This window comes from Glaciimonas sp. Gout2 (genome assembly GCF_035018905.1).
Lineage (GTDB): Bacteria > Pseudomonadota > Gammaproteobacteria > Burkholderiales > Burkholderiaceae_D > Glaciimonas.
Genome location: NZ_JASJXA010000020.1, coordinates 1 through 83208 on the forward strand (window position 1 = coordinate 1; position 83208 = coordinate 83208).

Consider the following 83208-nt stretch of genomic DNA (forward strand, 5'->3'; position numbering starts at 1 on the left):
AAACGACTTTGCGCCGATGATAGTGCTGCAACCAGTGTGAAAGTAGGTCATCGTCAGGCTCTTATTAGAAAACCCTCCCCGAGTAATCGGGGAGGGTTTTTGCTTTGCAGAAACGATTTATGCAATGACAACACCCAACACCCAACACCCAACACCCAACACCCAACACCCAACACCCTCTCAACGTTTAATCTTGAAATTTCCGGACGCCGTGCCCGACCAAGAGACGCCGCTAGTCGATTACCTCCTCTTTGTTGTCTTAACGCTCTTTTTTTTGACGTTGATCAGCGTATTTCCGCTACTTCTCTTCCGTTGCTACCGACGCAGGATAATCGGCAGCAATGGGTACAGTTCGAATAGTCATGTAAATCCGAAAAAATATGATATTTACAATAAAAATGTGGGATTACTAACCGTACTTCAGGTAAGTGATGATAATAAGAGACCTTGAAATCACCCATAATTTTATATTGATCGCGGGTGTCCCACTGATTAAGCTTGTCTGCGCCACTTTTTTATCGGGCTACCTTCGCATCACCGGTCCCTTAAAAGATTATTTAATGTTATCGGAACATGTGTTTTTTTGTAAAATTAGCTGTGCAACGAATGAATTAAGATAGGCTGTATGGGTCCTATTACAGTTAATAACTCAAGGAAATTACACATGAAAAAAATCGCACTTATTCTCGGGTTAACAATGGTTTGTATTGGCGCGCAAGCTGCTGATTGGCAAGTTGTTGGTCAAAGTGATGTATCCAGCCTCCAGTTAGATAAGGATTCTATTAAAGAAACAAACGGCATACGACAAGTATGGTCGATGTGGAACTTTCGAGAGGCGCGTAAGAATGAGGGAGATCCTACGTTTCCGACTTTTAAGTCGTACCAGGATTTGACAGAATATAATTGCGCTGCGAAGACCACGCGATTAGCGCGAGAAATTTTGTTTGTGGAAAATGATGCCAAGGGCGACAAACGCGATCATTCAGAAGCGTTGAAAAATAGTAAGTTTGCCGCACCGGTTAAGGGCTCTTTGGCTGATGGAATTATGACAAATTTCGTTTGTAATCAAACGCTTGGGGCTGAATAATCCCTATCTGAAATAGGAATCGGCGATATGCATATGTCAGAACACCACTTGAATCGCTTTTATTTTAGTCCTGACATGCGTAACTTAATTATCTTCTGATTCCTTTTTTACCCTCTGAGGAAAGCGCTTATAGTGCTGGACCCGATGAATAATAGGATGATGCAAAACCGCTTGCGGTAATTTACTACAATCTGTGGCTCCAGTGTAACTACCGCATGGAAGACAGAATAATTTTCTTCATGCGTTTTTTTATTATTCGCCTTTCTTTCTAATTACTAAAAAATTGGCGCAGTCTGTTATCTGATGTGACATGGATCGTCTTAGATAGGCAATTCATACAAAGAAGACGGTATAATTCTGCCGCGAGTGTCGCCTTCGCATAACGGATAATGCAATCCCCTCCTAAGGGATAGATACAGGTTCGATTCCTGTAGGCGATACCATACTGCGAGATTACGGTCGCATATTTCAGGTTAATAGCGCTATTTTGAATTGAATTTGGTATCCACAATACCGTGTTTCAGTTTGCTATTGATGAGGTACTACAAGGTAATTCCGATACGCACATTGCTTAAATTGCAAATTTTTTAAAAGGGGCGTGTGGCAAAGTCATGTTGAGCGAGCATATTCGAATAAACACGGTGCTGCTGCCAATGGGCCGCTCATTAAATTCCAATTTTTTGGATGCGTGTGACAGGTCATCGAATTCAAGCCGATGCCCTTAGTGAGCTGTATGGTTTTTTGGCTATAAATTACACAACGATCCAACCCGAGCCAACTTAGTGCGGCGATTACTCATAAAATGCAACAACAAGCTATAAAGCGCGTAACTTATAGCGAGATATCGCCACCTATCGGTACAATGCGCAATTCATTCATTTAATTGGCTGCGTGGTGATTTTCGCAGACTCTCTTTTTCTGGTTTTCTACTATGGCAGTCATTTCTATTACCAACGCACAACTTGCGTTCGGTCACGTTGCGCTATTGGATCGCGCTGAATTTTCCCTGGATTCGGGAGAGCGAGTCGGTTTGATCGGTCGTAACGGGACTGGAAAATCCTCTTTGTTAAAAACTATTGCTGGCGTTTCCAAACTGGATGATGGTTTGATGGTGATGCAGCAAGGGATAAAGATCGCTTATGTTGATCAAGAGCCGCATTTTGTTCCTGAAATGTCAGTGTTTGATGCTGTAGCATCCGGCATGGGCGAGATGCAGGCGTTATTGAATGAGTATGACGCATTGACAGGGCAATTTGGAGGGGACGATGACGACGCCATCATGGAGCGCATGCACGTAATCCAGAGCAAGCTTGATGCAGCAGACGCATGGAGTCTGACAAATAAGGTCGAAACCACGCTTGATCGCCTTAACCTGAACAAAGACTCCTTGATGGGTACGTTGTCAGGTGGGATGCAGAAGCGTGTCGCTCTCGCTTGCGCGTTGGTCAGTGCCCCCGACGTTTTGCTTCTCGATGAGCCAACCAACCATCTTGATTTTAGCTCGATCATGTGGCTGGAAGGATTATTGCGCGACTATAAAGGTAGCGTCCTGTTCATTACCCATGATCGTAGTTTCCTGGACAATGTAGCGACACGTATCGTTGAACTTGATCGCGGTCGTATTTTGTCGTTCCCCGGTAACTTTACTGCGTATCAGGTGCGTAAAGCTGAGCAACTCGAAATTGAAGAAGTTGAAAATGCCAAGTTCGACAAATTTCTGGCACAAGAAGAAATTTGGATTCGCAAAGGTGTACAGGCACGCCGTACCCGTGACGAAGGCCGTGTGCGACGTTTAGAATCGTTGCGTCTGGATCGCACAGCGCGGCGCGACCAGCAAGGGCAGGTCAAGCTCGATGTGTCAGCAGGCGAGCGTTCAGGCAAGATTGTCGCTGAGTTGACGGATGTTAATCGCGCCTTTGGTGACAAGGTCATCGTTCGCGATTTCACTGCAACTATTTTACGTGGCGACAAAGTCGGTTTGATCGGGCATAACGGCGCGGGAAAAACCACGTTGCTGAAGTTGATTTTGGGCGAAGATCAACCAGATAGCGGCACTGTCAAACAGGGAACCAAGTTACAGGTTGCCTATTTTGATCAAATGCGGGCGCAATTGGATGACGAAGCAAGCTTGGCAGACACGATAGCACCGGGTAGCGACTGGGTCGAGATTAACGGTCAGCGTAAGCATGTAATGACATATCTGAACGATTTTTTGTTTGCGCCAGAACGCGCTCGGTCTCCCGTTAAATCATTGTCCGGTGGTGAGCGTAACCGACTATTGCTAGCGCGCCTTTTTGCAAAACCAGCCAATGTGTTGGTATTGGATGAGCCGACCAACGATCTGGATATTGATACGCTCGAGTTGTTGGAAGAGTTGCTGGAAGATTATAAGGGCACTGTGTTTCTGGTCAGTCATGACCGTACCTTCCTCGACAATGTCGTGACGCAGGTTATCGCGGCAGAAGGCGACGGTTTGTGGCGTGAATATGTCGGTGGCTATAGCGATTGGGAGCGCGTGCGTCCAAGTCCTGCAGCATTGGCGGCTAAAGTCAAAGCCGAAACTAAGGCAGAAGTTATACAAGCTCCAGCGGCAAAGCAAAAAAAGCTCAGCTATAAAGAGCAACGTGAACTGGATGAGTTGCCGGTACTTATTGCGAAATTGGAAGCAGAGCAAAAGGCGATTACCGCGCAATTGGCTGATCCTGAGTTGTATGTTAAAAAGCCGGATGAAGTGAAGCGCTTGAACCTGCGCTTTACCGAACTAGATAGTTTGTTGCTCGAAGCGTTGGAAAAATGGGAATTGATTGAAGCCCGCAACAAAGGTTAACTGCCAAGGCCGTTAATTGTTACGACGAAAAGACATGAAAAATAGGTCGACAGCCAGTATATTTGAACGACGACAATTCAGGTATAACGCTGTCGATTGTATGTTTGCTTTCGTTATTAATTCAGTTTTTTGCACGCTTTTCGCAGTTCACGTGCTTGCGCGCGCAATGCATCAGCATCTTGTGCATGTGGTCGTTGGGTCAGATAATTTTCAATATCGTCTAAAGCTGCTTGCGGACAATCCAAGTGTGCGTAAGCCGCGCCGCGATCACGCAACTCAATGGGATCATTGGGCTGTAGTATCAGCAAGCGTTGCTGCAGTTTCAGTAAGGGCTCCCAATGTTGTCCTTGTGTGAATATTATTTTAAGGTTGCGTAACAGACGACCTAAAATTTCGTGAGGATGGGCGTTTTGCAAATAAGGTTGTAGCGATATTTTCTTTTCTTTGCCCTGAGACGGCGAAGTCCGTAAATAGGGCTCCAGTCTTTCTTCGAGTTCTACATGCGATAGACTTGACCCATTTAAGGGGTCTATCACAATATCACCCGAGGACACAGTCAGTTTCATCAAGAAATGGCCGGGGAATGAAATTCCGTGTATTGGTAATCCCACCTGTTGCGCCAATTCCATATAAATGATCGCCAGCGAAATAGGAATACCGCGCCGCGAATTAATGACGCATTGCAGATAGCTATTATCAGGGTCGTAATAATTATTAACATTACCTGCGAACCCTAACTCTCGAAAAAAGAAATTATTTAATAACTGTAACTTTTTAATCTGTGAAGCATCTGCGTGAATGCGTTGCTTCAATGTATTGGCGAATTTATCCACAGCAATCTGTGGAGCATTTAGATCCAATGCTGGATAGGGGTCTTGCGCAATGGCAAGTGCCGCTTCAAATAGCGGCACGCTATTGGCCTCTTGCACCAGGGTCGTAAAGTAATTTAGAGAAGAGATCATGTTAAGTATGCTACCAAATAATATCTAATGTAGCTCAGCTTATCGATTAGTGCGAGGAACGTTTGAAATCTTGAAATCGAAACCCCATTGCAAGAAGTGCCCCAAAGTAGGTGATCCCACAAGCCACAAGAACGGCCATCAGCGCACCGACGCGAGCGATCGAACTGGTATGTAGTCCAATCCAGTCAAAGCGCTCTGCGGTCCATAGTGCGACTGCAGCCATCAGGCAAAGAGCGCCCACCAAGCGGATAAAATATAGCATCCAGCCTTTTTCCGGTTTGTAGATACCACGCCGTAACAGACTCCACAGCAAAAGTCCTGCGTTCATGCAGGCACCAAAACTGATTGATAACGCCAATCCTGCTACTGCAAAAATCGGGACAAATAAAGAATTAAGTAGCTGCGTGGTGATTAGCACCGCGAAGGCAATTTTGACCGGTGTTTTGATATCTTGTTTGGCATAAAATCCTGGCGCCAAAATCTTTACGACAATTAAACCTATCAGACCGACGCCATACGCAATGAGTATCCGACTCGTCATCGCGACCGAAATGGCGTCGAATTTTCCGTGATGGAATAGAGTTGCTGTGAGGGGAACCGACAGCGTCGCAAGCCCAACCGCGGAAGGAAGCGCCAGTAAAAAGGTCAGTCGTAATCCCCAATCTAATAGTGAGGAGTATTCGCGATGGTCTGCGTTGGCATTCGCTTTGGAAAGGCTTGGCAGCAGAATAGTGCCGAGGGCGACGCCCAGTAACGCAGTTGGAAACTCCATCAAGCGATCACCGTATGATAACCAGGAGACACTTCCGTGCTCCAGGCGCGACGCGATATTTGTATTGATCATCAGGCTGATCTGCGCTGCGGAGACTGCAAATACCGCAGGTCCCATTTTTTTGAGTACGCGCCTTACACCGCTATCGCGCAGTCCGATAAAGGGGTTTCCCATCATACGCGGCATCATCCCTATTTTGCGCAGCGCAGGGATCTGAATCGCGACTTGCAAAATGCCTCCGACCAATACCGCAAAAGCCATCGCGTAGATCGGCTGAGCCATATGAGGTGCGACAAAAAGTGAAGCGACGATAAATGCGAGATTCAATAGCACCGAAGTAAGCGCCGGAATCTTGAATTCATGCCACGTGTTCAAAATTCCGCCGGCTAACGCTACAAACGACATAAAACCGATGTAAGGAAACATGATGCGCGTCATTACAACCGATGCATTAAACGCAACCGCATCATTTTTGAGCCCAGTTGCCATAAAATAAATCAGCAATGGTGATGCAAGGATACCGACGATGCAGGTAAGAATCATGACCCATGTCATCACCACTGATACATGGTCGACTAAATGCTTGGTTGCTTCTTGACCTTTCTTATTCTTGTATTCTCCAAGAATCGGAACGAAAGCTTGTGAAAATGCGCCTTCCGCGAACAGACGGCGCAATAAATTGGGTATACGAAAGGCGATGTTGAAGGCGTCGGTGAAAGCTGAAGCGCCAAACGTAGACGCAAATAAGATTTCACGAATCAGTCCCGCTATACGCGACAACATCGTCATGCCAGAGACGGTGGCAAGCGTTTTATGCAAGTTCATGGAGCGGCATTATAGCCGCTCATGTTGCCTGTTCACAGCTTTGTAACAAGCTCTTTCAGTCGAGTAGGTTCTCATATTGAAACTTTATGCTTCACATCAGACTGAAAAATGCCTTAGACGCCATTAAAATGATGAAGTCACTAATTCGTCTTGGTCCCAGATAAAAATCTTACTGAAGGAATGAATATTAAGGCAGGAGTGATATTGGTTTGCTTATTGGTGAGAAAGTAGTTATAATCCGTGGCTTTACAGAATTCTGCGTCGCGGTCTGGTTAGTTTTGCCGCGTAAGCATTCCCGACCTCGTTTTAGGATATATAAATGGCAAATACCGCACAAGCACGTAAGCGTGCTCGTCAAGCAGTCGCTCAAAACCTGCACAATTCTAGTCAGCGTTCGACTCTACGCACAGCAATCAAAGCTGCTCGCAAAGCAATCGCCGGTGGCGATAAAGAAGCTGCAACTCTGGTTCTGCAAAAATCTGTGTCAACTATCGACCGAATTGCAGACAAGAAAATCATTCATAAGAACAAAGCTGCACGTCATAAGAGCCGTCTAAACGCAGCTCTGAAAGCACTGTCAGCGTAATATGTATTTTGCCGACTAGGTCGGTCGAAGTTCTTATTTGAGTACTGATTTAAAAAATCCTTGCATAGCCTTTGGTTACGCAAGGTTTTTTTTGTTTTTTATTTTGTCCGTTATAGTCATTTTTTATTTTGCCAAAACAGGCCGCTCCTTAACTTCAGCCTGAGTGTTGACCTTTTTCCGTTGGATATCGGGTGCGTCTCAGCGTAACGTCATGCTAGTCATTCCATTTTTGGGGGGACTCATCAGCAGACCAATCAACATTACCTCCCTTGGGAGGTAAAATCATCGCCAAAGATATTGAATTTTAGAAGATGCGGAAGCTTATTGTGCGCGCGGTAAACCGCTAATGGCGGTGCCTGGTTTTAGATTCTTCTGCTTAAACCAACCTGGATTCATCTCCAATGCATATAGCGCAGCTTTCTCAGCACAATGGGAATCGAGGGTCTGGGCTTTCATTTCTTCGATATTGATGATGACACCGTTTTGGTCCAAAAAGGCCACTGATAACGGAATTAGCGTGTTCTTCATCCACATACAAACGCCCGCAGGCGCATCAAATAAAAAGACCATACCCGCGTTGGAAGCTAACTGTTTGCGAAACATCAGGCCCTGCTCACGCTGGGCTTCTGTCGTAGCCACCTCAGCCTTGATCACATGGATTCCGGCATTCAGTGAGACGACTGGAAATTGTTGCGTTCCTTGCGCTGTTGCTGCAGAGATGACGCCGATGGTGCTGCCTAAGAGTGCAAGCGCCATAACAGCAGTCGATGGGCGATATCTTCTCATGTTGGTAAAGTCCTTTTATGTTTTACCGGATTATACAGAGGGTTATCGCGGGTCGGCAACGCGCTATGTGGTCACGCTCTGATGCAAAGGCAGAAGCTCTACCTCAGATTGAAAACTGATCGGACATAAAAAAAGACAGGCAATGCCTGTCTTTTTTTGAAACTGACGCCTGGATTACTTAGCAGGAGCATCAGCGGCAGGAGCCGCATCAGCTTTAGCTTTCTTAGCTACTTTTTTGTGTGCTTTTTTAGTTGCTTTTTTCGCAGCCGGAGCTGAAGTAGCCGGAGCAGCGGCGGCTGGAGTAGCAGCAGGAGCGGCAGCATCAGCAGCGAAAACAGAAGTTGCGAAAAGGCCAGCTACCAAAACAGCGATCAGTTTAGACATTTTAGAATCCTTTTGATTATTAATCATGTAAGTGCATAGATGATTCATTTGAATCACTGCAATTAACGGTGTGCTGAACTTATGGTTGACGCTTTTTTTAAAAAAAATAAAATAATATTTTAAGTAGCGGCAGATGTCGTGTTAGTTGATCTTTAGAAATGTAAGCAATCCCTTCAGATTGCTTGCCGACTTGTTAGCTCAGATGGATCGATTGCACGGAACTCTCCAGGCCAAAGCGGGTGGCTCTCTAATGTAATTTTTCCAATGGCGACTCTGATCAAACGAAGAGTAGGCAAGTCGACCGCAGCGGTCATGCGCCGCACCTGTCGATTTTTTCCTTCGGTGATGGTGAGTGCTAGCCAACTAGTCGGTTTATCCAAGCGTTCGCGGATAGCGGGAACGCGGGGCCAAAGCCATTCTGGCGGGATGATTTGACGAACTTCACAGGGTTGGGTCATAAAGTCACCAAGATCAAGTCCATTGCGCAGGCGAGCCAGCTTTCCGTTATCGGGCAAGCCTTCAACTTGAGCCAAATAGGTTTTTGGCTGTTTAAACGCGGGATGGCTGATGTGATGTTGCAGCTTTCCATCGTTGGTTAATAGTAGTAACCCCTCACTATCAGCATCAAGCCTTCCGGCAGGGTAGATGTTTGGGATAGTAAGATAGTCGGCGAGAGTTTCACGCGTTGGGTGCGATGAAAACTGGCACATCACCTGAAAGGGTTTATTGAATAGAATAAGAGGCATACCGTAGTGTCTCAAAAACATAGCGTCTAGTAAAATACTAGTGCATAATATAAATCGCTGTCTTATGTCTTATATAAGACTCGATGTAATGCCGAATACAATACCAAATATAGAATGGGCCGAAATAGAAGGGTAAAACCTTGGCTCCACCCTCTCGCTTCATCTTTGGAGATATTGCATGTCCCAACATATTAAAGTGCCAGCTGAAGGCAAAAAAATCAGCGTCAACGCTGACTATTCGCTGAATGTCCCGGATAACCCAATCATTCCTTTTATCGAAGGTGATGGAACCGGCGTCGATATTAGTCCGGTCATGATTAAAGTGGTGGATGCAGCAGTTGCCAAAGCCTACGCTGGTAGGCGCAAGATCAGTTGGATGGAGGTCTATGCTGGTGAGAAATCGACGAACGTTTATGGTCCTGACGTTTGGTTGCCAGCCGAAACGCTAGCGGCTATCAAAGATTATGTCGTCTCTATTAAAGGTCCTTTGACGACGCCGGTTGGCGGCGGTATTCGTTCGCTGAACGTCGCTTTGCGTCAAGAACTGGATTTGTATGTCTGCCTTCGTCCCGTGCGTTATTTCCAGGGTGTTCCATCGCCAGTTCGTGAGCCAGAAAAAACAGATATGGTGATTTTCCGTGAGAATTCGGAGGACATTTACGCAGGTATTGAGTGGCAAGAGGGCAGCGAAGATGCCAAAAAATTGATCAATTTTCTCATCAATGAGATGGGCGTTAAGAAGATTCGCTTCCCGAATACATCGGGCATTGGCATTAAGCCGGTATCGCGCGAAGGTACTGAGCGTCTGGTACGTAAGGCGATTCAATACGCGATCGATAATGACAAGCCTTCTGTGACCATTGTTCACAAAGGTAATATCATGAAGTTCACTGAAGGCGGTTTTCGTGACTGGGCGTATGCATTAGCGCAAAAAGAATTCGGTGCGGAGTTGATCGATGGTGGTCCATGGGCAAAATTCAAAAATCCTAAGACTGGTCGCGACATCATTGTTAAAGACTCGATAGCTGATGCATTTTTGCAACAGATTCTGTTACGTCCGAATGAGTACAGTGTTATTGCCACGCTTAATTTGAATGGCGATTACATTTCCGATGCACTAGCAGCGCAAGTTGGTGGTATCGGCATTGCGCCCGGCGCCAATTTGTCTGATTCCGTCGCGATGTTTGAGGCTACTCACGGCACTGCACCAAAATATGCTGGCAAAGATTATGTGAACCCAGGTTCACTCATTTTGTCGGCTGAAATGATGCTGCGTCATATGGGCTGGCTCGAAGCTGCCGATTTAATCATCGCCTCTATGCAAAAATCGATTTCATCGAAAAAGGTGACTTATGATTTTGCCCGCTTGATGGAAGGTGCAACGCAAGTTTCATGCTCAGGCTTTGGTGATGTGTTGATTGAAAACATGTAATTGTATTAAATTTGGCACGATATTAAAAAAACCAGAACTTAGTTCTGGTTTTTTTTGGTGGTCGTTTTTGGCTCTTTTTTGACCTTGTATAAAAAACGCGCGAGCGCGGGTTTTTTACAACAAGCAATTTACTGATAAATTAAGGTGCCTGAATATTAGAAGCTTGCTTGCCTTTTGGGCCTTGAGTGACTTCGAACTGTACTTTTTGGCCTTCTTTGAGGGTTTTAAAACCGTTCATTTGGATTGCGGAAAAGTGTGCGAACAAATCTTCACCACCATCATCGGGAGTGATAAAACCGAAGCCTTTAGAGTCGTTGAACCACTTGACTGTACCTGTTGACATAAAGTAGCGTCTTTCAAATAATGACCAATCAAACGAGCCGTAAAAGCAAGATGCCTTTCTAGGCCTCCTCTAAAACTTGCTCCCTTCTATTAACAAGAAAACATACTTATTAACTGTGTGCTATTTTTCTTTCAGAAAAAAATAAGTCAAGTTATTTTTTGTGAAGCGGCATGTGATGATATCCGGCATGTTTTTCTTCGATAACGTGCTCTTGAATTCCTTCGTTGTAACGTCATCTGCACTACAAGAAGAAAGCGCGTACTATTAAATTAATGTAGATTTAATTCCGCGTTTATTTCAAACTATAAAGCATTATCTTTGCAGCGGTTTTGCTGCGTATTTGTATGAACGTTTTAGAATAGACGCATGGCAACCAAGCACGAAGACGGAACGGTAGCGACGCGACAGGAGCAAAAGCTCAAGCCGCCCCCTATGTACCAGGTATTTTTGTTGAATGATGATTTCACGCCAATGGAATTTGTAGTGGCCGTGATTCAGGAGTATTTCAATAAAGATCGAGAGACCGCGACGCAGATTATGCTTAAGGTGCATCGCGAGGGAAAAGGTATGTGTGGGGTATTTTCGAAAGATATCGCGTCGACAAAAGTCGAATTAGTATTAACGCACGCGCGAAAAGCAGGACATCCCCTGCAATGCGTGATGGAGGAAGCATGATTGCGCAGGAATTAGAAGTAAGTTTGCATATGGCGTTTGTTGAGGCTCGACAAGCACGACACGAGTTCATCACTGTTGAGCATCTCCTTTTGGCACTGCTGGATAATCCATCGGCTGCCGAAGTATTGCGCGCTTGTGCTGGCAATATTGAGGATCTGCGCAAGACGTTGACGATTTTTATCGGCGACAACACACCAACGGTGCCTGGTTCCGGGGAGGTAGATACACAGCCAACCCTCGGCTTTCAACGCGTCATTCAGCGTGCGATTATGCACGTTCAGTCGGCATCTAACGGCAAGAAAGAAGTCACTGGCGCGAACGTGCTGGTGGCAATCTTTGGCGAGAAAGACTCGCATGCTGTGTACTATTTACACCAACAAGGTGTGACGCGTCTGGATGTGGTGAATTTTATTTCACACGGTGTTCGCAAAGACCAGGTCGGTGAAGGTCAAAAATCTCCTGAGAGTGTGGAAGAAGTGCAGGCTGAAGGGCAGCAAAAAGAAAGCCCCTTGGATCAGTTCACGCAAAATCTGAATAAACTGGCGCTGGAAGGCAAAATCGATCCATTGATCGGGCGTGAGTTTGAGGTCGAGCGGGTGATTCAAACGTTATGTCGTCGCCGTAAAAATAATCCATTACTGGTCGGTGAAGCCGGCGTGGGTAAGACGGCGATCGCAGAAGGTTTGGCCTGGAGGATCACACAAGGTGATGTTCCTGAAATTTTGAGCAACGCAATCGTCTACTCACTGGATATGGGCGCTTTGTTGGCTGGCACTAAATATCGTGGTGATTTCGAGCAACGTTTGAAGGCAGTCCTGAAACAGTTGAAGGACAGCGAACACGGCATTTTGTTCATTGATGAGATTCATACCATCATCGGTGCGGGCTCAGCTTCCGGTGGCACACTAGATGCGTCCAACTTATTGAAACCAGCGCTTTCCAGTGGCCAACTAAAATGCATCGGTGCGACGACGTATACTGAATTCCGGGGCGTGTTCGAAAAAGATCATGCGTTATCACGTCGCTTCCAGAAAATCGATGTCAATGAACCGACAGTCGAAGAAACCGTACAAATTTTACGTGGCTTGAAGTCTCGCTTTGAAGAGCATCATGGCGTGAAATACTCCGCGATTGCGTTGACGACGGCGGCTGAATTGGCAGCGCGATTTATCAATGATCGTCATTTGCCAGATAAAGCGATTGATGTCATTGATGAGGCCGGGGCTGCGCAACGCGTGTTGCCAAAGTCGAAGCAAAAGAAAACAATTGGTAAAACCGAGATTGAAGACATCATCTCCAAGATTGCCCGCATCCCACCGCAAACTGTTAATCAGGATGATCGTAGCAAGCTAAAGACGATTGATCGTGATTTGCGGAACGTGGTGTTTGGTCAGGACCCGGCAATTGATGCTCTGGCTTCGGCAATCAAAATGGCACGTGCTGGCCTAGGCAAAACTGACCGGCCGATCGGGTCTTTCTTGTTCTCGGGTCCGACCGGTGTTGGCAAGACTGAAGTGGCAAAGCAGCTCGCGTTTATCATGGGTATCGAATTGATTCGTTTCGATATGTCTGAATACATGGAACGCCATGCGGTGAGTCGTTTGATCGGTGCACCACCAGGTTATGTCGGGTTCGATCAGGGTGGTTTGCTGACTGAGGCTGTTACTAAAAAGCCGCATGCAGTATTGTTACTTGATGAAATTGAAAAAGCACATCCTGATATTTTCAATATTCTGTTGCAGGTAATGGATCATGGCACGCTGACTGATAACAATGGACGCAAGGCAGATTTCCGTAACGTGATCATTATTATGACCACTAATGCGGGTGCTGAGAGTTTGCAAAAGCGGACTATTGGTTTCACAGAGAAGAAAGAAGCCGGTGATGAGATGGTGGATATTAAGCGGATGTTTACGCCTGAGTTCCGCAACCGTATCGATTCAATCATCAGTTTCCGTGCCCTGGACGAAGAAGTCATCCTGCGTGTAGTAGATAAATTCTTGATGCAATTGGAAGAACAACTGCACGAGAAGAAAGTGGAAGCAGTCTTTTCCGAGAACTTACGCAAGTTCCTGGCACGCAAAGGTTTTGACCCATTGATGGGTGCGAGACCAATGTCCCGGTTGATTCAGGACATGATTCGAAAGGCACTTGCTGACGAGCTATTGTTCGGTAAGTTGGTGTCCGGTGGTCGGGTAACGGTTGATCTGGACGATAAAGAACAGATTAAGCTTGATTTTCCTGCGAAGAATCAAGCAAAGCCGGCGACCCCGCAAGAGACGGTTGAAGTGGAATAAGTTTTGGCATTCAGTATGAACTTGTGAGCGGGAATATATTCAGTCCCTCTTTGTGTTTTTGATTGTGGGTCCAAAAGAGCTGCATGAATAAAATAGTGCAGTCATCACCTCAGTAAAGTACGATAAAAAGCCCGAATTCACGTCTGTGATTCGGGCTTTTTTTGGATCAAACGAAGCATTGTTTGAGTCTAATGAAAGACTGTTTGTAGTAGCGGCAGGGCACAGAAAAACGCATACGCTGCCGCGCAGACCATTAAGGCGTCAAAGCAGCGCCAATCGCTTGCTTGGCTTCAATCTCTGTAATAGTTTTTCGGATCATATCTAGCCGTGCTGAAGTGGCTGGATGTATCGCCGTATGACCGTTTGGAGCACTCGCTGGGTATTGGTTTGCCAGACGTTGCCAAAATACCCCTGCATTATCAATCTTATATCCAGCGCGTGCCACCATGTAGAGTGCAAGTTTGTCGGCGGCGACGTCCAATTGCTGCGTATAAGGTTTGACGCCCGCACTACCAGATAATGAACTGGTATCAGGACGGAGGCGTATCAAGTTGTCGATAATGCCGCTCATAGTGGCTGTCATTCTTTGTCTCACGACGTGCATGAGCGAATTATGGGCCATCTCGCGGGCGATGACATAGGCCAGCTCATCGTCGGTTTGGGCAAATTTGACCATTCCCGATGTAATCAGCAGACGGCGTCCATCCGCATAGCTGTTAACGTTCTCTGTATTTCCCAGTTCGACACCAAATGCGCAGGCCCGGGTTAATGGCACGTTGAGGTTAACGTTATGCCCATTCCGAATCATGCCCAAATTGATGGTTGCGCTTCGGCTGACCAGCGGTCCTAACATGAGCGCGGCCAGTCTCTCAGCATTTGGTCCTGGCGGGACTGGTTTGCCTTCGATAGTCGAGAGTAAGTCGCCGGGCTTGACACCAGCTTGTGCAGCACCGCTGCCAGCCAATACGCCGGTAACTTGTAGTTGATCGGACAAGCCTAAAGAAACTTGGGCCGCCTCGATAAACTCACTCGAATAAGAGAATTTTGTTTTTGCGGTAAAGCCGAGTAGGTTGCGGGCATTGTTCCGGCAAAGATCGGCATTATTAACCAACAATGGCGCTGCAACAGCATACAAACGATCCTGCTGAGTGACGATTACGCGCAATTCTGCTTGCTGAGGATTAGCCGGTGGCTTGATTGGCTGCAGTGTTGGTTGAGTTTTATGAGCGGTTGGTGTTGTGACTGCAGTGGGCTGATTCGGCTCTTGCGTCGCACAGGCGGCTAGCAAGACAAGCGGTAACATTATTGCAGTTCGTCTTAAAGCTAACCATTGCGGAGGTGTTGCCTTCATAGATTTTTCCATCAGTGTTTTCCTGTGCTACCGAAGCCGCCGGTCCCACGCTCACTGCTGTCGAAATCAGCAACAATATTAAAATCGACTCGGAGGACCGGTACGATGACGAGTTGTGCCAAACGTTCCATCGGATTAAGAACGAAATCAGTGTCGCCGCGATTCCAGGTTGATATCATCAGTTGCCCTTGATAATCGGAATCGATCAAGCCGACCAGGTTGCCCAATACGATGCCGTGTTTATGGCCCAGTCCACTGCGCGGTAAGATCATCGCTGCGTACGCTGGATCGCCGATGTGTATGGCCAGACCAGTTGGTACTAAATGTGTTTCACCCGGCTTAATCGTGATTGGCGCATCAAGGCAAGCACGTAAATCAAGACCGGCACTTCCTTCGGTGGCATATTTGGGTAGCTGATCCTGCATACGTGGATCAAGAATTTTTACGTCGATTGTTTTCATATAATAAATTATTTAGCTAATTTTTTGAAAAAGGTGAGTCAAGTAATCGGCCAATGCGGCAACTAAGCGTAATAAAGCGGTTATCGAGCGTCTGCAATGTGGCGATTGTGTCACCGCCATGGCCGCTTAACTTCCCTTTCGGTCCACGTCTTACGATGGCATTTGACGATAGATCAAACGATGCCGACGTTGATACGTACGGCAATTTCGGCAATGAGCTGACGCGCAAGTTGCAGTTTATTCGCACGCGGAAAACTGCTATGACCTTTGACGTCGAATAGGACAAGTTGGTTCTCGTCTTTTCCAAATGTATCGTGACCGATATTGCCAACCAGTAGCGGCACATTTTTCCGTTGACGTTTTGCTTCGGCATATTCGAGCAGGTTTTCGGATTCTGCCGCAAAGCCGACACAGTAAGGTCGTTGCGGCAAGGGCAGAGCGGCAACCGCCGCCAGTATGTCGGGATTTTGGGCAAATACCAATTCGGGCGTGCTACCCTCCGCATTCTTCTTCAGTTTTTGATCACTCGCATTGGCGACGTACCAATCCGCGACCGCTGCGACAGCCACAAAAATATTCTGGCCTGTCACATGCGATAACACAGCATCATGCATTTGCTGGGCGCTAAGAACATTAAGGCAGCGCACGCCATATGGAATCGGCAGAGCAGTTGGTCCTGATATGAGGGTGACTTCAGCACCAGCTTCACGTGCGGCGCGGGCAATCGCGTAGCCCATTTTTCCGGACGAAAGATTGGTTATGCCGCGCACCGGATCAATTGCTTCAAAGGTGGGGCCAGCAGTCAGCAGCAAGCGTTTACCTTTGAGTATTTTGGGCTGAAAGGATGAAATGACTTCTGCCAAAAGCTGGTCAACCTCCAGCATGCGACCCAGGCCGACTTCACCGCAAGCCTGATCTCCCGCGGCAGGGCCAAGCAATTGAATGCCGTCTGCTAACAATTGTTTTGCGTTGCGTTGCGTAGCGGGGTTTTGCCACATTTCCACGTTCATGGCGGGCGCAATCAATAGCGGTAGTCGTGCTTGTCGCGCCACACACAACGTCGATAATAGGTCATCGCAGACGCCGTGGGCTAGTTTAGCCATGAAATCAGTCGAGCAAGGTGCAATCACGATCGCATCGGCGTCCCGCGTCAGATCAATATGCGGCATGTTATTGCCGATACGTGCGTCCCATTGATCAGTAAACACTGGCTGTCCCGATAAGCCTTGCATCGTAATCGGGGTGATAAATTGGAGCGCACCCTGTGTCATGACGACCTGTACCGATGCACCTGCTTTGATCAATGCACGCGTGAATTCCGCCGCTTTGTAGCAGGCAATGCCTCCGGTAAGGCCGAGAACAATTTTTTTACCAGCGAGATCCATCATTACTCCCGGGATAAAACTTCAAAAAAGTAGTGCAAGTTGCTTATTTATTGACACGACGCAGCTCATCTATGACGAACAATACCGCGCCTATGCAAATCGCGCTATCGGCGATATTGAATGCAGGCCAATGCCAGCGCCCAATGTATATATCCAAAAAGTCGATCACGTGCCCATAAGCGATACGGTCCGTTACATTGCCCAGCGCACCGCCGAGTATTAACGCCAGCGCAGTACAAAACATGCGTTGTCCAGCGTGACGTTTAAGCAGAAAAACAATGAAAATCGCGGCGGCTATACCAACGCCCGTAAAAAAATAGCGCTGCCATCCTGACGCAGATCCCAGAAAACTGAATGCGGCGCCAGGGTTGTACACCAACACAAGGTTGAAGAACGCCGTTACCGGATGGGATTCGCCATAACTGAACATCCGCGTGATGGTGACTTTGGTCAATTGATCAATAAGAATTACGAGCCCTGCGATTCCCATCCAGGGAAGCAATCCTGCACTTAATTTAGAGGATGAGTGCGAGTTCGACGATACAGAGCGTTTTTTAGTGGCCATAAATATAGGGTTCAGCAAGCAAGAATCAGTGGTGCCGGATATAAAGCAAATACAAACAAAAACCATCAAGATGATTTACGACCCGAAAATAATACAGATTGATTTCGGGCCGTTCAGTTAAAGCTGGTCTTTGTACTCTATGCAATCAGCAGCTTAGGCAAAATGGCGGTCTTCACCGCTGCCAAACAGGTTAGAAACACAACGTCCGCATAAACCAACATGCTCGGCGTGGCTGCCGACATCAGCGCGATAGTGCCAACAGCGCTCACATTTTTGTTGGGATGATGGCGTTACCAAGATAGTTTCTTCGGCTGCCGATGCGACTTCTGTCACGGTGGCTGCGGAAGTAATCAGGATAAATTTAAGATCATCGCCAAGGCTGTTCAACAGTGCGTATTTACTAGCCGTGACCTTCAACTCAACCTCAGCTTGCAGCGACGAACCAATACCGCCAGCAGCACGCACTTCTTCCAGACGTTTGGTGACATCGGCACGCAACGTGCGTAAGGCATTGAATTTTTCGATCAATGTCGCAGCGCCATCAATGACAGGAAGCGTGTAATAGGTTTGCGTAAAGATCGTCTCGTCACTGTCGGCATAAGCATCTTTGCTGGCAAAGAACGACCAGGCTTCTTCTGCTGTAAATGACAACGTTGGTGCGATCAGGCGCAGCAAGGCTTGGGTAATGTGCCATATCGCGGTTTGGCCCGAACGTCGCGCGTGCGATGTAACACCACCGGTGTATAGCCGATCTTTCAAAATGTCGAGGTAGAAACCACCCAGGTCTTCCGAGCAATACATCTGCAATTTCGAGATAACCGGGTGAAACTCATAACCTTCGTAATGTTGCAAAACATCAACTTGTAGTTGCGTCATGCTAGCAATGGCATAACGGTCGATTTCTAGCAACTCACCAATTGGTACCGCGTCAGTCAATGGGTTGAAGTCGGAAGTGTTCGCCAATAGAAAGCGCAGCGTATTACGGATGCGACGATACGATTCGGTGACGCGTTTCAAAATCTCGTCAGAGATCGTGATTTCGCCAGAATAATCGCTGGAGGCAACCCACAAACGCAAAATTTCGGCACCGAGTGTGTCCGATACTTTCTGTGGTTCGATGCCGTTTTTCAACGACTTCGACATTTTTTTGCCTTCACCATCGACCACAAAACCGTGTGTCAACAGCGCTTTATAGGGCGCACGGCCATTCAGCATTGAGGAAGTCAATAATGACGAGTGGAACCAACCGCGATGTTGGTCCGAGCCTTCCAGGTACAGATCAGCCGGGAACTGCGATTGCAGATGATGCGATCCGCGCAGCACTGTCTGATGTGTCAGGCCCGAGTCAAACCAGACATCCAGCGTGTCTTTATTTTTTGTATAAAGATCAGCTTCGTCGCCGAGCAGGTCCTTTGGGTCCAATGCTTGCCACGCTTCGATGCCGCTTTTTTCGATTAATAGTGCGATTTGCTCTAGCAATTCTGGCGTACGCGGATGCAGGTCGCCGGTTTCTTTATGGACGAAGAAGGCCATCGGCACGCCCCATTGGCGTTGGCGCGAGAGCGTCCAGTCGGGACGATTGACAATCATGCCATGCAACCGGGCTTTACCCCATGCAGGGAAAAAAGACGTGTCTTCAATAGCGCGGATGGCAGTTTTGCGTAAGCTATCACCGCCATCTGTTGGCAAGTTATCCATGCTGGCAAACCATTGCGATGTGGCGCGGTAGATGATGGGTGTTTTATGACGCCAGCAATGCATATAACTGTGATCAAACATCTCTAGCTTAAATAAGCTACCAACTTCTTCCAGTGTCGCGCAGATGGGTTTCGACGCTTCCCAGATTGTCAGGCCATTAAATAACGGCAATGACGATGCATAACGTCCATCGCCCATGACCGGACTGATAATGTCATCGTCTTTGAGGCCATGCGCTTTGCAGGAAATAAAGTCTTCGATACCATAAGCGGGTGCCGAATGAACGATACCGGTGCCGCTTTCAGTGGTGACGTAGTCGCCTAAATAGACTGGTGACAAACGATCATAACCAGCATGCGCAGTGGCTAGCGGATGTTTGAAATTGATTAGCGACAGTGCCGAGCCTTTACAGGTCGCGATGACGCTACCTTCGAGACCGAAACGGACCAGCGATGCCGCAACCAGATCTTGTGCCAAAATCAGCAAAATCGGTTCGCCATTGCGGACCGTCTCCACTAAGGCATAGTCGACTTCAGGATGGACGTTGAGCGCCTGATTAGAAGGGATGGTCCACGGCGTGGTGGTCCAGATAACGACGTAGCCTTTATCGATCGGCAACGCTGACAGGCCGAATGCGGTGGCAAGTTTTTCTGGTTCTGCAAACGGGAAGCCGACATCAATCGATGGGTCACGCTTATCCTGATATTCGACTTCCGCTTCAGCTAGTGCCGAGCCGCAATCGAAACACCAGTTGACCGGCTTCAGACCCCGATACACATACCCTTTTTCGAGTATCGTGCCGAGCGCGCGTAACTCATCTGCTTCGTTGCTGAAGTTCATGGTCTTGTAGGGATTATCCCATTCGCCCAATACGCCTAGCCGGATGAAGTCTTTGCGCTGCAAATCAATCTGGGCGTTGGCATAAGCGCGTGCTTTTGCCTGTACTTCCGCCACGGGCAGATTTTTGCCATATTTCTTTTCGATCTGGATTTCGATCGGCATGCCGTGACAATCCCAACCGGGCACGTATTGCGCGTCAAAGCCAGCCATATTGCGCGCTTTAACGATCATGTCTTTCAGAATTTTGTTCACCGCATGACCTAAATGGATCTCGCCATTTGCATACGGTGGGCCGTCATGCAGGATAAATTTAGGGCGGGCTTTAGAGGCTTTGCGAATGCGCTCATACACCTTTTTTTCTTGCCACTCTTTTACCCATTGCGGCTCTCGCTTGGCAAGATCGCCACGCATAGGGAAAGCTGTTTCGGTCATATTGACCGGATATTTGCTTTGTGGCTTAGTTACTTTTGCGGCCTTGTTATTTTCTGGCTTAGGTACTTGAGTTGGCTGGTCGGACATAATTTTCTTCAATTGAATTCAGTGGATGTCTGTGGCAAAGTGGCGATTGCGGTAAGCTTTGCACCCCTTGGGATGGCACCAATATGTCACAGACTCAGTGCGACAACCTTATCTGCTGCAACCGGCGCTTCATGTTGCAACACGCCTCAAATTCGGTCGGTCGCTGAAATGGCGGCGCTATCGTGCTGGCGAAAGTAATCCCGTGTATTTTCAACATCGCGCTGGATTGCCGCAGTTAATGTTGGCAGATCAACGTACTTTTCTTCGTCGCGCAATTTTTTTAAAAATTCGACCTTTACCACTTTGCCGTAACAATCGCCAGAGTAGTCAAGGATAAAGGCTTCTAGCAGCACATGCCCGCTTTTGTCGACGGTAGGGCGTGTGCCAATACTGGCTACGGCGGGTAGAGGCTGCTCTGTTAGTCCGTGGACCCGCACTGCAAAAATGCCCGACAACGCAGGTCGTTTATGGTGAACGCGCAGATTCAATGTAGGAAACCCCAACGTCCGCCCTAATTTTTTTCCATGAACAACGTGTCCTGAGATGGAATAAGGATGGCCTAATAAGGTTCTTGCAGCGGCAAAGTCACCATTCGCCAATGCGAGACGTACTGCCGATGAGGACACGCGTGTTCCGTCGTTCATCACATTTGGTAAGGTTTTTACCTGAAAACCGTATTTTTTCCCGGCTTCAATCAGCGTTGCGATATTGCCAGCGCGGCGCGCGCCAAAGCAAAAATCTTCGCCTACCATCAACCATTTGATATGCAGGCCTTGTACTAATACTTTTTCGATAAAGTCTTGCGGCGACAGAGCGGAAAAATGCGCATTGAAATGTTCGACGATCACGCGGTCAATACCGGCTTGCGCCAACGATTGCAACTTGTCACGCAAATTGGCTACGCGGGTTGGCAATATGACCGGATGTTGGAAATGCTGAGCAAAAAATTCACGCGGATGTGGCTCAAATGTCATCACGGCAGCATCGAGACCTAATTCGGTCGCGGCTTTGCGCACGTGCGCGAGCAAAATCTGATGGCCGCGATGTACGCCGTCAAAGTTGCCGATCGTCAGAGCGCAGGGCGCACGCGATTCTGCGTTGGGAAGTCCGCGAAATACCTTCATAGAAGTGGCCGGGAAAGATGTTGCAAAACCATAGATTATAAATGCTTTCGCGTCGCAACTCCCACCTACCGTTGGAATGGTTGGTCGTTCTTTGTTTTATTTGTGTTTGAAAAGGAAGAAACGATGAAAAAATCGCCTCAAAAGGGCGATTTTCCAAGCTTCGCGGTATTATTCTCCGCAATTAATGACCGGTATTACTTAAGGAAAAGTCACCGATTTAAGCGGATTTGTTACCGCCGAGTAGGCCGCCAAGCATACCCGCAAGCCCGCTCAAACCACCACCGGATTCAGAAGCCTCTCCATTAGGGGTTAATTTATCAATCAATCCAGGTAGTATTTCTGATAAATGGCTGGCAGTTTCGCCTTCAGAAAGTCCGGTAGCTTGTGCCAAGTGTTCTAGTTGACCACCGCCTAACGCCTGTTGGACCTGATCTGGGGATATCGCTTGATTTTGGCCGTTGCTGACCCATGAACTCACCACGTCACCCAGTCCGGCAGCCTGAAATTTGCTCAGTAGACCGCCTAAACCACCCTCTGCGCCACCTACACCAGCACCAGAATGATTGGTTAGCATGCTAAGCGCGGCTTGTATCAGCATCGCTTTGGGATCGTTCGTTTGCCCTGACTCTCCTTGATTGCCGCTGACCGCGCCAAGCAAGCCATCTAATAATCCCATGATTTTCTCCTCAGTAAAAACGGATACCAATATGAAGCGAATTAAAAAAGAACGGGTAACCGACGGCGATACCCACCTAACTATAGGGCTAAATGTGGACGACTGCGACCCTCAATGCGAGTTTTTACTAATAATATTGCCTAAAAGCACTGTATTATTTGCAATATGGAAACAAATTTTGTTGCGGACGACTGATCAGAATGGATGTTTATGATTTAAATTTATCAAAATAGCATGTTAATTTTGGCGTGATAGATTTTATTGCATCTTGTGCAAATGACCGACACTAATTACATTTCTCCCCAGATACCATTTATCGCTGCCAGCGCTGCGAGCCCCGCTGTTTCAGTACGTAATATTCTTGCGCCCATAGACAGCATCAATGCGCCTTGAGCGCACGCGGCTCGCTCTTCTAACTCGGTAAAACCACCTTCCGGACCTATCAATAGCGCCACCGATTGCGGCGGTTGATGGCGGGCCCAGTTTGACAAAGACTCTTCTCCGCGCGGGGACAAGATAATCCGCTTATGTAAGTCTTGTTGACCTAACCATTCATTGAGGGAGGTGAGCGGGGCTAAATGGGGCAATCGATTGCGTCCGCTTTGCTCCGCCGCGGCGACAATGACAGCTTGCCAATGTGCTTGTTTTTTTTCGACCCGATCGCTGGAAAATCGCACGACACAGCGCTGTGCTGACAGAGGTTGAATGCCGGCAGCGCCCAACTCAACGGCTTTTTCAATGATCCAGTCCAGCTTTGACGATTCGGGCAGCGCCTGCGCCAGAGTGATGGCGTAAGGCAATTCAGCTTCACGTGGCGAGAAAGTTTTGATTTCTACACTGACGCGCTTTTTTTCGATGCTAATGATAGTGGCAGTGAACTCACCGCCGCCTCCATTGAATAATGTAATCGGGGTCCCAAGTGCAAGACGGAGCACTTGGATATGATGCGCCACCGATTCCGGTAGTGCTAAATGGGAACCAATTTCAAGTGAATTAGGGATGTAAAAACGCGGCATAGGATCGAAAGAATGTGAGTGGCAACTGTAATAGGTTGAGCAAATAGAATAGAGACCTATTAGCTTGCCGTAAGATGGCTTAGTATGACGGAAGTTGACCGGAATCGCTATTTTGATCACGGCTATTCGCCTTAGTAGAGGTTTATTTGGAAGAGTTAACCCAACTAATTCGTTTTGATCGCGTTGGTGATCACGAAGTAAAAATGAATTCTTTATCCATCAGCTTGTTTGTCGCCTTGTTCATCTGTTTGTTTCTCATTTGAAATGAGAGCAGCTGAATCTGTATTTCGATCCTTAAAACTATTTATTTTTGCCTCTAAAAATGCTAGTCGACGTGTTTTTGCAACGTAGGACTCGGCATTTTGGTAAAATATCGCGCTTTAGTGCTATCTCTTTGGACGCAAGCCTAAAACGTCATTTTTTCGCCGCTTGCTGCGCCCTGCACGAACAACCATTGCCTAACTGTAAAAACCATGACCACCACACTCCCGACCTCGAAGATGGCCAATGCGATCCGCGCTTTGGCAATGGATGCAGTACAAAAAGCCAATTCCGGCCATCCAGGTATGCCAATGGGCATGGCCGATATCGCTGTGGCGCTGTGGGCGAAGCACTATCGGCATAATCCCACCAATCCAAAATGGATCAATCGGGATCGATTTGTGTTGTCGAACGGACATGGTTCAATGTTGCAATACGCGTTATTGCATTTGACCGGCTACGACCTGCCGATGGACGAGTTACGTAATTTTCGTCAAATGCACTCCAAAACACCGGGTCATCCGGAACTGGACGTCACGCCTGGAATTGAAACCACGACGGGTCCGCTGGGGCAGGGTTTAACCAATGCAGTCGGCATGGCATTGGCTGAAAAATTGTTGGCCGCAGAATTCAACCAGCCAGCCTTTCCAGTTGTCGATCATTACACTTACACTTTTGTGGGTGACGGTTGTTTGATGGAAGGTATCTCGCACGAAGCGTGTTCGCTAGCGGGTACATTGCGTCTCTCCAAATTGATTGTGCTATATGACGATAACGGTATTTCGATTGACGGTCATGTCGAAGGTTGGTTTAAGGATGACACCCCAAAACGTTTTGAAGCCTACGGTTGGCACGTGATCCGCAGTGTAGACGGGCACGATGTTGAGGCAGTGAATGCTGCCATCCATCAAGCCAAATTAGCCGACAAACCAACCCTGATTTGCTGCAAAACAGTGATCGGTAAAGGCTCACCTAATCTGGCTGGTACCGATAAAGTTCACGGCGCAGCATTGGGCGACAAAGAAATCGCCGCAGTGCGCGAAGCATTGGGCTGGACTTCAGCACCGTTTGAAATTCCTGAGGATGTTTATGCCGCATGGGATGCCAAGGTGCAAGGTCAACGTTTTGAAGATCAATGGAATACTTTATTTGCTGCTTACAGCGCTGAATTTCCAACCCAGGCCGCTGAACTGACGCGTCGTATGAAGGGCGAGTTACCTGGCAATTTTGATCAGACGCTGAGCGCTTACGTTGCCACATGTGTTGAAAAGCAAGAAACTATCGCGACGCGTAAAGCGAGTCAAAATGCAATTCAGGCTTTGGCTCCGGTATTGCCTGAATTCCTCGGCGGTTCCGCTGATTTGACTGGTTCCAATCTGACTAACTGGAAAGAGTGCGTCGCCGTTCGTGCCGACCAACCGGGTAACCATATCAATTATGGCGTGCGCGAATTCGGGATGAGCGCGATGATGAACGGGATCACCTTGCATGGTGGTTACATTCCATTTGGCGCGACCTTTTTGACCTTTTCTGATTACAGCCGCAATGCGTTGCGTATGGCCGCATTGATGAAAATTCGTTCGATATTTGTCTTTACGCACGACTCGATCGGTCTTGGCGAAGATGGTCCAACCCACCAATCTGTTGAGCATGTATCAAGCCTGCGCCTGATTCCGAATCTGGATAACTGGCGTCCATGCGATACGGTGGAATCAGCGGTTGCGTGGGGTTATGCAGTCAAGCGCCATGATGGTCCGAGTACATTGATTTTCTCACGCCAGAATCTGCCATTTCAACAACGTAATCCGACGCAAATTGCGGACATCGCACGCGGCGGCTACGTTCTCAAAGATGCTAAAGACGCGAAAGGCATCATCATTGCGACTGGCTCTGAAATTGAATTAGCAGTCAAGGCGGCCGACGCGTTGGCCGCTGAAGGCATCGCAGTACGCGTCGTCTCAATGCCAAGCACTGATGTGTTTGATCGTCAGGAAGCGTCCTATAAGGCGAGTGTTCTCACCCGTGGCTTGCCACGTGTGGCGATTGAGGCTGGCGTCACTTCAACATGGTATAAATATGTTGGTCTTGAGGGCGCAGTTGTTGGAATGGATACTTTCGGTGAGTCGGCTCCGGCTGGCGTCTTGTTTAAGCACTTTGGTTTCACAGTGGAAAATGTGGTGGACAAAGTCAAACTGACCCTGGCATGAGCGTGGGTATAAAGAAAATTAAAAGTGTTCCTGAGGTGGCCGACGTCACCGATTTCGCCAATATAGTTGGTGACTTTTCGGTGCGTCGCGGTACTGTGGCCGATGCCGGGGTGATCGCTGGGGTGCGCATTGATAGCTGGCGTGCAACTTATCGTGGAATTCTTCCTGTCGCTTATCTCGATAGCATGAAAGTTGACGAAAGTACGGCATTGTGGACGCGCATACTGCATGCAGCATCCGATGCGGCTTGTGTTTTTGTCGCTGAAATTGATGGTGAAATTGTCGGGTTTGCTGCAGGTATGACGCTCAGTGAGCCGAAGTTGGGTTTCGATAGTGAGCTGACTGCGATTTATTTAATTCCATCGGTGCAGCGTGCTGGTATTGGTCGTCGGTTAGTCGCGCACGTAGCATCGACGCTTGCCAGCGCGGGTGCAAACAATATGCTGGCCTGGGTATTGTCACAAAATGACATTGCCCGACAGTTTTATACCAAGTTAGGTGGAGAATTGCTGACCGAGCAAACATTTATCTGGGATGATCTGGAGATGCAGGAAGTTGGTTACGGCTGGCGTACGATACGTGTTAATTGAATGCAGGGTAATGCTAAAGCAATGCTAATACGAGCCGCATAAGAATAAAACTCAGGCTCTAAGCAGGCTTAACGCACTCAGGCAACGACGATTGTACACAATCGTCTGAAGTAAATTTTTGTTCATACCTTAGGAGAAAAGCATGACTATTCGCGTTGCAATTAATGGCTACGGCCGCATCGGCCGCAACATCCTCCGCGCGCATTACGAAGGCGGCAAGAAGCATGACATCGAAATCGTCGCGATTAACGATTTGGGTGATCCAAAAACGAATGCGCATTTGACCCAATACGATACAGCACACGGTAAATTTCCCGGTACTGTGACAGTGGATGGCGACGCGATTGTTGTTAACGGAGACCGTATTAAGGTATTTGCACAACGCAATCCAGCTGAACTTCCATGGGGTGAGCTGAAGGTTGACGTTGTTTTGGAATGCACGGGCTTCTTTACCACCAAAGAAAAAGCTAGCGCGCATATTCATGGTGGCGCCAAGAAAGTAATCATTTCGGCACCGGGCGGCAAAGATGTTGATGCGACGATTGTTTTTGGCGTTAATCACAATGTCTTGAAGTCGACTGACACTGTCATTTCGAATGCATCTTGCACCACCAACTGTCTAGCCCCATTGGTTAAGCCATTGAATGACAAAATTGGCGTGGTAAATGGTTTGATGACAACGATTCATTCTTATACTAATGATCAAGTGTTGACAGATGTCTATCACGAAGATTTGCGTCGGGCCCGTTCAGCAACCATGAGCATGATTCCCACCAAAACCGGCGCAGCTGCCGCGGTTGGTTTGGTCTTGCCAGAATTGAACGGTAAGTTGGACGGTTTCGCCATTCGCGTGCCAACCATCAACGTGTCGTTGGTCGACCTGTCGTTTGTTTCTGCACGCGAAACAACGGTCGATGAAGTCAATGCCATCCTGAAAGAAGCCTCGGAAGGTTCACTGAAAGGTGTACTGACTTATAACGTTGAGCCATTGGTTTCAGTCGATTTCAACCACAATCCTGCATCGTCCAATTTTGATGCAACATTGACCAAAGTTTCTGGCAATTTGGTTAAAGTGTCGAGCTGGTATGATAACGAATGGGGTTTCTCGAACCGCATGCTGGATACCACTGTGGCATTGATGGAAGCCAAGTAATCTTAACGGTTACCTGAATTTTCCGAAGCCCCGCTAGTCGGGGCTTTTTAACGACCTTAACTTGCAGAGAGTAAACGTTATTACGTTATGATTCTGCGTTTTTAAGGATCAAATCACATGATGAGTTTGATGGTTTGAGCGATTAAGTTGATGGGAAATTAGACCGCTTTCCCATCAACTGCATCATAAGTTTAATGCGTAGTGGCCGTAAATACTGATGCCATCAGCTTCTTGACTATGGGTGTTTCAGCGGCAACCCAACCCGGCGATACCCGCGCTCGCTCGTCACCCTGAAGGCGGCGCTGATGTTGCAACTTGCGATAATGGCGATAAGCATTTGCAGCTTCGCTCGCGAGTTCCGCATCAATCAAGCCTAACTCGCCACATAATTTTAATAATGCGATATTGCCAATGTCGGCGGTGAGTTCAGGGTGTAGCGCGGAATGTCGCAAGATTAAAAACTGTACCAAAAACTCGATGTCGATCATCCCACCTTCATCGTGTTTGAGATCAAATAGATCGCTACGATTGCGATTGGCGTCTCGCATTTTTTGGCGCATAGCGCGCACTTCCTGTTCCAGTTTGAGCGGATCGCGGACCTGACGCAAAACATCAACACGAAGGGCTTCGAAGCGTTCACCAATATCGCTGTCGCCTGAGCAAAACCGCGCGCGGGTTAACGCTTGATGTTCCCATAACCACGCTGACTGTCGTTGATATTTTTCGAATGTGGCAAACGTTGATACCAGTAAACCACTGGCGCCATCCGGACGTAAAGCGATATCGATATCGAATAGTATTCCAGCGGAAGTGTGACTCGTCATCCAGGTAATAAACCGCTGTGCCAGTTTGGCGTATAGCGCAGGTGCATCCTGATCGGCATCGTCGTAGAGGAAGACCACGTCAAGATCGGACGCGTAGCTTAACTCCTTCCCTCCCAACTTTCCATAAGCAATAACGGCGAATTTGGGCACTTCGCGATGACGATTTGGGAAGGTTTTCCAGACCGACTGAATGGTGGTGTCGACTAAAATATCTGCAAGCAAGGATAAGTAATCAGATAAGACCTCGACGCTTAGCTTGCCTTCCAGATCTTGCGCCAACAATCGAAACAATTGGGCGTGATGGAGTTCCCGCAATAAATCAAGCTGACGCTCAGTATCACCTGCGACGGCGTCCATCTGACGTCGGCAATCTTGGGCAAATTGTGGCCAGTCAGGATCGTCATGGAGACTACGGTCGTCCAGCAATTCATCAAGTAGGATAGGATGAAGCGTCAGGAACTTAGCTGCCCAGTCACTTGCGCCGATCATACGGATCACGCGAAGCAAGGTTCCGGGATACTCTGTTAATAATGCCAGATAGGCAGCGCGACGAGCGATAGTATCGAGAAAATCAAGCAGTCGGCCAAGCGTAATGTGTTGTGAGGTCGATTCAGTGCTATTTTTGGATTCTGACAGTTTGCCAATGATAGGCAGCGCAACGTTGATTAACGCCGTATAGCGATTGCGACTAATTTCGGGTAAGTTCTGTATGCGTCCAGATTGCCAGGACGAGGCAAGGCGGCGCGCATTATCGGTGACATCGCCGAAGCCTAGTGAAGTCAATACGCTTTCGATGACGTCCACACTGTCGCGGTCGCTCAGGGCGCAGAGGATATTTTGTGCCTCATTATTGGCGGCATTGTGTTGTCCATTTTGTTTATTTTGCTTATCTTGTTTGTCGCTAAAAATAGCATCAAACTGAGCCGCAACCAGCACGCGACGTTTTTCAAGTTCGTTGAGTAAAGTCTCGGTATCGCCAAATCCCATCGATTGAGCGATGATCAGACGTTCGGCATCGCTAACCGGCAGGGTATGGGTTTGCGCATCATCGAGGTATTGCAAACGATGTTCGAGATTACGCAAAAAATCATACGCTTCCAACAGTTGGTCGACGACCTCGGCAGTCAGCAAATTCTTGTCAACTAACGTGCGCAAGGTTTTACGGGTCGAGCGGTCACGCAGATCATGCTCACGTCCGCCCCGTATCAATTGGAATACCTGCGCCAGAAATTCGATTTCCCGGATTCCACCACGTCCCAGTTTGACGTTATTGTTGCGATCAGGATGTAAAGCTTCCTGGCGGGTGACTTCCGCCCGGATTTGTCTGTGCATCAGCCGCATGGCATCGATCGTGCCGTAATCCAGATAGCGTCGGAATACGAAAGGGCGAGAGATGCTCTCAAGCGCGACAATGTCTTCAGGTCGACCGGTCATTGCGCGCGCTTTGCACCATGCGTAGCGCTCCCATTCCCGACCTTGCGTGACCAGATAGTTCTCGACCATATTTAAACTGGCGACGAGCGGACCCGATGCGCCGTTTGGACGCAATGCCATATCAACCCGAAAAGTAAAGCCGTCCTGAGTGATTTCGGATATGGCGGTGATCAGTTTTTTGCCCAAACGTATAAAAAACTCATGATTTGATAAAGGACGCTGTTCAGTGCTATCGGTGACGGTATCACCGTCTTCCGCGTACACAAAAATCAAATCGATGTCGGACGATACATTGAGTTCGCCACCACCCAGTTTACCCATGCCAAGGATGATCAGTTCTTGCGGTAAGCCAGACTCTTTACCAATCGGCATGCCGTGCAGCCCGACCATCTCGCTCATGACGCTGGCGAGATGCGTTTTGACCGCAAAATCGGCGAATACGGTCATCGTAGTGACGACTTCTTCCAAATCTGCCACACCAGTTATATCACGCGCAATTAACGTGCAGACAATCAAATTCCGCAAACGGCGCATCGCACGCGGTAACGGCATGCCGGAATCTATTTCATTTTGTAACAGCAGTGCAAAAGGCGTCTGGCTTAGGGATAATTGCGCTAATCCCGCAACTTTTTCTGCGCGGCCCGCTTCCGCGCTAATCCAGCGAGTATAAAAATGAGAGGCGGCATCGGTGCTAATGAGGGATTGCGTCACGGCGTTTGACATTCAAGTAATGAATACGGTTTGACTAATTGAATCACTACGCGTGTGACTCTAGACATTAAGCATCGCACAGTGAGTAAGTACGCATGATGCCGCGGATGGAATGGATTTGGAATACTTTTGTCGGGTTTTAAGGGTTTTGATATTTATCGATAACGATACGTGCGAACATAGAGGGGTATTTTGAGTCTGATTGCGTCACTAAGCGGAAAGTAGGTTTATTTTTATTTTCTCTGCATCGTTGATGTATGTTTGTTTTCTGTTTGTCTTGCGTTATTGCGCCATTTCGTTTTTAAATCACCAATTTTCCCCATTGATTGATGTCTAAAAAGCAACAAAATAATCCTGTCGCCGTGCCTCGAATCACACTATTGTGGCGTGCGATTACGAGCGCATACCAACGTATTAACCTGCTAACACATCATTTGGTCGGGTTTGTGCTGAAGACCTTGGTCGTGGCGTATTTTATATTTTGTGGGGTGTTTCTGACGCTGCGTTATGTGGTTCTGCCAAATATTAGCCACTACAAAAGTAACGTTGAACAAATCGTCAGCAGTGCGCTTGGATCTCCGATATCAATTGGAACGATTGCGGCATCATGGGACGGTTTGCAACCGACGCTGACGTTGACCGATGTCATTGTTGCGGATCAAAAAAAATCACCTGCTTTAAGTTTGCCGCAAGTTGCTGCCACACTATCCTGGCGTTCGTTATTGTTAGGTACGCTGCGCCTTGATTCATTAGAAGTTGATCGCCCGAATCTACAAATAGAACGCGATACGGCAGGTAACTTGTTTATCGCCGGGATTCCAATTAATCCCAAATCCGAGAATGGCGGCGGCGGTGCAGAATGGGTTTTGGCACAAAATCAAATTGTGATTCGTCAAGGACGTGTCAGCTGGAACGATAAGTTGCGGGGCGCACCAGAACTAGCGCTCACGAATGTTGATGTGGTAATAAACAACCGTTGGCGTCACCATCGGCTATCAGTGCGGGCAACGCCACCTGCGACATTTTCTACGCCGATTGATCTGCGCGCTGAATTCACGCATCCAGTGTTTGCTCGGAAGAAAGCCGATATTTCTCGTTGGAAGGGAACGCTTTACGCGGACATTCGGAATACAGATTTAACACTCTGGAAAGCTTACGTCGATTATCCGATTGAACTAAATCAAGGAAAGGGCGCGGTAAGAGCCTGGCTTGATCTTGATCATGCCAAGGTGGTCGATTTTGCTGCCGATGTGGAATTAGCCGATTTGTCGGTACGTTTGCGCAAAGATTTAGCGCTCCTGACTTTGCGTCAGGTACATGGTCGGATTTCCGCGCAGGAAGAAATCGGACCGTCATCAGCAGATGGCGTACCGACCTTCGGTAGCAACGGGCATCATATTTCGTTGACGGATTTTTCGTTCGAAACCATGGACGGTTTGGTCCTTCCGCGCACCACCATTAATGAGTCTTATTTGCCAGCCAAAGGTAGTCGGCCAGAAAAATACTCTTTAAGCGCCGACAGGCTTGTACTGCAAACCTTAGCTGATTTTGCTCAGCGCTTGCCGTTGACCAAGTCACAAGTCCAGATGCTGAACGACTATGCACCGCGTGGCGAGTTACACAATTTCTCAGCCCAGTGGCAGGGCACTTATCCAGCAGTTACCGCTTATCATGCTAAGGGACAGTTTAAAGGACTGAGCCTAGCTGCGCAGTCGTCTCGAGTTGCTCAACCAAAAACGGCATCCCAGCCAGCGCAACCGGCCATGTCAGCTATTCCTGGCGTTGATAATATTACTGGCAGTATCGACGTTAGTCAGTCAGGCGGTTCGCTCAACGTTGCGTCGGACAAAATGTCAGTGACCTTGCCCGGCTATTTTGTGCAACCGGTGATGCCGTTCCAGCACCTGGACTTAAAGGCGCATTGGCAGGTTCAGGATGGCATGTTAGAAAAATTAGCTCAGAAAGCGTTACCCTCACCATCAATCCCAAGGCAGGGCAAAAATCTGCTGATACAAATTGATAGCCTGAATTTTGTGCAGGATGGAGCCGCCGGATCACTATCGGGCACCCATTTGTTGCCGTTAGGGCGTCATGACGGTGGTCTCGGAATGATCGATATAACCGGCCAGATAAGCATGTTTCAAATAAATACTATCGGGTCTTATTTGCCGTTACACACCCCTGAGCATTTGCGACACTGGTTGGTTGGCGCATTGAAAGACGGGACCGCACGTGACGTAACGATTAAACTTAAAGGTGATCTTGCACATTTTCCATTTAATACGCCAGCGAACGATCCTACCGCAAAAGCCAAGGGTGAGTTTAGCGTTTTCGGTAAGATTGATAACGGAACAATGGAATATGATCCTGGTATTTTTGGTCAGGACGGCAAGCAACCCTTGTGGCCGCTTCTGGAAAAAATTAACGGAACGATTGCCGTGGACAGGACACGGTTGCAAATTAAGGCTGATAGCGCTAAAACGACTAACGTGGCGTTGAGCAATGTGGTCGCAACGGTTCCGGATTTATTGTCGCATGATGGAATGCTCAATATTGAGGGGAAAGGTGCCGGTGCGCTCGGCGATTTTCTGTCCTTTGTTAATAACAGTCCAGTTGAGCACTGGATTGGTGGTTTTACGAATGAGTCTGAAGGCAAGGGCAACGCGCAACTCAATCTCGATCTTCACATTCCCTTGGCGCATGCATTCGATTCTAAAGTCAATGGTACGGTCCAATTTTTTAACAATGACGTTGTGTTGCAAAAGATCATTCCGCCATTACAAGGCGTCAATGGCAAACTTGAATTCAATCAAAAAGGGTTCAATCTAAATGGACTCAAGGGTTCTTTTCTTGGCGGTCCGGTTCAGGCCAGTGGTGGCACGCAGCCAGATGGTCAGAGCAAAATCAAGATTGACGGTGTGGCAACGCTGGATGGGTTAAAAATAGTGTATCCAAGTGCCAACGCGCAAAGTATTTTCAGTCATGCCAGTGGTGCCAGTCGCTACAGCGCAACCGTATCTATCCATGATCATCATACCGAATTGCTGGTTGATTCCAGTTTACAAGGGCTGACATTGAATTTCCCCGCACCATTGCAAAAGGCTGCTAATGACAGCTTGCCACTTAAATTTGAATGGGTCGGCGTAACGTCTAATGATCCATTATTTTTACGTGACGAAATTCGTATATCTTTGGGCGCGGCGATGGCTGCACGCTATCAACGGCAGAAATCCATCGACAAAGAAGCCGAATGGAAAGTATTGCGTGGCGGTATCGGGGTCAATGCACCTATACCGGAACCCGATAGCGGAGTGGTCATTAATCTGAATGCGAAATCGTTAAACCTTGATCAGTGGAGTGATCTGGCAGGCGCTGCTAACGATGGCTCGGCTAATAAAGCTATCACAGATCCAGCGCAACTTGCTGGTATCGCCCAATATGTCAAACCGGAGGTAGTGGCGGTCCGGGCTGGTGAATTGATTCTCATGGGAAAAAAGCTGAACAATGTGGTGGTGGGCGCATCGCATCAAAAAAATATATGGCAGGCAAATATCGACTCTACTCAGGCATCTGGTTACGTGACCTGGAATACGGTCAGTTCTGGGCACGGCCTTGGTAAGGTCACAGCACGCTTGTCATCGCTGATCATTCCAGAGAACGCGACGTCGGATGTGAAAGAAATATTAGAGAGCAAAGATGCTGCGACCGAGATACCGGGTCTTGATATCGTTGCTGAAGATTTTCAGTTAATGGATAAAAAATTAGGTCGGCTGGAACTGGTTGCTGACAACGTGCATGCCGATGTCGGTAGCGAATGGCGTATACGGCGATTGTCCATTCGCAATCCCGATGCCGAACTCAAGGCAGCGGGCAAATGGACCACGGTCAATGACAATAACTTGACCAATTTAACTTATGCGCTAGACGTCAATGATGCAGGAAAATTGCTCGAACGTTTTGGTTTCGCCCATATCCTTAAGAGCACCAAAGGGCGGATGGATGGCGATGTTACATGGAAGGGATTGCCGTTTTCAATTGATATACCATCACTAACAGGACAGATTAATCTGGATATGCAACAGGGTCAATTTCTCAAAGTCGATCCCGGTGCAGCCAAGTTGCTGGGCGTACTCAGCCTGCAGTCATTGCCGCGTCGCCTGACACTAGATTTCAGGGATGTATTTTCGGAAGGGTTTGCGTTCGACAGCGTCACCGCCACGGCGACGATTGCGCAAGGCAAGGCAACCACTGATAACTTCAAGATGCGTAGTGTGGCGGCGACGGTTTTGTTGAGTGGTAGCGCTGACATTGCTCAGGAAACGCAGAATTTGCATGTCGCTGTTCTTCCGGAAATTAATGCGGGTGCGGCCTCGCTGGCAGTATTGGCAATCAATCCTGTGGTTGGCATCGGTACTTTTTTAGCCCAGTTATTTCTACGTGATCCGTTGATGCGGGCTTTCACTTTTGAGTATGATATTACTGGTCCATGGAAAGATCCGATAGTGAAGAAAATCGGGCATAAAGACGATCAGTCTGAAGGCAAAAGTAATGCTACAACTGTCATCGAAAATCATTAGAGTTAACATTAAAAGCAAAGATTAAAAGTAAAAATTAAAAGCAAAGCAATCACCATCAATTATTTAGTAGCTGTATCGCTTTAAAAAAATAGCGCAAATCACATTAACCTGAGAGTCGGAGTCGAAATATGATGAATCAAGCTACAAGCCCATTCAAAATTGCCGCCATACAAATGGTGTCGACGCCGCAGGTTGAAGAAAATTTTTCTACCGCGCGAAAATTGGTCGCTGAAGCGGCACAGCAAGGTGCGCAATTAGTTTTACTGCCTGAATATTGGCCGATCATGGGATGGCAAGATAGCGACAAAGTGACCATTGCCGAATCTCTTGGCGCTGGCCCTATTCAACGTTTTATGGCAGGGCTGGCAAAAGAACATAATATTCATTTGATCGGCGGCACGTTGCCGCTTATCTCGCAAGAGTCAGGCAAAGTGCTTAACGCCACGTTGGTGTATGGCCCTGGCGGCGAGCAGTTGAGTCATTACGATAAAATTCACTTATTTAGTTTTAATAAAGGCGAAGAATCGTACGACGAGGCGCGCACCATTTCTTATGGCAAAGACGTCACCACTTTCAATGCACCGTGTGGCAAAGTTGGCCTTTCAGTATGCTATGACTTGCGCTTTCCTGAGTTGTACCGCGCCATGGGCGATTGCAGTTTAATTGTGATGCCGGCCGCCTTCACTTACACGACCGGTAAAGCGCACTGGGAAATTTTATTGCGTGCCCGCGCCATCGAAAATCAATGCTATGTTTTAGCTGCCGCGCAAGGCGGTAAACATCCGAATGGCCGCCGCACATGGGGCCACAGTATGTTGATTGATCCTTGGGGCGAAATCAAAATGGTACTGCCTGAAGGCGAAGGTGTCGTCAGCGGCGAGATCGACGCCGATTACATGCGACAAGTGCGTGAAAATCTGCCAGCTTTGCGACATCGGAAGTTGTAATTTCTTTTGCTTTAATGAATGTCTCGGAGTAGACCCGCAGATATCCGAAAGAGGCTAGGAAAGGCTGATCAATTGGGCCTTTCTGCAGAGTTGTTATGGCGCATTAAACTTTAGCGCGGGGTTATCGAACATCGAGATGACGCGTGCGCGCATGGTGCCGGATGGACACAATTCATCTTGGGTATATTGGGTCAGACGAATAGAGTTCGGTACGTTGGCTTTGCACGTCACGCCGACAAACTCAGGTTCCAGACCAGCACCCTTAAAGGTGAAATTTTCCTTGTATTCATCGGTCGGCTTGAATAGCTTTATCAGATCACCTGGATTTTTGAGGCCGTTGTAATCAAAGCCCATGCCTTGGGTTACCAGCGCTGAAATCTGCGCTGGATTGATCCCCGCTTTATCTACCCGATAATTGCCGCCGAAACCCGATGCACCACCAATCAACTGGGATAAATTTCCATACTGACCATTGTTAAGCACCATGCCCACGTGATTGGTTGGTGCGAGCGGATTGAGCTCTCCATAAATCCGTTTAATCGCGACCGCTCCGGGCGCCGACCAGGAGTTAGTCACCATAGTCAGGCTGCCCAACGCCAGATTGGTCGTCACGCCGTCGCTACTTGCGCCAGCGGGCGGCGTGATCCCAAAACGTTGTTGCATGAATGCTGTAATAAATTCCCCTAATCCGATGGCACCGTTGACTTGAACTCGTTCGTAAGGTTTATCATCAAGCTTGAGGCTGGTGAGCGTATTGTGAGTAGGATCGAATCCCATCGGACCGCCGGGTGCCGTATTGGCGTTAGTCGTGACTGTTAATGCGCTGCTGGTGACGGCACCAAAGGTAGCGCTTGCAAACGTGTTGGTAAAAAAGCGAGCGGCTGTCGTCATCCAATCTGGATGATCTTGCATCATCGCGTCGCCTCCCGGGGCTTGCGATTGTCGTGCGCCACGTGGCGTTAGATAAACGTTTCGAAACACTTTGGGCGCTAGATCTGCATCGCTACTGTAAAGCGACTGCACGTCCGCTGTCCCGTTGTCTTTATAGGCAGTTCTTTCCCACATAGCGAAGCGTGGGGCTTCAGCATTTAACTGCGCCAGTTCTCCAAAGCGCCACACCCACTGCATCGCAAACAAAAATACCATAAACAGGCTGAGCGCCACCACTGACTCGAATAACGCCTGCCCAAACTGACGGCGGGAAGGTAATAGATAAAGCCTGCGGGTTTGCGATATAAGCATAGGACTCAGTCAATCAGGAAGAACAACGATTTCTCAGGATAATTCAGTCCTTCCAGTCGTGCGTTCCAGTACGGCAGCATCAGATTGGCGTGCGAGACAATTTGCGAGCGAGTGGTCCAACGCTCAACCGGTGCGCGATAATAGACGCGCGCCTTGCCAATAGCCTTCAGATAATTTTGTTTTATTTCCGCGTCATAATCATGTAACGGCGCTCGGCCGAGATTGAATTTGCTTTCTGATTTTAGCGGTAATTTGTCGGTCGTTTCTTGCAATGCCACCACGAACGAAGGGCCAAGATCCTTTAAGGCTGAATTCTGTATTTCTTTGCTGGCGACAAATATATTACTGGCGGCACGGTCACCTATTTGATAGTTGCCCATATTTGCGTCGCGCATTTCCCACAAGCCAAATCTTTCCGCAGGCAATCCCATGTCGGCTGCAACCGCACCGCCCAATCCCGGTTTTTGAAATAACGTTTCGGTTCCGCGCGAGGAGCGCATGCCGAGCACATCAATCAGATCGCCGAGACCCAACGCCTTGAGAAAGAACTGGGTGAACTTGTTTGGCGCGTTGACGGGATCATCGAATACCGTATTCGCCATCGTAAAACCGCTACCGAGCATGTTTGAAATGGACGTGGCGACATTGCCGCCCAGATTGGACAGGTTCTGAAAATTTGCTGCTTGTTGTGCCAGCGCAGTGGCCATTTCAACTTCGGCATCGCCACCACCCGGACTTGGTGCGTTGAGTGCAGCGCCCGACGCTGGCATCCCGGCAGGCGCACCGCCTACGACGCCAGTCAGGTTGCTTGCATTAGCGTCAGGTAGATTCACTGCTGACGAAGCAGAGCTACTTCCATTGATGCCGCCACCGGCAGCATCCAAAATTGGTGCCAACGTGGCCATAGCGGCGTTGTTCAACGTTTCGGTGGCGGTCGCTATTTGCGGCTGGCCTTTCATTGCGCGGTTGGCTGAGGCCTTGGCGATATTCATGACACCGCGTTCGTAATATTTTTTTGCAGCACCAGCGGCCAACGATGCGCATGCGCCGCCGATGCGGGGTGCATACACCTCGCCGGTTGGTAACGTGAAATACATACAGTCATCAATCCCTGTTGCCTCGCCCCAAAATGCTTTCTTCCAGGCGGGCGTAGCGTTCACCACATCTATAAACTTGTCTAAGTCATCGGGAATCGTTTGGTTTTTATTCAAACCTTGACGACCCACCTTGGACATTGTTACCGCACCTGCCATCGGGATGTGGATATTGAACAGATGGGGATTAATTTCCATGATATCGATGTTGCTCCATGCATATGTCCCGTCCTGCATTTGAATCATGCGTGTACCGCCAGTACGCTCATAAAGACACATTATCGGACTCACGATAAGACCTACCGTATTCATGAATCCTTCGATAACGGGACCAATCACGTCGGCCGCAACATTACCTGCCAACGCGGGGACGATCTGTTCCAGACCGTTGACCGATAGGCCTGTTAGCAACCCATTCGTCGCGCTCAAATTACAGCCATCCACTGTCCATAAACCAACGGCATTGGGAAACAGGCGACGACCGCCCATACCACTCGTCAACTTGAACATATCTGCCATCATCAAGCGATGTACCAAATTGAATTCAGCAGTGCCTTTATCGCCAGGAACTTTGGTTTTCATTTCAGTGCTGCCCATAAACTTACGCGGCGGCTGATGCAGCTTAATCATGCTGCCGAAATCAACTAGACTTTTACCGATCTGATACATCACCGTTTGCGGAATGTATTCTGCTTGCGGTGCATTCGCTGTCAGCAAATCTTTTTGCATTGAGATCAAGGCAGAAGCGGTAGTTGCCAGATGGACCTGTTGCGAAGCAAAAATGGCGTAGTTAGTCAGCGATGTAGTCGCCGTGCCAGCATTGGCTAATACCTGACTGGTGACGCGCACGCCATTGACGATCTTTTCCCAATAGTCGCTAAAGGTTGAGACGGTTTTGAGGATGCTCGATAAACCGGTACCGATATAGGGGATGAATTTGGTTAAGGCAGCCGTTGCCTTCAGCACCTTGGCGTTATTACGCCAGTACTGGTCCGACATGGTGACGTTAGACCACATCGCCGTCATTTGTCCAACAGCCTGATAGTTCGCAATCATGGCGCGGTTGGTGTAGGCGGTGTAATTGAGTCCTTCAGCGGCGACGTTAGCTGAACTGTAAGCAATGGCATCGGCTGCATTGGTCAGGCGGCGCTTTTCAGCAGTTAATTGCGCCATGTTATAAATGGCAAATAATCCGATACAGAGCACTGCAAGAAAAAAGATGGTAATGGGTAAAACCGCACCACGTTGTGTGCGGAGCATATCGCCATGAGCTTTTGAAAAAGTATTTTTGCGCGCGTATTGTAGAGAAAAATCGGGTTCCGTTTTTAACAAAATAGCCTCAACGCTCAGGTCGTTCATGTGACATTGTTGAGATCATAGAAATTTATGGTCGGGATCTGGAAGCTAGCCGCGATATTAATATCTTGATACGACATTCAATCGGCGTGAATGACAAGCGGTGTCATGAATCTTGAATTTAATGACGCGGGGAAGATGATGGTTGATAGTAGAAAGGTTTTGTTACGGGGTGATGACGACCGCCAGTTTGCATCCGAATTACATTTTTTATTGTGAATTAACTTGGCATAAGAGCGAAACGTATTGCTACGTTCTACAGAAAAATAACGCAAAAAAGCACGCGCGTGACGATGTTCACGCTGTCTCTTTTATAAAATAGTGATGGAAGTTTTATCAGAAGACGATCGCATTGCGCGATCGTTTTTAGTACGGCGTAACGTTAGAAATGTGGCGTTGAAACTGGTAAAAGAACGACTATCTGGATGACCTTGCCAGTAACCGGTTGAGCAAGTTCTGCCAGACAATCATCCACTTTCAAACCAAGCCGAGCGGCGTTTCCGGCGCTCAACTCAAGGCAGGAATGCGCTTTAGCCGCAGCAAATTTCCATGGTCGGATATGTTCCACAATACGCATGATATTTCCATCTAGATCAATAAATACTGCATCAATTGGCAATCGCATGAAGCATGTATGGATGCTATTGCATGGAGAAATCAGCATTCCTTGCTGGTCATTTAGAGGAAGTGAACCCAACAAACCGACAGCGCGTTTCCAAAAATTATTGGCGATCCGGACGTCAATTTTCATAGGGTAGTTTGTTATTTGAACGCGTGGTCAGTGCGATGGCGAGTGTGGAGTGGGTCATCGTCTTTAACAATCTGATGATGCGTGAAGAAAAAATAATGAGGCTATAAGTTACACAAATAAACCACACAAATAAACGCCACAAATAATGGACTGATCGTCTTGCGGTATCAGCGTGGTACGTCTATAAATATGAAGTGGTCATTACAAATCGAAAGGTCTGACCTCCAAAAAACTTGCCATCTCCAGATTGGCTCGTGGACTAAACAGGAGTCGTACGGTTTGTTCCACTCCGTTTGTCAGCGCAAAGAATTCCATTTCCGCATTTCCATGTTCGTGCAGCGGTGGTAGGCATTTTTCACCATTACGCGCAGTTGATTTTTCCCATTGTTGTCCAAACAATTTTTCCATGTTCCGATAACTGACTCGTTCATCTTCGTTGCGCAACCACAAGTTGAGACGTCCCTCTACGTCGCCGCCGAATTGTTCCTCCTTCCGGCAGAGGATCGTTAGTCCCCCTTCGTCACGACGTCCGTCCCAAGAGGTTTTAACCATAGCGCCAAAGCGGGTAATTTCAACACGTTTGACGTTCTCTCTGTTTTCTCCGACACGACTAATCTGAGCGCCGCCTGTGAAACGCTTGAGGTTATCATCGGTGTAAAAGTCATCTGTCAGCAACAAGTTTTTACTCAATGCTTTCTTGATATTTTCCAGAAGCGTAAGCGTAGTCGCTGGTACTTTTATCATCCTACATTCCTCTCTCCCAAATCCAAAGCGAACTGGTGGGGCGCTGTTGGTGATGACGTTCTTAGCCTTATCAGCGATAAAAATTTCCATGAAACTTGTCCCAATCTCATTCAAAAGCGATCCCAAATTTTCATCGAAAAATACTACTTAATCTGGTTTGAAACTTCTCAAAAGCGCGCTATCCATCATCTTGTGTTGAAATTGGCAATAAATTACTTTCTCAACTGATGGCAATCGTCGATTTGGGCGAGTACACATTGCAGTTTTGAAAGGGATTCATGGGGTGATAAATTGAATATCCAGCAGGGAAATCCTCATAAACGGAATGCTTTTTCAGCGATGATATTGCCAATAAAACCATTAATACAGAGTCAGATTTTCAGACGCGACCCATGCTTATCCATTTTTTTTTAGACAACTTGCTTTAGCCACATTTAGTCGTTTTTCCATGCTGGCCTCTAGCAATGGCGATTTGCCGGTTTTGATTAGCGAGTCGTACTCTGCCTGCGGTACGCTGTTCCAATAAGTATTAGAAACACAATCGCAGAACGTAGGCAACTTCGTCTTATTTTTTGGAGTGCCTTGTGCGCTTGCACCCATTTGTATGCATACCTGCGTATTTGCTTGCTTAAGCTGCGGCAGGACTGTAGCGCCCCAGACCGTGCCAGAACAAACAAGAGATAGTGTTAGGGCCGAGCTGAATATTTTTGTTTTCATTAGTGTTTGTTCGAGTTGTCAGATTGGGAATGGTTCAGTGAGAATTATAAAAAGTATAGCTTTTGATGAATGCTGCTATGACGCGCGCACTCTTTATCTGAAATTTGTCATGATAGTGAGCACAATCGGAAAGGCGATGATGATAAAAGTGATTGGGAAAATGAACATGATGAGTGGGGCGATCATTTTCATTGGCGCCTCCATTGCCAATTTCTCTGCTCTCTGAAAGCGCTCGGTGCGCTTTTGTTCCGAAAATTTGCGCAAAGTCGGTCCGAGTGGAACGCCCAGTTTGTCACATTGCAGCACAATACCAACAAAGCGCTTGATGTCCAGATTGCCGGTACGACGGGCGAACTTTTCGAGAGCTTCGGCGCGTCCGGCTCCCGTTTTCATATCGCGCACTACCCGCTCTATTTCCTGCCGCAAGATACAGGCCGGGCCACGCTCACAAAAATTAATGATGGCTGTATTTAAGGTTAGGCCACATTCACAACAGAGCGTCACGATATCGACAAAGGATGGGAAGTAGCGGGATATTTCCAGGTTACGGCGCTTCTTTTGGTCCTTGATCCACATTAGCGGATAAAACCAGCCAATTGACCCAAGCACAGCGACAATATAAAGCACCTTATAATCAATACCAAATGCCCCAAAACTGACCAAAATTCCGAAGAAGAGAGAAACAGCCAGAGAGAAAAATTGAACAGCGAACGTCTCGTTCGGCGTCATGAAATATTCCAGACCGGCCGAATTGAGCATTTGCTTACGCTTGAGTAAGGTGGCTTCGGATAAATAAGCACCGAAATAAAAATCAAAAAACATGACGCCATTCCATACTTTTTTCAGGAGTGGTGGCAATGGATCCATATTGGGCCGAAATTTGCTAACTTTGGCGTTCGCCAATAACTTAAAGATGTAAAAAAGAAATACGCTAAGACTGCCGAAGGCCAGAATGATCGCGCTATATAGATAAATTGAACTGTTCATACCATTCGTCCCTTAGTGATGTTCGTGTTGGGTTTATGCGTATTGCCAATTGCGTGAGTTTTAGAAAACGTTAGTATCTCTGAGGATGGCTTTCTGTATCAGACATCGATGGCGAGAATTTTTTGTATTACTTTGTGACCGATGTAGGCCATGGTCAAACAGATAAACAAGACGATTTTTCCGTAGAAGGTGGTGACTAGTTGACTCATCTCTTCCGGTTGGATGAAATACAAAGCAACGCCCACCAGTCCTGGCAGGCAGATCATGACCCACCCTTGCATTTTTCCCTGCGCGGTCAATGACCTGATTTTTCCTTCAATAGTCAGCTTTTGCTGTATCGTATTAGACAGACTCATCAGGGTTTCAGATAGGTTGCCACCGACCGATTTTGAAATACGGAAGGTCATGACCAATAACTGAAAATCGACCAAATTAATACGCTTGCCAACTTCTTCGATGGCGGTCTCAAAGTCGACACCGACTTTTTGTAAACGAATCACGTGCGCAAATTCATTTGCCAGCGGCGAGCTGATTTCCTTGGAATAAGATTGCAGTGCGATGCTCAGCGATACACCGGCAGTCAGGCTCGATGCAATCACGGTGAGGGCAGTCGGCAGTTCATATTCAATACTACTGAGGCGACGTTTACGTTTGTGATCACTGATCCACAATGGCGCTTTGAAAATAAAATAACCAATCAGCATGATCAATAAAATATTACGCACGACAAAATAGATCACCACCGTCAGCAATATCGTGGCCGCAATTTGCGCAAATAGAACCAGATAGACCCGGCCATCTGTAAGGCCGGTCCACTCCTTGATGCGCTCTAGATAGCGCACGTGCATATCAAAAAGTACTTTAAGAAAGTAGTTTTTTGAGTTTAGCAGTGACCAGGCAATAAACACGACCAGTACAAACACAATCAAGGAAAACATGAAGATCATACTATTCATTGTTCATCCTTTCGATGAACGCCGGCATCATCCCTGAATAACGGAATTCTCCACATGTCTTGCCATTTTTGTCCAATCCTTCGCGATGGAATTTAAAAACGTCTTGAAGTTGAACGGTTTCTGATTCGATCCCGACTACCTCAGTGATGGCGGTCACTTTACGCGCCCCGCATGAATAGCGGGTGAGCTGAATAATCAGATGTACCGCCGACGAGATCTGTTCGCGGATTGCGCGCACCGGCAAGTTCATGCCGGCCATCAGTACCAGCACTTCCATCCGTGCTAATGCATCGCGCGGGGAGTTTGCATGTAAGGTGGTCATTGATCCATCATGGCCGGTATTCATTGCCTGCAACATATCGAGCGCTTCGCCACCGCGACACTCACCGACGATGATGCGATCCGGTCGCATCCGCAAAGAGTTACGCACCAAATCGCGAATTGCGACATGGCCCTTGCCCTCCACATTGGGAGGGCGACTTTCCAGAGATACCAGATTGGGCTGAGAGAGTTGCAATTCAGCAGCATCTTCGATCGTCACAATCCGTTCATCGTTTGGTACGAAGGCCGACATCATGTTAAGGAAGGTGGTTTTCCCGGAGCCAGTACCTCCCGAAACGACAATGTTCAGACGCTGCTCGACAGCACTACGCAGAATATGCAGCATTTCATCGGTCATGGACCCGTACTTTATCAAGTCTTCAGCGATCATTTTGCGACGTGAAAACTTTCGAATCGTCAGTGTTGGTCCCCGTAGCGATAGCGGCGGTACGATGGCGTTGACGCGTGAGCCATCTTTTAGCCGCGCGTCAACCATTGGCGAACTCTCATCAATCCGACGCCCAAGAGGCGTGACAATCCGTTCGATAGCGCCCATGACAGCCAGGTCGCTGGTAAAAGTAGCGGCCGATAGTTCGAGTCGACCGCCGCGCTCAACCCAGATTTCGTCAAACCGGTTGACCATAATTTCAGTGACGCTCTCGTCGGCGATCAAGGGCTCTAAAGGGCCCAGGCCAACTGCCTCATCCAGTACTTCTCGGGTTAGCTGCTCGGTATCAATATTGTCCGGTACGTTGAACGTGGAGGCCAAAAGCTCCTTGATCAACGTTTTGACGTTGGCCTTAAGATCTTCCTCCGACATCTTATTGGCATCGATCCGGCGTAAATCGATTTCATACAGAACGGCCTCGTGCAGCGTTTTGCGCCAGCGCGAAAACTCATGATCAATGACGCGCGCTTGAACCGCAGGCGCTTGTGTGCCGGCACTAGTTGGACGCGATGACGCTGGCTGCTCTGCACGTTCAGTGCGTTCCGGCTTAGTCGCTGGTCTCAGGATGGGAGGAGGATTTGAAGATGTCGCGCTTTCGTGCCTCGCTGTTACGGTTGGTGTGAACGCGGCCGTTGATGGAGCCTTTACCGGTTGCGGTGCGCGTTCCTGCGCACGCGGTACCCGCTCAGCAGAAGCATCAAGCAGATCATCTGCTAACAATACGTCATCATCGAAACTGATTTCATCGACCGTTGCGCTGGGCCTAGTGGAATGGTTCGGTGGATTATTGTGCATATTTGCAGACAATGCCCGACGTGCGTTTGCATTGTTTGCTTCATTTGGGTCGTCAAGCTCACGTCGACTGGCGGAGGTGTCTCCTTGCCGATTAACGTGCAAGGTCAGCGTGTAGCCACCGATTCGAATTTCCGTTCCTGCGTTGAGTGGACCAAGGCGATTAATCCGTTCGCCTTCAATCCATGTGCCGAAAATGCTACCGCTATCCTCAAGGAAAATACTGCCCTCGTTGATCAGAAATGTCGCATGTAATTTACTGACACTCCAACCTTTTAAGCGCAGATCGGATCCGTCGGCTTTTCCGACGATAAATTTATCCTTAGTGATGGCGACTTCATCAAGTGTGTCATAACCATCTGACACCACCGTCAATAAGAAACTTCCAGAAATATCTGCCATGGACTATATCTCTCCATTAAAAATAAATGTATTCAGATGTATGCAATCTACTCCAGCGCCGTCGTTATTTATTGGCGGTTCTCGCTACTGTCGTCATCGGCACGATGGCAAGCGCGGTGCTAGAGCAATTTTGTATAACGCCTATTGATACGCTTTACCCAAGTTCGACCTGAGTTCGGCGCACATTCGAACTGTTTAAGGTGTGCGGTCTTCAGGAAATGACACTCCGCCTGGCACAGGACCCGGAACTGGCGTAGCTGGCATTGGACCGGGCTCCTCCATTGGTGGGTCCATTAAACTACGCATCGTCGGCAATTCGCGTTGTTGCGGCATACCTGCTTCTTTACGCGATTGATTGATCCGGTTATTCAGGTTACGCAGCGCATTTGATGTTTCTGCCTGTTCGCCTTCGTGAATGTGTGGGATCGCCACCAGAAATACTTCGGTTTGATTGCGTATCGTCCCAGTTGATTTAAACAGATTACCCAGCACCGGCACGTCTCCCAATCCCGGCACCTTCTGTACGTCGGTACTGCCATCCTGACTATACAAGCCCGATAAGATAATGGCGTCACCGGTCTTCACCGAAAAATCGGTTTCAGTCCGACGGGTGGTAAAGCCCGGAATGCCTCCAACACTGACACTTGGATCAATCTTGCTAACCTCAGCCTTGAGAAGTCCTGTGACATTACCGAAAGGGTCTAGCTTGGGTGCGATTTCGATCAGGATGCCGTAAGGTTTAAACGTGACGTTAGTGCCATTCTGGCTAACCGTTGGGATCGGTACTTCTCCACCAGCCACGAACTTGGCCTGACCGCCGTTGCGGGTTGCGATACTGGGCGAAGCTAAGACGAACGCGTTCCCACTATCGACAGCTAACTGAATGATGGACGGAATCGCAATTGATGCATTCACGGCAGCACTTACTCCACGCTGCTTCTGGTCTGGCACAGTGAAGGTGGCACCTGTGCTGTCGGCACTTTGTGGTAACGGCCGCAGATTGGTGCTGCCACGCGTTGCTTCACCAAATATACCGATATTGAAGCCGTTAAAGCTCTTGGCCCAATTGACACCAAGATTCTCCAGATAGCCTTTCTTGAACTCTACAAAGTACAAGTCAAACACTAGCATTTGCGATTCCTGTTTATAGGCCGGTACGGTGTCGATATCTAATGTGGTGGAGTTGATCAGATTGGCATATTGGCCGGTCAGCGCAGTAATTTTAGAGAGATCTTCTCGCGTAGAGATATGTCCTTCGATATATAGTCGCTCACCTCGGCGGACTACTTCAACACTTGGTAAATCGGCGAGTGCAGCTTTGACATCGCGTTGTTGTTTTAGCACATTGAGTGCGGTGACGCGCAGCCGAATTTCACGTGATAAATTCGGCTTTTTCCATAGCAGGATATTGGTCAGTCCGACTTCCTGTGCAATGATCAGAAGTTTTGTTTTTTCGATCACAGCGGTTGACGCAATCTTGCCGTTACCGACTGCAATGCGATTGACTGGCCCGACTTCCATTACGCGGGCCTCACCTGCATACATCAGAATTTCGTCATCAGGCGGAGGCAGAGGTTTGGCAGGGCCTTTCAAGACGCGATTCGCTGCGCTATTTTTTGCGGCGTTTGAGGTTGATGCGCCCGGCTCATTTTCTCCCTGCGCAATTTGACCATCTTGACCAATTACCTGGACGCTACCATTGCGATCAAGTGATTTTCCATCTAGATACTGCACTTCGGCGCCGTCTCTAGATGCAATTTTTTGGGTAGATGCAGTTTTCCAGCCAGAGTCTTGTGCAGCTGGAGCGGCAAAACTAGGTGTCACTATCAAGGCTGACAATAGTACAAGTATACGTGCGGTGCGGTGATTGATCATGTCGTAGCGTGGTTTTTTTATAGTAATCATTGTGGATTCCCTACCGTGCCGAGAAAGCGCTTAAGTGCTTCGATTTTTTTCGCCTGGTCGTCGCCACCGTCTATGTACTCGCCGGTCTTGAAGCGGCCACCGATGATGTAATCAACCTGTGGGCCTTGCGGCAGCTTGAAGCGTTCTTTAGCACCTGGATCAAGTACATCAGACAAAAACAATTTCTTTTGGACGCCATCTACATCGTCTGGGCGGCGCAGGACCGCCACGATACGGGCGCCGGTCTGTACCAAAATCACTTTCTGGGCATCGGCAGCAGGAACCGAAATAGTGACCGTACTGTATGTCGTCCGTCCTGGTTGACTCTGACGGTCACCGAAGCCGCTTTCTTTGGCCCGATCAGCCGCTAGCACTTCGCGTTCGGTGGTCTGGCCTGTCGCACGGATTTCAACATTTTCCAGTAGCGGTGCCAGCATTGTGTCTTCTTGCGCTGGTCCCGGCGTCGGCATTTGCGGACCATCCGGTGGACGCTTCATCATGTAAAATAAATCAATATGATCGCCTGCGCGCAGTAAGCCGGAGAACGAATTAATTTCATCCACTGGAATAGTGATGGCACGATCACCCGCGTCAATTGACTTGGAAAAAGGTACGGATTCGTACAAGAGAAAATAGGACTCTAGTAACGGCGTTCCCTTGCGCACCGGTCGGATGATTTTCTTACCGATATAAGCGTCAATCTGTTCTGGAGTGATTGCATCAAAGTTCATATACTCTTTTGGTACCGTGCGCGAAGCTAGCTGGTCCATCGTCAGGATATCGCCGGGACTCAAATCCATACGTGGTACCGTGACTGTTGTACGTACTTTGCTGGCCTCATCGCTGAGGCTTTTTTCTATTTCACTGGAACGGCTTTTTAAATAACTATTAGCCAGAAAAACCGCTAGCGCTGCAATCAACAGAATAACTATTAGCGGAAGCGCTTTCTTAATCTTGTCGGGATTGATGTAACGTTTTAGATTCATAGTGATGGTCTGGAGGTGAGGTTTTAATAAATTCGAAAGACTCGTTTTCTGCTTGAAAAAAGAAGCGCAAAGGACGGTAAGTAAAGGCGGTGCGTGCGGTGCGGATTGTTTGGGTAGTCCTTAAACGGGGAATCCTATTTGTGTGAGCGGTCGTAACTCTCACCCCACCAATGTGTTTTCACGTCGTTAGGATCGCCCTCGGCCCAGGCACCCATATCCATGGCACCAAGGCAGAATCCGATCTGTGGTTCTGCGGGATCAAACTTACCTTCCATTCTGCTGACGATACTGTTCCAGATTATGACGATAACGTCGAAGGCTTCATAGCCGCCGCTGCCGCCTGGCGGTGGTGCCATACTTCCTAATGGATAGAACGGATGCCATGCCAGTGCATTTTGTGCACGGTAGCTGGCTGATGAAGAAAATGGATAGCGGCCGCGAGATAACGCCTTGGCCTGAAATGCGGCGGTCAGGTTGGAGCTCGGGCTAAGTGCGCCCATCATGTTGGTGATACCGATGATGATGCTATTGGCGATCGGGACTTTAAGCGGATAACTCCATAAGATTTCAATCGATAGAATCGTGTTGTCCTGAATGTTTTTGTTAGTCAGGTTACCTTTAAGACTGTCGCTGCTAAGATCGTCGCCGCCAGCGGCAGCGGTAACGCCAAGTGGCGTACGAAAACGCATATAGTCGGATGGTAATTTGAGAATGCCGTAATCCAATCCCTGCAATTCAATGGTGCCAGATTCGAGAAAAGCAGCTTGAGTAGGGTTGTGATACAGAATGCAAGAATTGAACATCGCATCCTTATAGGCCGCTACCTGTGCCTCGACCACGGCGAGTTTACCAGTGCCGCTTCCCATGTACATCGGCGTAATACCGTTTATGAAACCTTGCAATACCGAGCTGTCGCCGTAGCGCATCAGGCCTTGGATGAACGCCCAGACTGCGGGCGTTACTTTGGTTTTAGCCGCTCCCAGAAAGGAAGAGACACCACCGGGCTTGTTGGCCGCCTCGGACCCATCGCCGCCCGATGTGCCGACGTCGCTATTGGCGGAGGGACCGTCCATCACGCCGCCGGCCTGACCGGCCCCGGCCAGTTCATTGCCGGGTGTTGTGACCACGCTAATGACGTCTTTTCCAGAGGCGTCTTTGCTGTGCACTATTTTGCCAACAGCAGCATAGCCGAGGTTGCCAAGTTGCGCGGTGAGTGGATCGGTCACAAAGCGTGGGACGACTCTGCCGTTGCTCATCGCACCGATGCGTGCTGCTTCCTGAACTGCAAAATTATGTGCCAGTTTGGCGCGATACATCAGCATCAGTTGCAGGCAAAGCAGGGCGAATATCAGAACGACGGGAATGGCGACGACGAATTCTACGAGGCTGGCGCCTCGGTGGTGTTTGGACTTGCGTCTATTTTTTCTCAGCATGGGCGTCAGTCGTTGAAGATTTCAGGATGTTGGTTTTAAATAGGCGTTGAGACGACACCAAGTCCTTGGATATAACTAAAATTCAAATGTCGAATCGCGTCTAACAACACACTCAAGACTGACTTTCCATCGACGGAAACAAATAGAACCATGGCCACGAAGACCAGTAAAATGGAATACTCCACCGCAATCTGACCTCGTTCGATGCGCACGAATCTGATATTACGCATGACAATCCTCGCAATAGAAAATCTTCCATTTGGTGCAGACGGGTGAGCCAGTTGTGCTTAATCTTTGGTTCATCGGGTAATCCAGTTGACAACAATAAAAGTCTGTCCTGCTCGTCGGGTGAAGGTATAGGTTGCTTCGTGGTTTTCGCCGGAGACGAACTTGATTACGGTTCCTTTGTTACCTTCAGCGACGCGCCGGTAAGCGACTTTCCAGGCCTCCGCAGCGCGATCTTCTTCATAGAAAGCAATGTTTTGTTCAAGGTCGAAGTTGTTTGTCATCGTCGTCATAATTGATTCACCCGCTTTATCCACGGTCCGCACTTCGTTCAAAATTATCGTGCCGGAAGGTTTGCGCAAGTGTTTGCCGAGCACCGGCGCTTTGGAATCGATATCGGCTTTCATGCGGGTTGGAAGGTCTGACAAGCTAAGATAGCCTTCCGTGGTCTTGCGATTGCTGCTGCTAAGATTGGCCTGCTTCAGCCAACCGTCTCGGATACCGATGATTTGGACTTCGTGACCAGCTGGTTTGGTGGTCACTTTCCAGCTATCTTTGGCCCACGCAGCTGCGATCAGTACAGATGCTTCGCGCAGATTTTGCGGTCCGTCGATTTGAAAGATCAACATCGGCAATCCGTTCACCTCGATTTCATCGGCCATTCTGGTCATTCCCCAATCTTTAGGAATTCCCTCAAGAAGTAACTGTTCTCCACCTTTCCATCTGTCAAATGCATGGGCGCTGGTGGATACCAGAGCGCACAACCAAAAGCACGTTGCGATCAGATTCTTCAATCGGCACACTTCACCATGGTGATAGTTGTCGTGGTTGTGACAACGGTTAACTTTTGCATCGTGGTTGATCCTAACGTTGGTGAACTAGGGTGAGACAAAGCGTAGCGCCGGGTTGTCGAACATGGAAATGGTGCGGGCGCGCAATATCCCCGCAGGGCAGAGTTCGTCCTGCGTATATTGCGTTAGGCGGATAGAGCGTGGCACGTTGGAAGTGCAGGCAACACCAACGTAATCGCCTTCAAAAGGTGGTCCGCCCTTAAATTGGAAAGTTTCTTTGTAATCATCAGTTGGTTTAAAAATTTTGAAAAGATCCGCTGGATTTTTCAGGCTGTCGTAATTGAAACTCATTCCTTGCGAGACCAACGAGGAGATCTGCGCGGGATTAATCCCCACCTTATCGACTCGGTAATTGGCGCCAAATCCAGAGGCGCCGCCGATCAGTTGCGACAGGTTGGCGTATTGGCCATTATTCAGCACCATTCCCACATAATTGCTTGGCCCCAACGGGTTGAGTTCCTCAAACATACGCTTGCTGCCAACTGCCGGTGGTGCAGACCAGGAATTGGTCACCATGGTCAAACTACCCAAGCGGGTTGGCGTGGTGGTTCCTGCGTTGGGTGATCCAACTGGCGGCGTCACGCCAAATCGTTGTTGCATGAATGCGGTAATGAAATCACTGAGTCCAATTGCGCCGGTAACCTGGACTTGCTCGTACGATTGGTCATCCAGTTTAAGTCTGGTCAGCGTGTTGTGCGTGGGGTCGAATCCCATCGGTCCGCCCGGGACTTTATTGGCGTTTGTGGTGACGGTCAATGCGCTATTGGCAACGGCAGAAAAGGTAGCTGTTGCAAACGTATTCGAAAAAAAGCGCGCTGCAGTATTCATCCAGTCAGGATGGTCCTGCAGCAAATCGCCGCCACCGTTGGCCTGCGAAAGCCGGGCTCCGCGTGGCGTCAGATAAACATTGCGAAAGACCTTGGGTGCCAGATCTGCATCGCCACTAAATAATGATTGGAAGTCGGCATCGCCATTACTTTTGTATGCCGTACGTTCCCAAATCGCAAAGCGGGTGGCCTCGGTATTTAATTGTTTCAATTCGCCAAAACGCCATACCCACTGCAAGGCAAAAACTAACACCATAAATATACTGCAAGCCAGAATTGATTCCACCAGCGCTTGCCCGTGCTGGCGGCGTGGTTGCAGCAAGGTTGGATAGGGCACTCTGGTCGGCTTGCTTTGGCGTTTGGCTGGGCGTTTAGCTGGGTTGCGCATAGGGCTAGTCGATCAGGAAGAATAGAGATTTTTCCGGATAGTTCAGGCCTTCCAGCCTTGCATTCCAGTACGGCAGTATCAGATTGGCGTGTGACATAACCTGCATTCGAGAGGTCCAGCGCTCCACTGGTGCCCGGTAGTAAACACGGGCCTTGCCGATCGCTTTCAGATAACTTTGTTTGGTCTCGGCGTCATAATCCTTCAACGGTGCACGTCCAAGATTAAATTTGCTTTCTGAGCGCAGCGGCAGTTTCTCTGCCGTTTCCTGCAAGGCCACCACAAAGGATGGACCAATATCTTTTAGGGCATTGTTTTGGACTTCCTTACTAGCCAAAAATATATTGCTGCTGTCCCCGTTGGCACGGTCTGCGTTTTGAACACGGTAGTTACCAAGATTCGCGTGACGCATTTCCCAAAAACCGAAACGTTCGGCCGGCAATCCCATATCGGCCGCAATCACGCCACCCAAGCCAGGTTTTTGGAATAACGTTTCGGTCCCGCGCGAAGTGCGCATCCCCAAAACATCGATTAAATCGCTCAATCCCAGTGCTTTTAGAAGGAATTGAGTAAATGCGTCTGGCGCGTTGACCGGATCGGTAAAGGACATGTTGGGTAAGGTGAAGCCGTTGCCCAACACGTTTGAAACCGCCGAAGAGACGTTGTTACCCTGACTCGACAGGTTCGCAAAATTGGCAGCTTGTTGTGCTAGACCACTCGCAATGCCTACCGCCGGATCTCCGCTGCCTGGGGTTGGCGCGTTCAATGCTGAACCGGATGCGGGAAGACCAGCTGGTGCGCCACCCAATACGCCAGTGGTGTTGCCTGCGTTGGCATCTGCTAGGTTGATTAAAGATGACGCCGAGCTGGTGGAGTTAATGCTGCTGCCGACTGCCTGAATTATCGGTGCCAAAGTGGCAGTGGCTGCATTGCTAATTACCTCGGTGGCATTCGCAATCTGGGCTTGGCCTTTCATTGCTCTATCGGCAGAAGACTCGGCAATATTCATCACGCCGCGATCGTAATATTTTTTCGCCACACCGGCATTCAGTGACGCACAGGCACCGCCGAGGCGCGGTGCGTACACACCGCCGGTTGGGAGCGTGAAATACATGCAGTCGTCAATGGCGACCGCTTCGCCCCAAAAGGATCTTTTCCATGCGTCGTTGCCATTTACCACGTCAACAAACTTTTTCAGGTCATCAGGTATTTCTTGATTTTTGTCTAGTCCCTGACGACCAACTTTGGACATCGTCACGGCACCCGCCATCGGGATATGAATATTAAACAGATGCGGATTAATTTCCATGATGTCAATATTGCTCCACGCGTAGGTACCGTCTTGCATTTGGATCACACGTGACCCACCCGTACGTTCATACAGACACATAATCGGACTAGCGATGAGCCCGACTGTATTCATGAAGGCTTCGATGACGGGGCCGATGACATCAGCAGCGGTGTTGCCAGCGAGCGCAGGTATGATCTGTTCAAGGCCGTTGGTCGATAACCCGGTTAATATCCCGTTGATGGCACTCAGGTTGCAACCGTCTACCGTCCATAAACCTACTGCATTTGGAAACAGGCGTCGCCCAGCCATATTGCTGGTGAAGCCAAACATTTCGTCCATCATCAGGGCATGCACCATATTGTGTTTAATACCGGTGCTGTTCGGCATGTCGGTTTTCATCACTGTGTCGCCTAAGAACTTGCGCGGCGGTTGATGCAGTTTGATCATGCTGCCGAAGTCAACCATGCTTTTGCCAATCTGATACACGATCGTCTGCGGTATATATTCTGCTTGTGGCGCATTGGCGGCCAGCAGATTGCTCTGCATCGAGATCATGGCCGAGGCAGTGGTGGCGAGATGCACTTGTTGCGATGCAAAAATAGCGTAATTAGTCAGTGAGGTCGTCGCCGTGCCAACGTTAGCCAATACCTGACTGGTAACGCGCACACCATCAACGATTTTGTCCCAAAAGGTGGAAAACTTACTGACTGCGTTGAGAACGCCAGATAGACCTGTGCCGATATAAGGAATATATTTAACGAGTGCGGCAACCGCTTTCATCACCACTGAATTGTTTTTCCAGTACTCCTCGGACATAGTCATGTTGGACCACATCGCCGTCATTTGACCGACCGCCTGATAGTTGGCGATCATGGCGCGGTTGGTATAAGAGGTGTAGTTGAGGCCCTCAGCGGCGACATTTGCGGTGCTATAGGCAATGGCGTCGGCGGCGTTCGTTAGTTGGCGTTTCTCACTGGTTACTTGCGCCATGTTATAGACCGCAAATAGTCCGAGACATAATACAGCGGCGAAGAAGATGGCGATTGGTAATACTGCACCACGCTGACGCGCGACGATAGAGCGGGAAGGGCGATGTTGGTGCACAGCTTTGCTGTTGCGCCATACGGCGCTCGCCATCCTTTCTTTAGCGCATGGTGATAAACGTCTCAATTTGCGCCCCGTATTTGAACAAAGTTTTTATAGATTAATGATTTCGCATGGTCAAACACTTTTGTTGCGTGACTAGTCTGCCCGTCGGTAGTGAGGCAACTCTTTCCCGTAAAATTTTCTCGCGTCGCTGTAAAATGTGCGACGCGAGAGTTGTTGTCTCCAGGATTAGCGACAGATGCCGGTAACCGTTTGTGGGGCGATTAACGGTTATCTGTACCGTAATCTTTCATAGTGCGTTGTGTAGCAGCCCTCGTGGCGGCCAGCGTCGCTGCGGTACCAGCGGCAGTAATCTCTGTCTGTCCGTTACTGCCAGACAGTTCTGCAGCCATACCTGCAACCTGATGGCGGATGGTGCTGCCAAAGGCTGCAAAAACACCGATACTTACGACCGCAATCAATGCCACGATGATGATGTATTCCGACATTCCTTGTCCACGTTGGCGCAATGCCGTTTTAATATTTTTAATGTGACGGAATTTGGATAGTGAAAGCGTAGCCATTTGAAATCTCCTAAAGACGCGTGGTTGTGGGACGATTCCCCGTTGCAAGCAAAACAGTCACAAAAAAATTTCCGCAGTTATGCAATTACGTAGCCAACATCAAAAAACGAATGTTAACGGTGCTTTTTTACAGTAGTACGAGGGCTTCTTTTTGGGATTGCTTTGCGGTGCTCGTTGCCGGATAGTTTCGGCAAATTCTGTCAGGATTCACAACTGCTGAAGCGCCGGGCGGCATCAATTCAGGAGCATTTTTTACTACTTCATCGACATAATTCGATAGTGCTCTTTGTCTTTTTAGGTATTTTTCAAAATTATACGCGGCACTTTTTTTAATTTCCCTAACGCAATTGTTGTGCCATGGCACTAAAAATAATTCTGTTTCAAGATCATTTATCTATGAAATTCACGGATTTTTTTAACTGAAAAATTAATTTAAATAGTGTGAATTTTAGGGCGGAAAAATAGGCATTTTTTGCTATAAAAATCATTGTATGGCGTTTTTTGCTTTGCGCAAAAGATGCGTACGAGCGTTCTTATTTCGTGCGTTCTTACATATTTTTGTATCGTTTTTTTAGGTATGCAGCGCTTACTTGAAACGGAAATAGGCAAGTATTACGGCAATGTGACACCGCAAAATTTGCATGCCAGAAGCGGATTTGGATCATTTTTCTCATATAGAAAAATGGGAGAAGCCCGAGATGAGAATTTTGGTCGTAAACTGGTCGCAATAAACAGATTCTTCTTTAGCGCCAGATGCTATCGTTACGCAGAATATTTTTCCTTTTCTATAACCACATTTTTCCGAAAAAATCCTATGCCAGATTTGCCCTCTTTTAGGTCGTTCAGTTTTTTACTGATGACCTTTTTTGGTGCGGCGTCATCAATCGTGCAGGCTGCACCAACTTATGGCCCTGAACTCGAAGGCTTTTCAATGCCTTATCCTTTGCAGCATTACGGCTTTTCATCACAAGGCGTTAATTTGCAAATGGGTTACCTGGACGTGGCTGCGGTCACTAAGCCGAATGGCCATACTGTCGTACTAATGCACGGTAAAAATTTTTGCGGCGTAACGTGGGAAGAGACCATAAAATCTCTTAGCGGCGCGGGATATCGGGTTGTAGCACCAGATCAAATCGGCTTTTGTACATCAACCAAACCGGAACACTATCAATACACATTCCAGCAACTGGCGATCAACACGTATGGGTTGTTGGAAAAGTTGGAAGTCACGAAGGCGACGATTATCGGCCACTCCACCGGAGGAATGTTAGCTACACGTTATGCTTTGATGTATCCACAGCAGGTCGATCAATTGGTCCTGGTCAATCCAATTGGATTAGAAGATTGGAAGGCACTTGGCGTACCTTATCGAACGGTGGACCAATGGAACGAGCGCGAACTCAAGATGACATCGGAGGGTATTCGAAAGTATGAGTTGAATACGTATTATGTTGGACGATGGAAGCCGGAGTATCAGCGCTGGGTAGATATGCTGACGGGATTGAATCAGGGGCCGGGTAAAAAATTGGTGGCTTGGAACTCGGCTCTGATATATGACATGATTTTCACGCAACCGGTTGTATATGAGTTTAAAAATTTAAAGATGCCGACCCTGTTGATGATTGGTGACGCCGATACCACCGCGATTGGAAGTGATGTGGCGCCGCCTGAAGTGAAGGCCGTCATCGGTCATTATTCTCACCTCGGCAAGCAAGTTGCAAAAATGATTCCACAAGCGACGTTGGTTGAATTTCCTGATTTTGGTCATGCCCCGCATATGGAAGATCCAGAAAATTTCCATAAAATACTGCTGGAATGGCTTGCTAAACAATCGTGAAGTAGGGAGTCGTGTCAATTTTTTGTTATTACTAGAAAGGTGCTTTCTCGATAAAAAATTGTGTTCAAGGCAACGCAACTCCCTCGTAATCTAATTTGGTAAGCTTTCTGCAGCCTCGCTGCCGGTAAGGCATAATTCAGAGACACATGTGTTGTGTACATCGCATGTGTTTTATGTGTATTCAAGCTTGATTGATGCGCAGCGATTCCTGTTAGTACGTTCATGAGCACGTGAATCATTTTTACCCTATATTTTTTAGATTCAATAAATCGATATTGGCTGTAGTATTTTTTATCATGAGGAAGCGCTATGACTGAAGAAGATATTCGCCGCAACGCGTTTGCTATGCCGTTTCATAATCCCGCCTTTCCGCCCGGACCTTATCGTTTTGTTGATCGGGAATTTTTGATCATCACTTACAGAACAGATCCAGAAGCATTAAAAAAGATTATTCCTGCTCCGCTACAATTTGTTGAACCCATCGTCAAATTTGAATTTATCAAGATGCCGGATTCAACCGGATTTGGGCATTATTGTGAATCGGGACAGGTTATTCCGGTAACGCTGGATGGTGTTGCTGGAGGATACGTTCACAGTATGTATTTGAATGACCAGCCGCCAATTGCAGGTGGTCGGGAGTTGTGGGGTTTTCCAAAAAAGATGGGTGAACCACAGCTAAAAGTGCATAAAGATACGATGGTTGGTACGCTCTCCTATAGTGATACCCAGATAGCCGTTGGAACGATGGGCTATAAGCATTTACCCCTCGACGCAGGCGTGATCAAAAAATCGCTGGAAGCACCGACCTTTTTGTTAAAGATTATTCCACATGTTGACGGGACGCCACGAATCTGCGAACTTGTTCAATATAGCCTCACCGATGTGACGATCAAAGGTGCGTGGAGCGGTCCTGGTGCCCTTGATTTACGCCCCCATGCATTGGCACCGATAGCTGATCTGCCTGTGCTTGAAGTGATTTCTGCTGTACATATTATGTCCGATCTGACGTTGCCGCACGGCACTGTTGTTTATGATTATCTCGCCAATTCAAAGTAAAGGAATGCTATGTCATTAAAAGATAAAGTTGCACTAATTACGGGTTCAGCCAGCGGTATCGGTAAAGAAATCGCCATTGAATACGCACGTGCCGGTGCTAAAGTTGTGATCGCCGATTTGGCCCTCGACGCTGCTACCGCTACCGCTGACGAAATCAATAAGTCCGGTGGTACTGCAATGGCAGTCGCGATGAACGTCACGGATGAAGCGCAGGTTGATAAGGGAATCGCAGATACGGTTGCCGCTTTTGGCAGTATTGACGTGCTGATCAGCAATGCGGGAATTCAGATTATCGCGCCTATCGTTGACTCGACGTTGGATAACTGGAAAAAAATGTTGGCGATTCACCTCGATGGCGCTTTTTTGACCACGCGCGCGGCTATGCGAGAAATGATCAAGGCGGGAACGGGCGGTTCGATCATTTATATGGGATCGGTGCATTCGCATGAAGCCTCGCCCCTGAAAGCACCGTATGTTACCGCTAAGCATGGTTTGATCGGTCTGGCAAAAGTAGTCGCCAAGGAAGGTGCAAAGAACAAGATTCGCGCGAACGTCATTTGCCCCGGTTTTGTGCGTACACCGCTGGTTGAAAGGCAGATTCCAGAGCAAGCCAAGGAATTGGGAATCACTGAAGATCAGGTTATCAAAAACGTGATGTTGAAAGATACCGTGGACGGTGAATTCACGACGGTACATGATGTCGCGCAAACAGCCATATTTCTTGGGGGATTCGAATCTAATGCATTGACTGGCCAGTCGATCGTGGTGAGTCATGGTTGGTTTATGCAATGATCCAGATAATCATCGTCGCCGCTGTAAACTATAATTTGTAACACTTTTGATTTATGAGATTCGCCCGCAATACTTAAAATTAATCCGCATCAGGTGGCGCACATCGTGTGCTATCTGATTGCGCGAATTCGTTAAAATTCTTCTAATTACATCCTCTCATTTCACGCTCTATTTTTAAGCTGTGACGCTGGTGTTCGTCCACGTTTTCTTTTCACTTTAGTAAAAAAGGAAGGTGAAAAAAAATACAGGCAGATTTTTAGAAAAATTTCACCTGATCAAATCATTGCAATATGTTGACCTCAGAAAGAAGTCAATGGAACGCTACGACCCGATGAAAACCTGTTTTAGGTTGCGCTAATAAAGAGAGAATTATCTTGGCAGAATTGTCTTGGTTTACCTGCTGGGAATGAATTCATCTCGTTTATAGTGAATCGAAGCGAATAACAATCTAAGATAGGTCATCGTGGAAAAAATAAATGTGAGACAAGCAGAAATCATCCTGGCTATGCAAGATAAAATTAATCGAAAGGTTGATGATAATTGGTTAGGTTCGGGATATCCCTATTTACGCGGTGTACTGGTTGAGGCTGTCGAAGCACTGGATCACTATGGATGGAAATGGTGGAGTAGCGAGCCAAGAGATTTTTCTCTAGTGCAGATTGAGCTCATTGATATGTTGCACTTCAGCTTGTCTCACCTTATTAGTGAATGTGATGGGAACCTGAATGTAGCGACAAGCGTGTTATTAAGTCGCTCCAATCCAAAACTGGAAAGCTGCCATTTTGATGGCAAAGAATATACGTTGGCGCAGTGCGACGTACCGAAGCTATTGGAGCTAATCGCGGCTTTTGCTGCTAGTGGGCGCAACGAATTGGCTTTGCTGGAGGTCACGTGTCGTGCCTGTTGTCTGAACTGGGACCAGATTATGGTCTTATATATTGCTAAGCATGTATTAAATGTTTTCCGCCAAAACCACGGCTATAAAACTGGGCGCTACACCAAAGTATGGGGCGGGAAAGAGGACAACTCGCATCTGATCGAAATTGTCTCCTATCTTGATCCCGCGGCTGCTAATTTTTCAATGCAAATTTACACATTGCTCAATGAGCGTTACGCTTTTTATGCTTTGTTGCCTCAACCCATCATTTGTGCGCAAAGTGATCGTTCTGACAATTGACGCATTACCTGGCCCTCGTGGATTACCTTGATGCGGTTTTCGTATTGTTTTTAGGCTATTTGGGGGCTGTTTTTAGGTTGTTTACTGCAGCCAGCAATTGGATGCTCTACAATCAAGCTTAATCTGTCCACATTGCAAGGCACCTAATAATATGAAACCATTTGAACCCAATCTACAAGCGCTCGCTGTCGCACGCGATGTTTTGCTAACGCCTTTCGGCCTTGATGAATCCAGTCTGCAAAAAGCGCTCGCGACGATGTTCACGCACAAGGTGGATTATGCCGATCTCTATTTTCAGTTTACAAAAAGCGAAGGCTGGAGTCTGGAAGAGGGAATTGTCAAAACCGGTAGCTTCTCCATTGATCAAGGCGTCGGTGTACGCGCGGTTTCTGGCGATAAAACGGCGTTCTCTTACTCAGACGAAATTTCGGAACGCGCATTACACGATGCTGCAATTGCGACGCGTACCATTGCGCGTCAAGGTGCAGGAAAAGTAAAAATAGCGAGTGTCATGGAGCAAAAAGGCGGTCGCTCGTTGTATTTGCCCAACGATCCTTTAACGTCGCTGGATGCAACTGAAAAAGTAAAATTGCTGGAGCGAATCGAACGCATAGCCCGCGCTAAAGATTCGCGCGTCGTGCAAGTCATGGCCGGGCTGGCTGGTGAATATGACGTCGTTCTGGTAGCGCGAAGTGATGGCGTTATTGCTGCCGATATTCGCCCATTGGTACGACTATCAGTCACTGTTATTGCAGAAAAAGATGGTCGACGTGAAATGGGTAGTAGCGGCGGTGGCGGTCGTTATAGTTACGGTTATTTTACCGATGAGTTGCTGGAAAAATATGCCGCTGAAGCAGTCGCAGCGGCCTTGGTGAATTTGGACGCTCGTCCCGCTCCTGCCGGTCCAATGACCGTGGTGCTGGGTAATGGCTGGCCAGGTATTTTGTTGCATGAAGCGATTGGTCATGGCCTCGAAGGCGATTTTAATCGCAAAGGTTCCAGCACGTTCTCGGGGCGCATCGGAGAGCGCGTTGCCGCCAAAGGCGTAACGGTAGTCGATGACGGAACGCTGGCGGACCGTCGTGGCTCGCTGAACATTGATGATGAAGGCAATCCAACGCAGTGCACCACGCTGATCGAAGACGGTATTCTCAAAGGTTATATTCAAGACACCATGAACGCGCGTCTCATGAAGATGCCGGTCACGGGTAATGCACGTCGTGAATCGTTTGCCCACCTTCCGATGCCACGGATGACCAACACCTACATGCTCGCCGGTGATAAAGATCCGGCTGAGATTCTAGCTTCGGTCAAAAATGGCTTATATGCGGTAAATTTCGGCGGCGGACAGGTCGATATAACGAACGGCAAGTTCGTATTCTCCGCGAGCGAGGCATACATGATCGAAAACGGTAAGGTCACTTATCCGGTCAAGGGTGCGACGCTTATTGGTAATGGCCCTGACGTACTGCATCGCGTGTCGATGATTGGCAACGACATGCGTCTTGATCCAGGCGTGGGCGTCTGCGGTAAAGAAGGTCAAAGCGTACCTGTTGGCGTGGGACAGCCAACGTTGCGGATTGATGGCGTGACCGTAGGTGGAACTGCTTAAAAGCGAAAGGCGCATGATGGTCGAAAAGGTTGCCGTCGCTGATAAGTCGGAGCATGAGGTAAAAAATAATCAGGAAAATACCCGGATGCTCGACTGGAGTTGGCTTCCATTTCAAGATTTGAGCGCTTCCCAGACGTATGATATGTTGGCTTTGCGTCAGCAAGTCTTCGTTGTAGAGCAGAAGTGTGTTTTTCAAGATGCAGACGGGATTGATCAGCAATGCTGGCACGGACTCGGCTATTTGCCCAACGCCGGTTTAGTAGCCTATGCGCGCATCGCACCGCCCGGTGTTGTTTACGCAGAAGCGTCAATTGGTCGGGTCGTAACCGCGTCAACATTGCGTGGCATGAACGCCGGACATGCCTTGATGAATCAAGCGATGGCGCAAGTCGCGAAGTTATTTCCCGGGCATGCCATTAAAATTGGTGCGCAGGCGCATTTGCAACGGTTCTATGGTCGCTACGGTTTTGAGCCGATCGGTGAAGTGTATGATGAAGATGGCATTCCTCACATTCAAATGATAACCACCAGTATGCCAAATTCGTCGACATTCATGCACGACGAAACTATTGCAAAAATTCGTAAGTCTTAGCATTCTCCGATGTTTCTCGAATGATAAAAACCGCCACGGATGGCGGTTTTTTTTTGCGCGAAGATTTTTTTCACGTAAAGCTATCCTCTTTTTTTTCAAAAAAGTATCGGTTTGCCGATCAAGGATTGGTGGTGTCAACTTAAGTAGCATGTTTGAATGATTCTCATTATTAAATTATGGCTTTATCGGAAGTTTCATCTCTTTCCCATCGCTTGATCGATTTCAAGTTGGCGGAAGAGGTGGCCTGGATCTCATTTTTTTTTGCACGGGAAGGGTTCTAATATGATTCAAACTACTCTAAGTGTCACTAGCAATTTGACGGAACGTGTTGATAATTTTCCTCAAAATTTGACGCAGACACAATGGACTCTGGCCAGAGCTGAAGCCAATAAACGTGGTTTGCAACTCTTGTTGCAGGCCTTATTTCGCGAAAAATTACTCGATTCTGATCAGTTAATTTTTGATCCCGCGAGTGATGCGGTCTGGCTGCCGCACTGGCGAAGTAAAACGTTGTTTCGTTTCGATGGTTTGAAGGCGGGAATGGCGGGGAGTTGGCAATTGAATGGCCATATTCATTATTTGAAAAATCATCAAAGGCCGATTAAAGTGACGACCCCGTCCGAAGCGCTAAATATTTTGGCCGGTCTGTTTGAAGTAGCGACTTCAAAGCCGGACATTGAAAGGCTGCAAGCCGAATTACGTAATAGCACCGAGAACGACACGCTCTGTCTGGCTTACCGTCAATCTTGGGCGCGTAGACTTGAGCAAGAAATACCGATGAGGGAAGGAATGATTTCCTGGTTGCAAAAAAAATCAGGAAACAACAAAGGTGGCGAGCGCTTTAATGGGTGTCTGTTTCTTGAGCAATGGGGCACTCTGGGACATCCATGGCATCCAAACTATAAGACAAAACTTGGGATGTCAAAGCAGGAGGTATTTGACATGTCTCCTGAATTCGAAGCCAGCATCGAAGTCGAAGTCGCTGCAGTGCGTGCCGACGTTATGCATATAGAAAACATGCCAGGAATGTCTGGCTTTTCTACTTATTCGGATTGGTTCGAACTTACCTTTCCGCAGGTTTGGGGAATATGGAAAGAGGCTTTGCTTGCGCGTAATTTAACCGTTTCTGAATGGTTGCCGTTGCCGATGCATCCATGGCAGGCACAACGCCATTTGCCGACCGAATTTGCGCTTGAGATCGCTGATCGGAAATTAATTCTACTTAACGAGGTCACGTGCGTGGCTTCGCCAACTATGTCCTTTCGAACTGTCGTTCCACAACGCTCTTCACATTTGCCGATGATGAAATTACCGATCTCATTACGGTTGACGAGTGTGCAGCGAAGTCTTTCCCCAAAGTCAGCCCAAATGGGCCCGCGGGTGAGCGCTCTACTACAGGAAATTCTTGCGAGAGAGCAGGGCTTCGGTGATACGTTGGCCATCGTTTGCGAGCAGATCGGCTTGCATTATATTGATCCCGAAGGTAATGATGAGCACGCCCGGCATCTGTCGATTTTGTATCGCGTCAATCCCATGCATCACGCTCAGGACGGCCTGTTTCCGATTCCTGTAGGCGCACTTTTTGCCCCAACATCTATACAAAACAGTGGTAAAAAGACGGCATTAGTGACGGAATTGGTTGCAAGCGCTTTTCAGGATAATGCACAAGGCGCGATCGCCTTCTTCCACCAGTATGCGCAGATTGTGGTGACCGCTACGCTTGGCGCTTATTTGTTGTACGGCATAGGTTTTGAGGCGCACCAACAGAATAGTTTTGTACTGATCGACGCGGACGGCATGCCACAAAAATTACTATTGCGTGATTTTGGTGATATCCGTATTCATGCCGAGGCTCTCCGGGTCGCAGGGTTGACATTGCGTTGTTATAAGGCTGATCAGACCGTATTTGAGGATCGTCAAACGGTGCGCGATAAGTTATTGCATGCGGTCTTTCTTTGCCATCTGGGTGAACTGGCTCTGTTATTAACGCAGCTTTACGATTTACCAGAGAAAAAACTGTGGACGGTTCTGCGCGATGTAATGCAAGGTGCCTTCGACCATTTGAAGCCGCGCATCGCCCCTACATTGTGGAAGGAGGAACACGCGCTATTAATGGAACAAGCATGGCCTGCAAAATCGTTTATGCGAATGCGTCTGACGGAAAGCGCCGACGATGAGTTGCGTACTATGTCAAATCCACTTGTTGGGCTAGATCCAAGTGATACGGCAAGGATCAATGGCAACTGAGTCAGCTCAAAGCCGCCGTGCGTTATGGTGGCTGTACGGGATTCAGTTGGTATCAATGGGAGCACTCGAAATGAGTGGCCCTTTTTGGCCAGTTTATCTGCGCTCCCTCGGCCATCTTTCACCACAGATGACCAGTATCGTTGGCGGTGCAGTATATGCTGGTCCGATGCTGGCGGCGATGTTGACGACGCCGCTATGGGGACGTTTGGGGGATCGATTTGGACACAAACCGATGTTATTGCGTGCCCTGTTTGCGCTCGCAATAACCCAATTATGGGTCGCAATCGCGGGAAGTGTCACCAGCATCTTGCTTGCACGTTTGGTACAGGGTGGTTTTGCTGGCTTCATCGCCGCAGCACAAGCTTACGGGGCCGGTATGAGTGCGCCTAAACAACGTACCTTTCTGATCGCACAGCTACAAACGGCGACGGCAATTGGCTCTTTTGCGGGGCCGATGCTCGGAGGGTGGCTATATGCCTATTCCGGATTTGAAAGTGTAAATTTGGTCGCAACCGGGTTATGTTTGTCATGCGCAATAGCTGCGACTGCATGCTTACCGCCGCAGCGAAATTGTTTGCCACAGCCACGCAGTAGCGTTTGTATGATCAAAAAAAACGCTAGTAATCTATCCCTTTTTTGGATCGGATTGCTGCTAGCAATCGTATTGATACAAGCCGGAAAAATGATGCCGCAAGTTTTCTTTGCGCTCTATATCGATAGCGTATTATTGGCTCCGGCGTGGGTGACTGGACTTTGCTACGGAGTCACCGCCTTGGGTCTAACGCTCTCGGCGCCATTTTGGGCGCGCTACTTCGATAAGCAATCTGACGCGCGCGCATTGGGAACGGTCGAACGCATTACCTTGCTGTGTGCAGTCACCGTGGGTTTGCAGGCATTGGCTACCAACATTACTGCGTTCATTGCCGTGCGGTTTCTATGGGGGATATGGCTAGGTGGACTATTGCCGGTTTTTTATGCGCTATTGTCGCGTGCCAGCAGCGACAGCATTCAAGGTTACATTATGGGGCTGGGAAATAGTGCGGCCAAGGCCGGCGCATTACTTGGCCTTGGGTGCGGGACGGCCGCTATTGCGTGGTGTGGCCTGACCGCAGGATTCTGGTTTGTCGCAGTGATGTACCTGTTTGCAGCGCTCGGAATCCGCGTGCTACGCTTTTACTTTCTTCCTAATATCGAGGATGTATTGCATTAATTGGCGATCACGTCATCGGCTGAGTCAGCAGGTTCTGACACATGTACCTAAGCCATCCGAAAACTAAACGTTATGTTGTCGGACAATGGTCATTGTTCGACGCGGTGGCTGCGATTAATATCACGTTTTCCGAAACCGAATTCTCAGTAGGAACTGTCTCTGAACCGCGCCTTGAAAACTCGGTCACGATGCACAAATGGCCAATGGCGACCCTACGTTGGATGATTTAAAGAATTGATTATAAGGCATTATTCTGCGAGTGCAGATTGCGTTTCTGATTGATAACGCACATAATTTTTCGGTGGTAATTGGGTGGTGCTTGCTTAATTTTCAAAATTGCTGCATTATCTGGCCCATAGTTCTCATTAATTACGCGAAAAAATGTCTTTTTCAAACACTTACTTTTATTTTTATTTTAGCTATTCCAGCCCCACGGCGGTGAAAAGCGGTAAGCGTTCGTAATCACAGAACAAACCGAAATTCAAAAAAACCGCCCCTGATGGCGGTTTTTTTATTCCCAGTCACTTTTTAGCCAGGAGAGAGAAATGCCACGTACCGATGACTTGCGCATACGAGAAATGAAAGAGTTAACGCCACCATCCCATTTAATCCGCGAATTTGGCGTCACCGAAAAAGGTGCTACCACAGCCGCTGATTCGCGCATTGCGTTACATCGCATTTTGCATGGACAGGATGACCGATTGATGGTCGTGATTGGACCTTGTTCAATTCATGACACCAAAGCGGCGATGGAATATGCACGTCTTTTGGTCGTCGCACGTGATCGTCTGAAAGGCGAACTGGAAGTCGTGATGCGTGTGTATTTCGAAAAACCTCGCACTACGGTTGGCTGGAAAGGTCTGATCAATGACCCTTACATGGATAACAGTTTCCGCATCAATGACGGTTTGCGCATGGCGCGCGAATTGCTGCTCAATATTAATGAGTTAGGTTTGCCAGCGGGTACTGAGTTCCTCGATGTTATCAGCCCGCAATACGTCGCTGACCTGATCAGTTGGGGCGCGATTGGCGCACGGACCACTGAATCCCAGGTACATCGTGAGTTGGCATCTGGCCTGTCATGTCCGGTTGGCTTCAAAAACGGCACTGACGGCAACGTAAAAATTGCAGTAGACGCTATGAAAGCAGCATCGCAGCCACATCACTTTCTGTCGGTCACCAAAGGCGGTCACTCTGCCATCGTATCGACCAACGGAAATGAAGATTGCCACATCATTTTGCGCGGTGGAAAAGCACCTAATTATGACGCTACAAGTGTCGATGCAGCCTGCAAGGACATCGCAGCGAATGGCTTGGCGCAACGCCTGATGATTGATGCGTCGCATGCGAATAGCTCTAAGAAGCCAGAGAATCAGATTCCTGTCTGTGCTGATATAGCAAGTCAAATCGCCGCTGGTGACGATCGCATTGTGGGCGTCATGATTGAGTCACATCTGGTCGCCGGACGTCAGGATCTGGTTCCAGGCAAGGAACTGACTTACGGTCAATCGGTTACCGATGGTTGCATCAGTTGGGAAGAAAGTATTGCCGTCCTTGATGGATTGGCGGAGGCGGTTAAGCAGCGTCGTCTGAAAAAAAACGCGGCGTAACTGCTGTGATCGATCAGTGCGGAAATCGCTTCTGAGCAAAAAATAAAGGCCGATTCATTTATCTGAACCGGCCTTTATTTTTTCGTAAGTCTTTAATCAAAAACGTTTGGTCAAGACCATCATGTCACCCTCGCGCCGCATCTCAGTGCGATTGAGAAATGACATACCCAGCAATGCAAATGACAATCCGCTTTCGAGCACGACTGCATCTACCTGCCTTATTTCGATATCGCCAACCTTGACGATATCTAGCCGTACACGATAACCAGGCGTAAGACCGTTGGCGGTATTCATCATCGTTTTTTGACCTCGCTTGTAGTTGATGCCAAGCCTGATCGCATCTGATGCCGGCAAAGCAATGACGGTCGCGCCGGTATCAACCAACATCGTCATGATTCCGCCGTTGACCTGACTTTGTGCCACAAAATGACCTGCGCCGTTTACTTTCAACGTCACACTGGCGTTTGCGCTGGGCGCACTGCGACTGACGAACTCACCAATACCGATGGTCTCAAGTTTGCCTTTTACATTCACCGTTGCAGTCGAGCCTGTGACTGAAGTGAGGCGTATATCGCCGCGAACATTATCGCCGACAGAGTAGGTTTTAGGAGCGGCGCCATCGATGATTAAAACCGCTTTACCAGGGAAAAGGCCAGCCACGCCGATATCGGTTGCTTGAGCCGATAATGCCGTAATTATCATGAAAAGGCAGGCGTTCAGCTTCAGCAAGCGCATGGAGTGTGGACTTCCGATAGGCAAGTTAACGTGGAGGAGGGCGGAAAGCGCACGATATAGCGCTTTTCCGCAGTGGCGTCTTTTGAGGCTTGAGACTGCCGTAGCGAACAATCTCGCTTAATCCCTGAAATTGTTAAATTCCAGCGGCAAGTCTGGTACTTCCTTGCGCAGCATTGCCATCGCCGCTTGCAGATCGTCGCGCTTGGCACCGGTTATGCGGACTGCGTCGCCCTGAATACTGGCCTGTACTTTCATCTTGCTGTCTTTGACCACGCGAACGATTTTCTTGGCATCGTCGGATTCGATGCCGTTCTTGATCTTGATGACTTGTTTGACCTTGTCGCCGCCAGTTTTCTCGATCTTACCGATGTCGAGAAATCTTACGTCAACACTGCGCTTCACCAGCTTACTTGTGAGCACATCGCGTACTTGGGCTAATTGGAAGTCGGAATCGGCGTAAGCAGTCAGATCGCGCTCTTTCAGTTCAACGCGTGCATCGCTGCCTTTAAAGTCGAAGCGCGTAGCAATTTCTTTGCTGGCTTGATCGACGGCATTCTTAACCTCAGCAAGATTGGCTTCGGAAACGGTATCAAATGATGGCATTTTGGTAATTCCTTAATGTTTTTCTAATGGTGCGTGTATTTTGTATTCTTTGAGGCCGTGCGTACCGTTTAGCATTTTGGCCCATTGTGGACGATCCTATCGCTTCGAACCAATTAGACCGACAGCCTCATAGCGTGCATTCTATCGAACAAAAAACCGGGCGGCTATGGCTTCCCTCATTCTTTGCACCGTGGTGTCTACTTTACCCGAGTTTTGCTCGCTTATTTGGCGGGAGCTGTGCGACTTACGTATAATCTTGTATGCCTTTCGCCTATCAGCACGACACGACTCTCACCGCAAATTTGGCGGTTCAGACCGACTTTCCCATGCGCGCCCTCAATACATTAGGTATCGAGGCGACCGCTCATGCCTATTTATCGATCAACTCGGTGGCAGACCTGCAACTGGTGCGATCAGATCCAGCCCTATCTCAGTTGCCGCGCCTGATATTAGGTGGCGGTAGTAATGTGGTGCTCACGCGCGATTTTCCAGGATTGGTGCTGCACATCCGCAATCAAGGTATCCAAGTTGTTGGGGAAGATGCTGATGCTGTCATGATACGTGTCGCTGCCGGTGAAACCTGGCACGCGCTCGTTGAGTGGACATTGACGCACGGATTGGGTGGATTAGAAAATCTATCGTTAATTCCAGGCAATGTTGGTGCCGCACCGATTCAAAATATCGGCGCTTATGGCATTGAGATGCAAGACCGGTTTCATGCGCTAACCGCATTCGATTTTACGACCGGAGAAATGTTGACGTTGCATCGCAAAGATTGCGCATTCGGCTATCGCGACAGTATCTTTAAACACGCTTTACGCGACCGTGCTGTCGTGATTGATGTGACATTTTCATTACCGAAACGTTGGCAAGCGGATGTGCGTTATGGCGATATTAAGGATGAATTAGCGGCGCGTGGTATCGCCGAACCAGATGCGCTTGATGTGAGTAACGCCGTCATCGCGATTCGGACGCGCAAGTTGCCTGATCCAGCGGTGATCGGCAACGCAGGCAGTTTTTTCAAGAATCCAATCATCCCAGCCGCTCAACGCGACGCTTTACTCGCCCAACATCCTGCAATGGTCAGCTATAAACAAACAGACGGTGGCTTTAAACTTGCCGCTGGATGGTTGATTGATCAATGTGGCTGGAAAGGGAAGGCTCTGGGACGGGTTGCCATGTATCAAAAGCAGGCGTTAGTTCTGGTTAATCTAGGTGGTGCGAACGGGCAAGACGTTGTTCGCTTATCGGAAGCGGTTCAGGCCGATGTGATGGCGCACTTTGGCGTGGCATTGGAACCGGAGCCGATTTTTGTGTGATCGGTGATGACGTGCAAGGCGGTTTTACATGAGTCGTCTTGCACCGTGGGCGACTTTTAAGAAGCCGCCCACTCTCCATTCAATACGATGTTAGGCATAATGACAAACGTAGTTCAGCGTCTCAATCGTTTCAATATCAAAACTGGAATTCGCTGGAATATCAAAGCTATCGCCTGCCACGTACCTGGTCCACAGCGGCTGATCTTTTTGGCGCACTTGGCAGAGTCCGCTGGTGACGTCCATTATTTCGGCCACGCCAGTGTTAAATGTCAGCGTCGAAGGCAGGATTACACCCAAGGTTTTTTTTATGCCATTTTCAAGAATGATGGTGTGGGAAATACATTTGCCATCAAAGTAGACGCTGGCTTGTTTCAGGACAGATACGTTATCGAATTGCGCGCTCATAAGGAAAGCCTTTTAGTTAGAGGGTAAGAGTTGGTGAATGTGATAAAGCGTGGCAATTATGCCAAATTTCATTGCTTTCATGATCGGCTTGTCCATAATATTTAATGCAATATTTTCCGTAATCAATACGCAAAAAATATGTAAAAAAAGATGCGTAACGTGGATGTCGTGCGTTAGTATTTTTCTACATCGGCGCGCTAGATCGCTGAATATGCTTTCAACGATAAAAAGTCCCTATTGATCCTTGCATCAATAGAGACTTTTTATTTTTTCAGGCAAAATTTCACGTGTATTAGTGTTTTAGTGAATGAATGAGTGAATGTGATTCAAATCATTCAGACACTTTTGCGACCAATATTATCCGCGCTGGTTACGCGCGTTAGCAGCAATCCGCAAACGCAACGCATTCAGTTTGATGAAACCGCCTGCATCGGCTTGGTTATAAGCGCCGCCATCTTCATCGAATGTAGAAATCTTCATGTCGAATAATGAGTCGGTTTTGGAGTCGCGTGATACGACGATGACATTGCCTTTATAGAGCTTGAGACGAACCCAGCCGTTGACGCGTAATTGAGTTTGGTCAATCAGCGTCTGCAATGCAACCCGTTCCGGCGCCCACCAGAAGCCGTTATAAATCATCGATGCGTAACGTGGCATCAGATCATCTTTCAGATGCGCGACTTCGCGATCCAGTGTGATGGATTCAATGGCGCGATGTGCGCGCAGCATGATCGTGCCGCCCGGGGTTTCGTAACAGCCGCGTGACTTCATGCCGACGAAACGGTTTTCGACCAGATCCAGACGGCCGATACCGTGCTTGCCGCCTAAACGGTTCAGTTCGGTCAGAACGGTTGCTGGTGACATGCGCGTGCCGTTGAGTGCAACGATGTCGCCTTTTTCGTATTCGATGTCGAGGTATTCGGCTTGATCCGGTGCTGCTTCTGGGCTGACAGTCCAGCGCCACATACTTTCTTCGGCCTCGGCACTTGGATTTTCCAAATGACGGCCTTCAAAGCTGATGTGCAGCAAGTTGGCATCCATTGAATAGGGTGCGCCGCCATTTTTGTGTTTCATGTCGATTTCGATACCGGCGTCTGCTGCGTATTGCAGCAATTTTTCACGCGACAGCAAATCCCATTCGCGCCAAGGTGCAATGACTTTGACGTTTGGCATCAACGCATAAGCGCCAAGCTCAAAACGAACTTGATCGTTACCTTTGCCGGTCGCGCCGTGCGAGATTGTGTCTGCGCCGGTTTCGCGGGCGATCTCAATGAGGCGTTTTGCGATCAACGGACGCGCAATCGACGTGCCGAGCAAGTATTCACCTTCATACACGGTGTTGGCACGAAACATCGGGAATACGAAGTCACGCACGAATTCTTCACGGACATCATCGATGTAAATATTTTCCGGCTTGATACCAAATTTCAATGCTTTTTGGCGCGCTGGTTCCAGCTCTTCGCCCTGACCTAAATCGGCGGTGAAGGTGACGATTTCACATTGATAGTTGTCTTGTAGCCACTTCAAAATGACTGAAGTGTCGAGGCCGCCGGAATAGGCGAGAACTACTTTTTTTACGTCGCTCATGATCTTCTTTCTAATGTTTCAGTGCTATTCAGTAATTAAGTTGCTAGCTAACGTGTTAACTAAGTGGCTTTTCGGTCGGCGTCAACGTGGCGTTACACCGCTTGAAAGTCTGCTTAGGCGATCTGGTTGCATTCTCGCTTGCGTAGGAATGTAAGACAGAAATCGCATTTAAAAATATACATTTCAGGTATCGAGTTTTCCTACCACCAGATATTCCAACAGTGCTTTCTGCACGTGCAAGCGATTTTCAGCCTCGTCCCAAACGACCGATTGTGGTCCGTCGATGACTTCGGCTGATACTTCTTCACCCCGATGCGCGGGAAGACAATGCATGAAAAGTGCGTCCGGCTGTGCACGTGCCATTTTGGCCTGATCCACGATCCAGCCATCGAAGGCTTTCAGGCGTGCATTATTTTCAGCCTCATAACCCATACTCGTCCAGACATCGGTCGTGACCAAGTGTGCGCCCACGCAAGCATCCGAGGGATTATCGAACAAAGTGTATTGCGTGCTATCAGCGGTGACCAGCATCGGATCGAGATCGTAGCCTTTTGGCGTTGAGATATTGACGTGAAAGCCAAACACCTGCGCCGCTTGTAGCCATGAATACAACATATTGTTGGCATCGCCGATCCACGCTATCGTCTTGCCAGTGATAGAACCACGTTGTTCAACGTAAGTGAAAAGGTCCGCCAATACCTGACATGGATGATATTCATTCGTCAGGCCATTGATCACCGGCACGCGTGAATTGGCAGCAAAACGCTCAATGATGTCCTGGCCGAAGGTACGGATCATGATGACGTCGCACATGCGTGACATCACTTGTCCGGCGTCCTCGACCGGTTCACCACGTCCGAGTTGGCTGTCGCGCGTGTTGAGATAAATGGCGGCACCGCCGAGTTGATGCATTCCGGCCTCAAACGACAAGCGGGTGCGGGTCGAGTTTTTCTCGAAAACCATCACCAGCGTGCGATCAAGTAGCGGGTGGTGCGGCTCATAGTTCTTAAACTTACGCTTGATGATGCGGGTACGTTCAATGATGTACTCGTACTCATCGAGCGTAAAGTCGGAAAACTGCAGGTAGTGTTTGATTGCCATAAATGAAAATGGCGGCCAGTGGTAGATCTGCCGCCGAAGTTTCTAACCCGTTCAATTATAAGGGATATTGCTCAAAAAGATACCTAAGGAAGGAGCCTAATCAACCTTATCTCCGCTACAAGCCATGCACAAGCCACGGCGTATCGGAAGCATGTTGGGATGGCCGCATCATCTGGCTTCAATACAGTGTTTGTGATGATTCATGCAACAGTTGCTTATAGAGCTGATGCCGCATTGGGGCAATTTTTCCTTCTTGCACCGCTTCAAGAACAGCGCAATTCGGTTCTATCAAGTGATGGCAGTTGTAAAATTTACATTTCCCCAAAAATGGTGCGAACTCTCGAAAAGCGCGTTCCAGCATGCCTTCGCTGAGTTGATACAGGCCAAACTCCTGAAATCCGGGCGAGTCAATGATGTAGGTTTCATCGTCAGCCGTTGGATGCACTTCATACAATCGGGTGAAAGTCGTCGTGTGTTTTCCGGTATCCAATGCCGCCGAGATTTCCCGGGTGGCAATGTCAGCGTCTGGCACGATCAGATTGATGATCGATGATTTGCCCATACCTGATTGCCCGATCAGGATGGTCGACTGGTTTTCCAGAAGAGGCATTAAGGTGGCGCAGGTTTGCTCTGGCGCTCCTATTGCCGATACTTCGTGGATCGGATAGCCAAGCTTGGCATACGGTTGTAGCCGTTCGCGTGTTCTCGGCAGTGAGGCGACGATGTCGGTTTTGTTCAATATGATGTGCGCGGCGACACCCGCCGCTTCAGCCGCCACCAAGGCGCGCGAAATCAGATCGTCGGTAAAGCCCGGTTCCGTCGCCACGACGATAAATAGTTGTGAAACATTGGCGGCGAGCAACTTCGATTTGTATTGATCCGAACGGTATAAGAGGCTGCGCCGTTCTCCGAGGGACTCGATCACCGCCTGGTTTTTTGAGGTCATGTTGAGATTGACCTTATCGCCCACGGCAACATCGCTCTTCTTGCCGCGTGTCACGCAATGCAGTTTTAAGGACTCGCCATCCACTAGCGCCTGAACCATATAGTGACGTCCGTGGGCCGCGATGACGACGCCGACAGCATTGGCGATGCCCGTTTTTACCGCTTTACCCGGCTTCGGTTTGTAATGATCAACCATGGAATGTAACCGGTTCTAATTTTGTGGCGAGTAGCTTATTGATACGTACCGAGGCTGGAGGATGCGAATCGTAAAACGCGGAATGTAACGGATCAGGCGTGAGCGTCGAGGCGTTGTCCTCGTACAATTTAACCAGCGCGGCGACCAGATCGTCAGCATTAGTATATTTGGCTGCAAACGCATCTGCTTCAAATTCATGCTTTCGCGAAGTGATTGATGACAGCGGTGACAACATGAACGTAAAAATTGGCAGTGCCAGCATGAACAAAATTAATGCCATCGCATTGTTATTCGAAAGGTCAGATAACAGCAACGGAATAACGCCAAGTCCGGTAAAAAACCATAATTGTTCTTTGAGATAACCGAGTAATGCCAAGAAAACAAGTGAGACTGCAAATATGACCACGATCCGCTTAACAATATGTTTGAGTTTGAAATGTCCCAATTCATGCGCCAATACCGCTTCGATTTCATGCGGTGCAAGGCGCGCCAGTAATGTATCAAAAAAGACAATACGTTTGCTAGCGCCAAAGCCGGAGAAATAAGCATTGCCGTGCGCGCTGCGCTTGGAGCCATCCATGACGAACAGTCCTTTTGAAGCAAAGCCGACACGCTGCATCAACCCTTCGATCCGTGCTCGCAAGCTGTCATCAGTCAATGGCGTGAACTTATTGAACAGCGGTGCGATCACCGTTGGAAACAGAATGAGCATCAATAATTGGAAACCGCTCCACACCAGCCAGGCATAAAACCACCAAATATCACCGGATTTTTCCATGAGTAACAAAATCACCCAAATCAACGGCAAGCCAATTGCAGCCCCCAACAAGGTGCTTTTTAACAAATCGGCGAAAAACAGCTTATGCGTCATTTTGTTGAAACCATAACGCGCTTCAAGAACAAATTGTTTGTAATAGGCAATTGGCAAATCGATTACGCCAGAGATCAGTACAAAGGCGACCACCAGGCTCATTTGATACAACATGCCAGAACCGGTCCAGCCATATAATGAGCCGGATAGCCATTGCAAGCCACCCAATAGCGTGAAGCCGATCAACACAACGGCATTGATGAGTAAGCCAAAAAGTCCAAATTTGGTCTTGGCAACGGTGTAATCTGCGGCCTTTTGATGCGCCGAAAGATGAATTTTTTCGGCGAATTCGGGTGGCACTGCGCTACGATGCTGGATGACGTGACGAATCTGTCGCGAACCGAGCCAAAAGCGTACTGATAGGCTTATTGCCAAAAAAACTATAAATAATACTGAAAATGCAAATGAAGACATGTTGTCCCTATGTGAGAAAATACGCGACTGACGGCGAAAACTAATCGCGTTTCCCAATAAATAGTAAAGAGAACAATTATGTCACAAGCTATCGATTCATCGACACCATCCGCACCTGTTGTGGCGCCATTACGTCCGAATGAATTCAATCTGATCTGGGTTGATATGGAAATGACCGGACTTGACCCGGATGCAGAGCGCATTATTGAAGTGGCGGTAGTCGTCACCGACCCGCAACTGAATATTCTGGCAGAAGGTCCGGTTTTTGCGATTCATCAGTCTGATACATTCTTGGATGGTATGGACGCCTGGAACAAAGGCACGCACGGTCGCTCTGGTTTGATCGAACGCGTCAAGACCTCCACGGTGACTGAAGCCGAAGCCGAAACTGAGCTGATCGCCTTCTTGCGCAAATACGTACCGAACGGCAAATCGCCGATGTGCGGCAACACTATTTGCCAGGATCGTCGTTTCATGGCGCGTGGCATGCCTAAGCTGGAAGCGTTCTTCCACTATCGCAATCTGGATGTCTCAACATTAAAAGAATTATGCCGCCGCTGGAAGCCAGAGTTGGCGAGTGGATTCAAAAAACATCAAAAGCACACGGCGTTGGCAGATATTCTAGAGTCAATTGAAGAGCTGAAATACTACCGCGAACACTTTATTAAAGAGTAAGCCGGACACGCGTCAAGATAGGCGTTCAAGCAAAAAAACCTCACCGCTCATATGAATCGGTGAGGTTTTTTATATTGTGCAATGCATTCCGCTATATCGGATTGCCCACCATTGCAGACAGCGCTGCAAAGTTAATTATTCTTCAGCTAACCCAGCGCCACAGCATTTTTTAAATTTCTTGCCGCTACCGCACCCGCACAGATCATTACGTCCGACTTTTGGTGTTTCGCGTTGAATCGTTTTGACTGCGGATTTACGGTTTGGCAACCAATAACGATAGATTTCCGGAATGGCCGATTCGACTTCCACTGTCAATTTATGGCGCTTGACCGGATCCTCGCGCAAAAGCATTTCCTCTTCTTCCAGCTCTTCGGCCCCAAGCAAATAAATCGGCCGCACCACGGTCGCTAAATTCGAGGTCCAGATTGGCTCCCACGCTTTGGCGCGTAGATTAATACCTTCCCAGAAACCCCACGTCCACGCTTCACCATCCAGCAGCGGCTTTCCTTCATGCTCAAACTCGCAAAATAATGGCTCGTATTCTTTTGGTGCCACTTCCAACGTCACCGCGATTTCATTCATGTAGCGCGCTATCAGGCCGACAGTGCGCTCGAATTCCTTGTCAGACTTAAACTTAGGCGCATCCTTCAGTGATGGTCCCCAGACGTGCGGTAACCACTCACCAAGTAAAACTTGCTCTGGCCCGATCACCAGCGCGGTCAGATAACCATGCAGCGTATCCATCGTCATGCTTTCTTCGCCGCAGCGGTCGGAAAGCAAAAAGTCGTCTAATTCATCAAATTCTTTATCTGATAACGGTTCGTCAAGTTCCATCGTGATGCCTATATAAAATGTAAGTGTAAAGTGCGCGATGGCGGATTTTACGATTGAAATGCGCCAAACCTGCAAAAAGCGTCAAAAAACAATCAAATCACGGGAGTGTTGACTAGCTCCGGCCATTTTATTGCCGACGCTCAGTCAAATGAACGTGAAGATCAGCTTGGGAAGTCCCGTCCTAGTGCGTGCATTAGCCGATCTCTTCTTCGAAATTAAGCTCAATGCCGTTACCAGCAGGATCTTTGAAGAAAAGCTGGGTTTGCCGCGTTATCTGCACCAAAGCAACTTTGTACACGACTTGATGCAGCGCCAATCGTGCTCGCATCTCTGCCTGATTGATACAGGTAAAGGCAACGTGGTCAAAAGTGTTGGGCCTTGTATTTTTTGCATCACCTAATAATGCGTCGCTTGGTACTTCCTGCACTGCTTCGCTGGCAATCTCATTCATTGCCTGACTCAAATGCAAAATCGGGCGACCGCCTGCATAAAGCCAAAATCCGACACTATTAAAAGCAGGGCGCGCACCTTCTTCGAGACCCACAACATCGCAATAGAAATCCCTGAGTATCATCATCAGGTCGTGCGGTGCGCGTAAATTGTAATGATTGAGGCCGATGGCTGGCATGAAAAATTCCGGTTGAATTGATGTCGACAACAACGGCCACTTGTTCTCCGTAACCCAAATTTTACGCCTGTTGAATGATGACGTTGTGCTTTATCCCATTGTGGCAAAAATGACGGTCAATAAGCGGTATTCCTTCGGTTGGAAAAAAATAGTGACCGTGACTGAAATATTTGGATGTCACGAAAGATGATAGGGCGACATTGCAGCTTACAATGGAGATTATGAACCTACTCACACCCGCATCATTTTCTACCTTGACCCCGGACACCGTGCTCGATGCGCTCGACAGCATTGGCTTACACGGCGATGGTCGTTTGCTTGCGCTCAATAGCTACGAAAATCGGGTTTATCAGATTGGGATGGAAGATGGTCCTCCGCTGGTGGCGAAATTTTATCGACCACAGCGTTGGAGCGATGCCGCGATTTTGGAAGAGCATGCATTTGTGGAAGAACTTGTAGAGCGCGAAATTCCCGTAGTGCCAGCTTCGGCGAGTAAAGACGGCAATACTTTGCATCAATTTCACGGCTTCAGATTCGCAGTGTTTCCACGCCATGGCGGACGTTCGCCTGAATTGGAAGATAGTGCGACGTTAGAATGGCTCGGACGATTTTTGGGTCGTATCCATTCGGTTGGACAATTAAAAACATTTCAACATCGGCCTACGCTAGATATCACCACCTTCGGAATCGAGCCAAGTAATTATTTGTTGGGAAGCGGGTTTGTGCCCGAAGATCTGCTTGCGGCTTATCGCACTACTGTAGCGCAGGCGCTCGACGGTGTGCGGCGCTGCTTTGATCGTGCCGGTGACGTTGGCGCGCTGCGCTTGCATGGCGACTGTCATGGCAGTAACGTACTCTGGACCGATGCCGGGCCGCACTTTGTCGATTTTGACGATAGCCGCATGGGACCCGCTGTACAAGATTTATGGATGTTATTGTCGGGTGAACGTCAGGACATGGTGCGACAGTTGTCCGACCTGCTTGCAGGATATGAGGATTTTTGCGATTTCGATCCGCGTGAATTGCATCTGATTGAAGCGTTGCGAACCTTGCGTCTGATTCACTATTCGGCATGGATTGCCCGGCGTTGGGATGATCCTGCCTTTGCCGTTGCATTCCCCTGGTTTAATACGCAGCGCTACTGGCAGGATCGCGTGCTGGAGTTGCGCGAGCAGATCGCATTGATGGATGAGCAACCGTTGTGGCCAGCGTAAGGTTTCTGGCAACTAGATGGCTGGAATTGACGCAAAGCTCGTCAGCAAAACGCCTCGATTTAATTGACGGCAGTTTTGCTACTTCTAAAGCGTATATAGACAAAGTAATCGAAGATACATAATGACATCAAACAGCAAAACACTCACACCCGCATTGGCATCTCAGTTTGCCAACATGGTCCTTGGTCATCTGACGCAGGAATACCCCAACAAACTGACGCATACGCTAGATAGCGCCGCCGATGTAAAGAGTCCTCGCGCCCTCTATCCCATTTTTTACGGCAGCTACGACTGGCATTCTTGCGTTCACGGTTATTGGTTACTTACGCGGTTGTTGACGCGTTATCCGACATTGGCGGAAGCTTCGGCAATACGGGCCGTGTTTGACCAACAACTGACTGAAGAAAACGTAAAAGGTGAGTTGGCCTATCTTGCATCGCCATCACGCGCCGGCTTTGAGCGTCCATATGGATGGGGGTGGTTACTGGCGTTGCAGTCTGCGCTGAACAAACTTGACACCCCAGAAGGCCAGCGTTGGGCCAAAACCTTAATGCCGCTGTCCGATGCTTTTGTTGCCCTTTTCGTTAATTTTTTGCCTAAAGCAACTTATCCGGTGCGCGTCGGTACGCATTTCAATACGGCCTTTGCGATGACGTTGGCGCTGGAATACGCCCGTGCGGTTAATAACACACAGTTGGAAACACTGATCGCCGAAACGGCACGACGGTGGCATGCCCAGGACGTGGACTGTCAGGCCTGGGAACCAAGCGGGGATGAATTTTTGTCGCCTGCGCTGATGGAGGCTGAACTGATGCGGCAGGTTTTGCCAGCCGCCGAATTTGATACGTGGTTCCGTGCATTTTTGCCTCATCTGGCGCAACGTCAACCGGCTACCTTGTTTGAACCAGCAACAGTTACTGACCGAAGCGATGGCAAGATTGCGCATCTGGACGGACTTAATTTTAGTCGTGCCTGGTGTCAGCGTTCACTGGCAGGTGCATTGCCGTTGGATGATGCACGTTCAGTCGTATTATTGGATGCAGCCGATCACCATTTTGACAGTGCCATTGCACATATTTCTGGTGATTATATGGGGGAACATTGGTTGGGAACGTTTGCTTTGTTGGCTTTGGAGGCTTGATTTATTGTGCAGGTATTTTGAGTCGGGAAGGGCTTGCGGTTCGATGCTTGGATAACTTGAGCGGTTGGTGCTCCGTGGATGCTGGTCGGGGTAGCCCGACAGGTAGTTACTTTCTTTTGCCTCGGCTCGGCGCCCCCGCCAAGAAAAAGTAACCAAAGAAAAGGCGACCGCAACTGACGCTGCCCTGCGGGTTCCCAAGTATTTCAGCCGTCAGTCGGGTTGAAAGACCAAATCGCTTCGCTCAAACATGTCTTCCAACAATTCCCGACTGACAGCTGAAATACTTGGCAGCGTCCTTGACGGGGTACGTCAAATTCAAAAGCAACTGTAACTGCAACTTCCACAGCATTTATAGTGGCTGTGATTCAGTTTGCAATAACCCCGTCTACAAGCTTTATATGTCAATAAACTTAAGCGAACGGTTAATGCGCAACCGATTTAGAAAAGACATTCAGTACGACGACGCCCGCCACAATCAAACCGATCCCGATCAACGCTGCGGTGTCCAACGTTTGTTTGAATACTAGCCACCCGATCATGGCGATTAGCGCAATACCAATGCCGGACCACATCGCATACACGATGGCGACCGGCAATGTGCGCAATGTTAGCGACAGAAAATAAAACGCGATCAGATAACCTGTGACGACTACGATTGACGGCAGCAAGCGGGTGAACTCGCTGCTGGCTTTTAGTGCGCTGGTGGCAATGACTTCTGCGACGATAGCGATACCTAAATAGAGCCAATGCATTATTTTCCTTAGAAGCCAGTACTGGCGCAGCGGGTGAAAATTGGTCGACTAACATCATCGATTTTGGATTTTCTCAGTTCACGTTAAGTCGCTATCGGTTTGCGTATTTCTTTGTGCGTGCGTTCTGCGTGAACATCTGATCATATAAGAACAGACAAACACCTCGGATGTTTGCGCGACAGGTTTTTGCATGAATGCGGCATGCCGATAATATTGGGAGCGCTTACTCGCTGTCTGTGCCATGGGGTTCTTCGTCGGACAGAGCGAGAATCAACGCATCAAATACAAGTCGGATTCTGGCGGGTACCGGACCTCGCTGTGGTCGATACACAAACAAGCCCCAAGGCTCGGGAGCCAGTTTTTCCATCACAGGAATAAGCTCTCCGGCGGCGATTAATTTTTCCACTAAGAATCCCGGTATCTGACCATACGCCAGGCCCGATAGCACCGCCGCCAATTCAGCTTCTGCGTCATCGCAAATAAAACGTGCGTTGGGAGGGTTAGATTGCTGTCCTCCCGCGAATAACCATGGCCATGGTCGACCGGTATCGCGATCAAACATGGCGGTGGTTGGGAGTGCGTTTAAATCTTCTATATGTTTGGGATCGCCATGTTCGGCAAAGAGGCCCGGCGTAGCAACCACATGAAAGCGCACTTTGGCGACCTGTCGTGCGACGAAACGGCTATCGCGTAAATACCCCATCCGTACGCCGATATCGATTTTTTCACTTACCACGTCAGCATGGCGGTCACTTAGACGAAGGTCGAAACGGAGTTGAGGATGTTGTTTTGCAATCAACGTGAGCGCAGGCAACAATAACTGACGCCCGAGGACGCTGGGTGCGGTCAGCGTTATCAGACCTTCCAATTCCAACTCGCTAGTTTCATCGGCGCTTACAAACAGACCATCCAATTGCGCTACGCTTTGACTGGCGCGGGTTGCGAGCATTTCGCCGTAGGCAGTAATTTGGACATTGCGTGTATTACGATGAAACAGAAGCTCACCTTGTAATCGTTCAAGCTCTCGCACCGCTCTGGTGACCGCTTGCGGCGATATACCAAGTTTGATCGCGGCTTCTTTAAAACTGATTGCTTCCGCTGCAACACAAAAGATACGCAACATTTCTAAGCGATTTAACATTTTCCCTAACTATTCCAAAAAATGGAATTATAAAGTGAAATATTGATCATTTACTGGCAGATAGTATCCTACGATACTTGCTCCAACGCAAAAAATGTTTTGCATAAACTGGAGTAACAAAAATGAACAAAAATATCGAAGGTAAAGTAGTTGTGATTACCGGTGCCAGCAGCGGTTTGGGTGAAGCCACTGCGCGCCATCTGGCCGCTCTTGGAGCTTCAGTGATGCTCGGCGCACGGCGCCTGGATAAATTGATTCAGATTGCCGCTGACATTCGCGCAGCAGGTGGAAAAGTAGAGATTGCTGCCACAGATGTGACGCAGGCTGTTGAAGTGCAGGCGTTGATCGACGCCGCCGTCCGCACTTTTGGACGTGTCGATGTATTGGTAAATAACGCGGGGTTGATGGCGATTGCGCCGATGAGCGAGACCAAGGTGGATGAGTGGGATCGGATGATCGACATTAACATCAAAGGCGTGCTCTACGGCATTGCAGCGGTATTGCCAATTTTTCAAAAACAAGGCAGTGGACATTTTATTAACATTGCTTCGGTGGCCGGTATTAAAGTATTCAGTCCGGGCGGCACTGTTTATAGTGGCACCAAGTTTGCCGTGCATGCGATTACTGAAGGATTACGTCATGAAGTTGGTGGCGCGATCCGCACCACGACCATTTCGCCAGGTGCGGTGGATTCCGAACTCAAGCTGGGCAGTTCCCACGAGGCAAGTGCTGCGTCAGTGAATGATTTTTATCAGATGGCGATTCCAGCGGATTCGGTTGCGCGTGCAATCGCTTACGCAATTGAGCAACCCGCTGGCGTGGATATTAATGAAATTGTCTTGCGGCCGACGGTTCAGGATTTCTAAGTTAGTAAGTGTTTAACCTAAATAATGCCATAAATTTTTTCATTAATATTGTTATAAATGTTGTACTAAATATTGCACGAGCATGATTGAGCTAAGTGAAAATGCTTAGCTATAAAATAGTAAATAGTAAAGATAAAAGCGGCGCTGAGTGTGCCGTTTTTTCTTTTTAAAGTCGTTATTATAAAATTATCGATTGCTGTAAAT

The 83208-nt window shown here is 48.4% G+C and carries 68 protein-coding genes and 1 tRNA gene; 27 read left to right on the forward strand and 42 right to left on the reverse strand.

All coding sequences use genetic code 11. The features are described from left to right. The 4 genes from QN379_RS14330 to QN379_RS14345 form a co-directional block, all read left to right on the forward strand. Positions 1 to 360 (forward strand): hypothetical protein (locus tag QN379_RS14330; protein ID WP_323506936.1); only part of this gene is annotated, 360 nt, incomplete at its 5' end. Positions 361 to 664: 304 nt separating this feature from the next. Next, positions 665 to 1087, forward strand: coding sequence for a surface-adhesin E family protein (locus QN379_RS14335; RefSeq protein ID WP_323506937.1), 423 nt, complete (start codon positions 665 to 667; stop codon positions 1085 to 1087). A 368-nt stretch (positions 1088 to 1455) separates the two neighbouring features. After that, a tRNA-Arg gene (locus QN379_RS14340) sits at positions 1456 to 1530 on the forward strand. A gap of 488 nt (positions 1531 to 2018) precedes the next feature. Further along, complete coding sequence (locus tag QN379_RS14345) at positions 2019 to 3914, forward strand: ATP-binding cassette domain-containing protein (RefSeq protein WP_323506938.1); 1896 nt, start codon at positions 2019 to 2021, stop codon at positions 3912 to 3914. A 116-nt stretch (positions 3915 to 4030) separates the two neighbouring features. Here QN379_RS14345 and QN379_RS14350 read toward each other — a convergent pair whose 3' ends face one another. Continuing rightward, positions 4031 to 4876, reverse strand: a complete 846-nt coding sequence (locus QN379_RS14350) for a SirB1 family protein (protein ID WP_323506939.1) — start codon at positions 4874 to 4876, stop codon at positions 4031 to 4033. Between the two features lie 46 nt (positions 4877 to 4922). Further along, on the reverse strand, positions 4923 to 6473 hold the full coding sequence (gene murJ / locus QN379_RS14355) for a murein biosynthesis integral membrane protein MurJ (protein ID WP_323506940.1): 1551 nt from the start codon (positions 6471 to 6473) through the stop codon (positions 4923 to 4925). 319 nt (positions 6474 to 6792) lie between these two features. On the opposite strand from murJ, the gene rpsT reads away from it, so the two are divergent. Continuing rightward, the gene (gene rpsT, locus QN379_RS14360; RefSeq protein WP_322236975.1) at positions 6793 to 7059 is read left to right on the forward strand and encodes a 30S ribosomal protein S20; all 267 of its coding nucleotides are present in this window, start codon (positions 6793 to 6795) and stop codon (positions 7057 to 7059) included. A gap of 321 nt (positions 7060 to 7380) precedes the next feature. Here the strand turns inward: rpsT and QN379_RS14365 are convergent, their stop codons facing one another. The 3 genes from QN379_RS14365 to QN379_RS14375 form a co-directional block, all read right to left on the reverse strand. Continuing rightward, on the reverse strand, positions 7381 to 7845 hold the full coding sequence (locus QN379_RS14365; RefSeq protein ID WP_322236977.1) for a DUF192 domain-containing protein: 465 nt from the start codon (positions 7843 to 7845) through the stop codon (positions 7381 to 7383). A gap of 174 nt (positions 7846 to 8019) precedes the next feature. Beyond that, positions 8020 to 8256: a hypothetical protein gene (locus QN379_RS14370; RefSeq protein WP_416186816.1), complete on the reverse strand. Its 237-nt coding sequence runs from the start codon at positions 8254 to 8256 to the stop codon at positions 8020 to 8022. A gap of 146 nt (positions 8257 to 8402) precedes the next feature. Then, positions 8403 to 8975 (reverse strand): pseudouridine synthase, encoded by a 573-nt coding sequence (locus QN379_RS14375; protein WP_323506941.1) that lies wholly within the window; start codon positions 8973 to 8975, stop codon positions 8403 to 8405. A 178-nt stretch (positions 8976 to 9153) separates the two neighbouring features. Here QN379_RS14375 and icd point away from each other — a divergent pair, with 178 nt between their 5' ends. After that, positions 9154 to 10407, forward strand: a complete 1254-nt coding sequence (gene icd, locus QN379_RS14380; protein WP_322236981.1) for an NADP-dependent isocitrate dehydrogenase — start codon at positions 9154 to 9156, stop codon at positions 10405 to 10407. Between the two features lie 139 nt (positions 10408 to 10546). Here icd and QN379_RS14385 read toward each other — a convergent pair whose 3' ends face one another. Next, a complete protein-coding gene (locus tag QN379_RS14385; RefSeq protein WP_322210815.1) occupies positions 10547 to 10750 on the reverse strand; it encodes a cold-shock protein in 204 nt (67 codons plus the stop codon). 366 nt (positions 10751 to 11116) lie between these two features. On the opposite strand from QN379_RS14385, the gene clpS reads away from it, so the two are divergent. Then, positions 11117 to 11425, forward strand: coding sequence for an ATP-dependent Clp protease adapter ClpS (clpS, locus tag QN379_RS14390; protein ID WP_322236983.1), 309 nt, complete (start codon positions 11117 to 11119; stop codon positions 11423 to 11425). Next, complete coding sequence (clpA, locus tag QN379_RS14395; RefSeq protein WP_322236985.1) at positions 11422 to 13722, forward strand: ATP-dependent Clp protease ATP-binding subunit ClpA; 2301 nt, start codon at positions 11422 to 11424, stop codon at positions 13720 to 13722. Before clpS ends, clpA begins: the two co-directional genes overlap by 4 nt. Positions 13723 to 13975: 253 nt before the next feature. Here clpA and QN379_RS14400 read toward each other — a convergent pair whose 3' ends face one another. From QN379_RS14400 to QN379_RS14435, 8 genes are all read right to left on the reverse strand, one after another. Continuing rightward, positions 13976 to 15085: a M48 family metalloprotease gene (locus QN379_RS14400; RefSeq protein WP_322236987.1), complete on the reverse strand. Its 1110-nt coding sequence runs from the start codon at positions 15083 to 15085 to the stop codon at positions 13976 to 13978. Next, entirely contained in the window at positions 15085 to 15534 is a 450-nt protein-coding gene (dut, locus tag QN379_RS14405) for a dUTP diphosphatase (protein ID WP_322236989.1), read from the reverse strand. Before dut ends, QN379_RS14400 begins: the two co-directional genes overlap by 1 nt. A gap of 173 nt (positions 15535 to 15707) precedes the next feature. Beyond that, the gene (coaBC, locus tag QN379_RS14410; protein ID WP_322240525.1) at positions 15708 to 16919 is read right to left on the reverse strand and encodes a bifunctional phosphopantothenoylcysteine decarboxylase/phosphopantothenate--cysteine ligase CoaBC; all 1212 of its coding nucleotides are present in this window, start codon (positions 16917 to 16919) and stop codon (positions 15708 to 15710) included. A gap of 43 nt (positions 16920 to 16962) precedes the next feature. Further along, positions 16963 to 17484: a signal peptidase II gene (gene lspA / locus QN379_RS14415; protein WP_322236990.1), complete on the reverse strand. Its 522-nt coding sequence runs from the start codon at positions 17482 to 17484 to the stop codon at positions 16963 to 16965. Between the two features lie 153 nt (positions 17485 to 17637). Beyond that, positions 17638 to 20541 (reverse strand): isoleucine--tRNA ligase, encoded by a 2904-nt coding sequence (gene ileS / locus QN379_RS14420; RefSeq protein ID WP_416186817.1) that lies wholly within the window; start codon positions 20539 to 20541, stop codon positions 17638 to 17640. 146 nt (positions 20542 to 20687) lie between these two features. Further along, positions 20688 to 21665 carry a bifunctional riboflavin kinase/FAD synthetase gene (locus QN379_RS14425; RefSeq protein ID WP_322236992.1) on the reverse strand — a complete coding sequence of 326 codons (978 nt, stop codon included), beginning with the start codon at positions 21663 to 21665 and terminating at the stop codon, positions 20688 to 20690. A gap of 217 nt (positions 21666 to 21882) precedes the next feature. Beyond that, complete coding sequence (locus QN379_RS14430) at positions 21883 to 22341, reverse strand: YidB family protein (protein ID WP_322236994.1); 459 nt, start codon at positions 22339 to 22341, stop codon at positions 21883 to 21885. A gap of 290 nt (positions 22342 to 22631) precedes the next feature. Further along, complete coding sequence (locus QN379_RS14435) at positions 22632 to 23357, reverse strand: 16S rRNA (uracil(1498)-N(3))-methyltransferase (protein ID WP_322240528.1); 726 nt, start codon at positions 23355 to 23357, stop codon at positions 22632 to 22634. 473 nt (positions 23358 to 23830) lie between these two features. On the opposite strand from QN379_RS14435, the gene tkt reads away from it, so the two are divergent. From tkt to gap, 3 genes are all read left to right on the forward strand, one after another. Continuing rightward, a complete protein-coding gene (gene tkt, locus QN379_RS14440) occupies positions 23831 to 25825 on the forward strand; it encodes a transketolase (protein WP_323506942.1) in 1995 nt (664 codons plus the stop codon). Then, entirely contained in the window at positions 25822 to 26415 is a 594-nt protein-coding gene (locus QN379_RS14445) for a GNAT family N-acetyltransferase (RefSeq protein ID WP_323506943.1), read from the forward strand. Before tkt ends, QN379_RS14445 begins: the two co-directional genes overlap by 4 nt. A 142-nt stretch (positions 26416 to 26557) precedes the next feature. Continuing rightward, positions 26558 to 27568: a type I glyceraldehyde-3-phosphate dehydrogenase gene (gene gap, locus QN379_RS14450; protein WP_322236999.1), complete on the forward strand. Its 1011-nt coding sequence runs from the start codon at positions 26558 to 26560 to the stop codon at positions 27566 to 27568. A 191-nt stretch (positions 27569 to 27759) separates the two neighbouring features. On the opposite strand, the gene glnE is transcribed toward gap, so the two are convergent. Next, on the reverse strand, positions 27760 to 30549 hold the full coding sequence (gene glnE, locus QN379_RS14455; protein WP_323506944.1) for a bifunctional [glutamate--ammonia ligase]-adenylyl-L-tyrosine phosphorylase/[glutamate--ammonia-ligase] adenylyltransferase: 2790 nt from the start codon (positions 30547 to 30549) through the stop codon (positions 27760 to 27762). Positions 30550 to 30866: 317 nt separating this feature from the next. Here glnE and QN379_RS14460 point away from each other — a divergent pair, with 317 nt between their 5' ends. Further along, positions 30867 to 35114 (forward strand): YhdP family protein, encoded by a 4248-nt coding sequence (locus QN379_RS14460; RefSeq protein ID WP_323506945.1) that lies wholly within the window; start codon positions 30867 to 30869, stop codon positions 35112 to 35114. Between the two features lie 128 nt (positions 35115 to 35242). Further along, positions 35243 to 36061 (forward strand): carbon-nitrogen hydrolase family protein, encoded by an 819-nt coding sequence (locus QN379_RS14465; RefSeq protein WP_416186818.1) that lies wholly within the window; start codon positions 35243 to 35245, stop codon positions 36059 to 36061. Between the two features lie 93 nt (positions 36062 to 36154). On the opposite strand, the gene QN379_RS14470 is transcribed toward QN379_RS14465, so the two are convergent. The 16 genes from QN379_RS14470 to QN379_RS14545 form a co-directional block, all read right to left on the reverse strand. Next, entirely contained in the window at positions 36155 to 37303 is a 1149-nt protein-coding gene (locus QN379_RS14470; protein ID WP_322237004.1) for a hypothetical protein, read from the reverse strand. A 5-nt stretch (positions 37304 to 37308) separates the two neighbouring features. Beyond that, on the reverse strand, positions 37309 to 39756 hold the full coding sequence (locus QN379_RS14475; protein WP_322237005.1) for a pilus assembly protein TadG-related protein: 2448 nt from the start codon (positions 39754 to 39756) through the stop codon (positions 37309 to 37311). A 379-nt stretch (positions 39757 to 40135) separates the two neighbouring features. Continuing rightward, positions 40136 to 40504: a DUF192 domain-containing protein gene (locus QN379_RS14480; RefSeq protein ID WP_322237006.1), complete on the reverse strand. Its 369-nt coding sequence runs from the start codon at positions 40502 to 40504 to the stop codon at positions 40136 to 40138. Positions 40505 to 40705: 201 nt separating this feature from the next. Further along, positions 40706 to 41338, reverse strand: a complete 633-nt coding sequence (locus tag QN379_RS14485) for a hypothetical protein (RefSeq protein WP_323506946.1) — start codon at positions 41336 to 41338, stop codon at positions 40706 to 40708. 306 nt (positions 41339 to 41644) lie between these two features. Beyond that, entirely contained in the window at positions 41645 to 41965 is a 321-nt protein-coding gene (locus QN379_RS14490) for a hypothetical protein (protein WP_322237008.1), read from the reverse strand. Between the two features lie 93 nt (positions 41966 to 42058). Continuing rightward, positions 42059 to 42952 (reverse strand): type II secretion system F family protein, encoded by an 894-nt coding sequence (locus QN379_RS14495; RefSeq protein WP_322237009.1) that lies wholly within the window; start codon positions 42950 to 42952, stop codon positions 42059 to 42061. Between the two features lie 98 nt (positions 42953 to 43050). Further along, positions 43051 to 43908, reverse strand: a complete 858-nt coding sequence (locus QN379_RS14500; protein ID WP_322237010.1) for a type II secretion system F family protein — start codon at positions 43906 to 43908, stop codon at positions 43051 to 43053. Next, positions 43901 to 45871: an ATPase, T2SS/T4P/T4SS family gene (locus QN379_RS14505; protein ID WP_322237011.1), complete on the reverse strand. Its 1971-nt coding sequence runs from the start codon at positions 45869 to 45871 to the stop codon at positions 43901 to 43903. The genes QN379_RS14500 and QN379_RS14505 overlap by 8 nt, the downstream gene beginning before the upstream one ends. 195 nt (positions 45872 to 46066) lie before the next feature. Next, positions 46067 to 47776 carry a type II and III secretion system protein family protein gene (locus QN379_RS14510; protein ID WP_323506947.1) on the reverse strand — a complete coding sequence of 570 codons (1710 nt, stop codon included), beginning with the start codon at positions 47774 to 47776 and terminating at the stop codon, positions 46067 to 46069. Continuing rightward, positions 47773 to 48762, reverse strand: a complete 990-nt coding sequence (gene cpaB, locus QN379_RS14515; protein WP_323506948.1) for a Flp pilus assembly protein CpaB — start codon at positions 48760 to 48762, stop codon at positions 47773 to 47775. Before cpaB ends, QN379_RS14510 begins: the two co-directional genes overlap by 4 nt. Before the next feature lie 134 nt (positions 48763 to 48896). Continuing rightward, the gene (locus QN379_RS14520) at positions 48897 to 50195 is read right to left on the reverse strand and encodes a TadE family protein (protein ID WP_323506949.1); all 1299 of its coding nucleotides are present in this window, start codon (positions 50193 to 50195) and stop codon (positions 48897 to 48899) included. Between the two features lie 35 nt (positions 50196 to 50230). Next, positions 50231 to 50425 carry a hypothetical protein gene (locus QN379_RS14525; RefSeq protein WP_322237015.1) on the reverse strand — a complete coding sequence of 65 codons (195 nt, stop codon included), beginning with the start codon at positions 50423 to 50425 and terminating at the stop codon, positions 50231 to 50233. 69 nt (positions 50426 to 50494) lie between these two features. Further along, positions 50495 to 51214 (reverse strand): hypothetical protein, encoded by a 720-nt coding sequence (locus tag QN379_RS14530; protein ID WP_322237016.1) that lies wholly within the window; start codon positions 51212 to 51214, stop codon positions 50495 to 50497. An 84-nt stretch (positions 51215 to 51298) separates the two neighbouring features. Continuing rightward, positions 51299 to 52486 carry a hypothetical protein gene (locus QN379_RS14535; protein WP_323506951.1) on the reverse strand — a complete coding sequence of 396 codons (1188 nt, stop codon included), beginning with the start codon at positions 52484 to 52486 and terminating at the stop codon, positions 51299 to 51301. Between the two features lie 4 nt (positions 52487 to 52490). Continuing rightward, positions 52491 to 54944: a pilus assembly protein TadG-related protein gene (locus QN379_RS14540; protein ID WP_323506952.1), complete on the reverse strand. Its 2454-nt coding sequence runs from the start codon at positions 54942 to 54944 to the stop codon at positions 52491 to 52493. 200 nt (positions 54945 to 55144) lie between these two features. After that, positions 55145 to 55444, reverse strand: a complete 300-nt coding sequence (locus QN379_RS14545) for a pilus assembly protein (RefSeq protein ID WP_322237019.1) — start codon at positions 55442 to 55444, stop codon at positions 55145 to 55147. Positions 55445 to 56300: 856 nt separating this feature from the next. Between QN379_RS14545 and QN379_RS14550 the strand changes: the two genes are divergently transcribed. The 9 genes from QN379_RS14550 (at position 56301) to aroG (ending at position 67577) form a co-directional block, all read left to right on the forward strand. After that, positions 56301 to 57281: an alpha/beta hydrolase gene (locus QN379_RS14550; protein ID WP_323506960.1), complete on the forward strand. Its 981-nt coding sequence runs from the start codon at positions 56301 to 56303 to the stop codon at positions 57279 to 57281. Between the two features lie 309 nt (positions 57282 to 57590). Continuing rightward, a complete protein-coding gene (locus QN379_RS14555) occupies positions 57591 to 58337 on the forward strand; it encodes an acetoacetate decarboxylase (protein ID WP_323506953.1) in 747 nt (248 codons plus the stop codon). A 9-nt stretch (positions 58338 to 58346) separates the two neighbouring features. After that, positions 58347 to 59129, forward strand: coding sequence for a 3-hydroxybutyrate dehydrogenase (locus tag QN379_RS14560; protein WP_322237021.1), 783 nt, complete (start codon positions 58347 to 58349; stop codon positions 59127 to 59129). Positions 59130 to 59592: 463 nt separating this feature from the next. After that, on the forward strand, positions 59593 to 60306 hold the full coding sequence (locus QN379_RS14565; RefSeq protein ID WP_322237022.1) for a dUTP diphosphatase: 714 nt from the start codon (positions 59593 to 59595) through the stop codon (positions 60304 to 60306). A gap of 151 nt (positions 60307 to 60457) precedes the next feature. After that, positions 60458 to 61918 (forward strand): metalloprotease TldD, encoded by a 1461-nt coding sequence (gene tldD / locus QN379_RS14570; protein ID WP_322237023.1) that lies wholly within the window; start codon positions 60458 to 60460, stop codon positions 61916 to 61918. A 13-nt stretch (positions 61919 to 61931) separates the two neighbouring features. Further along, a complete protein-coding gene (locus QN379_RS14575) occupies positions 61932 to 62510 on the forward strand; it encodes a GNAT family N-acetyltransferase (RefSeq protein WP_323506954.1) in 579 nt (192 codons plus the stop codon). 282 nt (positions 62511 to 62792) lie between these two features. Beyond that, positions 62793 to 64757, forward strand: a complete 1965-nt coding sequence (locus QN379_RS14580) for an IucA/IucC family protein (RefSeq protein ID WP_323506955.1) — start codon at positions 62793 to 62795, stop codon at positions 64755 to 64757. Then, positions 64747 to 65967, forward strand: a complete 1221-nt coding sequence (locus tag QN379_RS14585; RefSeq protein ID WP_322237026.1) for an MFS transporter — start codon at positions 64747 to 64749, stop codon at positions 65965 to 65967. The genes QN379_RS14580 and QN379_RS14585 overlap by 11 nt, the downstream gene beginning before the upstream one ends. 545 nt (positions 65968 to 66512) lie before the next feature. Next, a complete protein-coding gene (gene aroG, locus QN379_RS14590; protein ID WP_322237027.1) occupies positions 66513 to 67577 on the forward strand; it encodes a 3-deoxy-7-phosphoheptulonate synthase AroG in 1065 nt (354 codons plus the stop codon). A gap of 96 nt (positions 67578 to 67673) precedes the next feature. On the opposite strand, the gene QN379_RS14595 is transcribed toward aroG, so the two are convergent. Both QN379_RS14595 and QN379_RS14600 read right to left on the reverse strand, forming a co-directional pair. Next, positions 67674 to 68312: a retropepsin-like aspartic protease family protein gene (locus tag QN379_RS14595; protein WP_322237028.1), complete on the reverse strand. Its 639-nt coding sequence runs from the start codon at positions 68310 to 68312 to the stop codon at positions 67674 to 67676. Between the two features lie 117 nt (positions 68313 to 68429). After that, entirely contained in the window at positions 68430 to 68915 is a 486-nt protein-coding gene (locus QN379_RS14600; protein WP_323506956.1) for a YajQ family cyclic di-GMP-binding protein, read from the reverse strand. 260 nt (positions 68916 to 69175) lie between these two features. Between QN379_RS14600 and murB the strand changes: the two genes are divergently transcribed. Continuing rightward, on the forward strand, positions 69176 to 70234 hold the full coding sequence (gene murB, locus QN379_RS14605) for a UDP-N-acetylmuramate dehydrogenase (RefSeq protein ID WP_323506957.1): 1059 nt from the start codon (positions 69176 to 69178) through the stop codon (positions 70232 to 70234). Between the two features lie 90 nt (positions 70235 to 70324). Here the strand turns inward: murB and QN379_RS14610 are convergent, their stop codons facing one another. The 5 genes from QN379_RS14610 to QN379_RS14630 form a co-directional block, all read right to left on the reverse strand. Then, the gene (locus QN379_RS14610; RefSeq protein WP_322237031.1) at positions 70325 to 70639 is read right to left on the reverse strand and encodes a pyrimidine/purine nucleoside phosphorylase; all 315 of its coding nucleotides are present in this window, start codon (positions 70637 to 70639) and stop codon (positions 70325 to 70327) included. 357 nt (positions 70640 to 70996) lie between these two features. Continuing rightward, positions 70997 to 72226, reverse strand: coding sequence for an argininosuccinate synthase (locus QN379_RS14615; RefSeq protein ID WP_322237032.1), 1230 nt, complete (start codon positions 72224 to 72226; stop codon positions 70997 to 70999). 183 nt (positions 72227 to 72409) lie between these two features. Beyond that, the gene (gene argF / locus QN379_RS14620; RefSeq protein ID WP_322237033.1) at positions 72410 to 73327 is read right to left on the reverse strand and encodes an ornithine carbamoyltransferase; all 918 of its coding nucleotides are present in this window, start codon (positions 73325 to 73327) and stop codon (positions 72410 to 72412) included. Between the two features lie 178 nt (positions 73328 to 73505). Next, positions 73506 to 74372, reverse strand: a complete 867-nt coding sequence (rsgA, locus tag QN379_RS14625) for a ribosome small subunit-dependent GTPase A (RefSeq protein WP_322240535.1) — start codon at positions 74370 to 74372, stop codon at positions 73506 to 73508. 88 nt (positions 74373 to 74460) lie between these two features. Then, entirely contained in the window at positions 74461 to 75753 is a 1293-nt protein-coding gene (locus tag QN379_RS14630) for a M48 family metallopeptidase (protein ID WP_323506958.1), read from the reverse strand. A gap of 78 nt (positions 75754 to 75831) precedes the next feature. On the opposite strand from QN379_RS14630, the gene orn reads away from it, so the two are divergent. Next, positions 75832 to 76428 (forward strand): oligoribonuclease, encoded by a 597-nt coding sequence (gene orn, locus QN379_RS14635; protein WP_322237036.1) that lies wholly within the window; start codon positions 75832 to 75834, stop codon positions 76426 to 76428. A 135-nt stretch (positions 76429 to 76563) separates the two neighbouring features. Here the strand turns inward: orn and QN379_RS14640 are convergent, their stop codons facing one another. Both QN379_RS14640 and QN379_RS14645 read right to left on the reverse strand, forming a co-directional pair. Then, a complete protein-coding gene (locus QN379_RS14640) occupies positions 76564 to 77262 on the reverse strand; it encodes a UPF0149 family protein (protein ID WP_322237037.1) in 699 nt (232 codons plus the stop codon). Positions 77263 to 77455: 193 nt separating this feature from the next. Continuing rightward, positions 77456 to 77890 carry a diguanylate cyclase gene (locus QN379_RS14645; RefSeq protein ID WP_323506959.1) on the reverse strand — a complete coding sequence of 145 codons (435 nt, stop codon included), beginning with the start codon at positions 77888 to 77890 and terminating at the stop codon, positions 77456 to 77458. Positions 77891 to 78111: 221 nt separating this feature from the next. Here QN379_RS14645 and QN379_RS14650 point away from each other — a divergent pair, with 221 nt between their 5' ends. Both QN379_RS14650 and QN379_RS14655 read left to right on the forward strand, forming a co-directional pair. Beyond that, a complete protein-coding gene (locus QN379_RS14650; RefSeq protein WP_322237039.1) occupies positions 78112 to 79104 on the forward strand; it encodes a serine/threonine protein kinase in 993 nt (330 codons plus the stop codon). A gap of 121 nt (positions 79105 to 79225) precedes the next feature. Then, on the forward strand, positions 79226 to 80245 hold the full coding sequence (locus QN379_RS14655; protein ID WP_322237041.1) for a DUF2891 domain-containing protein: 1020 nt from the start codon (positions 79226 to 79228) through the stop codon (positions 80243 to 80245). Positions 80246 to 80667: 422 nt separating this feature from the next. Here the strand turns inward: QN379_RS14655 and QN379_RS14660 are convergent, their stop codons facing one another. Further along, positions 80668 to 80997: a multidrug efflux SMR transporter gene (locus QN379_RS14660; protein ID WP_322237043.1), complete on the reverse strand. Its 330-nt coding sequence runs from the start codon at positions 80995 to 80997 to the stop codon at positions 80668 to 80670. Between the two features lie 223 nt (positions 80998 to 81220). After that, on the reverse strand, positions 81221 to 82138 hold the full coding sequence (locus QN379_RS14665; RefSeq protein WP_322237045.1) for a LysR family transcriptional regulator: 918 nt from the start codon (positions 82136 to 82138) through the stop codon (positions 81221 to 81223). A 122-nt stretch (positions 82139 to 82260) separates the two neighbouring features. On the opposite strand from QN379_RS14665, the gene QN379_RS14670 reads away from it, so the two are divergent. After that, on the forward strand, positions 82261 to 83004 hold the full coding sequence (locus tag QN379_RS14670) for an SDR family oxidoreductase (protein ID WP_322237047.1): 744 nt from the start codon (positions 82261 to 82263) through the stop codon (positions 83002 to 83004). Positions 83005 to 83208 lie beyond the last annotated feature (204 nt).

Bases quoted from the DNA above. Each gene is read 5' to 3' on its own strand.
- QN379_RS14335 (WP_323506937.1), top strand. From the start codon at position 665: ATGAAAAAAATCGCACTTATTCTCGGGTTAACAATGGTTTGTATTGGC.
- QN379_RS14345 (WP_323506938.1), top strand. From the start codon at position 2,019: ATGGCAGTCATTTCTATTACCAACGCACAACTTGCGTTCGGTCACGTT.
- QN379_RS14350 (WP_323506939.1), bottom strand. From the start codon at position 4,876: ATGATCTCTTCTCTAAATTACTTTACGACCCTGGTGCAAGAGGCCAAT.
- murJ (WP_323506940.1), bottom strand. From the start codon at position 6,473: ATGAACTTGCATAAAACGCTTGCCACCGTCTCTGGCATGACGATGTTG.
- rpsT (WP_322236975.1), top strand. From the start codon at position 6,793: ATGGCAAATACCGCACAAGCACGTAAGCGTGCTCGTCAAGCAGTCGCT.
- QN379_RS14365 (WP_322236977.1), bottom strand. From the start codon at position 7,845: ATGAGAAGATATCGCCCATCGACTGCTGTTATGGCGCTTGCACTCTTA.
- QN379_RS14370 (WP_416186816.1), bottom strand. From the start codon at position 8,256: ATGATTAATAATCAAAAGGATTCTAAAATGTCTAAACTGATCGCTGTT.
- QN379_RS14375 (WP_323506941.1), bottom strand. From the start codon at position 8,975: ATGCCTCTTATTCTATTCAATAAACCCTTTCAGGTGATGTGCCAGTTT.
- icd (WP_322236981.1), top strand. From the start codon at position 9,154: ATGTCCCAACATATTAAAGTGCCAGCTGAAGGCAAAAAAATCAGCGTC.
- QN379_RS14385 (WP_322210815.1), bottom strand. From the start codon at position 10,750: ATGTCAACAGGTACAGTCAAGTGGTTCAACGACTCTAAAGGCTTCGGT.
- clpS (WP_322236983.1), top strand. From the start codon at position 11,117: ATGGCAACCAAGCACGAAGACGGAACGGTAGCGACGCGACAGGAGCAA.
- clpA (WP_322236985.1), top strand. From the start codon at position 11,422: ATGATTGCGCAGGAATTAGAAGTAAGTTTGCATATGGCGTTTGTTGAG.
- QN379_RS14400 (WP_322236987.1), bottom strand. From the start codon at position 15,085: ATGGAAAAATCTATGAAGGCAACACCTCCGCAATGGTTAGCTTTAAGA.
- dut (WP_322236989.1), bottom strand. From the start codon at position 15,534: ATGAAAACAATCGACGTAAAAATTCTTGATCCACGTATGCAGGATCAG.
- coaBC (WP_322240525.1), bottom strand. From the start codon at position 16,919: ATGGATCTCGCTGGTAAAAAAATTGTTCTCGGCCTTACCGGAGGCATT.
- lspA (WP_322236990.1), bottom strand. From the start codon at position 17,484: ATGGCCACTAAAAAACGCTCTGTATCGTCGAACTCGCACTCATCCTCT.
- ileS (WP_416186817.1), bottom strand. From the start codon at position 20,541: ATGTCCGACCAGCCAACTCAAGTACCTAAGCCAGAAAATAACAAGGCC.
- QN379_RS14425 (WP_322236992.1), bottom strand. From the start codon at position 21,665: ATGAAGGTATTTCGCGGACTTCCCAACGCAGAATCGCGTGCGCCCTGC.
- QN379_RS14430 (WP_322236994.1), bottom strand. From the start codon at position 22,341: ATGGGATTATTAGATGGCTTGCTTGGCGCGGTCAGCGGCAATCAAGGA.
- QN379_RS14435 (WP_322240528.1), bottom strand. From the start codon at position 23,357: ATGCCGCGTTTTTACATCCCTAATTCACTTGAAATTGGTTCCCATTTA.
- tkt (WP_323506942.1), top strand. From the start codon at position 23,831: ATGACCACCACACTCCCGACCTCGAAGATGGCCAATGCGATCCGCGCT.
- QN379_RS14445 (WP_323506943.1), top strand. From the start codon at position 25,822: ATGAGCGTGGGTATAAAGAAAATTAAAAGTGTTCCTGAGGTGGCCGAC.
- gap (WP_322236999.1), top strand. From the start codon at position 26,558: ATGACTATTCGCGTTGCAATTAATGGCTACGGCCGCATCGGCCGCAAC.
- glnE (WP_323506944.1), bottom strand. From the start codon at position 30,549: ATGTCAAACGCCGTGACGCAATCCCTCATTAGCACCGATGCCGCCTCT.
- QN379_RS14460 (WP_323506945.1), top strand. From the start codon at position 30,867: ATGTCTAAAAAGCAACAAAATAATCCTGTCGCCGTGCCTCGAATCACA.
- QN379_RS14465 (WP_416186818.1), top strand. From the start codon at position 35,243: ATGATGAATCAAGCTACAAGCCCATTCAAAATTGCCGCCATACAAATG.
- QN379_RS14470 (WP_322237004.1), bottom strand. From the start codon at position 37,303: ATGCTTATATCGCAAACCCGCAGGCTTTATCTATTACCTTCCCGCCGT.
- QN379_RS14475 (WP_322237005.1), bottom strand. From the start codon at position 39,756: ATGAACGACCTGAGCGTTGAGGCTATTTTGTTAAAAACGGAACCCGAT.
- QN379_RS14480 (WP_322237006.1), bottom strand. From the start codon at position 40,504: ATGAAAATTGACGTCCGGATCGCCAATAATTTTTGGAAACGCGCTGTC.
- QN379_RS14485 (WP_323506946.1), bottom strand. From the start codon at position 41,338: ATGGAAATTTTTATCGCTGATAAGGCTAAGAACGTCATCACCAACAGC.
- QN379_RS14490 (WP_322237008.1), bottom strand. From the start codon at position 41,965: ATGAAAACAAAAATATTCAGCTCGGCCCTAACACTATCTCTTGTTTGT.
- QN379_RS14495 (WP_322237009.1), bottom strand. From the start codon at position 42,952: ATGAACAGTTCAATTTATCTATATAGCGCGATCATTCTGGCCTTCGGC.
- QN379_RS14500 (WP_322237010.1), bottom strand. From the start codon at position 43,908: ATGAATAGTATGATCTTCATGTTTTCCTTGATTGTGTTTGTACTGGTC.
- QN379_RS14505 (WP_322237011.1), bottom strand. From the start codon at position 45,871: ATGGCAGATATTTCTGGAAGTTTCTTATTGACGGTGGTGTCAGATGGT.
- QN379_RS14510 (WP_323506947.1), bottom strand. From the start codon at position 47,776: ATGATTACTATAAAAAAACCACGCTACGACATGATCAATCACCGCACC.
- cpaB (WP_323506948.1), bottom strand. From the start codon at position 48,762: ATGAATCTAAAACGTTACATCAATCCCGACAAGATTAAGAAAGCGCTT.
- QN379_RS14520 (WP_323506949.1), bottom strand. From the start codon at position 50,195: ATGCTGAGAAAAAATAGACGCAAGTCCAAACACCACCGAGGCGCCAGC.
- QN379_RS14525 (WP_322237015.1), bottom strand. From the start codon at position 50,425: ATGCGTAATATCAGATTCGTGCGCATCGAACGAGGTCAGATTGCGGTG.
- QN379_RS14535 (WP_323506951.1), bottom strand. From the start codon at position 52,486: ATGCGCAACCCAGCTAAACGCCCAGCCAAACGCCAAAGCAAGCCGACC.
- QN379_RS14545 (WP_322237019.1), bottom strand. From the start codon at position 55,444: ATGGCTACGCTTTCACTATCCAAATTCCGTCACATTAAAAATATTAAA.
- QN379_RS14550 (WP_323506960.1), top strand. From the start codon at position 56,301: ATGACCTTTTTTGGTGCGGCGTCATCAATCGTGCAGGCTGCACCAACT.
- QN379_RS14555 (WP_323506953.1), top strand. From the start codon at position 57,591: ATGACTGAAGAAGATATTCGCCGCAACGCGTTTGCTATGCCGTTTCAT.
- QN379_RS14560 (WP_322237021.1), top strand. From the start codon at position 58,347: ATGTCATTAAAAGATAAAGTTGCACTAATTACGGGTTCAGCCAGCGGT.
- tldD (WP_322237023.1), top strand. From the start codon at position 60,458: ATGAAACCATTTGAACCCAATCTACAAGCGCTCGCTGTCGCACGCGAT.
- QN379_RS14575 (WP_323506954.1), top strand. From the start codon at position 61,932: ATGATGGTCGAAAAGGTTGCCGTCGCTGATAAGTCGGAGCATGAGGTA.
- QN379_RS14580 (WP_323506955.1), top strand. From the start codon at position 62,793: ATGATTCAAACTACTCTAAGTGTCACTAGCAATTTGACGGAACGTGTT.
- QN379_RS14585 (WP_322237026.1), top strand. From the start codon at position 64,747: ATGGCAACTGAGTCAGCTCAAAGCCGCCGTGCGTTATGGTGGCTGTAC.
- aroG (WP_322237027.1), top strand. From the start codon at position 66,513: ATGCCACGTACCGATGACTTGCGCATACGAGAAATGAAAGAGTTAACG.
- QN379_RS14595 (WP_322237028.1), bottom strand. From the start codon at position 68,312: ATGCGCTTGCTGAAGCTGAACGCCTGCCTTTTCATGATAATTACGGCA.
- QN379_RS14600 (WP_323506956.1), bottom strand. From the start codon at position 68,915: ATGCCATCATTTGATACCGTTTCCGAAGCCAATCTTGCTGAGGTTAAG.
- murB (WP_323506957.1), top strand. From the start codon at position 69,176: ATGCCTTTCGCCTATCAGCACGACACGACTCTCACCGCAAATTTGGCG.
- QN379_RS14610 (WP_322237031.1), bottom strand. From the start codon at position 70,639: ATGAGCGCGCAATTCGATAACGTATCTGTCCTGAAACAAGCCAGCGTC.
- QN379_RS14615 (WP_322237032.1), bottom strand. From the start codon at position 72,226: ATGAGCGACGTAAAAAAAGTAGTTCTCGCCTATTCCGGCGGCCTCGAC.
- argF (WP_322237033.1), bottom strand. From the start codon at position 73,327: ATGGCAATCAAACACTACCTGCAGTTTTCCGACTTTACGCTCGATGAG.
- rsgA (WP_322240535.1), bottom strand. From the start codon at position 74,372: ATGGTTCAGGCGCTAGTGGATGGCGAGTCCTTAAAACTGCATTGCGTG.
- QN379_RS14630 (WP_323506958.1), bottom strand. From the start codon at position 75,753: ATGTCTTCATTTGCATTTTCAGTATTATTTATAGTTTTTTTGGCAATA.
- orn (WP_322237036.1), top strand. From the start codon at position 75,832: ATGTCACAAGCTATCGATTCATCGACACCATCCGCACCTGTTGTGGCG.
- QN379_RS14640 (WP_322237037.1), bottom strand. From the start codon at position 77,262: ATGGAACTTGACGAACCGTTATCAGATAAAGAATTTGATGAATTAGAC.
- QN379_RS14645 (WP_323506959.1), bottom strand. From the start codon at position 77,890: ATGCCAGCCATCGGCCTCAATCATTACAATTTACGCGCACCGCACGAC.
- QN379_RS14650 (WP_322237039.1), top strand. From the start codon at position 78,112: ATGAACCTACTCACACCCGCATCATTTTCTACCTTGACCCCGGACACC.
- QN379_RS14655 (WP_322237041.1), top strand. From the start codon at position 79,226: ATGACATCAAACAGCAAAACACTCACACCCGCATTGGCATCTCAGTTT.
- QN379_RS14660 (WP_322237043.1), bottom strand. From the start codon at position 80,997: ATGCATTGGCTCTATTTAGGTATCGCTATCGTCGCAGAAGTCATTGCC.
- QN379_RS14665 (WP_322237045.1), bottom strand. From the start codon at position 82,138: ATGTTAAATCGCTTAGAAATGTTGCGTATCTTTTGTGTTGCAGCGGAA.
- QN379_RS14670 (WP_322237047.1), top strand. From the start codon at position 82,261: ATGAACAAAAATATCGAAGGTAAAGTAGTTGTGATTACCGGTGCCAGC.